Consider the following 107,443-nt stretch of genomic DNA (forward strand, 5'->3'; position numbering starts at 1 on the left):
ACAGCGCTGTGCCGTGGTGATGTTGACCTCTCCCAGGCTCTGCAGATACAGCCCCTTACCGCTGTGCAGGAGGGTTGTTTCCGGCGTGACTGCGGCAATCCCCTGCGGGGCCGACATCAGCAATGTCGGCTGTTTAAGATCGCTGGCGCCTGTGGTCAGTGCGCTTAATGGGCCGGTGTCTGGGATAACATTATGATGGGTTTGCGTAATGCTTCCCCATTCCGTGACCTGATTCACCGCACCTTTCAGCAAACTGACCGCCGGCTCCATCGCCAGCACCTGCCCCTGAGCCTGCACCTGTCCGTCCGCGCTGATAAATATCCCTTTCTGTGCCCGGATAGCTCCCCAGCTGTCGGTTCTCAGCTCAAAGCCTTCGCCGCGCGGCTGCCTGTCACTGTCCACCAGGTGCCCCAGGTTCAGCTGGCTTTTACCGCCGTACTCCGTGCTGACCTTGATATGTTCTTTCCCGCGCTCATCGTCGAGGCGGATTTTGTTGTTGGCCGGGGTGCGCAGGACGTTACGTTTGTCATTGCGGATGGTGACGTGGTCGCCGTGCGCCGAGTCGTGCAGCACGCCCGCGATATACGGCCGGTCAGGGTTACCATCCTCAAAGCCAATCGCCACCTCCGTCCCGGCCAGCAGCGGCAGGTGCAGGCCGTAGGTGTCTCCGGCATACGGCCGCGACTGACGGACCCACAGGCTCTCGAACCCGGTTTCCCAGCGCGCCCGATCAAACAACATATTCACCCGGTAGCGTCCGTGTTTGTCGATATGCCCGTAGGTGTCGTTTTCCCGGGTGCTGGTCACGCGGGCCGGCAGCGTCCCGGCCATCACCGGACGCGCGCCGGGCTCAGGCCGGTAGCCGACGTCCGGGCTGTCCGGTATGCCGGCAAACTCCACCGCAAAGTCGGCATCGCGCCGGGCGTGGCTGTGCATCGCCGTGATGAGCACGCCATCAGCAAACTCCCTGGCCACCTCCTCTCCGCCGGTGACCTTCAGCACCTGTCCCGGGCAGAGCGTCGGGCAGCTGGTGGTGGCCTGCATCCGGGTCTGGCCGTTCAGATAACGCTCATGACGAAGACGGGCGTAAAACGCCCCGGACTCCGGCGCCGGATGGCGGTCATGGACATTCCCGGCGGTCAGGTAGTTATCTCCCCAGTGGTAAGCCTCACCAAAGGTGGTGGTCTCCCCGCGGGTGACATCCACCTGCGCGTTCATGTCCGCCGTCGCCTCGCGGTAGTTGTAGTCGCGGGTACTGACCTGCTGCTCCACGACGCGGTGGCGGCATGCCATCTCCCACACCGCGTCCACCCCGGCCGACTGCTGCCCTGACGGCGGGACCGAAGGCAACGTCAGCCCCTTCTCATAGCCCTGCTGACTGTCGCAGAACTCAGCGACGTCGATGTGCAGCCGCGTGTCGGCGGTAAAGCGAAACCAGATCCCCACCTCTCCCAGCAGCCGGGTGATAAAGCGCAGGTCATCCTCGCCGTACTGCATCACCTGCTCGCGTCGCGGATACGTTTTTGTCAGCGAGAACAGAAAATCCTGACCGCGCAGGCCGTGGCGCTCGCGGAGGATTTTTTCCACAATCTGCGGAACGGACTGGTCCTGGTAAATGGCGTTCTGGTGCGAGCGGTTGAGCAGCGCCAGGCGCGGCTGAAGCGTCAGCGCGTAGTGCGTTTCATCCCTGGAGGTACCGAGCCTTTCAAACCCCGTCACCACGCCCTGGATCACCCGCACGGGTTGCTGAACATTGATGCCGAAGCCCTGAGCCACCGGCGCCTGCAGCGTCAGGGAGGCTGCCTTCATCAGCATCATCTCTTTGCTGATGGCATGGTCTGCGCTGGTGAATTCAATACGGTAGCGGAACGGCTGGCTCAGGGCTTCATCGCCCTCGAAGGCCAGCACATCAAGCCCGGCTTCACATCCCTGCACCGAAAGCAGGTGGTGGTTATGGCTGAACAACAACGATTTCACGCTACTCATCGGATATTGTCCCCTCGTCAAACGCCATCACGACGCCTTCCTCTTCGTGATACCCCAGCGTCACCTGGCGCGGTTTCTGCCCCGCCGCCATATGGCTCAATAGCTGCTGACTCAGCGCCGGCAGGATCTGCTGATTCAGCAGACTGTCGACGTTGCGGGCGCCGGTATCCGGCAGCAGGCAGGCCTCGGTTAGCGCGGCGAACAGGCTCTCGCTGAGGGTGGTGGTGATTCCGTAATGGCAAGCCAGACGCTGACTTACCTGCCCGAGCTTCATGCCGACAATGGCGCGCAGCGCTCCCGCCGGCAGCGGACGGTAAATCACCGTCTGGAAGCGGGCCAGCAGCGCCGGCTGGAAGTGGCCGCGCAGCACCGGGCGCAGCAGCTCGTGCAGGTCTGATTCGCTGGCCTGCGGCTGTTCATCCAGCAGCTGCATCAGGAGGTCGCTACCGAGGTTGGCGGTCATCAGGATCACGGTGTTGCGAAAGTCGATTTCACGCCCCTCGCCGTCGCGCATTACCCCCCGGTCGAAGACCTGGTAGAACAGGTTCATCACATCGCGATGGGCCTTTTCCACCTCATCGAGCAGCACCACGCTGTAGGGGCGTTTGCGCACCGCCTCGGTCAGGATCCCGCCCTGGCCGTAGCCGACGTAGCCCGGCGGAGAACCCTTCAGCTGGCTGACGGTGTGCGGCTCCTGGTACTCGGAGAGATTGATGGTGATCAGCGCTTTCTCGCCGCCGAACAGCGCATCGGCCAGGGCGAGCGCCGTTTCCGTTTTGCCGGTGCCGCTCGGCCCGACCAGCAGGAACACCCCTTGCGGACCGTTCTCCGGCGTCAGGCCGGTTTTCGCGGCGCGCAGGCGCCGGGCAATAGCGCTCAGGGCCGCCTCCTGGCCAACCACCCGTTTGCCGAGACTCTCTTCCAGACTCAGAAGCTCCGTCTGCTCATCTTTCATTAGCGAGGAGAGCGGCACGCCGGTCCAGTCGGCAATCACCGTCGCCACGGTGCGGACGTCGACGTCCAGCCCGAGCAGCGGATTGCCCTGCTGGACGGCGATAAGCGCGGTTTGTAGATCGCTAATTTCCGCCTGGCGGGAGATATCGCGGCGGCAGGCGAGCAGCGCTTCCGTCAGCTGCAGCTCCTGACCATACTGAGTTTCAAGGGTATCCAGCGCCAGAATAAGGCGGATCTCCTCCTGCTCAATGGCCGCCAGCCGATCGCCGCGGGCGCTGTTGCCCAGCGCAATATCTTCCAGCAGCGCCTGCTTCTCCATCGCCAGCGCGGTGAGCTGCGCCTTCATGCGGGTCAGCGGCTGAGGCACGGTATCCAAACTCATACGCAGGCGGGCGGAAGCGGTGTCGAGTAAATCCACTGCCTTGTCCGGCAGCTGGCGACCGGTGAGATAGCGTCGTGACAGCGTCACGGCGGCGCGCACCGCATCATCGGTGATATGCACGCCGTGGTGGTCGGCATAGCGGGACTTCAGGCCGCGCAGCATCAGGCAGGCGGTGTCGTCGTCCGGCTCATCCACCTTGACCATCTGAAAGCGGCGCTCCAGCGCGGCGTCGCGCTCGAAGTACTGCTTGTATTCACTCCAGGTGGTGGCGGCGATGGTCCGCAGTTCGCCCCGGGCCAGCGCCGGCTTCAGCAGGTTGGCGGCATCCGCGCCGCCCGCCTGATTACCCGCGCCGATGATCGTGTGCGCCTCGTCGATAAACAGCAGCACCGGCGAAGGCGACTGCTGTACCGCCTCAATGATATTTTTCAGCCGCTGCTCGAACTCGCCTTTGACCCCGGCGCCGGCCTGCAGCAGACCGAGGTCAAGGGTGCGCACCGACACTGGCTTCAGCGCGTCGGGGACGTTGCCTTCGGCAATGCGCAGCGCCAGGCCTTCCACCAGAGCGGTCTTGCCCACGCCCGGCTCACCGACGAGGATCGGGTTGTTTTTTCGCCGACGGGAGAGAATATCCACCATCTGGCGGATTTCCATGTCGCGTCCGAACACCGGGTCAATCTGGCCGTCTCTGGCTTTGGCGGTGACGTCGAGAGTGAATTTGTCCAGCGCGTTCTGCAGCGCCGGGTTGAGCCCATCCGCATTCAGTTCGCTGCCCGCAGGACGCCCCACAAATTCCACGTCCCCGCCATGGGGCTGCGCCAGCGCCGCTTCCTGCTGCGCTGGCGGACGTTCGTCGGACTGGGCATCCAGCAAGGAGCGCAGGCGTTCCAGCTGACGCTGGCCCAGCGTTAACAGCGGCCACAGGCCATCGCACTGGATCAGATTCTGTTTTTCAACCAGCGCCATCAGCAGGTGAACACTGCGGATCTGCGCTTCGCCGCTGAGAGAGGCAATCAGCCAGGCCTCCTGCATCAGCCTCAGGGTATGGTCAGAGAGCTGGGGACGATGACGTACCGAGCGCGGCTGTTTATCCAGCCAGCTCAGCAGATCCTGCCACAGCGCATCCATATCCCATTCATAGCGCCGCGCCAGCACCGTCAGATCGCCTTCCCCCTGTTCCAGCAGCTTGAGCAGCCAGTGCTCGGGCAGGATCTCGGCATGCGCCCGGGTCTGGCACAGGGAGGCCGCCCCCTCCATTGCGCGGGCACAGCAGGGATTAAGACGGCGTAACAGGCTGGCTGGATTTTCCATGAGATCCTCTCTTATTGTTTCCGGACACGCTACCGCCCGTCGCTGTTCCTGAACAGGAACCCCTAGCGCACAAGGTCAGGCAGACAGATTGTGTTTTTCTTTGCTGAGAACCCGTATCTCAGGCGCTCAGCAAAAAACGGCGGGCAGAGAAACGCTGCCCGCATCAGGCGATCGCCCGCAATAATCCCCGGCCGCAGAGATAACGATGCGGCCGGGATGAGCGAACGTCGCCTGCGCGCCAGCGGCGCGAAATATGACGGGCAATTACGCGGTGGCGCGTTCGTTCCAGCTATCGGAGTGAATGATGTTGCCGTCTTTATAGGTCCAGGTGATCTTCTCGTAGCGCAGCTCAATCTGTTCCAGATGGTTGTGCTTCTCGTAGGCGGGGTTTTTGATGTCGTGCATCAGGGGATTCACTTTCACCACCTTGACGTTCTCAAGTTTGGTATTGAAATACTCCACTTCCTGGCCGGCATCGTTGATTCGGTACCACTTGAACTCAGCGGATTTCAGGGTCTGGCCGGTGGTCACTGCCTTGTACAGGTAGGGGCTGGAGGAGTCGATCTCCTTGGTGAACAGGAACGGCGTATGAATACGCGTGCCGGTCAGTTTGCCGGTGTTGTTATCGGTCGGGATGTACAGGTTATGCTCCTGAGCCACCACTTCGATACTGCCTTCACGATCCTGAACGTCGACAGACCCTTTAATGTCCGCGCCGCCGTCGTCTTTCAGCCAAAGATAAACAGGAATTGCCATGGAATTACTCTCCATTGTGTAGTGAAGCGCCATCATCCTGGGATGACGCAGAGGGTTGGTCCGGTAACCGGCAGGCGTCTACCTGCGGCACCAGACTGATTTCGACACGACGGTTCAGCGCACGGCCTTCCGGCGTATCGTTTGTTGCAATTGGTCGGCTTTCGCCATAGCCCTGAACGGCAAAGCAGCTGTCCGGCACGTCGCCGGTATCGCGCATCCAGTCGCGGACCGATTCCGCACGTTTCAGCGACAATAGCTGGTTGGCTTTTTCCTCACCCACGCTGTCGGTGTGACCCGCCACCACGATCAGCCACCCGGGCCTGGCCTTAATGTCCATCAGCGAGCTGACCAGCCGCTTTGTCGAACCAGGCTTCAGTACCCATTTCCCGGTATCGAATAGCGACATGCTGTCAAGGCGGATGACATCCGGCGCGACGCGCTGCACCGGCCTGGGCGGAGGCGGAGGCGGCACGTAACCGCGAATCGCCTCCAGCAACGGCAGGCGAATCTGCTCCCCGTGATACAAGCCCAGACTCAGGCGCAGCGGGACGCCGTTACGCGCCCAGCTATCAAGCAGCGCGGCATCTTCACGCAGCACCCTGACAGCGCTGGCTTTTGGTCGATAATCATCCATCGCAATCCGCTCATAACGGGCAATATCGACGCTCACGCGCTGCAGCAGTTGTCGATTGTTCCAGCCACTGCTGAGCAGCGCGGCGACAGCCGCGAGGGTGAAAATCGCGAGCGCCGCTCGCCAGGCCCTGCCTCGTGGCGTGAGTCCCCGTCCCACCGGTAACTGCGGCAGGATTAATTCCGGCAAAGCTGAAGCGTCCCCGGTGTCGCTCTCATCTGGCTGCCAGCCAGCTACCCGCGACAGGCCGCTATGTCGGGATAACCACGTCGTCCAGGCCGACGATGCCAGCCTTCCAGGCAGCGAGGGCCCGAGGCCCCACAGCACGGCCGCAGGGGTCAGAGGTGGCAGGTCGGTATTCTCTTCCGTCAACACGGCATGGACGTGCTGTTCAAACCAGCCCATCAGGCTGTTCATCAGCACCTGCTGCTCCAGCGCGGCCGCCCCACCGGCGCTTACCCAGGCCGGTACGGAACAGGGGGCGCAGGAGGGCTGCCAGACTTTCACCGCTTCACCCGGTATCGCCGCCTGCCACAACAGGTCGCGACTCATCGCGCTGCCCACCTGCCCCTGCAGCACCAGCGGTACGGCATACCCCGTCTGCTGGCGCAGCTGGCTGAGTTGCCAGCGCAGGGCCAGCAGAGCGCTGGTCAGCGCATCGCTTTGCGCATGCCGCTGCGGGCAGACGCAGAGCAGCACCGACAGCTGAGGCCCCCATTCCGGCCGCTGGCTCAATACCTGGCGCGCGACCTGCTGCAGCTCCTCCGTCTTTTCCACGCGGATCCAGCAGCCCTGTTTGACCACTCGCACCGGTGACGCTTGCGGCCAGACACACGGCAGGTCGCCGCAAACGAGGACCACCGGTTGGCGATAAGCGCCCTCCGGGAGAGGGGCCAGGGTTGATGCGACGTTACGTCCGGTACGACGACTGGCGATGCGCCAGATCCCGATGATCAGGGCCAGCGTGACCAGCAGAATGAGCCACGCCCCCCAGCGGGGAACCGGCAAAAATAGCAGGCACACCAGCGCACTCAGCAGACTGGCCCACAGCGCCAGCCCACGCTGCTGCGGGGGGCTCATTTCACCTCCCCCGGTAACAAGGTCAGCAGCAGGTGATCGAGCCAGTGGTTGAGTCCCCACCACAGGGCGAGTACCACCACCACGCTCAGGCCAATACGTACCGGCCATGGGGCCAGCCAGCCGCTTATCCCCAGACCGGCGCGACTCTCTACCAGTACGGGAGCGGTAGCCGGGCACTGAAAAGGAGGAACACGCTCACCGAGCGCGTTGACCAGCTTCAGGCGCTCGGGGTCGTGGAGGGAGCGAAAGCTGCCAATAAAACCCAGCAGCATCACCCGCTGAAAACAGGTGACCACGGCCAGGTTGGGCGCCGGTTCACGCAACACATCACGCATCCGCTCGCACAGGGTGTCGCCGGCGTCCATGGTGCCGAGGAAGTGCCCCTGCAGCGGAATGTCATACCACTGCAGGCAGGCCTCATCCTCCACGCCGCGACCTTTCACTGCTTCATCGAGCAGCGCGCACTGGGCGGTGAGAATATGCTGACAGCTGACGTCATCAAGCCCGCTCGCCTTCAGCTCATGTTGCACGCGCTCGACATCAGCAATACAGCGCTGCCATAGCGTGTACCCTTCCTCATCGCGGAACTGCGGGCCGTGGCGCAGGCTGATAACCTGCAGCCAGGTGTTCTGCAGCAGCGCATCAATATCAATGGACGCGGCGTTGCCGCGTTTAGGCTCATTCACGTTCGTAGTACCGCAAAAAGTTCAAGTTCAGGCTCACCGAGCATCCCCGGGACGTAAAACATACAGGTGCCGCTCTGCAGCATTTCCGTTGCCAGAGGGTGGGACACATCGAGGCTGAAATACTGATTTTCCAGACGCAGCGGGATCGCCGCCGGCACATGACGCAATGGCGTGAGGGGCACCCCTGTCCGCGAGGAGTTGACGATGGCTTTGACATGATCCGGACTGCCCACTTTGCACTGGCGCGGAAACTGCTCCTGCAGTTGGGCGACCGGTACCGACGAACGAACCGACAGGTAGTAATCAGCCCCTTCCCGCAGCCGGGCATCGTGCAGACGCGCCTGCCAGAAGTGCAGCCGGACATCATGCTCCAGGGCAATCGCCACCACCCGCGATGGCAGGCTCGCCTCCAGCAGGTCGCTCAGTAAATCAAACAGCGGCGGAAAAACCGCGTTCAGCTGGTCATGCTGATAGATCGGGACGGCATTCGCCTGATGGGTGAGCGAAAAGGTCAGCAGGCTACCAGCCAGGCGCGCCAGCTCCGGGTAGAGGCGTTCCGGCGGGCTTTGCCGGTAACGCAGAAAGTACCCCAGCACCGGTTCGGCGCTGTTCAGCGCATTCAGCAACCAGAACAGAGAGACATCGGCTACGGCAAAATCAGCCATCCGTTCATTGCTTTCGCGACGCATGGCCATCAGGCGCGTCAGACGAGCCCGGAGCTGGACGAGCAGCTGTTCAAGCTGCGTCGCCAGCCAGCGGCTGCCCTGGATCTGCAGCAGCGGCGAGAGAAACGTCTCGTCGATAAGCCAGGCCCCCTGCGAGTCCCGCTGCAGGCGAACAAGCGGACAGGTCAGGTAATCGCTGTTGTCCTGGTGGGCGAAGCGGAGGGTCAGCTCCGGCTGTATGACGGCAATCTGCCGGGTATCATCCCCAAACTGGTTACGGACATCGCGCCAGCGCTGCCGGAAGCGCACCGGCCTTTCGGCAACCTCCTCCGGCTTCAGACAGTTGCCGCCATTCGCCTGCATCAGGGGCAGCGCCAGCACGATCACCGCCTCGCCGGGCGCGCCGTCCAGCGACAGCGCGGACGGCAGCGCATCGGCATTGTCCGTATCAATCATCGTGCCATCCTGGAACCGGACCTGCAGCCTGTGAGCCTGCAGGCGGCCCAGTTTGAGCATCTCTGGTTCGAAGGTCGCCTCAACCACTCCCCAGGGGTGGTTAAGACCCATCCGGGCAATCACTTCCGCAGTCCAGGCTGCATACGCAGCCTGCTGTTGAAAATGCTGAGGCGACACCATAATGCCCCGGCCCCACAACGGACGTTCCGTTTTCATCATCGTCCGAACCTACGCCTTCGCCTTTGGCATCTGGCTAACCAGCGACAGATTGACGTCCATCCCCTCGACCTGGAAGTGCGGCACCGCGTACAGCTTCACGCGGAAGAAGCCCGGGTTATCCTCGATATCTTCCACCACCACGCTGGCATCGCGCAGCGGATGGGAGGCCTGCAGCTCGTCGCCGGGGTCGGTCATTTCGGTCACCAGGCTCCGCACCCAGGTGTTCAGCTCCAGCTCCAGCAGACGCCGGTCCTTGGTGGTGCCGATATTTTCGCGCTGGATCATCTTCAGGTAGTGCGCGATGCGCGACAGCAGGAAGATGTAAGGCAGACGCGCGTTGATACGGCTGTTGGCGGTGGCGTCGGCGGTATCGTACAGCGCCGGTTTCTGCGCGGAGTTGGCCGAGAAGAAGCAGGCGTAATCGCGATTTTTGTAGTACGACAGCGGGATAAAGCCCAGGCTGGCGAACTCAAACTCCCGCGTTTCCGGGATCATCACCTCGGAAGGGATCTTCACCTGGTTGCCGGTGCCCAGATCGTACAGATGGATAGGCAAATCTTTCACCGCGCCGCCCGCCTGCGGACCGCGAATTTGCACGCACCAGCCGTTGTTAACAAAGCTCTTCACCATATTAGATGCGAAGGAGAACGCCGCGCTGGTCCAGAGATATTTTTCGTGATCCGGGCCCTTCACCTGCTCGACATAGTTGAAGCTGCGCACCGGCACGGTGTCCGGACCGTACGGCAGACGACCCAGCACGCGCGGCATCACCAGGCCGATGTAGCGGGCATCGTCAGTTTCGCGAAACGCCTTCCAGCGGATATATTCCGCACGATCGAAGTAGTTGCCGATATCCTTAATGGCAGCCACCTCTTCCATGGTCTCTTTCAGGAAGAAGGCCGGGCCGACGGCGCCGATAAACGGCATATGGGCGGCCGCAGAGACGCGGGAGATATTGCGCAGCAGCGCCACATCCTGCGGGCTGGCGTCGAACTCATAGGCCGAGATCACCGAGCCGATCGGCTCGCCGCCGGGAGTGTCATACTCCGCGGTATAGGTGTGCCAGTACATGCCGCTCTGGATAAGCTCCGGCGCGTCCTCAAAGTCCTGGCGCAGATCGTCTTTGGCGACGTCGAGGATCTCCGTTTTGACGTTCTGCCGATAGTCGGTGTTGTCCACCAGCTGTTTGAGGCCGCGCCACAGGGATTCGACCTGCTGAAACTCCTGATGGTGCATCACCGCGTCCAGCTGACGGCTTATCTGGAAATCCAGCTCGGCGATATGGTGATCGATCAGCGTTTTGTCGAGCTTTTCCACCCGCTGGCCGGACTGGCGGATGCGTTCCATAAACACCTGCATCGCCGCGGTGAGACGTTCCGCCGCCGGCGCCTCGGAGAGCGCGGCATCGTCCAGAAAGTCGTTGATATCCCCGAGGCGAGACGCCGGGGTGAGATTAATTTTTTCAAACAGCGAGGCGTAAACGCCCTCGCCCGCCCTGTTTTCCTGCAGCGTGGTTTGCCCCTGAACAGGGGCGTTTTCTGTGGTAACAGACATTAGCATTTTCCGGTGATGCTACCAACTTGCTGATTTAGTGTATAATGGTGTTTTTGAGGTGCTCCCGTGGCTTCAGTCTCCGTCTGCTGTCCCTCCTGTTCCGCTACTGAAGGCGTGATGCGTAATGGCAAAAGTACTGCCGGGCATCAACGTTATCTCTGCTCTCACTGCCGTAAAACATGGCAGCTCACCTTCACTTATGCCGCTTCTCAGCCCGGTACACACCAGAAAATCATTGATATGGCTATGAACGGCGTCGGTTGCCGTGCCACCGCACGACTAATGGGCGTGGGCCTCAACACCATTTTGCGCCATTTAAAAAACTCAGGCCGCAGTCAGTAACCTCCCGGATACAGCCGGGCAGTGATGTCATTGTCTGTGCGGAGATGGACGAGCAATGGGGCTACGTCGGTGCAAAATCACGTCAGCGCTGGCTGTTTTACGCGTATGACAGGATACGCAGGGCGGTGGTAGCCCACGTTTTCGGTGAACGCACTATGGCCACACTGGAGCGTCTTCTGAGCCTGCTGTCAGTTTTTGACGTGGTGGTATGGATGACGGACGGCTGGCCGATGTATGAGTCACGTCTGAAGGGAAAACTGCACGTCATCAGTAAGCGTTACACGCAGCGAATTGAGCGACACAACCTGAATCTGAGACAGCATCTGGCAAGGCTGGGCAGGAAGTCCCTGTCGTTCTCAAAATCGGTGGAGCTGCATGACAAAGTCATCGGGCACTATCTGAACATAAAACACTATCAGTAAATTGGAGTCATTACCGGCGGGCTAAAACATTAAGCGGATGAATAAAGGAAACCATAGAGACGACCGGGGCAATATAATTCGCTCATTATGCAAATTTAGCGTAACAACGCAATCAATTACTCAGAGGGAAAATATCTGGCTTCCATCCGATTGCCCCTTCGCGGCGGACGCTTAAGGAAGGTGCGAACAAGTTCCTGATATGAGATCATCATATTCATCCGGAGCGCATCCCAGAGGGACATCATGAGCCATCAACTCACCTTCGCCGATAGTGAATTCAGCACTAAGCGCCGTCAGACCCGAAAAGAGATTTTCCTCTCCCGCATGGAGCAGATTCTGCCATGGCAAAACATGGTGGAAGTCATCGAGCCGTTTTATCCCAAGGCGGGCAATGGCCGACGGCCCTATCCGCTGGAGACCATGCTGCGTATTCACTGCATGCAGCATTGGTACAACCTGAGCGACGGTGCCATGGAAGATGCCCTGTACGAAATCGCCTCCATGCGCCTGTTTGCCCGATTATCCCTGGATAGCGCCCTGCCGGATCGCACCACCATCATGAATTTCCGCCACCTGCTCGAGCAGCATCAACTGGCCCGTCAATTGTTCAAGACCATCAATCGCTGGCTGGCCGAAGCAGGCGTCATGATGACCCAAGGCACTTTGGTGGATGCCACCATCATTGAGGCACCCAGCTCTACCAAGAACAAAGAGCAGCAACGCGATCCGGAGATGCATCAGACCAAGAAAGGCAATCAGTGGCACTTTGGCATGAAGGCCCACATTGGTGTCGATGCCAAGAGTGGCCTGACCCACAGCCTGGTCACCACCGCGGCCAACGAGCATGACCTCAATCAGCTGGGTAATCTGCTTCATGGAGAGGAGCAATTTGTCTCAGCCGATGCCGGCTACCAAGGAGCGCCACAGCGCGAGGAGCTGGCCGAGGTGGATGTGGACTGGCTGATCGCCGAGCGTCCCGGCAAGGTAAAAACCTTGAAGCAGCATCCGCGCAAGAACAAAACGGCCATCAACATCGAATACATGAAAGCCAGCATCCGTGCCAGGGTGGAGCACCCGTTTCGCATCATCAAGCGGCAGTTCGGCTTCGTGAAAGCCAGATACAAAGGGCTGCTGAAAAACGATAACCAACTGGCGATGTTATTCACCCTGGCCAACCTGTTTCGGGTGGACCAAATGATACGTCAGTGGGAGAGATCTCAGTAAAAACCGGAAATAACGCCAGAAATGGTGGAAAAAATAGCCTAAATAGGCTGATTCGATGTGTTTGCGGGAAAAAAATCGGCCCAGATCCGCGAAATTTTAATCAGCGAGTCAGCTTGGGAAGAAATGACCTGCTTATTCGCACCTTCCTTAATAGTGCTGGCGCGAAATCTAAACGGTAACAATATTCTTCTGCTCCCCTTACTCCCCACAAACCGATTTTTTGCGGATAACGAGCCACAGCGCGATGTCGAACAAAGTTGTCGTTAGCAAAAAAACATGAGCCCGGTTACAAGACGCACACGACACCGTCGTCGGCATCCTGAACGGTTCGCATTCTGCAAGTCGCCAGGCTATATCTAAGACACCTTTCGCCCACAACGAGACACAAAGATGAGCAAGAAAATCCTAATGCTGGTCGGCGATTATGCCGAAGATTACTTGAACAAAATTATAACTAACTGATTTAAAATAAAATTAATTAATAATTACCTAAAATATGTACTTAATTATGTACTCACAAACCTAAACAATCCATTTGACTAGTAATCATCTCTCGCTGAATACTGTATATTCAACCAGCACAAAGGTGATTATCATGCGTGTAGAAATCAGCATTGCCAAAGAGAAAGCCGCGAAAATGCCAAAGGGGTCAATGGAGGCCTTGAAAGACGAAATGACCCGTCGAATCAGCAAGCAATATGACGACGTTGAAGTGATCGTGAAAACGGCCAGTAATGATGGACTGAGCGTTTTGTGGGCGACTGATAAAGAAATCGCCAAAGAATTTGTAGAGACCACTCTAAAAGACGCTTGGGAGACGGCTGACGACTGGTTTGTGCGTTGATCGGTCTATATAATCATTCGCGGTGATCTCCTGCCTGAGTCACTACCCCCACCAGGCAGCAGCATACATTAGCTGCCGGGTGGGCCTATGTGCAACACACTTTGAACTATTCACTAAATGAGCTGCCTGAATAATAACCACTATTAATAAGGCTCACTATGACTACTCTTCTGATCACCTCAAGCGTTGTATTTGTCATCCTCGCACTATTTACCATAAGCGTCATAAAACTATGGATTGGAGTCTCCAACAACCCTGACTAGCACCATCAGAGCCCCTCCCCATCCCTGCCATCATCCACAGCCTGTTTTCGCTATGGTCAGGCGTCTTATCGACGAAATACGTTTGTTCCCGCGCGATCCAGGAGTTCGCCTCCACCTCGGAGAAGTGGATGCCGCGCAGGCGCAGTGCGGTAACGAAGTCTCGGGTGTGAATGTACTGGAACCCCTTGGAACTGCGCAAAATGGACTCGCGGAAAGCCGCGGCGATGTCTGTCTGTCGAAGCATGATCTGCCCTCCAATTAATGCTGTATTTATATACAGTAGTTTTGTTGGTGGGCAAGGTCAATACAAGATGTGGCTATTGGTTACTGTGACAGCGACATAAGTCTTTAAGGGGCCTCGTTTTCGCTTTGGGACCAACTCAGCGTATAGCCAGTGCTTACTGATATAACGGCTTGCGCATCATCATTACCGTTTACCAGTAAACTGATGATGTCATCACGCTCAAACTGGTTCAGTTCATCCCAGATAAATACTTCATGTGAGAATTCTACTTTTGCCCCTGAAACAGTCTCAATCTTAACTGCGATTGTTGTCATACCGTCTCCCCTCTTCCGGTCATGATACTAGTTCCCAGGGCTATGGCATTTGTGATATCTCCTGCGGAGAACTCATTACCCCATGCACCAAAGAACCCAATGTCGCCTTTGAGCATCGAGGATCCTGCGGCACTTGCACCGAGCATGAGAGGACTGCCAGCAACGTTAGCCAGATAGCCCGTTGGGCTAGCAGCAATTGCGGTTCCATCAGACAAAGTTAATTTGTGATTGCGGTTAGGGGAAATGACACCACAGGCCACATACCATTTGTCAGCAACGATGGTTTGTCCGGTTGCGTAGTAAATACCCATTGAGCCATCAGGCCACGCAACACGCAGCTCCAGGCGCTGCCCGGTGGGGTTGTATGTGATGGCAAAGCCGTGACCGGAGCCGACGGTAAGATCTCGACAGTCCAGAACGTACTGGAATGTGTCGATGGCACTGAAACGGAAAGCCGTCAGGAAAGATAGTCCCGCAAGTCCAGCCTCCGTAAAGTCTGTTTGACTACCTGCAGTACCTTGAAACTGCAGTCCATATGGTTTCAGCTTCTGAACGCCCTGCTGCACGCTAAATCCGTGCCGCGAGTTATCGAGAGGCGTCAACAGGTCGTAAGCGACCTTCGGATTACTGATTGCCGATAGCGGAGAAGCTACAGGCTCAAAGTGCTGCTTGCTCCAGTCGGTGATGATACCGTCCGAGTTGAGCAGAATACGTGTTCCATTAGACATTTGTTACTCCTCAAATAAACGCATTTGCAGGGAGGTTAGGCGCTTTGGCGCTATCACCGATCATCTCATTTCCAGAACCGCGTAAGGTTCCAGTATAGGTTGCGCCGTTCGTCGGATTCAGCCACGAACAGCCAGTAACCAGTGTTTTATCTGCTGCAAAATAGACCACGCCTGACGCATCAGGTATCAGCTCAATATCAGCACCGGTGACCCGGCAGCGGTTGCCATTGCCGTTGGTGTAGACCCGCGCCAGCTTGCCGCCATGAATATCGACAACAGCTTTTGCGCCAGGAGTATGGATAATTGCCGGGATGCAATTATCCAGGGTAATCCGCGGTATCCAGCTGTAATCACTGTTCAGGTAATCAGCGGTCCAGTTTGCCGCGTCTCCCGGAATATCGACGGTCTGGGCTGCGGCCAGCTCGATGGACGGATTGTTGATAACGCTGTGCAGGTTGCGCAGTGTGATCCGGGCGTTCGTCCCGTCGCTGCCCTTTTTGTTACGTGAGCCCACAGTGTTCTGATACAGGTCGGCAGGCAATTTGATGCCGCACATGACAGCGTTCTGTGTTGGCTGGACGTTAATAGCCGTCATTCCATCAACGGTGATATTGTCGGGTAGCAGCGTTTTACGTCCGGTTACCGCGTAGTCGGTAAACTGAGAACGTAAGGCCGTAACAGCGCAGAACTCAAAATTGTCATTCGGTCTTCCGGTCTGGATGCCGGCGAGATCAAACACTATATTGCGGATGGTGATGGTAGGCGGTAGTTTGCTGTCGATGCCCTGATCAAGAGAGTTGGCCGTATCGATAATTCTGACAAGGTCAAATGACCGGGTCGTGTTGTACCATGCGGGTAGCCCTCTGTCCCACATCACCGTGACACCATCAATATTGAGAATGCCATCGCAGTCACTGGCATAGTCCTGCCTCATGCCGATGGCGTAGTTAAGGAAATACTCCACTGCATCGCCACTGGTGCGGGTGATATACAGACGAAGTTTCTCTATCGACCACTCATTACCTCCCTGCAGGTTAATTTGCCTGCCTTTCACAGTCAGATCTTTGAAGAAAACATCGTACCCGAAGCTGTGGAAATCAACGCGGTTAAACGTATTTCTGTTGCCGTATAAACCCTTTATTCCGTGATGCCCCTGAAATCCCCAGCCATGCAGTCCGTAATAGTTATCGATATGCACGTTGCAGGTATCTCGAATGCAGATGACATATGAGCCGTTCTCCGCCGGGTGACAGGTGGTTTCTCCGTATTCGCAAAAGACGTCAAAGACTTCGCGAGCAGAAATAACCACGCGGCTTTCGAGACTTGTTGAAGCTGTTTGCCACGACGTATGCACCAGATTTTTAATGCGCACCATCGGCCTGGAAACTTCGATATTCAGGAATCGACGACTGTCGCCCAGCTCAATAAAATGCGGGCATTCAAATTCCAGAAAATCATCTTCTTTCGGGATAATCGCAGCGTAACCAATTGAGCCGGTCGGAATATCTTTCACAATCCGTTCCGTCAGCGCGCCATTTCTACCAATACGGGAGAATTCGCGGTATAAAACCCGGTCACGAGGGTTATCCCTGTTTCCGTTTCGGTAAATCTCCACTTCATTAGAAAGCGCATAGAACATCCCGCCGTAATAAGGATACAGTTTCGGATACGGCAGATAGTTAGAGCCTTTTTTCAGGTACTGAGAGTAACTGGTGTTGAACGTAGCCAGCTCAGCAGGAGTGAGTTCAATACGTTCTTTCCCCTTGATATTGAACATACGTTTTGGCTCAGGCGCTGTAGGATCAAGCAGTCGCAGTGGCCCCCAGCGGATTTCGTTAACACCTGAGTCAGCGGAGGTAAAAATTATCGACCCTCCGAGTGACGTTTTTGTCCGAACCTCTGCTTCATGGTCAACTAATACCAGGAAGGCACCATCATTCTGACGAACCGGGATATTGAGCAGGTTCGCATAACGATGAGCATTCTGGATAGCGGCATCGGCAGCTTCAACACCAGACAGGTATGCTATCGCGGATGAACAGTTGCCCATCGCCAGGGCGACCTGCACAGCAAGGAGCGTAGCACCTGGAACACGGGGGGCCATAAACATGTCATAGCTGACAAATTCCGCCTGGCGATACCAGCGGCGTCCCAGCACATCGACCAGTATCCCGCCCGGTATTTCCCCGGAGGTCGTATCATCCGGATTGACCACGAACCTGCCGGCGATACGCTGGCCGACGACGTCGCGCACAGTTGCTGTGCCCGTGTAGTTGCGGATTGAGTCATAGTCCGCTGCCGTATCGCCCGGCTCAATCGAGCCGCCACCGCTGCCGCCCTCACCGAAACCGATCATCGTGCCGTCATTCCGTTGACCACACATCACCAGACCATTTCGATAGTAGATGACAAAACGCCATCCATCCGGCGGATTGTTATCAATGATGCTGCCGCCAAACTCTAACCCGGCATCTGAAGAATAGAGCTTCTGAAATTCATCAGCATACAGTCGCCCGTCTTTGTAGCCGAACGGTGAAAGACCATTTTTAAACACCACTGAAAATGGGTTTTCGCCCTGGCTGTCTATTAATCCCCTCACTGAATCTACAGCCTGACTGGACGGCATTTTTCGCCCGGTAGGCTGCAGCGTCCCGCCAACATTCATGACTTCGATCGCGAGCGCGCTGTCGTCCGGGCTGCGGTAATACGTGGTGCTACCCTCGGGGTTATTCGCAATATCCGCTTGTGCCGCCGCCAGCGTCATGTACTGCCGGCTGAGAGGGATCAGGTTCTGGCGGGCTTCCTCAACTACAGCATCCCTTTCTTTTTGTGAGGTTTCAAAGTCTTCTTGCTGCTGCGTTAGCTGGTTGTCCGCCTTAACATTAACGCCACGCAAAGTATCTAACTGTTCGCCTGTGCGTGTGGTAATGGTCTCTTCGCTGCTATTAACGAACTTGTCAATAGACTGCATATTATCCCATGCATCAGGCATGGATGCAGACGGCACAGGATTGCCGGTATCGTATTCACTCATGGTCGCCCCAATAAAAAAACCGGCATATGCCGGTTGATTGGTAATTTACATGCACTTAGATGATGTTATTTATTTTTGAGAACTCTTTGTCGTCATAGAATAAACCATCATCTTTGTTATAAAACATTCCTGGCTGGCAAAATATGTTTTCTTGATATTCCACAAGGTCTGCACCAGCGTACTCATAACCATTTTCTGCAATAATTATATTGATGACTATCCCGTTTTCAATGACCGCATAATTTCCTGCCATTATGCCAGCTCCTCAATGATAACGTAGCCATTAGCCCCTTTCCCTGACGCCCTGGCCACTGAATCATACGATGCACCAGCACCGCCGCCACCGGGAAAGAAACCATCATCTCCAGATGTACTGACGTGAGGAAGACCACCATAACTGCTGTGAGACGCTCCACCCACACCGCCCAAGGCGCCGACCGCCCCCTGGCCACCTTGCCCGACCACTGAAAAAATAGTCCCTACAGAGGGCGCGCCGGGAGTACCTCCAGCAGAATTACCCGTTGAATTGCCGCCCTTCCCACCGCCTGCAGAAATGCCAAGATCAACAATGGTAGTATCACCACCATCGCCACCGTTTCCGGAATTTCCTGCCACAACAGCAGCGCCACCAGCACCGATAACAATATTTGCTCCAGTGATGCTACTTACATCATACAAGCCCTCTACATAAGCCCCACCTGCGCCACTTGATGCCCCCGTCCCTGCTGTGTCCGTTCCCTTCCCACCCCCGCCTGCACCCCATGCCTTGATTCTGACTTTTTTAGTGCCAGCAGTTTTTACCCATGCTCCGCTAGCGGTAAAAACCTGAATGCGGAGCAGGCGTCCTTCTGCCTGATTATTAAGTGCGGACTTGAGAATATTTAGTAACGTGGCAATGTTTCCATTATCCAGGACATCGCTTCCTGTGCTATCCGCCATGAATTGCGCAAGGACGGCAGCAATTGTAGAGGATTGCCGTAGTGCTTTATTTACTTGTGCTGACGAGGCTTTGCCGGAAAGAAATCCTGATGCCAGTGCAGATAGCGCTTCATAATCAGCCTGTGATAATACGTTTGCCCCGCTACCAGTAGCGAAGGGTTTAAAATCGTTAGTCGCCATTAAAATCTCTCTCCCCATGACCCGCGGTCGAAACCAGCGATATAGTCATTTTCGATATCGAAGCCAAAAAACTGATAACCATCACTGACGGTCTCTATTTCACGGACACGAACTCCGGCGGCCTTAACCGTCATATAACCGTTTTGAATAGCCCACCATAGTTCGCTGTTAACCTGGTCAATTGGGTTAATGTCATAGCGCGATGGTACGTAACCTGCCGGTAATGCGATAAAGGGGCCTTTATTGACGGCGCTATCCAGAATTAACCGGTCTATTTCACTTAGGGCTACCGATGGGTCACCGAGTATCCAGATAGAAATCGACATATCCTGGTTGTCGACAATAGCCATTCGGATCCCGGACCCGGCAAGGGCGGTATCAAGAATTGGAGGAAGCGAGTCGTTCTGTCCATCCCAGTTGTTTATCGCCACTTTCACCTTCAGCATTAGCCGATATATTTCATCGCTTAGATCGATAAAACCGTCGTTTGGGTCATATGGGCCCTGCCAGACCCCCTGGTCCCAGCCAACCCGCTCGGTGTCCCACGAAAAATAAATCCCGGTTACCGGTGTGGCTACGCGCCGGGAGCGCCCAACCCATTCACCCACAACGTCGAGTTGCACGCCTACGGCGGTATCAATATCAAAATCGGGTATTAGCCGTGACATGGCATCGGAAACATCACTCAGTGGCCTGGTGGATAGGTCGACGTGGGCAAAGAACTTTGGTTTACCGGCGTGGTAGTTTGTTATGCGGTCAGTGTATCTGCTCATGAGACCACCAGATTAATATTGCTGACGGCGCAGGATGCTGACTGGTCAAAGGCAATATCCACGTTTGCCGCGGCTACGCCACCGGCAGACGTCCCGATCAGCAACTCGGTAATGTCGTAATACCTGGCATTACCACCACTGACAACACCAAGGTTAGCCGGTGAGTAAACGCGACTGAGAAGAACGCTGGCGCCGATTGCCAGTGAGTTAATGTAGGCAGATACAGCCGCCTTTATCTCTTCGCCAACCTGGGATGTGTAGCCCGTAAGAGGTTCGATAGTGATTTTGACGTAAATGGGTACATCGACCGGCCTTGAAAAACCTACCGAGTGAGGGTTTCCGTACTTATCAGGCACAACAATCACCGTACTACCGTAGGGTGTTACGCCCTGCCCTTTCACACCACGAATGCTGTTTGCAATGACCGTCGCATCACCACCTTCTACAATGGCGGCGATTGAGTGCGGAGGCAGGCCATTTGCATCAGTGGTATCTGTATCGTTCTCATACAGCTTGTGTCGCGTTACGCCGCTGATATTTGCTATCGCGCCATCTACCGCCTCAAACGGCGTCAGAGACGGTAAAGCAACGCTCTGTGATTGCCGGACACGCAATTCAGCATTTGTTTCGGCAGCAACGCCTACCGTAGCCGCTTGCGGGTTAGTTACTGATACCCAACCACGTGTCGGGGTGTTTATCTTATTGACTGACCCGGCAGGGGCGGCCACAGCACCAGCAACAGAACACGTCGCTGTAGCAATAACCGTCCCATCAATACCAATTGTCACCTGAGCAGGAAGATTCCAGATGATACCGTTGGCATCTTTCACAGACCCGTTTGTGATCAACGTTCCGGCCTCACCTTCGATCAGCTCATCTACCGTAGAGTTTGTCGCAGCACGGCGAGTGATGCCGTTAATTTTGACGTTACTGGTTAATGCATCGTCCAGCGCCGTCGACGGAGAAAATGACCGGTAAACGGAAATGGCCGTGTTGTTGGCATCGTGAATGGCCAGAGCCACCAGAGCGACCATCTGGCCGTCTTTGCTGTCCGGGTCAAGATAGGCATCACTGCCATAAATCTGCTGAAAATAACCAGTGATGGTGTCCAGAACGGTCTGGTAGTCGGGCGCACTTATCCCCTCAGCGGTTACCGTTGCCGATAAGCCGAGCGTGTCGAGGTCCAAAGACATTACGCCTCCGAAGTTACTGTGGTTGTCCCGTAGATGGTTTCCACCGTCGCAGTGAACGTTACACGGCGCGTGGTACCGTCAACAGTGGTATTAAATGCAGTGATTGAGCTAACCCCCTGCGTTTCGAGGATCCGCTTACGGATAGCGAGGTTGTAGGTATCCGGCTTTTGCTTACCCAGAACGGACTGAATCCATGGCGTACCTTCTGTGGTGTCCAGAAACCACTGTCCGTACCAAAGCAGAAAGCGAGTTTTTATGGCCTGCGCGACAGCCTCGGGGGAGTTAACCAGCCAGGTATCATCGCCCTGACCGAAGGTGTAATCCCCATCGTCATCTTCTCGACGGTATCGCATATCATCCTCCGAGTGGTGCTGTACTGCTGCCACCAGGTTCAACGCCACCATGCGTATGCTTATCAACGATTGAGCCATCCACCAGCTGCAGGCGGCCGTCCGAAAGAATTTTAAGCCCGTTCAGGTTAAAACCTCCCGGCGCCGTGCCGTTGATAGCTCCGCTGGCAGGATTAAGGCTCAACTTTGTTTCCCCGTCATCGCTGCGCAGCTCTACCGCACTGGTGCTGATACCGCCGATTTTTTTCGCCTGAGACTGAGGGCCGACAATGCAGAAGGCATCCGACAAATCATGCATGCGCTCGTCTACTGGCTCCTGAATACCTCCACTTTGCCACCAGAAATCGATACAGCGGTCTGCAAAGATAACAAGGCATTCATCACCAGGCTTAACAGGAAAAGTCAGCGTACAGCCTCCGCCACGAGGGAAAACGACAGGAACGTCCACCAGCAGTGGGAGGTTTACCGATACCTGGGCGCCGGATTCGTCCTTCTCTGCGCCTTTAATGGCTGGCTGAACAACAGCGGTGACAGCATCCGGATCAAACGACTGAATGATGCCAGGCATGGAGACGCGCATTGCAGACATGATCGCCTGCGCCAGTTGTGCGTCTGCCTGCTCTTTACTGCCGAGCTGGGAGTTTAGTGCTACGGGCATTTGGTTTACTCCGGCATTAAAAAACCCGCCGGAGCGGGCTTCTTAACTATAAGCTAATAAGAAGGGAGTCTTATCTTACTTTCTATGAACAAGGTTTTGAGAGTATCAGGAGTTATCTCTATAACATCACCGATGTTCAAAGCTTTATCTTTTGCATAATTTCCAACAGAATCAAGGAAGTCATGATGCATTCTGACTAACAATTTAACGTCGTTCACAATAGGATTAAATTCGTACTCCCAATCACCTTTACTCTCAAGGCAATTATAATAAAAGAAATATATCTCTTCGGCTTTCCAAAAATCAGAATACGCACCACCTGTGCGCCCCATCTCACGCCCTATTCTTTCATAGTCAAAATTATATCCATCATAACCATCAGCATATGCACCACAATAGAGCACCTTAACTCTGCCACGAGCGTAATCTCTGACATCACATATAGTCTCTAAATTTACTTTATAGGCGCATAACGCATAGCCATAATGACTATTTTCCGAGCTGGGAACTTTTAGTTCAATTTTTTTTGGATCCCATCCCAAGATGTAGGCTGCAAGCCAATGACCAGCCTCATGCCTTGCTATCCGGTAAACTGCTTTCTTGTAGTCGTAAGCGTTCATTTCCCCTCCTGTTTTTGAAACAGATTAGGGGATTAAATGAGCTTAATCACTACCGCTTGGTGTTTTAACGTTAAATGCATTGTCGGCGGGATTTTCTGGGGAAAATCTTTCTCCATTAACGGGGTAATTAATAAAAATATCCCCCGTTCTCTCCTGTTCACATTTCAGGTCTTCGCAAGGGATAGGCGGATGATCAATTTTTACACCGGTGAGAAAATTTGACATAACGCTTACCTACCCTGCCTTTAAGCACATAAAATAGCGAGCAACCAGATTACTTCACCTTCCGACAGTCGTACGTCCAGAACTCTCTGGGCTCGTCCATGTTCTTGCGGATCACTTCGACGTTGAGGATGGCCTTATTGTTGCGCTTAACGTAGTCGAGACCTAGCCAACGCCCTGTTTTGGCGTCTGGGAGCATCCATTGCATCATGACGTTATCGAAGTCGTCTTTTTGCTTGAGGAAGGTCATTTTCTGCGTTTCAGGGGCTTGTCCGTTGATATGCATCAACCCATCGCTTTCGCCCTTTAAGAAAAAAGGTCCGCATTGAGTGGCAGAAAAAGCTCCGCAGGAATAAAACACCCCAAAGACCAAAAATATTCCTAATTTTTTCATCAGCCAACCTTGTTTAAAGTGCTCAGGCTTTGCAGTTCTCTAGCCCCTTTCGCCAGACACAGCAGGTCCATATACCACGCCTGCCCGCGAGTATCGCCAGTATAGTCAATGCTGCCGACAATGTAATCACCGTCGGTATTGATTGCCGCCAGCTGCGACCCGGGAAGCCCATCGACATAGATGTTACCGTCTGTGGTACTTTCGCCTAATAGACCTGGTGACTGACCAACCTGATCATTACCGAGAGCCTGACGATATACAGAAGCCTGATCCAGCCTGATAAGCCCCCCAAGCTTAATATTCGGGTTTATCAGACAGCGCACATTTACCCCGGCGCCCATCGTCTGCTGAGGCATACCGATCAGGCCCGTATTGGCGTTCAGCACAATCGCTTCCTGTATGTACTTATCATCAGGAACGATATGCACCTGGTTGTTTTCGTACCACCAGTTAGCCTTGCACTGCCCTGCAAGGCTGTACATAAGGCGTCCAGTGTTCTGATAAATAGTGCGGCCGCGGGGGAATACAGTTGGACCAAAATCCGGCCTGCTTCCCTCTGTAATGCCATAAGGGCTAAGGGACTGCATACCCAAATCAAACAGGTCAGCATGCTTCCAGCCTGCCGACACTGTCGTTTTCACGCTGGCGTTGAGATGCCCCTCCCAGCCATCAATACACTGGATAAGCACCCAACTATCGGTGACGTTATCTTTGCCGGTGACGGTAAAGCGAATATCACCGTTAAAGATGATCCCCACATTTTTATCAGGATAGTTGCCGCTGCTATCTGCTGTGCCGTTATACCCGGCAATAGCCCTTACACGAGTAAACTCTTTACCCATGATCCGGTTTTGAGTCTCCGGCGACAGATTGTAGATTTTGAAGTTACCGACGAATCCGTTAAAGATAGTCGCGGGCATCTTCTGGATATTAAACGTCACCTTAAAATCCGACAGCGAAATCCCATCACCCTTATCATCAATAAGCTGCAGCTCAAAGTGCCGCATCCAGTTCTGAGACATAATCACTCCGTTACTGCGTAGAGATGGCTTTTAATGCCGAGGTCTGTTTGGGTTGGATTATCATTTGCCGGGTCGTCGCAATTGACATAGAGCGAAAAGCCAAGCCCGAGATAGCGATACTGCGCCAACAGGTTGGCGCCGGTGATAAGCGGGATCCCCTTTATCAGGTCGGCCCCGGTACTGTCCATGATATCCAGACACCAGAAAGCAGCACGCCAGGTGACAGCCATTTGCAGACTTTGACCTGCCACAGATATGGAGAATCGCTGGTTTTCTGGTGACAGAGGGATTTCTGAAACAGCCATTTAACCTCCCGAGATGAAGCCGACAAACCGGCTTAGTAGCGACTCATCTTTCGGAGTCGGCGTCTTTACTCCTGAATTTTGCACCGCTGACGTGTTTACCCCCTCTTTCATATTTTCCTTCGCTGCCACGCTGACTGTCTGCGTTTGGCTGGTGATTATTTCCCTCAGTGTAACTGTCGCCATCAGTACGTTTTCGCTGGTACGTTCGGTCGTCACATCCAGAGAGCGGATCACCATATTGGTATAAAGACGTTTCCCGGTGGTCACATCAAGCAATTGCCTTTCCTGCTGCATTTTGAGCAGCTCAGCATAGACTTCCTTAGGCCCCATGTTGTTAAGGGGCGTAGACAGCCCGATGCCTGCTGTATCATAAAAATCCAGCAAGGAACCACCACCAGCAAAGCCTATCTCCATAACGACTTCTGACGGGCGCCGATACGCATGGTCTGCAATGAACCCTGTGCCTGCGCTTGTAGGCCTTTCAACTGGATGCTCTGTCACCTCCAGAGCATCGCTATGACGCTCTGAAACCACCACATCGGGTATCATCAGACCAATACGGCGGCTCCGCTGCTGGAAAATGGTTGAAAGAATATCCATCAGCTCGGCCCCCGGGTTAGTTGCTGGGTAGCGCGTGCATTAACGTTGCCCTGGCTTTCAGAGACGATTTTCCCCGCCTCTCTCGGATCGCTGACACCAGAAATGTTGATAACGGTATTCTGGTTCAATGTCGCCCCAGCCCCCGGCATATTGCTCAACACTTTCGGGATATATTGCCTGGTTTCCTGCGGCATCAGCGCCATGCCGTACTTCTGCACATTACCGATGCCCCAGTTATAGGAGGCCAGAGTTTTATTCAGATCACCGCCGTTCTTCTGCAGGAGCATCGAAAGATATCGCGCCGCTGCTTCCGCTGACTTGATCGGGTCGAAGACATCATTCCCGCGTAGCCCCATATCCCGAGCGGTTCCAGGCATAAACTGGAACAATCCCTGTGCGCCAGCACCAGAAACAGCGAACTGGTTACCGCCAGACTCTGTAAGGGCTACGCTACGCAGCAGGCCCGCAGGGAGGTTGTACAGCGCTTCCAGCTTACCCATCATCGGAGCCATCCAGCCCAGCAACTGAGCGCCTGCTTTAGTGGCCTGAGGTCGTTTAACAGACTGCCCGTATTGAGTAGCGTCAGCGCCAAACCAGCCAGTAACGGCTTGACCAATACTGCGAGGGTCAAACCCGGTTTTATTCTGAATCCAGTCCGCAGCTCTATTGGCGCTGTCTGTCACCGCGTTTGATGGTGTCGGCTCGCCGCCCTGATTCAGCAGCTGTCTGGCGTAAGCTGCCGCGTCTGACCAGCGACCTTCATCAATCGCATTGAGAAGCTTGCCTATGGTATCCAGCATCTTGTTCAGCTCATTGAACTGCTTCTTCAGACTGTCGAATTCGAACTTAATCGACCATGTTTTAGGGTCGATACCGAAAAGCTTAATCAGCTCATCTTTAAGGCGCTTCACACCAGTCCATAGTTTTTCAATGGCGTTAAGCGCCAGAGTTATCGCCGGTTCCCACGACTTCCAGTCGATGAGGCTTTTACCGCCTTCCTTCCAGGTCTTGTAATCGTCGTACAGCACCAGGATGGCGCCTGCGAGCGCCAGCACCCAGGTAATCGGAGAGGCAAGCATTGCCGCATTCAGCAATCGCCAGGCTACAAGCAAGCCACCAAGCGTCTGAATAAGCTTTTGTGTGTCGCTATCCAGCCCGATCCACCAGGCCCGGATATCACTGGCGGCCTGAATAAGGCGGTAAATTACCCTGCCTACCATCTCACCAGCCCAGAGAATTCCTTTCACGGTACCGGTTATTGCGCCTTCAATTTTCGGGAAGTTTTCCAGAATTTGTCGACGCAGCCTGTCCAGAGAGCCAGCAAGGCCATCAGCGAGGCTGGAGCCTATTTTATCCCGCGCCATGCCTGCCATCAGCCCAAAGGAGCGCAGCGAGGTCATGAATTTATTAGAGCTGACGGCGGCCACATCGGCGTTATAGCCGATCGCCTTCGCCATCGCGGTGTATTCGCCACTAAACTGGCCGATACCGCGACGCATTGCCATCAGGGTGTTTTCATCCAGACCCAGCATTTGAGCGTACTGGTTCGCGCGGTAATACGGCATGCTGCTAAGACGCTGGCCGACGCCGGTAAAGATCGTCGCCATGTCCCGCATATTGCCGCTGGCATCACGCGTTTGAACCCCCAGCCGGTTCAGGAAACCTTCCGCGCCTGGGTTATTGCGGATAAACCGTGCCAGATTCTCAAGCGATCCACGCGCTGAGTCGGCGCTGCCGCCTACCTGGCTAACTGCATACCCGATTTGCTTGATGCCCTCTACCGTCGCTCCGGTGCGCTGAGAGGCCCAATAGAGGTTGTCGAGGCTGCTGGCTATTTTGGCGGTGAACGCGACAACAGAAAGCGCTGCCGCTTCGACCTTGACGCCTAGCTCAATCGCTTTCAGCGTCGTACCCGCCACTACAGCATCGAACTTTTTAGCACCGGCCTCATCAACGTTAAACCCAAGCGAGATCAGAAAGTCCTTGAGCGTTTCAGCGTTCATTGTCCTCTCTCCATTTCGCTATGCGGTATTCGTTATCGGCTTTTAGGTCCAGCCAGTCATTCATGCGGGCAACATCGGCCAGGTCGACCGAGCCGTCTTTAAGTGCGGTGTAAGTGATGTATCCGGCATCAACCGGGCGCATCAGGAAGCTTTCGCCTTCAGGAAGAGTTTCCAGCGTCAGGCCACTGGCGGGGTGGACGTCTCGCTGGCGGGGAGTTCTTTCAAAAAATTTCCCAGACTATCGGCGACCACCCGCGCCACCAGCTGCAGCATGGTAAACAGGTCCGTATCGTCGAACATCAGTACGCCCTGATCGAACACCTTCGTCCAGCCCTTTTCGTGCTGGCGGGAAACGACGCTCAGGCACGGATAAATCACCGCGTTAACGTCCTCATCCGGCAGCGCGGCCAGCGTATCGGCAATTTTCGGCAGTACGCTTTCCAGCACTGCACCAGAGTTACCCGCAGCGGCCTGCGCTTTCAGCGTGGAAAATTCACTAACGAGCCCGGCCAGCACCGGCAGCAGCTTACGGCTGACCTTCAGTTGCTGGAATACGTCAAGTTTGGCGGTTCGGTAATTAACCCCTTTGATTTCAAATTCCATCTGTTAAAACTCCCCCAGCAGTTGGTCAATCTTGCCGCAGTCAAAAACCCACGACACTGTGTTACCAACCTTTGCGTTGGCGTGATCCGGCTGTTTCTGGAAGGCGCAGGAACGCGCTGTCGAGATGTCGCCAGAGACTTTGTTTCGCACTACGATGACGTTGTTACCCCAGGTGGCTGAAGACTGGCTCTGTGCGTTGTACATCAGAGACAGTTTTTTGTTGACCGGGGAGGTCTTAAGCAGCGTTACCGTGATGGTGCCGCTCTTACCGGCGTGAAGGCTGTGCATCACTTCCCCGTCGGCGCCTACGGTCATGGTGTTTTTTGCCTCTGCCATGACTACGGTGATCCCCTCTTCGGAGTTCGCCGAGCCGTAACCCAGATCGATACTGCCGGTCGGGCCCGTCAGGGATGCAGAGACGTCAATAAAAGAGTAAGTAGACATTTAGTTCCCCTTAACGGACCACGTTGATCTGCACGTCGCCATAATGAATAGCGCCAGCCAGCTTGATCGCCGCCTGAATTACCGGCGACTTACGCGCTTCCCTGTCGGATTGAGCCTGGTTAGCTACCGCGTCGGCGTAGACGTAGTAACCCTTGGTCAGGGTATCCCCGGATTCAATCTGGCCAATCGGGCCACCGTTCCAGACACCCGGAGCAATGAGGCCGTTATTTACCGCCTGATCCAGTGAGGCTTCGACGTTGGTCATTAACCGGGTTACGCCTGCGTCGGTCTGCGGGATTTTGGTGGCCGAGGTGTAAAGCAGGTTATAGAGATTGGTCTGAACGTAGTTCTGCAGCCAGTCCAGGCCATGCCGCTCATCAAAGAAATCACCGTTCGCCATCACACCCTGCTGGATAATCGCTGTATCGTTGGCGTAGTAGACGTAGACGTTACCGTTAATAGCATCAATAGCGGACGCCTGTGCGGTCGTCAGCGTTTCGTGCGTCACGCCCGGCTCGGTTTTGAACTTCAGGGTGATCGTGGTGTTGTTGCCGGTGAAATTCACCGTAAACGCACGGCCAAATGCCGAGATAGCGGCGTATTTGCTGCTGGAGCTGTACTGCCAGAACGTACGGCTGTAGCCGGCGGCTTTCAGCTTATAGCCGATGTTGTCGGTATTCCCCGAGACCAGCACATTCACATCAGCAGTGGTAACGGCCAGAATGCGGCTTAAGCTGGATGCCTCAATAGCAGCAGCAACGGAAATCACGTCAGCCTCAACCAGATCGGCGCTGTCGGCAATTGCCAGCCCGTACCAGTTGGTATACTGAAGGCAGGCATTAACGGCCTGTAGCAAGGTTTCCACCGCCCCGGCCTCTCCTTCCGCCAGCGTCTTCGCCCAACGGCCGATATAGACCAGCGTGGGTTTTGGTGATTGTGAAAAGAAGATGGTCGCTGCTTCGTATTCCGGGGAGTCAGCGCCAAAATCATCGCCGATATCTTCAATGGCCGAATACTGGCGAATGCGCTCGGTAACCGGAATAACGGTAGAGGTTCCCAGAATGAGGAGCGCACCGAAGTTTCGCCCCGTTGCCGCTACCGGTGACATGATGACGTCAACGTTAACGACATTGGAAACAGGTAAGCCCTGTGCCATGTTTTAATCTCCAAAAAATTGCACTGGCGCGTCGACCAGCGATTGAATGCCGTACTGGCGGATGATTTTGCGGCGCAGGTCAACGCTGATATCGTACCGGCGCACCCACTGGTTATTGATGAGTTCGGGCAGATTGAGGATCCGCCCATGCTGCAGAAATGTCAGGCCAGAGCGGTTGAGCTCGTCATTGTTCTGCGAGACCAGCAGACCGTCACGAAAGCGCGTGGCCATTGCCAGCCCCTGCGGGCCATAGAAGCACAAGATCAGGCTCACGGTCTCATGCGACCACTGTTCGGTGTTCTCTTCGCCCTGCACGTACGCCGGGTTGAAGTCCTCCTGAATGCCGGTGATACCGAACGCGCACCAGGTGGTGCCGTTTTTGGGTATCTGCTTTTGCGGGTCAGTCCAGCGTGGGTAAACCAGCGTGGCAGCCAGCCCTGTCACACCCCGTATCCAGCGGCTGATTAGCCGTTCCAGATCCTCATCGTAGGGCGGTGAATCACCGACGGGGGTCAGATATCCCGCCGTTGTGCTGTCGTTACTCAATTGGCGTTCCCCCGTCGAATTCCAGAAGCTCGCAATGCGCCTGAACGAACCCGGCACCGTACGCCGTATACGGGTCGACAAACGTCACACGATAATCTCGCCCGCGGTAGGTTACGATATCGGCATCTAATCCGGGTTGCCCCTGAGTCAGCCTGAACTGCGTCACGATGAGAATGGCCCCGTTGATGTTCTGTCCGGCGGCCATACGCTTCGCTTCCAGTGAACGGTCGACGGTTACGACACCAGAGAACGGAATAGCCTGCACGGTATTGGTTGGAAAATTATCTTCGTCCACTGTCTGCACCTGTCGATAACACACCAGAGACAGGTCGACAAAGTCCGGATCAAGCAGAACATCCGTCACATCGAGAAACGGCATTATTCTTTCCTCACGACATACTGAATCGCTCTGAACAGGAATCCGCGGGCACGCAACGGCTTATCGCCTGGAATGGGAGGCTTCATTTCTCTGCGCTTCTTGATGGTTTTTTCAGATAGTGGGGTCAGACGATCGCCTGCCTCAATGACAGCCTTTGAGGCATCACGCGCAATCTGGCCTGCGGCTTCAAGATGCATCGACGCCACATCTGCCTTACCTTCAAGCGCAGACTGAGCGGCCAGCTTTAAACGCTCTGTCGTTTTATCCCGGGAATCCTCAATACCCATGTCCAGAAATGGCCTTGGCGGCAGAGTAACGGTCTCACCGTCTATCTCTACGGTTGCCCCGGTGGACTGGAGATACCCCAGCTCAGCGTTGCTCAGCGGCGCATCATCGCGCGGAGGACCTGCCGGGATACCAACCAGCACATCAGTGCCTGACAGCTGCTTCAGCGCATCCAGAACGCTGCTGTAATTGTCTTCCCGAATTGTGAGCCCGCTTTTCATTCCGGCGTCCCCAGTTGAACCGCACCGGCACCAAACATCATCAGGTATTCCCAGAACTCCGATCCGTAACGGGAGTTGTTCCAGAAACCGGCATTAGGGTCCAGGGTTGCGCTTGCGTCATAACTGGCTGAAACCTTATCCACTGATTTCGCGGTCTGTATGCCGCTATTTATGCCACCAGCAGTACCCACAGCTACACCACGCATATCGGCGGCGTAAAGGTACATGTAGTGCGCAACATACAGCCCGACGATGTAGGGAAAGATATCCACGCCAAAGCGCGACTCACTCAGCATGGCATCAGCAAGATTCAGTCGAGCCTGAATCATTGGCGTGGGGTACTTTGTATCGTCAGCGAACTGCGGAAAGGTTGCCCTGAACTGCTCAGGCGTCGGCAGACTTTGATTTCTTGCCATTATTGGTAGTCTCCGGCAATTGCGCTTCGAGTTCAGCAATACGCGCGTCTTTCTCGGCGATTTTTGCTTCCAGCTCAGCAATGCGCGGGTCTTCTGCGACCGCTGGCGCTTCGCCATCCGGAGAACAGTGCGCTTTTACGAACCAGTGATCAGCAACCGTGTCATCGACGTCGTGGAAGCCAACCGGGAAATGCTTTTGCTCTTTGCCGTCGTTGAAGTTAAACGGGGAGAGTACGTAAATCTTTTTCATTGCAAGTCCTCATGAGCGGCCCTTTCGGGCCGCCGCAGGTTAGATGCCGTCGACGTAGGCCAGAGTTTCCGGATAAACCGGCTCTACTGCACCCAGCTTGCCGTAATAGGTTACGAGCTGATACAGGCCGCGATACTGGATCGGCACGCTCATCAGCGGAACCATCGGGAAGCGAACGTATTTCTTGTCGTTGGTGTAGAACATCATGCGATCAGAGTTCGACACGCCACGACCTTTCGCCCATTTCACCGGACGGATGTTCAGAGGACGCCCGTTCTGGTGGTATGCGATGGTGTTGGTTTCCAGATAGGTCAGCAGGGACTGGTTACCAGCGCTGGATACGATGGTGCTTGCCAGCAGAGAGAACTGCTCCGGCGGGATCAGCATGTCCGTCGGTACCATGGAGTAAGCTGAGTTGGCCCACGCAGCACTCAACCCGGCATTAATGCTCGCCCGGATTTCGTCAGCGGTGGAGGTCGCCCAGGTCTTCGCGGCGTTGGTCGGCGTTACCTGCGTCAGGTTCAGCAGGCCTTTAACGTTCAGACCGGAATCGCCGATATAAACCTGCTCGTCCGTGTCCATGTTCCACTTCAGCTGCATGCCGTCGTACTTCTGCGTGTCGATCGGGCGACCAACCTGCGCAGCTGCCTGCAATTCAGGAACGGTCCAGCCAAGCTCCATACCCCACAGTGTGAGCGGGAAGCCAGTTTTTGCGATGTCGACGTTAAGTCCAGCCATCGCGGTCGCGGCTTTGCTAAGCCAGTTTTTACCGTTAGCATTCGGCGTACCGGCAGCAGCAAAAGTGGTGTTAGTGAACGAGCTGATCTCATCAGCAATAGACACGTCTTCACGCAACTGGATATCGCGCGACCAGGTGAAATTCACCAGCGGCAGATTCAGTGTCTGATCGAGACGCTCCAGCTCATGGACAAGAAAGGCACCAGTGCCGTCGACTGTCGCCTGGTCAAATGTCATTGGCATTTGCGATTTCCTTAAATATTGAAGGCCAGCTCAATGTTGCCGCTGGTGTCGCCAGGGCCATTGAAGTAAGCGTTAGTGATCTGGACGGTATTCGAGCCATCAGCGGCGGCAAGGAACGCGCCGAGAGGGCTTGAGGCGGATGGTGTGGCCACTCGCATGTAGACCGGGCCATGCAGAGCAACGCTGGATGCATCCGCGCCGATGTTTACCGTGACGTAACCACGTACCAGGCAATCGCCGGTGAAGTTTTTACCGCTGCCTACCTGCTGGACTTTATCCGGCTGGCTGGCGGTCGGATACGGACGAACATAAATGCCCACCAGCACCGACGCTGTATCGCTCGCAGCGATTGGCACAAATTTCCCGGAGGAAATCTTGCCGCCAAGGCCGTAAGCGGGGAAAAGGTTGGAGGAGTCCAGCAGTTGAGGTTCAACCGTCAGATCCTGCGGACGAGAAATTGCCCCGGCGATGCCCGCTGGCATCCGGTAAAGAAATGTATTACCCATTAGTTAGCCTCGTTTAGACCAGAATTCCTGCGCGGCCTGATTCATACCGGCAATGGTTTTAACAGTGGTGGCAGTCTGCGTTTGCAGGCTGTCGACGGTTTTGGTATTGCGGTTTTTCGCCAGCTCAGAAACAGCCGTGAAAGCCATATCTACCGTGGCTTTTTTCAGCTTGCTGATATCGGCATCACCGACAATAGAGCGAACCAGAGATTGATCGGCAGAGGCAAGCACCTGGCGCTTGAATGCTGTCGGCTTCGCCTTTTCTGGCAACTGGATGCCTGGCTGAATCAGATCGGCACGATAAGCGGCATCGCCGGTAACCTTACCCTCCTCTTCCTTTTTCTCCTCTTCATCCTCGGCATCGCCGGTACCAGGAGCAGCTGCCGCAGGCGTGAGTTTGGCCACCGCCTCAATCAGCGCCTTACCCCATGCAGGAATTTCTTCCTCACCATCGCCAGTACCAGGCAATGCCGGGCCGGGAAGCGGATTTTGCGGTGCAAGGTTGATGACCACTCCGCCGGGTGTCATAGAGGTCGATACATCGTTATCGCCCGTGACATCATCAGGCGGGTTATCAATGAGACTTGCCATTTCGGCAGCGTCCCCGGTTTTACGGGCCTTCAGGAGCCGGGTAAACCAGTTTTTAGTAGTGCTTGGCATAGAATCCCCTATTGCACAACGGAAACCGGCCCGCCCGTTAGGGACAAGGGCCAGATGGTTAGCGGTAATCGCAGATTGCTTTGCGAGACCAGGTGAAATCTGTTCGTAATCGGCGTCGTACCCGCAGCTGACCTCGTCATCACCATCATCAATGGCCTGCAGGGCTTCCGGGGTTTTGACGATGACATCAGCCAGCAGCAGATCGATTTTATCGTCCGTGCCACGTCGTACGTTCTGGATGTGCCCGTGAGCCAGCTGGCGCCAGTTATCAGGGGTAACAAAGATGATCTGCCCGTCAAAATCTCGCGGATGGCCGATAGTGACTGCCATTCCTTCGAATGACGCCATGGCTCGCTCGCTGAACACCTCTTCTGGCATCCGGCGTACGATGACCTTCCCTCTGTCGTTTGGGACAAGCTCAGGCCGCTCTGTGGCGTCGTACTCCTGCTCACCAGTCCTTGCGATCGGGACGTCCTTAAACAGGACAGACCCATCAGCAAGTTGAAAGCGGGTATTACCCAGGCGGGTTTTAAAGAAATATTTCATGGGTTACCTGCTGAATTGCGGGCATTGAAAAGGCCGCTCATTGGCGGCCTGTTATTTTACAGGGTCAGGTATTTGCACTTCCGACCAACACTTGCAGTTAGGCAGGCACCCGGCGTGTCCAGTCATGCCATCGAGCGTTGGCGGGCTATCCCAGCGCACAAACTTATCTTTCATTTTTCGGTGTGAGGGCCTGGTGCCTGCACCTTCAATGCGCCACCAGTATCCCTCTGATCCAACTGCCAGAGCCCGTGCCTGGGTCAGTGCGCCAGTTGCGCGCCCTATCTCTGTGCGGGCTATCATCCGCGCCCTGCTGGCCGCCACGTCACCGGATTGCATGATCATCTCGTAAAGCTGATCGGGGCGCTCACCATGGATGACAGCCTGTATCGCACGCTCCTGAATTTCCCTGACACGTCCGGCCGCCTCTAATGGCAGAGACTTCATGTAGCGAATCTGTCGGTAAACGATGTCTTGCGCCACCATGCCGACAGGAGTGTTACCAATCACGTCACGCAGACCAGCGGATATTTCTTCCGAAACAGAGCGCCACTGATTCCACTCTTCACGCTCCACCTGGGCAAACATCTTTCGACCGACCATTTCGGCCCAGTCGTCGATCACCCCGGAGTAGTCAACAAGCGATTTAGCAATGCTCTCAGCGCTTGCCTGTGAACCATCGTAGGAACCCGTGACGATTTGATTTATCTGGTCGACTATCGCCAGTAGGCTTTTCTGATACTGGACCTCCGATCGGCGGCGGAGGGCTGGTTTCAGATTCAGTCTCCTGCCACTGTTTCGCCGCATTCTGGATATCCTCATCGCTAATTGAAGCACCGATGCCGGTAACGTCAGACAGCTCGCGCAAATCAGTCAGAGCAGCAGCCGGCGACATGCCCAAATCACGCACCGCGGTTGCAAGAGCGGTAGTTGTGTTGGTTGCCACCGTGGAGCGATCGGTGTCGCTCATCTGCCACAGGGGGTTAAACTCAAAGGTGAAATCTTGCGGCAACGGCTCGCCAAACTCTGAGCGATGCAGTACATCGAATAACAGGCGGATGTGAGGCCGTAAATCTCGCTCCTGAAGCGCTCCCACGTCGTCGTAGTAGTTCGCGAGGTCAGCGTCACCGGTTGAAAAACCCTTCGGTGACTGGCGGAACAGACGGACAAGAGGAATGCCAACAGCACCCGCGATATCCTCTTTAAACTCGCTAAGCAGGTCAGACAGCCCTGCGAAAGAATAGGAATGTGTTTCAAATTCGTCCTCCGAATCAAACAGGGACATACCCTCGTTCGTCTGGTACTGGCGGACCATCTCCATATTCTTGATAAGCGCCTCAAACGCTTTACCGCCTGTGGCGATAATTTCACGCAGCTTTTTAATCTTTGCCGTTCGCAGATGTGCCTTGTAGGCAAGCTGGGCGGCGCCGACGCTGGTGCTATCGTAGGAAGTCAGGCGATCGAAGATGCGCTCGACAATGGACATCCCCCATTCGTTTTCGGTGATTTTCTGCTGATACGGCAGTTTCACACCATCCATGCGGATCAGGCGGCTGTGGTGAACAGTCCACGCAGGCAGCCCCTGCGCCGTTGTCACGATGTCATAGAATTCAGGCTTGCCGAGGTTAGGACCAAGTGCCTTAATGCGCCTGGTGAGCTGTGGGTTAATCATCCAGCGGTCAAGTACAGCCAGACCTTTAAAGCTGCCCTTGCCAACCTTATCCAGCACCAGCGGCGTCAGCGGTGCCTGACCTTCAATCAGAATCAGTGCCACCGCCCCGCCATACAGCCGGGACCATTTCAGCGTCTCGTTGATGCAATCCCAAAGCTGAAGCTCATCGAACCGTGATTCCAGAATGCCACGACGTTTCGGGTCAATCTCACTGGTGATCCGCACGCCCTTTTTGGTCATATCGTCCGCTTTCGAATCGACTGCGGCGCCAATAATCCAGGAGGAACGATAAGCCCACTCGATGAGCAGGCGGTTGCGGCTGGTATAGTTCGCCCTGTAGGTCGATGCGGCATGCTGATTAGGCTGCTGCATACCGACACGGGCAACAAAGTTATCGTACGAATCCGCCGTGGCGACTCGTCCTGTTTTCTTCGCCATGGTGACTATTCTCCGGCTTTTTTGGTACTCGTGGCGGATAGGATAATTTGTTAAAAAACGACCCGATTTAACATAATGACTGTTACCCGCACCAGCCGGATCCCTCCCATGATGAAATGTCCGCCAAAGGCTTATTTATCGGGGTTAAGTGGCTAAAAGCGCGTGAATAAAACATGCATAAACAGGGTCGAAAAATGAATAGCGTGAATTTTGCGTGAAACGGTTATTTCCAGGTATTTAGCTGTTTCCCAGCGCTTCCCAGATATCCATTGCCGTATCGGTTGGAGCAAACGCCATGATGAACGCGTCGGCCACGTTCGGCGATGGTACGTCACGCTTGGCGAGGTCTTTCTTGCTTTCCACCATCACGCGACCGTTTTTGTCAAAATCACGGTGCGGGGTGGTAAGTTCCAGCTTGAGCTTTTCCAGCAGCGGGCAGGATGAGTCAATGCTAATCAGCTCATCTACCGGGTACTGCTCGCCGTTCTTTACCGCGTTGAAGGTGTTACGGAAGCGATCCGCTACCAGCCACCAGGCTTGCGCTTTGAGGTTGGCGAAAAAATCCTTGTTCGGGATCCCACTATATTCGTAGTCCGGCTCATTCACACCAGCGCCTGCATTGAATCGCTGATAATTGATGCGGGATGCATTCATGTTTTCGCGCTTACGATCCTCATTAATTTCTGAGAATTTCGCGCCAGCAGATGCCCCAACGCCGATTGAGTCGTAGACGATATCAGCATCGCGCTCCAGTGCTGCCTGATACGTACGCTGGCAGCTCTTCAGCAATTCGTCTTCTTTCGCCTTCCACTCATCCGCCCAATACACGACGGAGCCGTGACGATAGACGTTAGCGCACTTATCGGCGCCGCTATCGGCGACGTCGAAGCCAATACGCTTACGCCCGCTTGGCTCGAAATTCAGGATTTTGTGGGCATCAACAGCCGCCTCAATCCATGACAGCTTGATAATGGCCGCATCATCATCCGACTCTGGCACGCCTTCGTAGACGTGCTTAAACCCATCCGGATCCCGGCGCTTAGCGGCTTCGATAACCTTCAGCATCGTGTCGGACAAAAAGGGGTTTTCATCGTAGTTGATTTTGCGTATCAGCGTATCTTCTGGCGGATCGACCACAAAGTTACGCCAAACGAAATCAGTCACCAGTCCGGGGTTAAAGATAAACCAGCACTCTGAGCCCTCTTTACGGATGGTAGGCTCCAGTATCTTCCACTGGTACTCCGTCAGCGCGTGGGCCTCTTCAAGCCACAGAACGCTGATACCTTCCAGAGACTTAATCTCTTCAATGTTGCGCCAGAGCCCATAAAACACGAATTCAGACCCGGTCACCCGGTTAATGATTTTGTTGTTCAGAATGCGGAAACGATGCCGCAGGCCAAAGCGGTCAATCTGAATTTTGAGCAGGGTATACACCGACTCTTCAATTTTGTTCTGGATCTGACGCGCACAACAAAAGCGCAGGCTGTATTTATTTGACAGGAATATGGCGATGCCAGCAGCATCCCATGACTTTGACGATGACCGGCCACCATAAAGCACTTTGTTACGCGCCTGCGTCGTCCAGAAGCTACGCAGGACCGGATTCAGCGTCGGTTTGGATGTCAGAGTAGAAGTCATTGAGGTCACGCTCTCCGTTGCCATCATCAATACCAGCATCACGGCGAAGACGATCGGCCTCCAGCGACACCTTATCAGTAGCAGCCTTGCGATAGTCTGTATCAGCAAATATTTTGCCTACCGTCGCAAGCGTGCCGACGATGGACTCAATACGAACGGTATTGCGCATCATCGCCTTCTCGGCGGCGCTGATATTTTCCATCAGCACCTTTCTTTCCTGGTCCCCTTCAGCATCATCCAGCTTGGTCAACCACCGGCCAATATTCTCTGCGGCGACAAGGTTGTTAGCCCGAAGGCGAAATAATTCGTCTTCGAGTGTCAACGCTTTCGCGTCTTCAATGACCTCATCTTTAAGCAGAAGACGGCGGGCATAACCACCGTGTTTTAACGCCTGCTGGTTGCCGGGTTGAAATGGGTTAGTCGGCGGATCGGTACGCACCCCGCGTATCGGTTTCGTATCTGGTGGAGGTTCGGCTTTTGGTTGCGTACGGCCAGAGCTGGCAGGCTTTTCGCTGGTACGCGCCTTACTCTTTTGCGTACCATTTTTGCGTACCTGCGTACTGGCCTTGCGTACCCAATCAAACTTTTTAGCCCTCTTCCTGATAGCCCCTTCAGTAACGCCGTATTTATCGCCTATATCACGGAGACTAAGGACTCCGGCCCGGTATGCCGATTCGATGGCCTCCCAGTCCGGTGTTGCCATAATTTTGTCCTCGCCTTGACATTATCGAGCCACCTCTGGAAGTGGCTCTGTAATGCCCATAAAAAAACCCGCCGCAGCGGGTTTGGGATAAAGAATACTCTCTAAACCAACTCACCAATGAATTTTGCACTTACCCTAAGCCGAGCTTGAGGAATTCCTTTAACGGCCCCTGATAAAAGGTAACCCCCCTGCACTTCTACAATGCTCATTTCCATCGTGTAGTCATTTACACCTTGAATGACATTCACCGCCTGAGGATTATGCTGAGAAACATGCAAATCTAATGTATCGCCCTGAATATGGCCTTGGTAAGTGAACCCGAAATCACCACCGTTGATGGCATTGTCTTTTACTACTACAGTGCCTTGTCCAACATCATGGTTATTGCTGCTGAAGGTTACGAAGTAAATACCGTTTTTCATGTCACACCTTATGTTGTAGCCAATCGGCAAAGGCATTATAGACACGCTACTTACGGGGAGAAAGATGGCATTTTAATAACTGCCGGATATGACTAATTTTTCCCTCTAAATATTTCAGACCGACGTATGTCGGCCTTATCCCGGTTGCACTGCCCCAGCGCTGATAGCAGACTGACGTTTAAATCAAGGCTCTGGCCCCACGTCATCTTGTCCGGTATATCAGGATAAGGCGTTTCAGCTGTCAGGCTGGAGGGTAGCGGCACTACCGGAACGGTGACGTAAACTGTCTTTGTATTGCTGCAACCGCTTAACTGCGCCAGCAGGAATACCAGCGGGAGCGCAATCATCATTCGCAACAGCCACTTTGATATCCGCCGCGGCTCCCGATGCGTCCAGTGCGATCTGCTCTTTGGCATTTTTGTTGGCCTCCGCGATGGAATTGAATATGGTCATGGTGGTAAGAACGTTGGCTGTGATGGCCTGAGTGCTGTTTACCTGCTGCTCGGCGCCATCGGCTCGGGTTTTCTGCTCAGCAGCAGCGTTGTGGTAATGCATTACCAGCCACCCAAGGCAAACCATCAGGCAGATCACAACAGCGCTGATAATGGCTGCTAATCGGCTCATTCATCTATCCCCCAACATGCCAGTGCGCTTTCCTGATCACGACGAGAGACCTGGCCGTAACAATTGTTCGAACGCACGCGGCAATCTTTTCCGCCATCAAAAATCCACCGGCGAATTTCAGCGCAGGCGCCTTTCCGGTCACCGGCATTCAGCTTGCGGTAGAAGGTGGAAGGAAAGCATTTACCGGGCCCGATGTTATAGGGGCAGAAACTGGCAATCCCGACCTTTTGAGGGGGTGTCAGAGGAACACGCACATTCTGATCTACCCATGCCAGCGCCTTATTGCGCTCGACGGCATTAACCTGATCGCATTTGGCCTGGGTTAACTTCATTCCCTGGGTTACAGGTCTTCCATCTACCTGGGTAACTCCACGACATATCGTCCATATGCCGGCGCCATCGCGGTATGACGTGAGGCTTTTGCCCTCTTTCTCATTCAGGAACTGGTCCATAAGAACGGGAGCTGAAGCGCCAGCAGCGATAAGCGCCAGCATGGCCGAACTGAGTTTCGTTTTCAGGTTAGCCATCGCTATTCATCCTGCGGTGGCGGGCCACCATAGCCACGATCGAGGGATTGCTGATACATCTTCGTCCAGCGGCGCTTAAAGTAGAGATTGGTCAGATAAGTCGCTACACCGATTATCACGCCACTGGCCAGGGCAATAAAATTCCAGTCAAGGCCATGAAACCAGTCATAGGTCCTTGCCAGCCCGGTGCATATCAGGCCGCCTGACGAGCAGTACGAGGCCGCCGAAAAGATTTTGTCAGGCATTTTCATAGTCTCCACCTCCGATAATGTTCGGGGTGCTATCTGTAGTCAGTAAAAGGTTCAGGGCCGTCGGGCTGGATTTAACAACGAAGCGTGTCGATGATGATTCCCGTGAGCCTGAAATGAAAAAGGCCACGCAAATGCGCAGCCTGTAATTGTCGCGGGTAAAATTTAATTGTCGCTCGTTGGACGCTAACCCGCTTTTGACAACGCGCCCATCCAGAGCGCGGCCTCAATGGAGGTCTTCCAGTCGGCCAACTTTTCAGTCGCCAGAAACAAAAAACCCCGCCGAAGCGAGGTTTCATGTTTTAATTTCGTACGGGCGTTATATCCCACGATTGAAAGCATACTAGACACTTTTATGCAAAGTCAATACTATCATGCAAAAAATAGCCGATATTTGTTCCGATCATATTAATAACTTGTCGCTTTCTCAAATTCTACTGCAGCCTGACGCTCCCCCTGACGCAGCATGTCCACCAGCCCCTCATAGAACGGTTTCCAGTTGCGTGACCACGAAGACTGATGGAGATCCGGGAGACGCTTCAGAATGGCGCGGTGAACCGTCGCTGAGGGTACAACAGAGAAGCCATTTCCAGAGCAGCGCTCACATGTTTTGAAAACCGGTGCGCCAAGTTCTTTGGTCGCTTTGCGATCTAACACCTCCCCTTTACCACCACACCTGCATCGCGCATGGATCACTTTCTTTCCTCCACACACTCCACAGACCCTTTTCACCAGTTCATTTCTAATCTTTGGGGCCTTCACCTCGACACCGTCTGCATCGAAAATACCAGGGTGCTTAATTACATCTTCATGGCTGGAAATAAAGCCGGTTCCGCTGCAGCTGTGACACGTTGCGCTGGTGGCCGCCGAACGTGAGTACTCCGCAAAAGCAAATTGTGCCAGCGTCAACATGCAGGTGCCGAGCTTGTCACCGGCGGCTTTGCGGACATTTTTAGGAGCGTTTTTGATGGCAAACTGCGCCAGCGCCTGAATTGCAAGCTGTTCATCCGTTTTGCTGATACCAGCCTTTCCGAAGAAAGCGGCCAGGCCGAAGCGTGCCCTGCTGCTGGTCACACCGATCCCGGTCATAATGTCTGTGCCATTCAGGCGATTCGGGGATGTGCTTTTCGCGTCGTCGGTGATATGCATGCCCTGAGGGCTAAAGTGTTTGAGGGAGGCTTCCAGTTTCATTCTTCGCACTCCCCGACCAGGTTCAAAATAATGCGATCAAACAGCGAATCCCGTTCCTCAAAATAGTCACATGCCAGTAACCACTTGCAGACTGTTAATGCTTCAGCCCGGGTAACTGGTTTCATGGCGCACAAAAGGTCAGTGAGCCACCCGCGCCGATCCCAGATAATCTGGACGTAGCCATCGCCATTTTGTGTTTTATACCTGTGACGAAGTACGGATTCCCAGTAATCCCATTCAATGGTTACATCGCTTAATGTCCAGGGAGAGAGGAGGATGTTTTTAAAACCTTTAATTTCTCTTACGCGAAGTTCTTCCGCCTCACGACTTAAGTTTTTTTCATCGGCCCAGTTTGCATAAATATGACTGAAGCGCTCCATAACAAGGCGCTCAGCATCAGTAATTTTCTCAGGCGAAAAGTCCTGTTCGATGGTGAAGAATTGGTTATGTTGCAGATTGTTATTGTTCATCATGCTGCCACCTTTTTATAGAAAACTTGTTCACGAACCTGATCGCCGTTCATAAGCATATCATTGAAATCTCCGTTATCCGGCCAGCGTATGCTGACTTTCACCAGGTCGTTTTTCGCCAGCAGGTTTGCGTGGGCGCACTCGAACGCCGCGGCATGTCCAGTTGCAGAGTGCTTGTCCATGTCGGCAAAAATAATCAGATGCTTCACACCTGCCGGGACCCGGAATTTCTTCATAAACCCGCTGTTGATTACCGCCCAGGTGTTGACGCCATAAACCTGATAACAGGAGAGTGCTGTTTCGATACCTTCGGCAATGCCGATCGTCGTTGATACCGGAAACATGCGAATGGCCACAGAGCGGGCGTGATCCAGATAGCTGTCCTCTTGAAGCGACTTAAGACGTTTGGCGCTATCAATATCTGCCTTCCTGTCGCCGTCCAGCAGCGTCTGGTGCAGGTAACAAAGCTCAGCTTTGTCATCGGTAGCCAGGGCATACAGAGCTTGATAAACGCGCCCCGCATGGCGTTGGCGGTCACAAAAACGGATGCCTTCTGCCGGCAGGCGACTTATCCCACGTTGAAGAAGGTAACCAGCCGCGCTAGTTCCCCGTAAATCGAGCAACTTGGAAAACTTACTGATGACTCGCTGGCGCTGCCGCGCCGCCGAACTGTTAGAAGGCACGTTGATGCGCTGATAGTTATTCCCGATGAGCTGGTCCACTTCTGCGCAGATGGCGGAAAAGCTTTTTGACTGGGTCAGGGTCAGCAGCTTCATCCCGTCACCGCTACCGCATACACAGATCCATGTACCCTGACCGTCACGGTCATCAACGCGATACTTCCCCCGCGCCTTACAGACCGGACATTCTCCCTTGTAATGGTTTTTCCCGGTGATAGGCGGCAGCCCGTAATATTCAAAAATTTCTGACCACCGGCCTTTTGCTGCTTCTGCTGTTTTCATATCACTGACTCGCACTATTTACGTTTTTCTGGAGTTTTCGTTTTGCTTCGATAATTAATTGCCCGTCGCTGCCCTCAGGAGGCTCATAGTTGATACTGGCGCTCGGAGGTGGAAATAGATCCTGGTCAGGTTTCTTCCCCATCTGCTGCAGGCGTTCGCGGCGTTTAGCAAATTTGATAAGTTTGTGTTTGATGTGATTGCTGACCTCCGGTGTGATCTCCATTGGAAAGTCGCTTAAGCCGTTGGGCCATTCGCCGAATTTCTCCTGAAAGGTATGAGCACACCAGCCATCGCTGACAGGTTTCCCCTGCGCCGCACGATGACGCTGGTAAAACTTGATCTGACTCCACCAGGACTGCTTGTCGCTTTTGGTATAAACCGTTTCGTGCTTGCTCATTTTTTTGATGTTGCGGGTGCCGTCAGTCTCGACGTCCTGACCAACGAGCGGTTTAAATCCGCACTTTGGGCAGACGTAAACGCCGGATGGCTTCATGAAATGACATTCGGGGCATTCTTTCGGAAGTTTTTCTTCGCGCTCCTTAGTTGCGCCGGCAGCGGCCGCTTTCATGCCGTCGTTTGTGGATGGCAGATCGTCGTATTCGATGGAGTCAGGGAAGCCGAGGCGATGCACAGTGCCACTGTGATCAAAAATCAGGCAGGCATCTTTCCCGGGTGCAGTTCGCAGTCCGCGGCCCAGCGCCTGCAGCCAGCGAATTTCACTTTTTGTCGGACGGGCGTAGATAATGCAGCGAACATCACTATCAAAACCGGCCACCAGCACACCCACACTGACGATTATTTTTGTGGCGCCAGTCTCGAAGCGGTGGATCATCGCCTGCCGTTCTTCGTGGGGTGTTTCTGCGACCATCACCTCAGCGTTAATGCCCGCCTTGTTAAACTGCATGGTTACAAAGTTTGCGTGGGCCTTGTTAACGCAGAACGCCACCGTAGGAAGGTCACGACCATGACGAAGCCAGTTATCGACGATATCGCCCACCAGGTCAGAACCGCACATGATTTCCGCCAGCTGGGACTCGTCGTAATCAGTACCGAACTCTATAGATGGCTTCGTTTCTACCCCGCTAAGATCCGGTTTTGTTGGGGCGAAAAATTCGTACTTACTGAGGTCACCACGCTGGATCAATTCGCCAATCGTCGTTGGCTTAATCAGGTGTTGATAGTAATGGCCCAGGAACGGCGCAAAAGGGGTACCAGATAAACCGATAACCTTCGCTTTTTTCTCCGCTGTGATCCGTTCGATTTCTTTCAGGATACGGCGTTTACGCAGGTGCGCCTCATCGACAATAAGCAGATCGATGTTTTTGGGAAATTCACGCCTAATGAGCGTGTCAGCGCTCGCAATCTGGATCAGCAGATTTGGGTCGTAGTTCGGGTGATCACGCCAGATAAAACTAATCTGGTCTTCCGGCAACCCGTATTCTGTAAAGCGCTGGGCGGTCTGGTTAATCAGGATCGTATACGGGGCGACAAACAGAACACGCATACCACGACTAACCAGGCCGGCGGCGATAAACGCAGCCAGGCCTGTTTTGCCGCTTCCGGTCGGTGCGTAGACCATGAAGGAATCGTGCGCCTTCCAGGTGCGCCGCAGCATGTTAAGCCCACGTTCCTGTGCAAAGTTCGGTGTGATGTTAAGCATTGTCAGCCCTTTTTGAGTTCTACTCTTCCAGGAAGAAACATTCCTGACCTCTTGCCGGGATACCGTGTACCAGTTTGCTAGTGCGCCGCTCTTTTATGGTTCTGCCTTCAAGATCGGTACCTACCTAACCCATGTACCTGTCTGTTGGAAAAGGACGCTATTCCTGCCCTAACTCCCAACTCCCCCCAACCCCCCTCTTCCCTCTTCCCCATCCCATGTACTCGCAAGCTGGTACAAAGAACAAAAAACAGTCAAGGATTGTTCCCTGCTATCACCCGGCACCTTTAAGCCCGGTGACCAACGGATCGTTACTGAGATCCGGCCAGGGGTGGCTGGGTCGTATACCCCTGCAGTGCGCGTCCGTGTGCATCCACGAATCTGCGAAGCCTCACATTGGCTTCATGCCTTGCCCGGTTCTCCTTGCGGTATGGAACGGGCTCGGCTTCGAACGATTCCTGATACACAGCTGCATAACGCTGAATGGCTTTTTGTCGTGCTGCTGGCGTCAGGCTCAGTAACTGCTGCTTGATCCATTCTTCATCTGCAGATGCGTACACAGATGGGAGCAAACCGTGGTCAGGCCTCATCCCGTGCAACATCATCTGAAAATACCTCGTCCAAACTTGTATTCAGGCCAAGCTGTTTAAACGCGCTGACGATCCGCTTTCCGACTGCAACATCAGGAATCCTTCTTCCTGTTTCGTAGTGGCTAACGGCCCCCTGGGAGCTATCAATCAGCGCGGCCAGCTCTCCCTGAGTTACCTTTGCTTTGCGTCTAAGGCTCTTGATTCCACTCATTCGATTAGTCTCGCATAAATAATACATAACGTACTATACACGGTCACAAGAATAATACAAAATGGAAGTTGCTCAGTAAATACGGAATGTAATAATCATGGCTATGAAACAGAGATGGCAGGACCTGGCCAAAACCAGGATGAAAGAAGTCGGCATGACTCAAGAACAGCTGGCAGAGGCGCTCGGCATAACGCAGGGCGGGCTGGGCCATTGGTTAAACGCCAGACGTGAACCGAACTTAGAGGTTATAGCTAAGATTTTTAACATATTGAAAATGCCCGGCTTCGTAGTAAATGCTGACGGCACTATCAGCGACTCAAGAGCCGATCACAATGTAAGTTTTAATAGCATTAACGAATCCAAGGGAAGCTACCCTGTTATAAGCTGGGTTAGCGCTGGAGATTGGATGGAAGCTGTAGAACCGTACCACCGTAGAGCGATAGATCGATGGTATGACACCACCGTTGAATGCTCTGAGGATTCGTTCTGGTTAGACGTCAGAGGCGATTCCATGACATCACCAGCAGGGCTGAGCATACCGGAAGGGATGGCGATACTTGTCGATCCCCAAGTGGAAGCAATCAACGGAAAATTGGTTGTAGCGAAACTTGACGGTGACAATGAAGCCACTTTCAAAAAGCTTGTTATCGATGCCGGTCAAAGATTTCTCAAACCCCTCAACCCCCAATACCCAATAATCCCTATCAATGGCAATTGCCGTATTATCGGGGTTGTAGTCGACGCAAAAATCACCAACCTCCCATAAATTGGCCGCGAAAGCGGCTTTTTTTTTGCCTCCAACACCCCACCAGAAACTAAAAAACCTTGAAAAACAAAATGATGTGAAATAACACACCAAAATACTCCATTTTGTATTGATCTTATTTAATACGTTATGTATTGTTTATGCATTAGCGGATTAATGGAGTGCAAAAGATGAGTACAGAGAAATTTTTTCAACTGGTAACTATACCTGATTACCGTTTCTCTTCCGATAAAGAGCAATGTCAAAACATTGATTTCGACAAAATTGCTACTGATTGCGATACAAAAACAATATCTATTTTGCAAGCCATCAATCATATAGGGGTTAGCATAATGAGTGAGGCAGAAGAAAAGAGATTAAATAAAGATAAAATAATGATGCTTTCTAGTGTGGTTGCAGACCTCGCTGAATTAGCAATAGCAACAAATAAAATAGCTAACTCAGCAACATATTCTTCCGGTTATAAGGATGCTAAAAATGTCTGATATCACTTTGCAAAAAGCAGCATCAAAGGCTTACCAGGCTGAGATTGTGGCGAGGATGCTTGAGAACTACCCTCATAAACTGACCGACTCAGACGTGGAATCTGTCGCCTCACTTTTGGCTGATCTGATTGGGCCAGTTGCAGCGTACCTTATTGAGGAAGAGTCTAAAAACCCGGCTTAAAAATTTAATTAGTAATTTTAATTACAGGAGTAATCCCGGGGATTTCTGCAATCAAATTAAGGGTAACCATGATTAATAAACAAGCATTTAAAACAGCTCAGTTATTTGTCTCTCTTGGTTATTGGTCTATAGCCATGCTTTATTTAAAAAAGGCTTACGGTAAATAAAAGTGAATAATTTAATTAGCACTTATAGACGCAGAATTTTAAAAGCGGCCTTGTTACGCCACCAGCGAAAGACTGGGAGTAGCTTACTTGTCATTAAGCTCAACAAGGGTGGGATTAGTACTATCGAATTAACTGAGATTCTTCTTGATGGATTGTTGCGGAAATTCGAGCGACTGGCGCTCGGTGAATACGGAAATGTGGAAGGTGTGAAAGCTCTTAAGGGAATTTACAGCAACTCTGTTGATGTTAATGGCAGCGGCGAATTCCTCACAGAAAGCGGGAAAGAGTTAATCGACGAGCTTATTTCTGAACTGGTTGAGTTCGTCAAAAAGCAGAAACCAGTTACTGCGGAGTCCGGCAATGAATAACCAGCAAACAATGCTCTATCAGGGTGTGCTGATCCCCCGCCCCGTGTTGAACGTGGATCTGCATGTCCTCCCTGATTTTACCGGGCGGGTAGTCTTGCACATCGAGAACGGGAGGGTGATATGCGACCGCCAGCTGTTCGACGACGAGCACATTTGCACACTGGCCACGTTTATCGAAATGGCCCGCGACGCGGGGTTGAGGATCGAGGAGGAAGCTGGTGGCACTGACAGCGATACGAATTCCTGAGAGGGTTCACCTGCAGGCGCTGCAGGTCCTGCTGCGGTATCGGCGCCGGCGGATATTCCCGCGGCGAATGCGCCGCACCGGCTACCTCAGCCTGAAGGTTAACCCACGCTGGCGCCTGTTATCGAAAGACGATGGCCGGAACTGGGAAGTTATGAGTCATGAAACCTATAACCGGGAGAAAGACAAATGATTGACAACAGAACTGTCAGCGCCATTGACCTGGCGTTGCAAAAGCACCCAACGCCAGTTGGTGATCTGTTCGCCGCGATCCGCCACGGACGCATGAAGCGGTGCTTCAGCCGGGATACCGCAATTCGTTACCTGGCGTTCTTCATGACCTCCCGAGCTTTTGGGCGTTCTGGTTTCAAGCAGCGTTATCCGGACGTGCAGGTAATTCATCCACTGAATCCAGAACTGAGTAGCTGGCAACGTGGCGCCGTGACCACTGAGTATTTTAACGCCCACCAGCGCACCGTTCGCCGGCTGCGTCGCATCCTCGCCCGCAAAAGAGAAATGCAAAAGTGGTGCAAAAAGTGGGATGCCATGCACGACCGCTACGTGAAAGAGCGCGAAGAACTACAGGCCTGTAAGCCTGGAGGGCTGAGTCGATGATTGCTTACTTACGCATTGTTCTATCGGTGGTGATTGTCGCCAGCGTTTATGGGCTGTTCGTTCCGATCCTCATTTCGATGAAGGACACGACAGCAGTTATATCCGGTTTTGCCCTGGCGATTCTGACCCCGCCGTGCATCTACGCCATTTGTAAGGGTCTTGTGCTTACCGTAACGAAGGAAAAGAAATGAAAAAAGCAATTATGGCTTCAATTATCGCACTCTCTGCCATCGGCCTTGTTGGTTGCGATCGAGTTGAGCCCGGCAACGTGGGTATCAAGGTGAATAAGTTGGGCGACGATAAAGGCGTTGGTGAAGTCGTCGGCGTCGGCCGCTACTGGACCGGCTGGAATACCGAGGTTTATATCTTTCCGACCTTCAAGCAGATGAAAACGTATGAAGACGCTTTCAACTTCCAGATGAGCGATGGAACCACCATCGGCTACCACATCGGGGTCGCGTACAAGGTTGATCCGACCAAAGTTACAACCGTTTTCCAGACCTACCGTAAAGGCGTGGACGACATCACCGACACCGACCTGCGGCAGAAAATTGCTGACGCCCTTAATCGTCTCGCAAGTCGGATGAGCACCGATAAATTCATTGACGGCGGGAAAGCTGAGCTGCTTGAAAACGCACTGAAAGAGATCCAGTCCGATATGGGGCCGGTTGGTATCCAGGTGATCAGCCTTTCTTACGTTGGCCGTCCGGAATACCCGCCGACAGTGATCGAAAGCATCAACGCCAAAGTTACGGCCAACCAGAAGACGCTGCAGCGCGAGCAGGAAGTTAAACAACGTGAAGCTGAAGCCAACATGTTACGAGCCGAAGCCGATGGCCAGGCGGATGCAAAGCTGAAATTGGCTGAAGCAGAAGCAAAGTCTATCCAGATCCGTGGGCAGGCCTTGCGTGAGAACCCTGAGGTACTGCAACTGGAGGCCATCAACAAATGGAATGGCACCCTGCCCCAGTACATGACCAGCGGAACAAACACCCCTTTTATCCAGGTTAAATGATCCACCAGCCCGGCGACAAGCCGGGCACATATGAGAGGTTCGCAATGCTTCAGAACATGCTTAACCCGGAACCAACCTCAACAGGGATCCGGTCTGGAAACCGGGTGATTGGCTACTCCGCTGCTATTCGCCTGCTGGATAACGGTCGCTATGACAAACACCTTGCCGATGGAATGGAAATTCTGGCCTGCATCATGGAAGCGGTAGAAAGCAACTGGATCACGCTCAATATCGAAAAAGAGTTGATCCTCTGGCGCTGGTTACTGGCTGCCGTGTTCATCACTGAGGAGCTGGAGAAAAACGGAACTGTCGACGTTCCGAATGATACTGGCGGTGTTGATACTGCTGTTATCTATTCCAGCAAGCATGGCGCCATTAGCGTCTATCCGGGACCTGAACGCTTTGCACTCGCCAACCATATTGAGCTGGGGGCAATCGAGAAATATGGGCCAGAGGTTGGCCAGCAGCTGGCGCTGCGGATGTATCAGGACATGGTTATTGCTGACGAAGAATTTGGGTTCAGGTTATCAGCACTTGGCCGGGAGGGGCTTAACCTCCTCCATGACAGCTTTATCGAACACATCCAGATCGAAGGTGTGCCCGAAGCACCGATTATGCATTGAGGGGAATGATGATGAATAACTTGATCACTAACAAACCATCCATGACCAGCCTTGAGATCGCCGAGCTGGTAGAAAAACGCCACGACAACGTGAAACGCACGATTGAGACCCTGATTATGCGTGGCGTTATTACTTCTCCTCAAATTGAGGAAAAGCCTACTGCCGGGCGCCCCACAACAATTTACGTTTTTGAAAGTGAAGAAGGGAAGCGTGACAGCATCATTGTGGTCGCGCAACTCAGCCCCGAGTTTACCGCCAGACTGGTAGATCGCTGGAAAGAGCTGGAAGAAGAACGCTCCCGGCCAAAATCGCAGGCAGAGCTGATCGCTGAAATGGCCCTGCTGAATGTTGAGCAGGAACGACGCCTCTACCAGGTTGAAGAACAGGTGGAAACCGTAGTCGAAGCTGTCGAAAACATTAAGCGTGGAAATATGCGGGCCGGGTATGTCGGTTATCGCCAGGTGGTCGCAAAAAGCGGCATGACCGATGCCAAGTGTCGAAACCTTGTTAACGCATACCGTATCCCAACCGATACACACGAATTCATGACGCCTGATGGTTTACTGTCTCGCCGGGCGATCGTGGAGTTTGAACCTTTTATGAAAGCATTCCGCCAAATGATGGCAGAAGCCGAACCACGTGGGACCCGTTGGTATCACCCGAAAATGGGACTCTTTCAGGCTATCGGATGGGAGGAAAAACATTGTGAAAATTGAGTTTAATGATCAAGGGTCGGTTTCAGTTATCACGGTCACCAGCACCGTGTTTGAGTTCCGCCGGCACAACCGGGCGATTGATGTCGCGTTGTTCCTCACGCCTGAAATTACCAGCCAGAGCAGCGGTTTTTTCATTATGAAAACGATCTTAAGCGGGAAGACACATCACGCGCTGCGGGCCTATAAACATCTGATCCGGGAGGCTAAGCAATGAGAAACGGCCAGCATTATGCATACCCAAATCCAAGCAACGCAACGCCTGGTGGTATGACTTATCGTCAGTATCTTATCGCAAAAATTGCACCAGTTATGATCACGAACTTCTTCAGCAACGATGCTTGGACGGATTACGACGACCTCGCCAGAACTCTGATGATGGCTGTGGATGCCATCATCGAAGCTGAACAGGAGACAGCTGAATGACAATCTGCGAAAAACGGCTTAAAAGAATCGCCGGCGGTGAACCTTTCTTCCCGGGCGAGGTGGTTGCGATGGCTCTTGAGCTTCTGGCGAATTCTAAAGAAACATTGCGGCCGGAATACCCTGAAACACTCCCCTGCCCGGTCATTCTTGAACCCGGCTTCCGGTTTGGCAAAGGCGTTGGCACTCACCTGGTTCTGCGAGCACTTAACAACAGGGCTAAACGTTACGCTGAATTGGATGCCATGGGTCCAGAGGCCCGCGCAGAGCATGATGCCGCTATCGTTGAACTTCGGGAAAAACTGGGTTTTGGTACCCAAGCAAAAACAGCTGTGCAGGTGAAGCTTCCGGGACTGCCGCAGCTCGGATCTAACGCCGAATGGTATCAGGGATTTGCTGCTGGTGCAGGAAGCATGCGCGAAGCATGTGCGGCCGCTCTGATTTCTGCGGGTATTGAAATTATTGGGGAGACAATGTAATGGACTGGCCAACAGCATTTTGCATCGTCGGTTGTGCGTTTGCCATAGCCTGGCTGTTTCGGAGTTAGTGTCATGAATAGAGAATTTGAGATATGGATCAGACTGCGCTACGGCGGCCGCTATGACCTAACGCGAGACGGTCACGGCTACTACAGCCGGGAAGTAGTTAAGCGGATGTATGAAGTGTGGTGCCACTGCCGTGGCCTGGAAGTGGTGTGAGGTGAGTAATATGGTAGACATTGAAATGATTGACGAGGAAGAGGCGATGCGGATGATCCGAGTATCTTCACGCGTGACCATCCGGAAATACACCGAGCGCTATAATTTCCCCAAGCCGGTCCGGACCTACCCTAAACAGTATCTGCGCTCTGCTATTGTGGAGTGGATCTTAAACGGGGGAGTCAACCAGAAATCTTCCTGATATGCCAGAATATCTTTTCAGCATACAGATCGTAGGCGTCTTTCTGTTCGGCAATCCAGTCATGCTTGTTATAGACAGAAAGCACGCCACCAAGCTCATGCCCCAGCATTTTTTCGATGACGTGCGGGGCAACCCCCTCTTCGGATAGCCGGGTTGCCAAGGTGCGCCGGAAATCATGTGAAGTAAACTCACCAAACCCCAACGAGTCTTTGATTCTTCTCAGAAATTTATTTGCACCAGAAATAGTTATAGGGCTTTTCAGGTCCTCGCCCGGGAAAAGTATATCCCCATACGTCATTTCAGCTTTTTTCAGCAAATCATCTGCCGCGGAGAAAATTGGGCGCCTGATAATTTTGTTGGTTTTGCTTTTCTCTGCCGGAACAACCCATAACCCCTCCTCTCGGTCAAATTCACCCCTTATAGCCAGCCGAAGTTCGCTATTCCTGGCGCCGTACAGCATTAGCAATTGATGAAGCAATCGGTTAGAAGTTGACCCTCGACTTCTTTCTATAGCCATCCAAATTTTGGCAAGCTGGTTATAGCTGAGTGTGGTCTCTCCAATCACAGGTTTAACACCGATGTCTTTCGGCTGCAAAAGCATGAGCTCGGTTGTGCTAACGAACTGTCGCCGCGTACACCAACCAATGGCGGACCTGAGCTGTATCAATAAATGCCGGGCTCGGCGAGGATTGATTTTCTCCTCTTCGGTAAACCTCTCAACCCACAAGCGGACTGGGATATCCTCAACCGGAATACCGGGAAAAGCGTCACGCATGTGCTTTATAACCGTTGACTTATAAAGCGCTATCGTCTTAGCCCTTAACGTTACGTCAACGTAATTTTCCTTCCAGTAATCCAGGCAATCCTTTACCGTTGGCTTACTCTTGGATTTGTTGCCACCAGCCAGCGTTCGGGGGTCAATGCCTTTGTCTGCCGACTCCCTCAGGTCTGCAACGATATTGCGGGCATCGCGCAGCGTCAGCGCTGGGTAGCGTCCAAGCCCCATTCGGTTCTGCTTTCCTTCCCATCGGAACCTAAACTGAAAGCTGATCACGCCTTTGGGGGTTATGCGAACTCCAAGCCCGTCAGAATCCGTAATTTCAGCAGGCCCAGAATATGGTTTACCATAGATAGAGCGAAGCTTTGTGTCACTGATTGCCATGTTAGTTTTCTGTACTCATCACTTTGGTATTTTATGTACTTATTCTGTACTCAATATCGCATGAACGAACATAAACAACAATATCAAATCATGTACAACCATGCGCAACAATTGGCAGCACAACTAAAATAATAATAAAAAATCATATACATAAACATCTAACCGTATTCATTCTTGTCTGAACAATCTCAACCATGTGCAAAGCCCACACCTTGCCGAAGATTACGAAACGATGGTTCCTTTTCAGGCACTGCAGATGATTGGACACCAGGTCGATGCCGTCTGCCCGGATAAAGCCGCTGGCGACTATGTCATGACCGCAATCCATGACTTTGACGGCGCCCAGACTTATAGCGAAAAGCCGGGCCATCGCTTCACGCTGAACGCTGACTTCGCCGCAGTAAAGGCCGAGAACTACGATGCGCTAGTGATCCCCGGCGGCCGGGCGCCGGAGTATCTGCGCCTGAACGAGGAGGTTATTAAACTGGTACAGGCCTTCGACGCCGCGCGTAAACCTATCGCCGCCGTCTGCCATGGCCCACAGCTGCTGGCCGCCGCCGGTATTCTGCAGGGACGGACCTGCAGCGCCTATCCCGCCTGCGCTCCGGAAGTGCGCCTGAGCGGTGGGCACTATGCGGATATAGGTATCGACCAGGCGCATGTGGACGGTAACCTGGTTACCGCCCCCGCCTGGCCGGCTCATCCACAGTGGCTGGCGAAATTCGCCGCCCTGCTGGCGGAATAACCATACTGAGCCGGCGTTTTTATTGAGCCACCCGCTCCCCTGCGGGAATCTATGCCTCAGCGCGGTGTTTAGTCTCGGGTAAACGCGCTGTTGTATGTTATGCCGATGGCGGGGATGCGCCACGATTTACCGCTTATCTTCAGGGGCCGGTTAAAAAACCAGCCCCTGATAGATTTATCGCTGCCCTGACGGGCATCATCAATTCAGCAACGCGATCTGCTTGACCACTATTTCATTGATTTTATAGATTATTTCAGGAGTTACGCGTTCTTTGATATCGCGGTCAACAAATACCCGAATGCAATATTTGATGATTTGATACTGATTTAACTTATCACCACATTCAATTAACGGTTTTATTTCGTAGCGGTTCTTAAGATCTTTCACCAAAAGCTTAACTTCGGTTTTATCCAAGTCTTTAAAGGCGCAGTCGGAGACAATATCAACGGCAAATTCATGTGGTTTGAAATGAGGCTGTAATACAGAAGTCAATAACCCGGTGAGTTGACTCTTCCACGCCTTATTTTCCTTGTCAGCGATGTTAGCTTTATACACAGAGTGTTTGGCCTCATAGACCTTCGACCATGGGTGTCGGTTAATAATGTCATCAAGTATTTTTTTATTAACCGCCTCGGTATCGCTGATATCTATCCATTCACCAACCTTGTCATTCAAAAAATAATCATCACTGCACGCCAGATAAAAATCCTTCAGCGCGTCGATGAAGCTTTCATCGCTATGGTCAACGATACGGTCGGTAACGTCAGCGATAATGACATTTTGTGGATCCTTGCTTTGCATAATCTCACATAATGTGCTCAACATCGTCGCAAAGGCGCGGTTTGTTTTATGGTAATATACCTGCGAAAAAAGGCTGGAGCGCGCCCCAATAAACTCAGCGATCGAATCAATCCCACTCTCTTTGTAAGCAAGGTACAATTTTCCCTGTTCCTCGACCGGGACAATTGACATAAACAAGCGATTGTAATCGTAGATGCCACACTTGACGCCGGAGAAATAGCCATCTCTGAGCAAGTAATCCATCCGGTCGGCATCGATCGGACAGGAAGAGATGATCGAGGTCATTAACGGCAGGATATCTGTTGCCTTTCCATTAATTTCCTCAATGATCTGTTGGTCACCGTATCTTTTTTCGATAATTTTTAACACATTTTCGATATTTATTTCGTCATCGACCTTACCTTGTTTTCTCAGATCATGATAAATCATCAGGCTGAACAACAGCGAAAGATGTTCATGTTCAACTTTCTGTTCTGGCTTGCTTAATACATCAATGATTGAATGGTAGGCCGTGGGGAGAACATCGGAGAATTCGTGCTTACAAGGCATAAAACTCTCAAACTGGTGGGATACCGGCCCGTGCCCGATGTCATGCATCAGGGCAGCGAGTCTCAACTCCTGAATGTTGTGTTTTGGTATCTGATCGATATGACCAAACACATGGCCATCATCATATTTCTTTTGATACCGTATCGCATTCAGGCGTAAATTATTGAGTATTTCACTTGATAAATGCAGCACCCCGAGAGAGTGTTCGAAGCGGCTGTGCACCGCAGAGGGAAACACCTTATATAAAAAAGAGTTCTGTTTAATGTTGCGTAAGCGCTGGAACAGGGGGTGATTGATAAAGGCAATCTCGAGTGTCGTCAAACGAATAGTGCCGTGAATGGGATCAAGGATCTTACTGGTCAATTCATTTTCAAAATCCATATCTTAAATCCTTTCATACGTGCATTAAATATATTTAGCATATTGACTGTTTATTCAACAATAATCTTGCGCATTCAGGCAATAAGGTCAATCACTAATATTTAACGAGCAACGCGGCAGATCATTATTTCCTTATCTCTCCACAGCGTTGCGCTATATCGGCATCCACTGACATATCGATTGACTACGGATGAAAACAGCCCCGGTTTTCTTCGCTCAGATGCGCATTCCCCCGGAAACCTCAATGCGCTGGGCATTCACCCAGCGATGATCATCGGATAACAGCGAGGCGATCATCGGCCCGATATCCTCTGGCAGGCCAGGTCGGCCCAGCGCCGTCATGTTCGCTACCGCCTGAGCGACCTGCGGGTTATCCCGCACCACCCCGCCGCTGAAATCGGTGGCGATGGCGCCGGGCGCCACGCAGTTCACCGTGATCCCGCGACTGCCCAGCTCAAACGCCATATAGCGAGTCAGGGTTTCCACCGCGGATTTCATGATCGCATAGGGCGCCCGGTTCGCCATCACGATGCGGGTGAGGCCGGACGAGACATTCACTATTCGCCCGCCATCGGCCAGCAGCGGCAATAGTTTTTGGCTGAGGAAGAAAACGCTCTTCACGTGGATGCAATACAGCGCATCGAATTCCGCTTCCGTGGCGTTAAGAAATCCCATGCCGCTGGCGTTGCCGGCATTATTGACCAGATAATCAAATTTATCGGCGCCCAGCTCCGTCAGCGCGCCCTGAAAAGCGCTAACAAATGCGTCAAAGGTGTCGATTTCGCCGGCGCTGAAAGGCAACGCGATCGCCCGGGCGCCCAGTGCTTCAACCCGTGTAACCACCTCGTTCGCCTCGGCAAGACGCGTTTTGTAGGTCAGTACTACATTTACGCCGCGCTGTGCCAGCGCTTCGACGGTCGCGCGTCCCAGGCCGCGGCTGCCACCTGTCACCAGGGCGATTTTTGCGCTATTGTTCATGTTTTCTCCTTTTCTCTCTGCTGAAAACATGAGCGATTATAAGCCCCTGAATGCCGACGATAAGACCGCGTTGGGCGACAGGATAGTTTTGCCAGCTGGAACAATGTCATGGATAAACTGGATACTCTGACCTTGTTTGTGCGCATCGTCGAACGGGGCTCATTCAGTGCCGCCGCCGCGGATCTGGGGGTTTCCCGGCCAGTAGCGACCGCGGCTATTAAAGCGTTGGAGGTCAGTCTCGGGGCGCGGCTGCTACATCGTACGACCCGGCACGTACGGCCGACGGCAGAAGGCTCGCTGTATTATCAGCGCTGCGTGTCCATTCTGGCGGCCCTTGAGGAGGCCAACCGCAGCGCCGGGGGGAGCATCTCCGGCACCATTCGGGTAGACGTGGCGGGCAACCTGGCGCGGACCCTGCTGCTGCCCGCGCTGCCACAGTTTCTCGCCCGCTACCCGGACATTACGCTGCAGATCGGCGAAAGCGAGCGTGACGTCGATCTGGTTCGCGAGGGAGTCGACTGCGTCATTCGCGGCGGCCATCTCCCCGACAGCGAGATGATCTGCCGGCCGCTCGCCGGGTTGCAGGAGATCACCTGCGCCAGTCCGGCCTACCTCGCCCGGTACGGCACCCCGCATACGATTGAAGGACTGACGGGCCACGTGATGATCGGGTTTGTTTCATCGCGCACGCAACGTACCTTGCCGCTGAGCTTTACCCAGGATGGCCGTCAGAGCGAGGTCAGTTTGCCCTGTCGGTTGCTGACTTCCGATGCCGACGTCGGCGCCGAAGCGGCAAGGCTTGGCTTTGGCCTGTATCAGGCGCCCTTGCCCCGCCTTGAGGCCGATCTGGCGTCGGGCGCGTTAACGGAAGTGCTGGCCGATTTTCGCCCTGCGCCGCTGCCGCTCTCCCTGCTCTATCCCAGTAATCGGCAGCTCTCTGCCCGGGTACAGGTATTTATCGACTGGGTGACGGCGCTGATGAAGCCTCACCTGGCGCAGCAGGCATCCGGAAGGCTAAAATAACGTTTGCTATTATTCACGGCACGTGCGTTAATCGTTGAGTCGATTTACCAGACAAAAAGTTATTATCTGAGTACTTGTTCTCATCTCCAGGCGTTATCCCTGATACCACCTTCCTTTGAGCAGTCCCGTTAGTAGTTTGCTTTTTCTGTAAACAGGCCCTGTCAGATCCTTGTCGGCTCCTTAAAATGTCCGCCATCTGACCCAAAACCCGGCTTACCACCAACTAAAATCAGCCGCGTTAATTTTCCTGAAACGACCATTGTCTTTTCAACAGAACATCACCCATACAAGGTTTACATTATGATCGAACATATCCATTTTAGATGCCCATGCTGCCATGGCTCCCAGTACAGAACGTCCCAGTTTGACGTCACTGAAAAAAACCCTTTTGGTGCGAAATGCATTTTCTGCAAATCAGCCATGATGACATTAGATACCATCCGTCCTCATCACCTGGGCGTGCACTCCGCTGCCCAGGCACAGCAATAAGATGATGAAGCCGGTGAACGCGGGTGGGGAAATTTCCCCGGTGATTCGCCCGGGGGCAACATCTGTTCCCTCACCCGCAGCGATCGTCGGTGGCATGGCTTAGGCGGGTATCAGGCAACGCTTCTATCAGGGTAGTCACGTTCTCCCCGGCGCCAGTTTCCACATTAAAATAGTCCACCGCACGCAGAATAAGCCGCAAGCCCCTGCCGCCTTCCGCTAACGGATCGACATCAAAGTGCTCATCGTTACGCGCCAGCGCCAGGCGTTCGGCAGGAAAGATCTCTCCCGCATCGATAAAGCGCAGCGTCACGCGGTCATTGGCAGCGAAAATTTCCCGGGAGACTGCCGCTTTAAAGGCCACTGCGACGGAAGCATCCAACCGACATGTCACCGGCCAGAGGATCAACTGTCACCAGTCAGCTGCCCGTGACGATCGACTACCGCATTGACAACCGTCGCGGCAAACACGTGGGTGCTAACCAGCATACCGAGCCCGTCGCCGCGGCGCAGGCGGGGAGATGAAGATGGAGCCAATCGGTGCCGCGGTCAGTCGTGGATTTTCACCCCCAGACATCCGCGAACGAACTCAGGGTTGAAGTGTTTTACCGCTTCGCCAACATAGCCTAAATCCAGGGCGCTGATTTGCGCCATTTCGTTATCTGTTAATACGAAATCCCAGATAGCAAAATTTTCTTCAATGCGCTCCTGGCGGGTGGATTTAGGGATCACCGTGACGCCACGCTGCACGTTCCAGCGCAGAACAACCTGCGCAATGGTTTTCTGGTGCGCATCGGCGATCCCCCGAAGCAATGCATCTTGATACGGATTATGTCTGCCACCGCCTAACGGCGCCCACGCTTCAGGCTGAACGTGATAATGCTTCATGGCTTCCAGCGCCGCGGGCTGCGCGAAATAAGGATGCAGTTCAACCTGGTTCACCATTGGTTTAATTCTGACAGTTTCGCAGAAGTTAGCTAACACATGGGGGTAAAAATTGGAGACGCCGATCGCTTTCAGGGTACCGGCCTCATAGGCCTCTTCCAGCGCACGCCAGGCGCTGAAATAATCGCCCATCGCCTGATGTAGCAAATAAAGATCAAAGTATTCCAGGCCCGATTTTTTTAATGACGCGGCAATCCCGGCTTTCGCCATCCCGGTGTTGGCCATGTCCTGGACCCACAGTTTGGAGGTAATAAACAGCGCCTCGCGGGTACACAAACCTTCGGCGATGGCTTCGCGCACGGCCTCACCCACCGCATCTTCATTATCGTAGACGGCAGCGGTATCGATGAGGCGATAACCGGTGCGAATGGCGTTCAACACCGCCTGCTTACACTCCGCTTTATCGGTCACCTTGAAAACGCCGAAACCCAGCATCGGCATTTTGCGAGCGTTACTTAATACTGAATATTCCACGGTGAAGCTCCCCTCTTGTTAAAACACCATGGTAAGACAGGAACGCGGTCACGATTAGCCTGTCATTCCTGATTTGACTTATGCATTCAATTCATTAATCGCAGTGCGCTGAGATGATCTGATTTTGACAGAGAGCAGAAAAGTCCCCCCTGCCGCGCCCAGCAGTAACAGACCGCTCAGTGCAAAAGTGCTGTGCCATCCCAGACTATCAAACACCAGGCCGCCTACCGTTGACCCGAGGGCTATCGATAGCTGGATCACGGCGACCATCAGCCCGCCGCCCGTCTCCGCATCCTCGGGCAGCGTCCGCGCAATCCATGTCCACCAGCCGGTGGGCGCCGCCGTCGCCAGCAGGCCCCACAGGCTTAACAGTACGGCGACCGATCCCGTGTGGTGTCCGGCCAGCAGAAGCGTTCCGGCAATTGCGGCCATTAACAACGGGATAGCCACCAGCGTCGGATAAAATCGGGCATTCAGAACGGTCGTAATAAGCAGCGTGCCGATAAAACCGGCGATACCCATTGTCAGCAATATCAGGGACAGACCAGAAGGACTGACCTGGGTCACCGTCTCCAGAAACGGTCGCACATAGGTAAATAAGGTAAACTGTCCCATAAAGAACAGTCCGCAGGCCAGCAATCCCAGGGATAGCGTAGAAAGACGGAACAGACGCAGCACCGATCCCTGCCGCTGTGGTGCGCGCGGACTTTTCATCGACGGCAGGCTAATGCATTGCCAGACGAAGGCCAGCACCGCCAGCGGGACAAGATATAAAAAGGCGCCGCGCCAGCCGACGGTGGCCCCCAGGTAGCTGCCCAGCGGCGCTGCCACAACGGTGGCCAGCGCGTTGCCGCCGTTAAAGATGGCCAGTGCGCGGGGGACCTGGCGTTGCGGCACCAGCCGAATGGCCGTTGCCGCCGACATCGACCAGAAGCCGCCGATGACGATCCCAATGAGCGCTCTGCCCAGCATATAAACCGGGAAACTGGACGCCAGGGCAATAATCACCCCAGAGGCTGCCATCAACGCCGTGAGCCCCAGCAGCAGCCATTTACGGTCCAGCGATCCGGTAAGACGGGATATCGTCAGGCTGGTCAGTACCGCCAGCGCGCCAGAAAGCGCAATGCCCTGACCGGCTAATCCCTCGGTAATGTGTAAATCACCCGCGATGGGTGTCAACAGACTGACCGGCATAAATTCTGAGGCAATGAGCACAAATACGCAGAGCGTCATCGCCAGGACGCCGCTCCAGTGTGCCCGGGTGTGACCTAATGCAGACATTATTTCTCTCCGACAAGACAAAGCCGCCCGCAGGCGCGTGGCGGCTTTGGGGATGTCTCCGGCACAGGAGATCTATTTCAGGTTGGTTTTAAAAAATTGCGCGAACGTCGCAAAGGGAATTTTGCCCGCGACGTTGTCATAGAGATCGACGTGGTTTGCGCCTGGGACAATCACCAGCGCTTTCTCTTTACTGCCGATGGCCTTAAAGGCATCTTCGGCAAAATAGCGTGAATGGGCTTTTTCGCCGGTCACGATAAGCGTCGGAATAGTCACTTCGCTGGCGTAACTCAGCAGCGGCATATTCATAAACGACAGCGGCATCGTCGCATTCCAGGCCCCGGTTGAATTAACCGAACGCGGATGGAAACCACGCGGCATACGGTAATAATCGAAGAACTCTTTCAGGACCGGGTTGGGGTTGGCGGGCAAGGTTTCCGGCAAAATACGATCGGCAGCGCTGACGTTGCCCTTATCATCAACATAAATGTCATGCCCACCGGGGACGAAGGTGCCGTTTGCCGCATCTTTCCAGCGCTGCACGTTCAGATAGCGCAGTACGGCGCGACGATCGGCAGTGGTATAGCGGTCTTTGCCATCACCCACTCCATGCCCCATCGCGCGGCTCATGTCATACATTACGCTGGTCGCCACCGCTTTGACGCGTGTATCCATCGCCGCGTCGTTCAGGGCCATACCGCCCCAGCCACAAATGCCGAGCAAACCGATACGGTTGCGATCCACCTCTTTTTGCAGGCCCAGAAAGTCCACCGCGGCACTAAAATCCTCGGTATTGATATCCGGTGAGGCCACGTTGCGTGGGTAGCCACCGCTTTCGCCCGTATAGGATGGGTCAAACGCCAGGGTGACAAACCCCTGTTCGGCCAGCGTCTGGGCATACAGGCCGCTGGACTGCTCTTTTACCGCGCCGAAGGGACCGCTCACGGCAATAGCTGCCAGTTTGCGTTCACCGCGATCCTTCGGCAGGTAGAGATCGCCAACTAAGGTTATCCCGTAGCGGTTCTGGAAGGTCACCTTACGGTGATCCACTTTCGAACTCTCAGCAAAAGTTTTGTCCCATTTTTCAATCAGTGAAACAGGCGCATTCGGGTTAGTTGTCTCAGCAGAGCTCATCGTTGTGACTCCAGTTAATGAGGCGCAAAGCAGCATGGCGGGTATCGCGGCTGTCAGTTTTTTGGTGAAAACCGTCATCAAAATTCCCCTAAATAAACGTGATCAATGCAAGTCTTCAGTAGACAACGCTGCTGTGCTTTGTTGTCGTGCGCTTAGTGTAGCCAGCAGTAATGGTTCTGATTAGAGGCTGAAAAATGCTAAAATTAATACCATATTGTTCTAAATGGCATCTGGGTGACGAGGCAGGATAATGGCGAAACGGGAAAACTATAATGACCTTTATCTGTTTATGCAGGTGGTGCGGGAAGGCAGTTTTACCGCCGCAGCGCAACGACTTGGCCTGGCGCAGTCCGGTGTAAGCCGTGCGGTTCGTGAACTTGAAGAGCGGCTGGGCGTTCAGCTTCTGGTGCGTACCACCCGCCGGTTGTCGCTCACTCAGGCGGGTGAGCAGCTCTATCACAATGTCGAATCCGGTTTCGACGCCTTAGATATGGGACTCGCCACGCTGGCCCACTATCGTCAAACGCCCTCCGGTACGGTACGCATCAATGCCAGCCAGCATGCCATTGATAAAGTCCTGCTGCCGAAGCTGGCAGTATTTAAACAACGCTATCCCGATATCAGACTGGAACTGATCAGCGAAAGCCGGTTTGTCGATATTATTGCGCAGCGATTTGATGCGGGCGTACGTCTGGGCCCGGAAGTCGGAAGCGGCATGATTGCGGTACGCATTTCGCCCGATATGGAGATGGCGGTGGTGGGTACACCGGAACATTTTCGCCGCTACGGCTTTCCACAAACGCCCGCCGATTTAGTCGCCCACCCCTGCATCGCTTATCAGTTCGGCGACGGCAGCCTTTACGCCTGGGAACTTAATGTGGATGGCAAAAAAATCACCCACCCACCTCAGGGACAGTGGGCTTTCGCCGATAGCTATATGGAGGCCAAAGCGGCGAGGCTCGGTCTGGGGCTGGCCTATGTCCCGGAAGAGCTGATTACCGACGATCTAGCCCAGGGCACACTTATCCGGGTGCTCCAGCGTTATAGCCAGCGTCTGGAAGGTTCATTTCTCTATTACCCGCACCGCAATGTGTCGCCCGCGCTGAGAGCGGTCATTGATACATTGCGAATGTAGCTGAGGTTGCCTGCAGGCAGCAGGCAACCGGTAGCGGCCGGTGACAGCTTCTGTACTCGGACCTGTCATTTAATTCCGATCGATGCAAACAGTAATGCCAGACGGAAATGAATTTATATAAATATTAATTTTGTGAGTTATGTACTTCATTATAAAGTTTAGAAGCAGCACCTCTGCGTAACAAGCTAAAAAAGCAAATAATCGTAAAGATGAAGGGGTAAATAGCCAAAACCCATGCCAGTTTTTGATTTTTAATAATATTATTTATAGTATCACTCAACGAACCACTTGAAAAGTTCTCACAAATCCTGTCAACCGAGCGCACACTTATCCCCGCTTTTTCTGAGAAAACCGTTTTATCGAAATCTTCACTTTCACACTGTTTTTTATCGAGCTTCCACTCAGTCCAGTTCAGGGGAAGGTAATTATTGGTCCAGATCGAACTCTCAGCAATATGATCATTAATCCAAACCCATGACTTGTCGTCGCCTAATCGTACTAGTGCGGATGGCTTCAATGCCAGCAACATAAAATTTGATAATAGCAGCATAGTTAACACACAAGAGACAAATACACCAACATTAGCGATAAATAATGGTTTTATTGCCTTAAGCGTTGATATTTCAAACCATCCTTTCGCGGCTGTGACATGACGAATATCTATATTTTTCTTTTTCGTCCAGTTAATCAGTGACTTGATCTCTTCTTTATTTCTTGCGCCGACATTAAATAAAACATTAAAACGTTCAACATCATTTCTCTCATTGAAATATGCATTTATTTTACCGTCGTGAAACGTTTTCCCTCCCAGGCAGAACTCCCATAGCCGGTTCAATAAAGAATATGCGGATCCTGCCCGTTTCCAGATAAACACTCCTAATAAACCAAAAGTAACAAAAATTAACGCGATATTTATCAGTCCATCAAAATTCCATATCGAAGAAATTAAACTTTCCATCTAGCCCCTCTTAATCATCCCGCTAATCGTATGCTCAGCAATCACACCACAGCATCATTACAAAATAAATATTTTTTAACTGCAACTTTTCTTATCCAGCGCACAAGGTCATTGCCGATATCTTCTTATACGCAGGCCACAACTATACGTCACGCTCTTCTGCTACTTGAGCCTTACATTCCACCTCAGTGCTGCTACGCTATCTCTGAGAAAATGGCGAAGGAGATATAATGAAAGTCCTTAATATCCTGATCCGTCGATGCGTGCTGATTGCCCGCTTTGAAGAAACCGTTTCGTTTTATGAACATCTCATTTCGCAAAAGGCAAGGTTACGTTTTGACTATCCCGAATACGATCTCAAACTGGCGCAGGTGGGTTCCGTGCTTTTAATTGGCGGAACCGAGCAAAGCCTGGCTCCGTTTCGCGCCACCGAGGCCACTTTCCTGGTAAACGACATTACCGCCTGGGAGAAACATCTGCCTTCCACCGGGGCAACGATTATCAACCCGGTGAAGGCCGTGCCCACCGGCTGGAACATGCTGGTTCGGCATCCGGATGGCATGATTGCCGAATACGTTGAGCATCATGATAAAAACCCGGCGGATGAGATCTTCTGATGCTTCGCGACCAGATGGTAGAACCTGGCATCATTTGGCCATACTGCCAGAAAAGTGAGACTTTCTACTGTGGCGCGAGAAGGAGAGCAGGAGAAACTGGCGCGGCAAGACGCGCCAGCTCTGGGTTTATACGTGGTTACCTTGCGTTATCAGGCAACCAGTACCGGTTAGTGCTTCACGATATACATGGTACGGCTGTAGGCCACATCTTCCGGGTTGGTGATCGGGTAGCCTTTCAGCCACGGCTTAATCAATCGGCCGTTAGTGTACTGGTAGATCGGCGCGATCGGCGCTTTGACCATAATGATCTTTTCCGCCGCGTTGTAATCGTCGTTACGCGCTTTGGCCGAATTCTCTACCGCCGCCTGGGCGAGGATTTTGTCGTACGCCGGATCGTTAAAGCGCGAAATATTTCCGCTGTGGGTGGAGGTCAGCAGCGACAGGAAGGTGGACGGCTCGTTGTAGTCCCCCACCCACGAAGCGCGGATCACGTCGAAATTGCCGGTGTTACGGCTGTCGATATAGGTTTTCCACTCCTGGTTCTGCAGCTTCACTTCCACGCCGAGGTTTTTCTTCCACATCGACGCCACCGCGATGGCAATCTTCTGGTGGTTCTCAGAGGTGTTATACAGCAGCGTCAGCTTCAGCGGACGATTCGGGCCATAGCCCGCGGCAGCCAGCAGGGCTTTCGCCTGGGCATTAAGCTCAGCCTGACTCATGCTCTCAAACTGTGACGGCTGGGGGGTGAAGCCCGCCGTCACGTCCGGCGTGAAGCGCCAGGCCGGTTTTTCCCCGGTCCCCAGTACTTTCTCCGCCATCACCCGGCGATCGATGGTCATGCTCAGCGCCAGGCGTACCCGCTCATCCGCCGTCGGCCCCTTTTGGGTATTGAAAGCGTAATAGTAGGTACCCAGCTGCGGCGGGGTATACACCTGCCCCGGAATATCCTTCAGCAGTTTCTGGTACATATTTTTCGGGAAAGACTCGGTGATATCGATATCCCCTGCAAGATAGCGCTTGGTGGCGGCGGACTCCTGGTTAATCGGCACAAAGGTGACCTGCTGGATCACCGTTTTGGCGTTATCCCAGTAGTGCGTGTTCGGCACCACCACCAGCTTCTCATTGACCACACGGTCTTTCAGAACATAGGCGCCGTTGCCCACCAGGCTGCCGGGCCGCGTCCAGTTCGCCCCGCTCTCGACATTCGCCTTTTGCACCGGATAGAAGGCAAAGCTGGCGGTCAGGTTGCTGAACCACGGCAGTGGTTTATCCAGCTGCACCCGCAGGGTGTGGGCGTCGACGGCGGTGACTCCCAGGGTCTCCGGCGCGGCTTTGCCGTCAATAATGTTCTGCGCGTTAGCGATCCCCGCCAGCGCCGCGAACCAGGCGAACGGCGAAGTGGTTTTCGGATCCACCAGACGCTGCCAGCTATAGACGAAATCTTCGGCAGTAACCGGCGTGCCGTCGGACCAGCGGGCATTATCACGCAGGGTAAAGGTCCAGACGCGGTTATCGTTGCTCTGCCAGCGGGTCGCTACGCCTGGAACCAGGTTGCCTTTCGCATCCTGATTGACTAAACCTTCAAACAGATCGCGGATCACCTGGATTTCCGGCAGGCCCACCGCTTTGGCGGGATCTAACGAGGCGGGTTCATCTTTGATATGGCGCACTAACAGCTGTTTTTCCGCCAGTACCGTGCCCGGCGGTACGTCAGCCGCCCAGGCCAGAGAAGATACGCTGGCTAACCACAGCGCGCCGCATGTCAAAGCGACAGGATACTTCATAAGATCCCCTTTAAAATGAAAAAAATACCGCCAACAGAGCGATAATTATTTGTTTCATCACCTGAAATTGCAAACGACATATGATAGAAAATTGATGTGCCGTCGGATTTCACGCCTCAGGGAATGGGTTTGATCCCGATACGCTTTTCGCCAACACTAAATAATAACGACACACAGGAAGCCCTATGTCTATTTCACGTCCTCGCCCGCAGCGCGGCGACTTTCCGCCGGGAACCCGGCAGTATGGCAGCTCGGAACTGGGCGCGCCGCTGCTGTGGTTTCCTGCGCCGCAGGCCGACAGCCGTAGCGGGCTGATTATTGCCGGTACCCACGGTGATGAGAATTCGTCGATTGTGACCCTCTCCTGCGCCCTGCGCACCCTGAAACCCGAGCTGCGCCGCCACCACGTGGTGCTGACGGTCAATCCTGACGGCTGTCAGCTCGGGCTGCGCGCCAATGCCCGCGGCGTTGACCTCAACCGTAACTTTCCGGCAGCCAACTGGAAGCAAGGGGAAACGGTTTACCGCTGGAATAGCGCGGCGGCGGAGCGCGACGTGGTGCTGTTGACCGGCGAGCAGCCGGGTTCGGAACGGGAGACCGAGGCCCTGTGTCAGTTGATCCATCAGATTCATCCGGCGTGGGTGGTCTCCTTTCACGATCCGCTGGCCTGCATCGAAGATCCGGGCCACAGCCCGCTGGGTCGCTGGCTGGCCGACGCCTTCTCCCTGCCGCTGGTGGGCAGCGTGGGCTACGACACGCCGGGCTCCTTTGGCAGCTGGTGCGCCGATATCGGACTCCCCTGCATCACCGCCGAGTTCCCGCCGGTCTCCGCCGACGAGGCAACGGAGCGTTACCTGCCGGCGATGACCGATCTGCTGCGCTGGCAGGCTTAAAGATGAAGCACGCCGGTGCTGAACCGCAGCGCCGGCTCAACGTCCACCGCCAGCCATGTCGGGCCGTCGAGGTCAGCGAAGCGCGCCAGCGGCGCCAGAGGGAGCGCGGCGGCGATCCCGCGCGAGGTGCAGAGCATACAGCCCAGCATCCGTTCAAATTCCTGCCGTTCCGCCTCCCCGGCCAGAGCCAGCGCTTCGGTCAGGCCGCCCGTTTTATCCAGTTTGATATTGATCATCTCATAGCGCCCGCGCAGCCGCGGCAGGCTCTCCCGGGTGTGGCAGCTCTCGTCGGCGCAAATCGGCAGCGGATGAACGAAGTTTTCCAGCGCCGAGTCGTCGTCGGCGGGGAGCGGCTGCTCAAGCATCGCCACACCGAGGTCCGCCAGCAGCTGACAGCGCGCCGCCAGCCCCTCGCTGTGCCAGGACTCATTGGCGTCAACAATCAGCGTAGCCTCCGGCGCCGCCTGGCGGATAGCGATTAGCCGCTCACTGATCAGTCGATCGTCGAGCTTCACCTTCAACAGCTGGGCCCCTGCCTGCCACAGCGCCGCGGCGCTGGCCGCCATCTGATCCGGCGTGCCAATGACCACCGTCTGGGCGGTAATCACCCGGTCAGGCAACGCCACGCCCAACAGCTGGGCCAAGGTTTTGCCTTCGCGCCGGGCCTGCAGATCCCATAGCGCGCAGTCAATGGCATTGCGGGCGGCGCCTGCCGGCAGCAGCCGCTGCAGCTGTTCGCGGGTAAGCCCCGCCTCCAGTTGCTCGCCGATCGCCATCACCTGGGCCATGACCGAGGCGATGCTCTCGCCATAGCGGGGATAGGGTGTGCATTCGCCTACCCCTTTCACGCCGTCCTCTTCCAGTTCCACTACCACCACTTTTGCCTCGCTGCGGCTACCGCGGGCGATCACAAAAGGGGTATGGAGCGGCCAGGCTTCCTCATACACTCGCACGTTACGCATTCCCTTGTCCTCTCTGGTAAATGTTAAATAGGGTTTGCCGTGTAGCTGGCGGATGTCATACACTACTCGCGACGTTAACTATATGTAAACAGGAAGATAACCATGTCACAAACCGTGCATTTCCAGGGCAACCCCGTTTCTGTTCAGGGCACCATTCCGCAGGCAGGCGCTAAAGCGCAGCCGTTTACGCTGGTCGCCAAAGATCTCTCTGACGTCGCGCTGAGCCAGTACGCCGGCAAACGTAAAGTACTGAATATTTTCCCGAGCATTGATACCGGCGTGTGTGCCGCATCAGTGCGTAAATTCAACCAGCTGGCCGCTGAACTGGACAACACCGTAGTGCTGTGCATTTCCGCTGACCTGCCGTTCGCCCAGTCCCGCTTCTGCGGCGCGGAAGGCCTGAGCAATGTGGTCACCCTGTCCACGCTGCGCGGCGCGTCCTTCCTCGCTGACTACGGCGTCGCCATCGCCACCGGTCCGCTGGCTGGCCTGGCTGCCCGTGCGGTGGTCGTTATCGATGAAAACGATCAGGTCGTCTACAGCCAGCTGGTGAACGAAATCACCGAAGAGCCGGACTACGACGCCGCGCTGGCCGCCCTGAAAGCCTGATAACAGATTGCCCGGGCGCATCGCGCTCGCGGACATTCGATCTGCCCAGCCCTCGCTCTGCGAGGGCTTTTTATTGCCGCGGCGCATAGCGGGAGATAGCCCGCGCCATCGCCGGGCCGGTCAGCAAAATGGTAAACAGCCGCAGCGTCTGTAGCGCCATAATAAACGACATGTCCGCCCGGGTGCCGGCGGCGATAATCGCCACCGTGTCCAGGCCGCCGGGGCTGGTGGCCAGATAGGCGGTCATAAAGTCCATCTGCAGAATGTGGGTCAGGGCAAGGGCCATCAGGGCGCACATCAGGATCAGTCCGATGATGGAGGCGATAATCTGCGGCAGCGTCTTGAGGGCCAGCAGAAAAATGGCTTTATTAAACTGGAGCCCCACCGTCCAGCCCAGCACCGCATAGGCCATCGCCAGCAGCCACTCCGGCAGCTCCAGCATCAGCCAGCCGCCGCCCTGGGCCAGGGCGCCAAGCAGCATCGGCAGCAGCATGGCCCCGGAGGGGATGCGCAGCCGCATGCCCAGCCAACAGGCCACCGCCGTCAGCAGCAGCGTGAAAGGGAAATTCAGGGTCAACGATGGAAACCAGACAATATCCTGAGTCATTTCCTGTGCTTCATTGCCCAGGGCATAGCGCACCACCAGCGCCGCCGCGCCGACGACAAACAGCACCCGCAGATACTGCATGAGCGCCACCAGCCGCACATCGGCCCCGTACTCCTGGGCCATCACCACCATTGCCGACGCGCCGCCGGGAGAGCTTCCCCAGGCGCCAGTGGCGCCCGGCAGCGCGCTGTAGCGGACCAGCAGCCAGCCGGTAAGGCCGCTTATCGCCAGGGTGGTCAACAGGATCGCCAGCACCAGCGCCCAGTTGTTGAACAGCACGCCAAAAACAGAGGGATTAATCGCCCGGGCGATCATGCAGCCGACAATGGCCTGCGCCACCAGATAACAGGGGCGAGGGATGCTCAGCTTCACCCCGCGCAGGCTCAAAATGAGACCGGCGATCAGCGGCCCCAGCAGCAGCGCTGCCGGCAGGTGTATTCGTAACAGCAGCGAGGAAAAGAGAACAGAGAGCAGCAGCAATATCAGCCAGTGCCCGATCGCGCGACGCGACGCCAAGATGCACCACCCCGGAAAAAGGATTAAAAAACCAGTATATACAGGTTTGGCCCGCTTTGCAGGCCGGGATGCCGGCGACGTGGGTCGCCGGCCTGGCGGGATTATTCGTCGCCCTTTTTCTGACTCAGACCATATTCACGCAGCTTATTGGCGATGGCGGTATGCGACACCCCCAGCCGCTTCGCCAGCTTACGGGTGCTGGGGTAGCTGCGATAGAGCTGGGTCAGCACCGAGCGCTCAAAGCGGCGGGTGATGTCGTCCAGCGACCCTTCCATGGCCTCCTCGCCCACCGGCAGCGAGGCGACGTCATGGTCCGGCAGCAGAATGTCCTGTGGACGCAGCTCAAATCCTTCCAGCTGGGTCAGTGCGCGATAGACGGCATTCTTCAGCTGGCGGACGTTGCCGGGCCAGCTGTAGCGGGTAAGCACCGTACTGAGATCGGCAGAGAGCTTCGGCCGCGGGATCCCCTGCTCGTCGGCAAAGCGGGCCACGAACAGCTCCGTCAGCGGCATGATGTCCTGCGGGCAATCGCGCAGCGGCGGCAGATACAGCGTCAGGACGTTGAGGCGATAGTAGAGATCTTCGCGGAAAAGCCCTTTCTGCACCAGCTCGATCAGGTTTTTCTGCGTCGCGCAGATCACCCGCACATCGACGTGCACTTCATGATCCTCGCCAACGCGGCGGAAGGTGCCGTCGTTGAGAAAGCGCAGCAGCTTGGTCTGCATGCGCGGCGACATCTCGCCAATTTCATCCAGCAGCACCGAGCCGCCGTTGGCTTGCTCGAAGAAGCCCTTCTTGCCCTGCAGCGCGTCGCCAAACAGCTCGCTCTCGACCGCGTCCTCGGGAATGGAGCCACAGTTGAGCGCCAGATAGGGTTTGCCCGCCCGCGGACTGGCCAGATGGCAGGCATGGGCCAGCAGATCTTTACCGGTGCCGGTGTCGCCGACAATCAGCAGCGGCGCGCTGAGCATCGCCAGCTTGCGCGCTTGCTCCACCACGTGGCGCATTTTCGGCCCCACCGCGAGGATCTGACTGAAAGCGCTGGTATCCTGGCTGGTCATGGTCTGCAGCTGGCGTCCCATGCGCACGGTTGAGCGCAACATCGCCACGGCGCCGGTCAGCACTCGCTCGTTATGCTCTCCTTCCAGATAGACCGGAGTCACTTCCAGCAGGTAGTTCTGCCCATTCACCACCACATGCTCCGCATGCGTCTCCTGCGGGCTGCTCTCCAGCCAGCGCTGAACGTTAAAATCGGCGATCAGCTGGGCCACCGGGTGGTTACGCAGCTTCGCCTGGCTTTGGCCAAACAGCAGGCAGCTGGCGGGGTTCGCCAGTTCCACCCGACCTTTGGTATCCAGCGACAGCACCGGCTCCGGCATCGCTACCAGCAGCGCGCTGAGCGCCAGGTGTTCACGTTCAGACGGCATCCAGGGCACGGTGCGCACGTCCGTCACGCCGGCGATACGGCGGATCTCAGCCATCAGGCTGCTGAACGTGGCGAATTCCAGTTCGGCGAAATTGAGGTAAATTCGGCCAATAGGGTCAATATCGATACCGCGCAGGTCAATACCACGCAGCACCAGCAAATCGAGCAATTCACGAGTCAGACCGAGACGGTCTTCACAAAAGACTTCAAGACGCATGGGAGTGTTCACCCTAAAAGTGCCAATGACGGGAGAATAATAGGCCAGGAATGGGTTTTCGGGAAGCTAACTGTCAACAATTATTGACAGTGTGGCGGAAAAATGGGCGCTGTGGCGTAAAGTCAGACGGTCAGTGGTTAAATCACCGGCCAGGCGGCCGGTGAGTCTTGGGTCAGGCGTGGAAAGCAGGCAGCCACTGACGGTTCTCAGCGATCACCTCATCCAACGCCAGTTCGAGCTTCTCGCCGCTGACGATCAGCGGATTCAGCATCAGAGCACGCCATGCGGTATGGCGGTTGCCGGTGAGCGCGGCCTCGATAGTCAGCCGTTCAAATGATTTCATCAGCTGCAGCAAACGCAGGGTATCTTCCGGGAACGGCGCCACATTGAGAGGTAGCGGACCAGAAGCGGTAATCAGCGAGCTGACCTCTACCGCGCAGTCATCCGGCAGGCCATTGATGGCGCCGTTATTACGCGTGTTGACGTGCATGATAATCCGCTTGTCGTTGTAGATGGCATTCATCAGCTCGCAGGCCGCCTCGGAATAGTACTGGCCGCCGCGCCCTTCCAGCGCCTTCGGTTTGACTGCCAGGTGCGGGTCGCGGTACTGGTCAAACAAGATTTTTTCCAGCTGCTTAACCACTTCCCCGCGGGTTCCTTCGCCGCCCGCCTCCGCCAGCTCCTGGCGCAGCAGATCGTCTTTCATGTAGTAATAACGCAGATAGGCGCAGGGGATCATGCCTAAGCCCTGCAGCAGATGCGACGGCCAACGGAACGGCGGAATGTTGCGCGGCACCAGCGGATCCCGACCGGCGTTGATCTCGGCTATCACCTCCGGCAGCCATTCTTTACCTTTGTGCAGGATCTGGCGCACGAAGATAAAGTGGTTCAGGCCGGCGACCTGCATCACCACCTCTTTTTCGTCAGCGCATTGCAGCAGAGTGGTTATCCCTTTTTGCATAATCACCGGCACGTTACACAGGCCGACGGCTTTGATGCGGCTGTGGCGCAGGATCGCTTCGGTCACCATCCCCGACGGGTTGGTAAAGTTCAGCAGCCAGGCGTCGGGACACAGTCGCTCCATATCGGCAGCGATCTCCAGGGCGATGGGAATGGTGCGACAGGCGTTGGCGAAGCCGCCGAGGCCATTGGTCTCCTGGCCGATCAAGCCATACTTGAGGGAGATACGTTCATCGCTGATCCGGGCGTCAAGGCAGCCGGCGCGAAACTGCGAGCAGACGAAATCGGCATCGCGCAGCGCGCTTTCCCGGTCAAGGGTGGCCACCACTTCAATAGTCAGCCCGGCTTTGGCGATCATTCGCCGCGCCAGTCCGGCGATAATCTCGACTTTCTCTTTGCCCTCTTCAATGTCCACCAGCCATAGCGAAGCGACTGGCATTTCATGATAGCGGTTGAGCAAACCTTCAATCAGTTCCGGGGTGTAGCTGGAGCCACCGCCAATCACCACAATTTTGAGTCCTGACATGGTATACCTCGGTTTAGTTACGATATAACTATTTAAAACCGGCAAAACTGGCCTAACAAACGAATTAAATCGGCCTATGCATGAACTCAATTAATGCATAAGGGAGACAATCTGCGCTTGAGCAACAAAGCATCCTTGCGCTGCTGCAGACCTTTGAGGTGACCGCCCGCCACCTGAGCTTTACCCTTGCCGCGCATGAAATGAACCTTACCCAGGGAGCGGTCAGCCATCGGATCCGCAGGCTGGAGATGCACATCGGGTTTCGCCTGTTTATCCGCATGACGCGTAAACTGGCGCTGACAGAGGAAGGTAAGCGGCTGCTGGCGACGTTAAGCCATTCGCTGCGGGCGATTAACGATGAAATTGAGGATATTCGCGATCAGGATCTGCGCGGCACGCTGCATATTGGTATTGCGCCGACGCTGGCCCATCTGTGGCTAATGCCGCGTCTGCCGCGCTTTCAGACGCAATGGCCGGGACTGAATCTGCAGTTTCGCGTGCGCGCCGGGGTGATGGATTTTAACGAGGAGCGGGTGGATCTGGCAATTTACTACGGCGCCACGCGCTATCCCGATCTTTATCAACAGCGGCTGATGGCGGAAAGTTTGCTCCCGGTCTGCTCCCCGCGTTATCGCCAGCAGTATCGTCCGCTGAGCGGCGGCGACCCGGCGGCGCTCGTCTGGATCCATGCGTGCGAATCCACCGACGTACAGGATCAATTTGCGGAATGGCGCCTGTGGTGCCAGCACAGCGGACAGGCGTTACCTTTTGACGGCCGGTATTACGCGGTGAATAACCACTCGCTGGCCATCGAGATGGCGCTCAATGGACTCGGCGTGGTGATGGGGCGTAAAACGCTGATCCAGCCGCTGCTCGACGCCGGCAGGCTGGTGGCCTTGTCTGAAAATGAAGCGCCCTCGCCCTTTGGCTATGACCTGATTTGTCCGCAGGAGAACCGTTCCCGCCCGCGCTTTCGCGCCTTCAGCGAGTGGCTGGCGGCGGAATGCGCCTAATCGAATATTGCCAGGGTGCACGTACCAGAGCTTGACGTCGAAGGCCGGGCAAGGCGAAGCCGCCGCCCGGCGATGTCTCTGAGCGGAGGTTACTTCTCCGGGTGGGTTTTGCTTTTCTGCAGGGTCTCTTTCAACTGCCCAATCAGCTCGCGACGAAAATCGCCGAGTCGCGGTTTATCATCGGCGATCCACGGCAGCGGGCGGCACAGCTCCATCGCCTTGATCCCGAGACGGGCGGTCAGCAGGCCGGCGCCAATGCCCTGCGCGGCGCGCGCCGACAGCCGGGCCGCCAGATCCTGCGACATCCAGTCCATGCCCACCTCGCGCACCAGTTCGCTGGCGCCAGCGAAAGCGATATTGAGCAACACCAGGCGAAACAGTCGCAGACGGCTGTAATACCCGAGCTCAATGCCGTACAACGTGGCAATTCGGTTGATCAGCCGCAGGTTCCGCCAGGCGATAAACGCCATATCCACCAGCGCCAGCGGGCTGACGGCAATCATCAGCGTCGACTCCGCCGCCGAACGGCTGATTTCCCGCCGCGCCTGGGCATCGAGCACCGGCTGCACCAGCTGCGCATAAAGGCTCACCACTTCACGGTCGCTTTGCGTTTCGTGGATCGCGGCATACCAGCGCTGCAGCGCCGGATGCGACTGATCCAGCCCGGCCTGCTGCGCCAGCTTCTCACAAAACGCTTTCGCTTTACCGACCGCGTGACTGTGCAGCATATCGCGCGCTTCATCGCGTTCGTGGGCGCGCTGGCGCAGTCGCCACAGACGGCGCCACTCGGTGGCCAGCGAACCGACGCCGGCTCCGACGATCAGCGCCCCGGCGACGCAGCCGCCCAGCGCAATCCAGTCCTGGGTCTGCCAGGCGTTAGCCGTCCACTGCACGCCTTGCGCCACGACGCTGACGCCGAAGATCGCCAGTCCGGCGCTGACCATCCGCCGCCACAGGCTGCGTTTGGGTCGCAGGACCGACTCCACCACCGCTTCCGCCGCCCCCTCTTCCTCTTCGCCGGTCACCAGCCGCGCTGGCGCGAAGTTGTCCGCCTCCAGGGTGTCGAAGGCGCGAGCGCCTTTCAGCGGCGGAATTTTCTCCGCTTGCAGCGGCCCATCAAAATCAATCCGCGGTTTTAACGGTTCGCTCATCGCAGTTTATCTCCAATCAAAAATTCCAGCGCCGCGTCGAGACGAATGTGCGGCAAAGGCCGATCGACATCCATGACCTGCGGACGAAAGTTTTCAAACTGAAATCCCTGCTGCTGCCAGAAGGCCTGGCCCGGCAGGCGCGCCGGCACCTCACCGGGATAGATGGTCAACGGCTGGCCGTCGCTCAGGCGATTGCCGCGCAGGGCGGGAATTTTCTCGCCATTCACCTCAATCAGCCCGCTCTGGGTCGCCTGAATGGACGCCAGCCCCAGGCAATCCATACTGATCCCTTCAAAGGCGGCGTTCTGCCACGCGTCCTGAATCAGTTGCTGCAGGAGCGACACCATATTGCTGTGCTGATCGATCGTGACGTGATCGGCTTTGGTAGCGGCAAACAGCAGCTTGTCGATAACCGGCGAAAACAACCGGCGGAACAAGGTGCGCTGCCCGTAATGGAAACTTTGCATCAGCTGGGTCAGCGCCAGGCGCATATCGTTAAACGCCTGCGGCCCGCTGTTGAGCGGCTGCAGACAGTCCACCAGCACAATCTGCCGGTCGAAGCGCAGGAAGTGCTCTTTGTAGAACCCCTTCACCACCCTTTCGCAATAGTATTTGTAGCGTTCGCGCAGCATGCCGGCGTTGCTGTGTTTATCGGCCTGCGCCAGCTTGGCTTCGCCGACGGCGTCGACGTCGGGCCACGGGAAAAACTGCAGCGCCGGCGCGCCCGCCATTTCTCCGGGCAGGACAAAGCGCCCGGGTTGGATAAAGTGCAGCCCTTCACGCTTACAGGCGTGGAGATAGTCCGTCCAGGCGGCAGCGATATCCGCCAGCCGAGCCTCGTCGGCAGGGGCTAGCGGATCCAGCCCGGCGCACAGCTGCCGCCAGCGGGCCGACCACTCCGCACGCTGTCCCTGCAGGAGCCCGGTCATCTGTCGTGACCAGCTCAGATAATCCTGCGCCAGCATCGGCAGGTCGAGCAGCCACTCCCCCGGATAGTCGACGATCTCCAGATACAGCGTGGAGGTATCTTTAAAATGGCGCAGCAGGGAGTCATTCGAACGGTAGCGCAGCGCGAGACGGATCTCGCTCACCCCGCGCGTCGGGGTTGGCCACATGGGGGGCTGGCCGTACAGCTGGGCCAGCCCTTCGTCGTAGGTGAATCGGGGAATGCCAAAGTCCCGCTGCGGCACGCGCTTGACGCCGAGCAGCCGCTCTTCGCGTGCGGCGCTCAGCAGCGGCAGGCGGGCGCCGGTGTGGATATTCAACAGCTGGTTGACCAGCGCGGTGATAAACGCCGTTTTACCGCTCCGGCTCAGGCCGGTCACCGCCAGACGTAAATGCCGGTCAACCCCGCGGTTGACCAGCGCATTCAATTCAGTTTTCAGTCGCTTCATCGCCAGTCCGTTATGCCCTGAAGGTATGTCTCGTCATCATAAGCTATCTGCCGGGGATAAGCAGGACAACGTTAATCCTTTTGCGCCTTCCCCACGGCGGCATTATTTCATCCCGCGCGTGACGCGGTTGGCCAGCCGGCTGAGCAGCGGCTCCAGCGCCACCGCCAGCAGCATTTTCAGCGGCCGACGCGCGACCGATTTAACCGCCCAGCCGGCAACGCCCGCCGGGCCATAACGCAGCGCGGTCAGCAGCGCCAGCTTACCGACGATTTTCAGACCGGGCTTCACCTGCTGCCCGGCGCGTTGCCATTTGCTATTCATGCGTTGCCTCATTCGTTAGAAACAGGGTTTACAGCTGGCGAAAGCGGCTGCGCAGCGTAAAGGTGTCGGAGGTCACATACCGCTCCATTTCACGCAGACGCTGTTCACCGGAGGCCAGTTCGGCATCCACGGCGGCCAGCAGATCGCCATTGCTCGGCGCTTTATGACCGTAAAGCTCGCTGTCCGGTATCGGATCCAGAGCAAAAGTCAAAATGATGTAGGCCACCAGGACAAAGAAAAAGAGGCCGAAAATCATCGCCAGCACGGTAATCAGGCGCACCAGCTTCACCGGGACATCAAGATGCTGAGCAATACCCGCGCAGACGCCCTTCACCATCCCGCGCTGCGGGATACGCCACAGTTTTTTATTCAGATCCAGTCCGGCCATTATTTGTCCCTCCAGTTCGGATGTTCGGCATCCAGGATCGCTTCCAGCGCCTGAATGCGTTCGCGCATCCGCTTCGCGTCATCGGTCAACTGCAGCAGCCGTTGCTGCTCATTTTGCGTCAGACTGCCGTTGGCGCCGCGATTGTTGTAGTGCAGCCACAGCCAGACCGGCAGAACAAACAGCACAAACAGCGTCAGCGGAATGGCGAGAAAAAGCATGCTCATGTGTACTCCTTACAGGGGGTGAGCCGCGGCGCAACGCCGCGCCGCGCAATCATACTTACTGGTTGGACTGATTCATTTTGGCTTTCAACGCCGCCAGCTGCTCGCTGATTTCATCGTCCGCTTTCAGTTCGGCAAACTGCTGATCCAGCGTCTGCTGCTTGCCAAAGCGGTGGCTCTCCGCTTCCGCTTCCATCTGATCGATGCGACGCTCAAAGGATTCAAAGCGCGCCATCGCCTCATCCAGTTTACCGCTGTCCAGCTGGCGACGCACATCGCGGGACGAACTCGCCGCCTGATGGCGCAGCGCCAGCGCCTGCTGACGGGCGCGGGTTTCGCTGAGTTTGTTCTCCAGCTCGCCAATCTCTTTTTTCATCCGCGCCAGGGTTTCATCCACCAGCTGCACTTCATGATCCAGCTGAGCGATAAGGTCGGTCAGCTTTTGTTTTTCGATCAGCGCCGCCCGGGCCAGATCTTCTTTCTCTTTGCGCAGGGCCAGCTCGGCTTTTTCCTGCCATTCCGCCTGCTGGGCGACCGCCTGCTCAATACGACGGGACAGCTGTTTCTTTTCCGCCAGCGCGCGGGCCGATGTCGAACGCACCTCAACCAGCGTGTCTTCCATCTCCTGGATCATCAGACGCACCAGCTTTTGCGGGTCCTCCGCTTTCTCCAGCAGGGAGTTGATGTTGGCGTTCACGATGTCGGCAAAACGAGAAAAAATACCCATAATTTCAATCCTCATAGTTCTGGTTTCAGGCATTCACCTGTGGCTTAGCTAATACAAATGGCGTGCCAACTTTTTATCTTATTGATTTTAAACAGGGTGGTTGCGAAACGTGCTGGGCATTGCTACAGTCACCTGGTTAATTACACTACTTAATGGCGAAATTCATCATGGCGCAGTACAAGGATAATCTGCTGGGCGAGGCCAACAGCTTTCTCGAGGTGCTGGAACAGGTTTCCCGGCTGGCCCCGCTGGATAAACCGGTGCTGGTCATCGGCGAGCGCGGCACCGGGAAAGAGCTTATCGCTAACCGTCTCCACTACCTCTCCAGCCGCTGGCAGGGGCCGTTTATCTCGTTGAACTGCGCGGCGCTGAACGATAATCTGCTCGACTCGGAGCTGTTCGGCCACGAAGCCGGGGCTTTCACCGGGGCCAGCAAGCGCCATCCCGGGCGCTTCGAGCGCGCCGACGGCGGGACGCTGTTTCTCGATGAGCTGGCGACAGCCCCAATGCTGGTGCAGGAGAAGCTGTTAAGAGTGATTGAATATGGCGAGCTGGAGCGCGTGGGCGGCAGCCAGCCGCTGCAGGTTAACGTCCGGCTGGTGTGCGCCACCAACGCTGACCTGCCGCAGATGGTCGAGGAAGGTCATTTTCGCGCCGACCTGCTCGACCGCCTGGCCTTCGACGTGGTACAGCTCCCCCCGCTGCGCGACCGGCAGAGCGACATCATGTTGCTCGCCAACCAGTTTGCCATCCAGATGTGCCGCGAACTCGGTCTGCCGCTGTTTCCCGGCTTTAGCGAACGAGCGACCGCGACGCTGCTCGGCTACCGCTGGCCGGGGAATATTCGCGAACTGAAGAACGTGGTTGAGCGCTCGGTGTATCGCCACGGCGACAGCGAACATGAGCTGGACGCGATTATTATTAATCCTTTTCGTCAGTCCCCCGGCTCTCCGCCGGAAGCCGCGCCCGGCGATGAGCTGCCCGCGCTACCGCTGGATCTGCGCGATTTCCAGCTCCAGCAGGAAAAACGCCTGCTGCAGCGGAGTCTGGAGCAGGCGAAGTATCATCAGAAGCAGGCGGCGGAGCTGCTGGGATTAACCTATCACCAGCTCCGCGCGCTGCTGAAAAAGCATCAGCTGTGAGAGGCGCGCGGCAGCAGCAGCGCGCTCACCGCCATCGCCCCCAGACATAAGACGGCGTTAAACCACAGGGCATACTGGGCGGCATGGGCCATGCCCAGCGGTAAAAACAGCGCGAAAAGTGACGCTGTCACGGCGATACCCATCGCCCCGCCCAGCGAGCTGCCCATCTTATAGATCCCCGAGGCGACGCCGATTTTGTTCTCCGGGGCATTGGCCACCGCGGTATCCGTCGATGGCGTGGCGTAGCAGCCCAGTCCGAGGCCAAACAGCACGTTGCTGGCGAACACCACCCCGATATACAGCGCCTTTTCGAGAAAGGTGCAGGATATCAGCGCGATGGCGATAGCGGTCAACACCGGACCGGCCATCATCGGCAGCCGGGCGCCATAGCGCTGCAGCAGCTTCTCGCCGACCCGGATCATCGCCAGGACGGTCACCAGATAGCCGAGGGTCATCATCCCGCTCTCCAGCGGCGTCAGGTGGTGCCCTTGCTGCAGCCAGATGCTGGCGATCATCATGGTGCCAATCGCCCCATTGAGCAGAAAGTTCGACAGCACTGCCGCACCGTAGGCCCGATTGCGGAACAGCGCAAAATCAATCAACGCCGCCTCGCCTTTGCGCATGCCGTTGCGGATAAATATCGTCCCCGCCGCCAGCGCCCCGGCCAGCATGGTCAACGACAGCGGGCTGCTCCAGCCCCAGCCGTGGCCCTTGCTGATAAACAGATTCACCAGCACCAGCGCAACAATCAGGCTCAGCAGACCGCCGACGTCCAGCTTATGCTGGCTGGCGCTGGCGCTGCGGCTCTCCGGCGTGCCGCGCAGCAAAAACAGCGCCAGCAGGGCAACGGCGATCGAGAAGACGAAGATCCAGCGCCAGCCCAGTCCGGTGGCGATAGCCCCGCCAACGAAGGAACAGAGACCGCTGCCGCCCCACGAGCCGATGACCCAGAAGCTGACCGCCCGCTGCCGCGCACGCCCCTCATACCAGGTCTTAATCAGCGCCAGCGTCGCCGGCATAATGCAGGCCGCTGACAGCCCCTGCAGCACCCGGCCGGCGAGGAACAGCCCCGGTCCCTGAGCGACCACCAGCATGGCGCTGCCGACGATACTCAGCCCCAGCCCAATGGTGGTCATCCGCATCCGGCCAAACTTGTCCGCCAGACCGCCGCTGGCGACCACGAAGCAGCCGCTGAACAGCGCGCTGAGACTGACGGCCAGGGTTAAGGTCTCAAGAGAGATATCAAGACTGCTTATCATCGCCGGCACCACGTTAATCACCGACTGGGCGAACAGCCAGAAGGTTAAAACGCTTAACACAATCCCCACCAGCAGGCGATCGTTGCCGACAAACGGGGTGTCGCTTATTGTGACAGTGCTCATCGCATGGCCCTCCCGTTTCTCGTGATTAGCGCAGATAGCGTTCCGTCAGGCCGCACCACAGCGCCGCGCCGGTCAGCAACAGCGCGTCGTTGAAGTCATACCCCGGGTTATGCACCATGCAGCGATCCGGCTCATCGCCAGCGCCGATGGTGAAATAGCTGCCATGCGGGTGCTGCTCCAGCATGAAGGCAAAATCTTCACTGCCCATAAACGGCTTCACCTCGCCCACCTGCTCTGCGCCAAACAGCGCTGTCGCCACCTCCCGCACCATGGCGTTCGTCGCCGGATCGTTACGCAACACCGGGCTGCCGTTGACGTGGGTCAGCGTGGCGGTGGCATTGAAGCTCTCCGCCTGGGCCACGGCGATATCATGGATCCGCTGCAGCACGGTCTCGCGCACCTGCTCATTGAGGGTGCGCACCGTGAGCTTCATCAGCACGTGATCGTTAATGATATTGGGCGCATGACCGGCCTGGATGCTGCCGACGGTCACCACCGCCGGTTCAAACGGGGTGATATTGCGCGAGACAATGGACTGTAGCGCGAGGGTAATATGGCAGGCCACCAGCGTGGCATCCACCGTATGCTCCGGCACCGCGCCGTGGCCGCCAACGCCCTTCACTTCAATATGCAGCGTATCGGAGGAGGCCATCATCGCCCCGTCGCGCAGGCCGATCTTGCCCAACGGCTGACCCGGCATATTGTGCAGGCCGAAGATGGCGTCGCAGGGGAACTGGTCAAACAGACCGTCCTCGACCATTACCCGCCCGCCGTACAGCAACTCTTCCGCGGGCTGGAAAATCAGCTGCAGCGTGCCGGTAAACTGCCGGGTGCGCGCCAGATATTCAGCTGCGTAGAGCAGCGTGGTGGTGTGCCCGTCATGGCCGCAGCCGTGAAAGCGCCCTTCAACCTGGCTTGCCCACGGCTTACCGCTCCGCTCCTGCATCGGCAGGGCATCCATATCCGCCCGCAGGCCAAGGCGTTTTTTCCCCTCGCCGACGCGCAGCGTGCCCACCACTCCGGTGCCCGCCAGGCCGCGGTGAACCTCGTATCCCCACTCGCCAAGCAGTCGGGCGACCTCGCTGCTGGTCTGGTGCTCTTCAAAGCCGATCTCCGGCTGCTGGTGGAACCGACGACGCAGAGCGATAAATTGCGCCTCGTTAACCTGCAATGCTTCTAGCAACGGATGTGTCATTTTTGTTATTCCTGTGTTGTGTTTGCACGACACTTTCGAGTTTATGCGGGTGGCTCAGCTTGCAGGCGCGCTTTTTTGTTTTATATTGACGAAAAATCAATGAGTGTTTTTCATACATATCGGTTATGACAAAAAACAACCGGTTGTTTTTTGTCTACAGAGGAGAGTCATGTGGAGCAGCATGCAGGCGACTTTAGCGTCACCGTACGCGATGTGCGTCAGCTGACCCAGCCGGAAAGCGATCTGCTGACGCTGCTGTGGGTGCTGGAGGGAAGCGTAAATCTGGCGGTGGCGGAAGGTGCGTCGCAACCGCTCGTCGCCGACGGGCTGGCGATCGTTAACCGCAACCGTCGCTGGAGCCTGCGCAGCGCCGGGGCCAACGCCGTGATGATCCTCACCCTCTCCGCCAGCTGGCTGGCCCGCCTCGATAATGCCTTTTTTGCCGTCGATTACCAGATAACGCCGCGCACCCGGGATGCCGATGACGGCCTGCGTCGCCTGATGCGCCAGCTGCTGGTGAGCGGCCTGGTCAATCATCCTGGCCATTACCGACTGGAGGCCAACCGCTGGCTGAGTGAGATAGCGCTGCTGCTGGCCACGCGCTTTAGCCAGCCCATCGCCTCCACGCCCCGGCGCGATACCGAAAAATGGAGCCGGAGAATAGCCAGCGTGGTAGCGCGGATCGACGCTAACTATCAGCGTCGCCTCTCGTTGCAGGAGGTGGCGGCCGCGGAATTTGTCTCCGAGGCCTGGCTGTCACGCTTATTTCGCAAAGAGGTCGGGGTAAGTTTTGTCCAGTACCTCACCGCGCTGCGCCTGCGCCACGCCGCCGACCAGCTATTAACCACCCGCAAAACCGTCCAGCAAATCGCCCGCGAACAGGGATTCGCCAGTACGCGAATGATGAGCGATTTGTTTAAGCGCCAGCACGGCGTGACGCCGCGCCAGTATCGTGAACAGCATCCTCTGGAGCTTGCCCGACCGCGCCCGCCGCAGGCCGATCGCTGGCAGCCGGTGGCGGCCGACCGGCTGTATGCGCGACTCAATGAGCCGGAACCACGCGACCGGGAAAGTCCCCCCCTGCCGATCAACCCACCGCAGACCCGGGAGATCAATCTGCGCGATCGTCCAGCGCGCCCCGCAGCGCTGCGCCATACCCGGATGGTGGTGACCGTGCGCGAACTGGACGATCTGCTGCGCGAAGATGTGCGCCGGGAACTCGAACAGCTGCACCACGCCCTACCGGTGTATGCCATCGATATCAACGATCCCTTTCTCAGCAGTCGGCTGTTCGGCACCGGCTGGGACGATCCGCAGATGGCCGGCTACGCCTGCTGGTACAACCTGCAGCAGATTTTTAGCTGGCTGGCGGCGATGGGCTGGCAGGTGATCCTGCACACCGGCGTCACCACCCGCAGCGACCTGCTGCAGCGCTTCCTGCAGCTCGCCGCCAACCATTTTCCGCCAGCCACGCTCAATAGCTGGCGCTTTGTCTGGCACTGGTCGCCGCAGGCCAGCGAAGCTGCGCGCCAGGCCGCCTGGCGGCAGCAGCGCGGGGTCCTTCATCGCCTGCTGCCGCAGCCGCAGCTGGGGATCTGGCACCGCTTTGCTCCCAGCGATCCCGGGAACGATCCGCTGTTCCACTCGCCGCTGCTGGCAGAGGCGGATTTTCTCGCCTGCCAGGCAGATGCCAACGAACAGCTGGATCTGGCCCAGGCAGACAGCAGCCGCCTGGCCTCCAGCGAACATTATCCGCTGCACAAGCTGCGGCAGATCCACAGCGCCCTGCGCCAGCGTCAGCTCAACCTGCCGCTGTGGCTGCTCTCCTGGAATACGCTGACCGGCGATACGCGGGATACCAACGGCCGCTTTTTTCGCGGCGCGCTGCTGATGGATAATCTGCTGGGGGTGGCGGACCAGGTCTGGCTGGCGGGCTTCTGGTTAAATTCAGGCCTCCAGGGCGAAGCTCGCGCCAACGGCAAGCTCGATACCTCCAGCCTGGCGCTGCACTATCTGCACGGCCTGCCGCGCCCGGTTTACTGGGTACTCTGGCTCTGGCGGCGGCTGCGCGGCGAGATCCTGGTTCACGATAAAAACCTGCTGCTGCTCCACCACCAGGGTCACTACCAGCTGCTGCTGCGCAATACGGTGGTCTACAATCCCTGGCTCTCCAGCGAAGCGGCCTTTATCCAGCGCTTCAGCCAGCCCTACAGCGTGCGGCTGCAGGGCCTGGATGGCAGCTGGCGCATCAAACAGCACCTGTTCGATCAGCACCACGGCGCGTTGTTCCCGCTGGTGGACGCCTTTCGCAGCCGCAGCGGCCCTGACGCCGAGGATTATCAGTGGCTGATGCATCAGGCCCGTCCGGCGCTCAGCGTGGATGAAGCCAGGCTCAATGGCTATTGGCTGCGGATCGACTCGCTGCAGAGCAACGCGCTGGCGCTGTACGAGTTTACCCCTCAGTCGCCCACAGCCCCCTGAAGTAAACCGTGAATTTTCCGCTGGCTTTCCGTCGTTGCCGGATTAAAGACCAGCAGGGAAAGATCGGGACGGCCCTCCACGGCAAAGGAGGTAAATTCCAGGTCGAGCTGACCCATCTGCGGGTGGTTAATGCGCTTATAGCCTTCTCCATGACCGGCGACGTCATGGCTTTGCCAAAAACGGGCGAACTCGACGCTCTGCTGGCTGAGCTCCGCGATCAACTGGTCAGTTTCTTTCGTGGCGCCCATCCGCGTGACGTCGGCGCGGAAGGCGTTGACGATAAGCTGCCCCACCCTCTGCCAGTCCTCCAGAGTGCAGCGGGCCTCCGGCCGGGTAAACAGGCGGCGCAGCACGTTGCGCTCCGCCAGCGGCAGTTGGCTGTAGTCGGTCAGCACCCTGGCCGCCGGCGCATTCCAGGCGATGACGTCCCAGCTGGCGGTGCGGATAATCGCCGGAATGGTGAAAGCGTCAAGCACCCGCTGCAGCCGCGGCGTCATATCATCCGTCACCGTCAGACGCGTCTGCGGCGGATGGCCAAAGGCGAGAATAAACAGATGTTCGCGCTCCGGGGTGGTCAGCCGCAGACCGCGGGCGATCCGCTCCAGCACCTCGCGGGAAGGCGCCCCGCCGCGCCCCTGTTCAAGCCAGGTATACCAGGTCGGGCTGATGCTGGCGAGCTGCGCGACCTCTTCGCGGCGCAGCCCCGGGGTGCGCCGGCGTCCCGCCGGGAAGCCAAACGTTGCCGGATCGAGACGCTGGCGGCGGGCGCGGAGAAAATCGCCTAAAGCATGGTTGTCAGAAGTGTTCATCATCTGCCTGTGGGTTCTGCCTGTTAGAATTTATACCCCGATAATGTCTCTACTTTTATAGTATGACATCGCAGGTAGGATACGCCTGAAACCCATTCAGGAGATCCATGATGCGTATATTTCTTACCGGCGCGAGCGGATTTATCGGCTCACGTATTCTTCCGGCGCTGCAGGCGTCGGGCCATAAGGTTATCGGCCTCGCGCGCAGCGAAAGCACCGCACAGGCCCTGAAGGCGGCCGGCGCCGAGGTGCATCGCGGCACGCTGGATGCCCCGGAGTCGCTGCTGGCTGGCGTCGGGAACGCCGACGCGGTGATCCATACCGCCTTCGACCACGACTTCAGCCGCTTTGCCGCTAACTGCGAGAAAGACCGCCAGGCGATCCTGGCCCTGGGCCAGGCGCTGCGAGGCAGCACGCGGCCGCTGGTGATCACCTCCGGCACGCTGATGGGCGACGACGGGAGCGGCGCCCCGGCCCGGGAGTCGTTCTTCAACTCAGCGCACCCCAGCCCGCGCACCGCCTCAGAGCTCGCCGGCCAGCAGTTGCTGGAGGCGGGAGTGGATGTCAAGGTGGTCCGCTTACCGCAGGTGCATGACACCGTGCGTCAGGGACTGCTGACCTGCTACATCGAACGCGCGGTCGCCAACGGGGCGGTAGCCCTGCGCGGCGAGGGAAGCAACCGCTGGTCAGCCGCCCATGTCGATGACGTCGCACGTCTGTATGTCAGCGCGCTGCTTCAGGGCGCGGCCGGCGAGCGCTATCATGCGGTGGCCGAAGAGGGGATCGCATTACGCGATATTGCCGCGGTAATTGCCCACGGATTAAACCTGCCGCTGACCCACCTGGATGAGTCGCAGGTCGACGCCTGGTTCGGCTGGTTTGCGCCGTTTACCGCCCTTGACCTGCGCGCCAGCTCGGCATGGACCCGCGAGCGCTTGCAGTGGCAGCCGGTTGGCCCCGGGCTGCTGGAGGACCTGCAGAATATGGACTATCATAAAGTGACACTGTCACAATAATCGAAACACGCTCCCCCTGTATCACACCCGACGGGTACGGCTAGTCGCCCGTCGGGTCATCGGCTTTCTCCCCGCTATACTGAATCTATTCTCTAGCGTCCGCACGTCGTCGCCGTTTGGTCAACCGCGGCCAAACAGAGCTGACTGGCGATATCGGCGATAAAAAGTTACCATGTTTCACTATACAGACTCGGTTCCGCGACTATTTTAATCAATTGACTGAATACTATACGCACCCGGTAACCGCATTATCCCTCAGGCTTGTTGAAGGCGGTGGTGAATGTCTATTAATCTTAATAAGATAGAGTTCAGCTCTATAATCAAACAGAAAATATGCGCCTGAAATTGTCATCTCTCCTGGCAGCCGTTTCCCTGCTGTGTGGGCCAGCTTTTGCCGCCCCTGCGCTCCCCGACCGCGCCGATATCCGCGATAGCGGTTTCGTCTATTGCGTCAGCGGCCAGGTTAATACCTTTAATCCGCAGAAAGTCAGCAGCGGCCTGATTGTCGATACGCTGGCCGCTCAGATCTACGATCGTCTGCTTGACGTCGATCCCTATACCTACCGGCTGGTCCCCGAGCTGGCGGAGAGCTGGGAAGTTCTCGATAACGGCGCCACCTACCGCTTTCACCTGCGCCGCCACGTCCCGTTTCAACGCACGGCGTGGTTTACCCCGACGCGGGACTTTAATGCCGATGACGTCATTTTTACCTTTGGCCGTATTTTTAACCGCGACCATCCGTGGCACAACGTCAACGGCAGCAGCTTCCCCTACTTCGACAGTCTGCAGTTTGCTGACAGCGTGGAGAGCGTCCGCAAGCTGGATAATCAGACCGTGGAGTTTCGCCTCAAGCGGCCGGACGCCTCGTTCCTCTGGCATCTGGCCACCCACTATGCGTCAATTACCTCTGCCGAATATGCCGCCCGCTTAACGCAGGACGACCGCCAGGAGCAACTGGATCGCCAGCCGGTTGGCACCGGCCCGTTCCAGCTATCCGATTACCGCTCCGGACAATATGTTCGCCTGCAGCGCCACCCCGGCTACTGGCGCGGCAAACCGTTGATGCCCCAGGTGGTGGTCGACCTTGGCTCCGGCGGCACCGGCCGCCTGTCGAAACTGCTAACCGGAGAATGCGACGTGCTGGCCTGGCCGGCCGCCAGCCAGTTGACGATCCTGCGTGACGACCCGCGCCTGCGCCTGACGCTGCGCCCGGGAATGAACATCGCCTGGCTGGCCTTCAACACCGCCAAGCCGCCGCTGGATAACCCTGAGGTGCGCCATGCGCTGGCGCTGGCGATTAACAACCAGCGCCTGATGCAGTCCATCTACTATGGCACCGCGGAGACGGCGGCGTCCATGCTGCCGCGGGCCTCGTGGGCCTACGATAATGACGCTAAAATTACCGAATATAATCCGCAGGAGGCCCGCGCCCGCCTGAAAGCCCTGGGGCTGGAAAACCTGACCCTCAAGCTGTGGGTGCCCACCAGCTCGCAGGCGTGGAATCCCAGCCCGCTGAAAACGGCGGAGCTTATCCAGGCGGATATGGCGCAGATTGGCGTTAAGGTGATTATTGTGCCGGTAGAGGGACGTTTCCAGGAGGCGCGCCTGATGGACATGAGCCACGACCTGACGCTCTCCGGCTGGGCGACGGACAGTAACGATCCGGACAGTTTCTTCCGACCGCTGCTAAGCTGCGCGGCCATCGCCTCGCAAACCAACTTTGCCCACTGGTGTAACCGGGAGTTTGACGACGTGCTGCAAAAAGCGCTGCTCTCGCAGCAGCTCTCCTCGCGGATGGACGCTTACAAAGAGGCGCAGCGCATCCTCGCCCGCGAACTGCCGGTCCTGCCGCTGGCCTCGTCGCTGCGGCTGCAGGCCTACCGCTATGATATGAAAGGCCTGGTGCTCAGCCCTTTCGGTAACGCTTCGTTCGCTGGCGTATCGCGGGAAAATACCGAAGAGGTGAAGAAGCCATGATTATTTTTACCCTGCGCCGTCTGCTGCTGCTGCTGATCACCCTCTTTTTTCTGACCTTTGTCGGTTTCAGCCTGAGCTATTTCACCCCTCATGCCCCACTGCAGGGCGCTTCCCTGTGGAATGCGTGGCTGTTCTGGTTTGAAGGGGTGCTGCACTGGGATTTCGGCGTCTCCAGCATTAACGGCCAGCTGATTTCTGAGCAGTTGCGCGAGGTGTTCCCAGCGACCATGGAGCTGTGCATCCTCGCCTTCGGCTTTGCCCTGCTGATAGGCATTCCGGTGGGGATGATCGCCGGCGTAATGCGCAATAAATGGCCCGATACCCTGATCAGCGCCGTTGCGCTGGTCGGTTTCTCGATCCCGGTCTTCTGGCTGGCGCTGCTCCTGACCCTCTTCTTTTCCCTGACCCTCGGCTGGCTTCCGGTCTCTGGTCGCTTCGATCTGCTGTATGAGGTGAAAAACGTCACCGGTTTCGCGCTGATCGACGCCTGGCTTTCGGACTCGCCGTGGCGCCATGAGATGATCGTCAGCGCCGCCCGGCATATGGTGCTGCCGGTATTGACCCTGGCGGTCGCCCCCACCACTGAAGTGATCCGCCTGATGCGCATTAGCACCAGCGAGGTGTATGACACTAACTATGTAAAAGCGGCCGCCACCCGCGGCGTGTCGCGACGCAAAATTCTACTGCGCCATGTCCTGCACAACGCCCTGCCGCCGGTGATCCCGCGTCTCGGCCTGCAGTTTTCCACCATGCTCACCCTGGCGATGATCACTGAGATGGTGTTCAGCTGGCCTGGACTAGGCCGCTGGCTGATCAACGCTATTCGCCAGCAGGACTACGCGGCGATCTCCGCCGGAGTGATGGTGATTGGCGCGCTGGTGATTATTGTCAACGTAATTTCCGATATTCTCGGTGCCATGGCTAACCCACTGAAACATAAGGAATGGTATGCCCTACGATAGCACCTACAAAATAATTATTTTTGTCAATTAAAAACAATGGGTTAAATTTTTAAATTGTGCATTTTTCCTGATTTTAATACACAATTTTGTACACAATGTTTTTGACGTCATCTCCGACAGTCATCAGTTAGATGGCTGTCGGACTTCCCTTCCTACGTTTCCCCCACACCTTCTATACTTTCAGTCTGAAGACTGGAGGTAACCATGTGCGGACGATTTGCCCAATCACAGACACGCGAAGAATACCTGGCTTATCTTGCAGAAGAAGCTGAGCGGGATATCGCCTATGATCCAGAACCAATCGGCCGGTACAACGTGGCGCCGGGGACTAAAGTTTTGCTTCTGAGCGAACGAGACGAACAGCTGCACCTCGATCCGGTTCACTGGGGTTACGCACCCGGCTGGTGGGATAAACCACCCTTGATTAATGCCAGGGTTGAGACCGCAGCCAACAGCAGAATGTTTAAACCCCTGTGGCAGCACGGTCGAGCGATCTGCTTTGCCGATGGATGGTTTGAGTGGAAGCGTGTAGGTGACAAGAAGCAGCCCTATTTCATCCATCGTAAGGATGGTCAGCCGATTTTTATGGCGGCTATCGGCAGCGTACCTTTCGAGCGTGGGGATGAAGCAGAGGGATTTTTGATTGTGACCGCTGCGGCTGATAAGGGTCTTGTTGATATTCACGACCGCCGGCCGCTGGTAATGACGCAGGAAGCAGCGCGCGAATGGATGCGCCAGGATATAGGCGGGAAGGAAGCTGAAAAGATAGCAGCCGACGGAGCTGTGTCCGCCGACAAGTTTATCTGGCACTGCGTGACGCGCGCCGTGGGTAACGCAAAGAATCAGGGTCCGGAGTTGATTGAGCCTCTAAATTAATAATCTTCCTATTATCTTGCCTTGACAGCCTACATAATACTCGGCAAGACTATGAAGTGTGCTAATTTATAATCATCTTTTTTTATAAATCACAACAACTTTGGAATTTAAAAAATGATTACTACAGAGCAGCATTTTAATGAAGCAAAAGACTTGCTAAATTTTTTATGTAGTTGGAATAATAACTTGAGCGGTTACGTTTTTAGAGGGCATTCAGATGAGAGCTTTCAATTATTACCATCAGTCTTGAGAGATAACTCAAGGTATTTAGCTGATAATCAATATCCAAGAACCAAAGTGCCTGGGCAGTTGCGAAATTCAGATCGTGAATGGCATCAAATTCAGCATGAGCGAATAATTCTGAGGGACTTTTACAAGTTAGCAGATAATCATGGCCTTAAAGTTCCTAACGTAGAAAAATTACGTAATTCTTTAATAGGAAGATATGACTATAATTTTACACAGCAAGGTAGAATCGAATGGCTTTCTCAAGATATATTAGAAGTCGCAGCATTAGCCCAGCACTATGGTATACCTACACGTTTATTGGATTGGTCATATGATCCTTTTGTTTCTTCCTACTTTGCAGCAAGTGGCGTCACTGATGATTCAGGTAATTTGGCAGTATGGTGCTTCAATGCTGAATATTTGTCCACGTGGTTAAATCTCAACTCGCGATTAAAATTAAAATTAATTATCCCTCCATACTCTGAAAACAGCAATTTATCTGCGCAACGAGGCTTATTTACACACATGCCTGTTGAATTCGATTTTTCAAATAATGATAATGCTTCAATCCCTGTTGACCGGACTCCTTTAGATATCAAACTTGATAATATACTTCCTCCAGAGCCATACACGCAAAATAGAGAAAAAATATTTTTAAAACTCACATTACCATGCTCCAAAGCAAAAGATCTTCTAAAATTCTTACTTCAACAAGGTTATGGGGAAGCCCGCATTTACCCTGGATATAAGGGAATAGCTAATCAAGTTATGAGAAAATACAAATAGCTAAAATAGCAGGTTGCAAAAAATGTTTTTTGCAACCTGTGAAATGTATTACTAATATCAATCGTTATTTTAATATCATCTTACTATTAATAAATCACAATATCTCGTTGTATAACGGGGTGATAGCATGTCACGCTTCATCTGCCAGGCTGTCTGGATCCCCTGCCCTGCAAAATACAGCGTACCCCTGCCATCCTTCGCATTGAGATGATCGAGTACTTCCATGAGCTTTTCACTGTTCTTCCGTGGCGCGTTATCGTCGAAGAGGTTGAGCTGCGCTACGCCCTGGCTGTAGAAATCCCCCAGCATTACTCCTGCTTTCTGGTAGCGATGCCCGTCTCGCCAGATTACATCGAGGCATTTCGTCGCCGCGGTGATGATGTCCCGACTGTCCTGGGTCGGGGTCAATAGTTTCACTGATGCACTATTGCCGTAGTACGGCTCATTCAGCGCAAAAGGGCTGGTTTTAACGAACGCAGAGATAAAGCGGCAGTACTGATGTTCACCACGGAGTTTCTCCGCGGCACGGGATGCGTATAAGCATATCGCCTGGCGTATCTCTTCGTAGGTGGAAATCCGCTGCCCGAAGCTGCGACTACAGACAATCTCCTGCTTTACCGGCGCGAACTCCTCCAGCCCGAGGCATGGTTCGCCACGCAGCTCCCGCACGGTTCGCTCCAGAACCAGATTAAAATGCTTCCGGATAAAACGGATATCGGTATCAGCCAGTTGAAGCACTGTTTTAATGCCCATTGCCTCCAGTTTTTTACTGATGCGGCGCCCGACTCCCCAGACCTCATCCACCGGAAGCAAAGCCATCAACTTCCTCTGTCTTTCCTGATTAGACAGATCCACCACTCCTCCGGTCTGCCGCTGCCACTGTTTCGCCGCGTGATTGGCCAGCTTTGCCAGGGTTTTAGTCTGGGCTATGCCGACGCCGACCGTGAGGTGCGTCCTGCGCAGAACCGTCTCGCGAATTTCCCTGCCAAAATCGGTAAGATCGCGACAGTTACGCACACCAGTAAGATCGCAAAATGCCTCATCAATACTGTAAATTTCACAGCGTGGAGAGAGTTCCTCCAGCGTTGTCATCACTCGGTTGGACATATCGGCATAAAGCTCATAGTTGCTGCTAAACGCGATAATACCGTGCCGGCGAAACATGTCCTTTTGCTTGAAATAAGGTTCACCCATTTTGACGAAGGGCTTCGCCTCTGGCGAGCGGGCGATCACACAGCCGTCGTTGTTTGACAGAACGACCACCGGACGCCCTTTCAGATCAGGACGAAATACGGTCTCGCACGATGCATAAAATGAATTCACATCACAAAGCGCAAACATCTTAGCCAGCTGATTTAATGATGTACGTAACCACCCCGAACACGTCGAGAGTGTCCTCACTACCGACGACTATTGGCGAATATGCAGGGTTCATTGGGTTAAGCTGAACCCGCGGATGCAGCTGCAGCTTCTTAACGGTAAATTCCCCATCCACAGCAGCAATAACGATATCGCCATGAACTGCTGTCCTTGAGCTATCCACAACCAGAAGATCCCCTTCCCCTATGCCGGCGTCTTTCATGCTGTCGCCGGCGGCTTTGACAAAATACGTCGCACTGGGGTGGTTAACGAGCAACTCGTTCAGATCGATACGTTGCTCAACATAATCCTGTGCAGGGCTTGGAAAACCACATTGCACAAGGTCACTGTACAACGGGATCAGCATGATCTCACGTAACTCAACGGGCGTGTAAAACTGCATAATTGACTCGCTCAGATTAATGTCGCGGTAGGGATACCCGTTACCGGATACCCCCCGCACAGATCCCGGCGTGCGCGATTTACGCACCGGGCTCCTGCCTCGGGTGTCTGGCGGTGAACCGCTCCACAGGCCATGGATGAAGAACCCGAACCCTTGGTAGCCATGCGGCTGCCAGTTTGTTTGCTTTCGTCCAGGTCGTATCATCCTTCTGGCTCCTGCGCCTGAGCGCCCGGCGCCAGAGGTTTGTTACGTGTGTCCTGAACTTCTGCATGGTGGGGAAGTTGCCCGGTACCGAGTGATAGTTCAGGTATCCCTGAACCACTCTCCTGAGCCATTTTCCCTGTTCGGGGATTGAGTAATGCCAGCGCCTTCGCAGACCGTCTTTGATGGCTTTCAGAGTTGCCGTCATCCGATCCCGGCGGGTCTTTCGTATCAGCATGAACCTGCCGTTGCGATCTTTCCCGCTGATGTGCGTGAACCCGAGGAAGTTGAACGTTTCTGGTTTGCCTTTTCCCCTGATGGCACGGTTTTCGGCAGCGAAGCGGCCGAACTCCATCAGACGGGTTTTCTCCGGGTGAACCGTGAGTCCGAACTCCCTCAGTCTGCGCTGCATGGCTATACGGAAGCGCCGGGCATCGTATCGTTTGTCGAACCCGATGACGATGTCATCGGCGTATCTGACCATTACCACATTGCCTGTGGCATAGCGACGTCGCCACTGATGCGCCCACAGATCGAAGACGTAGTGGAGGTATATGTTTGCCAGCAGCGGTGAGATGACCGCACCCTGTGGGGTGCCTTCCTCCGTTGCTCGCCATTGACCCTCCTCCGACGTCCCGGCTGTGAGCCACTTACGTATGAGCCTGATTACCCTCCGGTCGCCGATCCGATGCTCTGTGAACCTGATCAGCCATTCGTGGCTCACCCTGTCGAAGAACTGACTGATGTCGGCATCCAGTACCCAGTTTACGTTAGTGCGTACCAGCCCTGTGGCCAGTGCGTCCAGTGCATCGTGCTGGCTTCGCCCGGGTCTGAACCCGTATGAGAACCCCATAAAGTCGTTTTCATAGACTGCGTTCAGGATTTTCACCAGCGCATACTGGACGATCTTGTCCTCCAGCGAGGCGATGCCGAGCGGGCGTTGTTTTCCATCCGCTTTTGGGATGTAGTGACGCCTGCCGGGCTGCGCCCTGTAGCTGCCCTGATGTAGCCTCCGGTGCAGATCTGTTATGTTGTTCTTCATGTTTCCGGCGTAGTCCATCCACCTGATGCCATCCACTCCGGCGGCCGCTTTCCTGCTCAGGGAGAGGAATGCGGCTTCCAGTGCTTCGACTGTCAGCAGGTGGAACAATGCTGTAAACCGTTCTTTCTTCCGCTGCTTCGCAGCTTCCCGCACGCGTGACAGCCTCTGTGACATGCTTTCCCGGCTCTGTGTCCGGCGCATGTGTGGCTGTTCCGCGTTTCCCTTGGCCCCGCTCCTTCGCTCCACTGACTCCGCTCCTTTCGGGTTGTTCGCCTGCTTCGCCGCTACTATGAGCGAGTCCGACTTCTCCTCTCCGTACATCACCGGCTATGACTCCTCGTCTTCCCGGTGCGGGCCATCTCCGACACTGGCAGATGGTCAGAGGGGAGATCTCCCGGTTCCCGCGTAGAGATCGTATTGACATGCCAGGGTCTCAGACCCCGCCGGGTCCATGTGGCACTCGCAGTATCGCACCCTATGATGTTGCCTTCCGTTAACAGTACAACGTCGGCACCCGGTAATTTAATATACATTTCGTGGCTCAATGGCTGGCCTGTCAACACCCCTGTCAACGCTTCGCCCCATACCTCGCGGTATGCAACGCATGACTCGGGGACCTTGTGGATTGCTGGTCCTTCAATGGTCGGGGACTTTCACCCCTTGATCTCTAACCGGTCTCCCGGCGCACACTGAATATATATACAGTAGTTTTAACAGAGCGACAGATCAATATAGGTTCTGGCTATCAATTTATGTCATTGCCGTAACACATTGATGTAACGAGTAAGGTAAGTCTTAAAGTGTTTTTAGGCCTTAGCTGTTTGATGGTTTTGCGAACAATGCGAGGTTAAAATTTTTCAGCTATGGCAATGCCCTCATAGCGAATTGCTCACCTGCGATCTCTTGCATACGGTTCGCAGGTGAGCAAACTTAACCGGCTGGAAAATATTTATAAATCGTCTTCACTCCCACCCCTATCACATCGGCTACCAAACCAATGTTTTAACTGCTCAGACCAGAAATATCTGGAAGCTTTAGGCATCTTCTTGGAAGATAGACGAGCGCAAAGACGCACACAGCAATGATGTTATGTAGTATTTTCCCCTTGAGTGTGCCTGCTCAAGGGGATTTTTTATCGCCGTATTGTACTGGCAAATATTTGTAAATAGTCTTCACCCCCACGCCTGTCACATCGGCCACACGCGACTGGACAGGCGGTTAGTCCGGTATGTTTCTCGCGCTACTACTGCTTACGTTAACGTCTGGTAATGATCTAGCGGCGCGACGTAAAGCGGCGTTGAAAGCAATTATAGTGACCGGCCGGCGATGGTACTTCACACGGTTAGAATGACTCTGAAATAAATAAACATCTTCTGGATAGCGTTCTCTTCTACGAGCAATCATCGCCTCCACTGGAGGGGTTGATTTAACACGTAGCTCCTTCAGGTGACCCTGTTTTCGTATCAGTATCAAGTCACCATCAATATCATCATATCGAATACTCAGCAGCCTTCCAGCGCTTAAACCCGTGTGAAAAATTAACGCCCACAAGTCAGCCCATGTATCTGAGATGGAAACAAGACTGCTGTTAATAGTTAAAAATTGCTCAAAACTTATTGTTTTCTTACCGTTCACGAACAAACCAAACTGTTTTCAAAGCTGAATGAATTGATTAAGCCAAACGTAACATATCAGGAAAAGTAGTGAAATCTTTGTCTTCAAGTCGCCGGGAGGTACTTGTAGATTGTTTTCACGTCTACACCTATCACATCGGCTACCTGCTGCCGGGTAGCGCCGTTCTCCAGCATTCGGCGGCACCGCTCCACCACTTCTTCAGTCATTACCCGGCGGCGGCCGCCGACTCTCCCCTGCTCCCTAGCAGCGGCTAATCCGGCTCGGGTACGCTCCACTATTAACTCGCGCTCCATTTCCGCCAGGGCGCTCATGACGTGGAAGAAAAAGCGGCCTGCTGGGGTACTGGTATCAATGCTGTCGGTCAGGCTGCGAAAATTCACCCCGCGCGCCTGCAGCTCCGACACGAGCGTAATCAGATCGCGCACGCTGCGGCCCAGCCGGTCAAGTTTCCAGACCACCAGCACATCGCCCGGGCGGAGCCGCCGCAGCGCTCGCTTTAACCCTGGCCGCCGGGCATTCTTCCCGCTGGCCATATCCTCGAAAACCGGCACTGTTGCAAAGTTAGCGATGAGGCAGCCTTTTGTCTTATTCAAAGGCCTTACATTTCAAAAACTCTGCTTACCAGGCGCATTTCGCCCAGGGGATCACCATAATAAAATGCTGAGGCCTGGCCTTTGCGTAGTGCACGCATCACCTCAATACCTTTGATGGTGGCGTAAGCCGTCTTCATGGATTTAAATCCCAGCGTGGCGCCGATTATCCGTTTCAGTTTGCCATGATCGCATTCAATCACGTTGTTCCGGTACTTAATCTGTCGGTGTTCAACGTCAGACGGGCACCGGCCTTCGCGTTTGAGCAGAGCAAGCGCGCGACCATAGGCGGGCGCTTTATCCGTGTTGATGAATCGCGGGATCTGCCACTTCTTCACGTTGTTGAGGATTTTACCCAGAAACCGGTATGCAGCTTTGCTGTTACGACGGGAGGAGAGATAAAAATCGACAGTGCGGCCCCGGCTGTCGACGGCCCGGTACAGATACGCCCAGCGGCCATTGACCTTCACGTAGGTTTCATCCATGTGCCACGGGCAAAGATCGGAAGGGTTACGCCAGTACCAGCGCAGCCGTTTTTCCATTTCAGGCGCATAACGCTGAACCCAGCGGTAAATCGTGGAGTGATCGACATTCACTCCGCGTTCAGCCAGCATCTCCTGCAGCTCACGGTAACTGATGCCGTATTTGCAGTACCAGCGTACGGCCCACAGAATGATGTCACGCTGAAAATGCCGGCCTTTGAATGGGTTCATGTGCAGCTCCATCAGCAAAAGGGGATGATAAGTTTATCACCACCGACTATTTGCAACAGTGCCATGTTTCCGGTGCGGGGCTCAAGAAAAATCCCATCCCCGGATCGAGGATGAGCCGGTCGGCAGCGACCCCGCTCCGTCGCAAGGCGGAAACCCGCGCCTCGAAGAACCGCACAATCTCGTCGAGCGCGTCTTCGGGTCGAAGGTGACCGGTGCGGGTGGCGATGCCATCCCGCTGCGCTGAGTGCATAACCACCAGCCTGCAGTCCGCCTCAGCAATATCGGGATAGAGCGCAGGGTCAGGAAATCCTTGGATATCGTTCAGGTAGCCCACGCCGCGCTTGAGCGCATAGCGCTGGGTTTCCGGTTGGAAGCTGTCGATTGAAACACGGTGCATCTGATCGGACAGGGCGTCTAAGAGCGGCGCAATACGTCTGATCTCATCGGCCGGCGATACAGGCCTCGCGTCCGGATGGCTGGCGGCCGGTCCGACATCCACGACGTCTGATCCGACTCGCAGCATTTCGATCGCCGCGGTGACAGCGCCGGCGGGGTCTAGCCGCCGGCTCTCATCGAAGAAGGAGTCCTCGGTGAGATTCAGAATGCCGAACACCGTCACCATGGCGTCGGCCTCCGCAGCGACTTCCACGATGGGGATCGGGCGAGCAAAAAGGCAGCAATTATGAGCCCCATACCTACAAAGCCCCACGCATCAAGCTTTTGCCCATGAAGCAACCAGGCAATGGCTGTAATTATGACGACGCCGAGTCCCGACCAGACTGCATAAGCAACACCGACAGGGATGGATTTCAGAACCAGAGAAAGAAAATAAAATGCGATGCCATAACCGATTATGACAACGGCGGAAGGGGCAAGCTTAGTAAAGCCCTCGCTAGATTTTAATGCGGATGTTGCGATTACTTCGCCAACTATTGCGATAACAAGAAAAAGCCAGCCTTTCATGATATATCTCCCAATTTGTGTAGGGCTTATTATGCACGCTTAAAAATAATAAAAGCAGACTTGACCTGATAGTTTGGCTGTGAGCAATTATGTGCTTAGTGCATCTAACGCCGGAGTTAAGCCGCCGCGCGTAGCGCGGTCGGCTTGAACGAATTGTTAGACATCATTTACCAACTGACTTGATGATCTCGCCTTTCACAAAGCGAATAAATTCTTCCAAGTGATCTGCGCGTGAGGCCAAGTGATCTTCTTTTTGTCCCAGATAAGCTTGCTTAGCTTCAAGTAAGACGGGCTGATACTGGGCAGGTAGGCGTTTTATTGCCCAGTCGGCAGCGACATCCTTCGGCGCGATTTTGCCGGTTATTGCGCTGTACCAAATGCGGGACAACGTAAGCACTACATTTCGCTCATCGCCGGCCCAGTCGGGCTGCGAGTTCCATAGCTTCAAGGTTTCCCTCAGCGCCTCGAATAGATCCTGTTCAGGAACCGGGTCAAAGAATTCCTCCGCTGCCGGACCTACCAAGGCAACGCTATGTTCTCTTGCTTTTGTAAGCAGGATAGCTAGATCAATGTCGATCATGGCTGGCTCGAAGATACCCGCAAGAATGTCATTGCGCTGCCATTCTCCAAATTGCAGCTCGCGCTTAGCCGGATAACGCCACGGGATGATGTCGTCATGCACGACAAGGGTGACTTCTATAGCGCGGAGCGTCTCGCTCTCGCCAGGGAAAGCCGAAGCCTCCATAAGGTCATTGAGCAATGCTCGCCGCGTCGTTTCATCAAGCTTTACGGCCACAGTAACCAACAAATCAATATCGCTGTATGGCTTCAGGCCGCCATCCACTGCGGAGCCGTACAAATGCACGGCCAGCAACGTTGATTCCAGATGGCGCTCAATGACGCTTAGCACCTCTGATAGTTGGTTCGAAATTTCGATGGTCACCGCTACCCTCATGATGTCTAACTTTGTTTTAGGGCGACTGCCCTGCTGCGTAACATCGTTGCTGCTCCATAACATCAAACATCGACCCACGGCGTAACGCGCTTGCTGCTTGGATGCCCGAGGCATAGACTGTACAAAAAAACAGTCATAACAAGCCATGAAAACCGCCACTGCGCCGTTACCACCGCTGCGTTCGGTCAAGGTTCTGGACCAGTTGCGTGAGCGCATACGCTACTTGCATTACAGTTTACGAACCGAACAGGCTTATGTCCACTGGGTTCGTGCCTTCATCCGTTTCCACGGTGTGCGTCACCCGGCAACCTTGGGCAGCAGCGAAGTCGAGGCATTTCTGTCCTGGCTGGCGAACGAGCGCAAGGTTTCGGTCTCCACGCATCGTCAGGCATTGGCGGCCTTGCTGTTCTTCTACGGCAAGGTGCTGTGCACGGATCTGCCCTGGCTTCAGGAGATCGGAAGACCTCGGCCGTCGCGGCGCTTGCCGGTGGTGCTGACCCCGGATGAAGTGGTTCGCATCCTCGGTTTTCTGGAAGGCGAGCATCGTTTGTTCGCCCAGCTTCTGTATGGAACGGGCATGCGGATCAGTGAGGGTTTGCAACTGCGGGTCAAGGATCTGGATTTCGATCACGGCACGATCATCGTGCGGGAGGGCAAGGGCTCCAAGGATCGGGCCTTGATGTTACCCGAGAGCTTGGCACCCAGCCTGCGCGAGCAGCTGTCGCGTGCACGGGCATGGTGGCTGAAGGACCAGGCCGAGGGCCGCAGGGCACTGTTGCAAAGTTAGCGATGAGGCAGCCTTTTGTCTTATTCAAAGGCCTTACATTTCAAAAACTCTGCTTACCAGGCGCATTTCGCCCAGGGGATCACCATAATAAAATGCTGAGGCCTGGCCTTTGCGTAGTGCACGCATCACCTCAATACCTTTGATGGTGGCGTAAGCCGTCTTCATGGATTTAAATCCCAGCGTGGCGCCGATTATCCGTTTCAGTTTGCCATGATCGCATTCAATCACGTTGTTCCGGTACTTAATCTGTCGGTGTTCAACGTCAGACGGGCACCGGCCTTCGCGTTTGAGCAGAGCAAGCGCGCGACCATAGGCGGGCGCTTTATCCGTGTTGATGAATCGCGGGATCTGCCACTTCTTCACGTTGTTGAGGATTTTACCCAGAAACCGGTATGCAGCTTTGCTGTTACGACGGGAGGAGAGATAAAAATCGACAGTGCGGCCCCGGCTGTCGACGGCCCGGTACAGATACGCCCAGCGGCCATTGACCTTCACGTAGGTTTCATCCATGTGCCACGGGCAAAGATCGGAAGGGTTACGCCAGTACCAGCGCAGCCGTTTTTCCATTTCAGGCGCATAACGCTGAACCCAGCGGTAAATCGTGGAGTGATCGACATTCACTCCGCGTTCAGCCAGCATCTCCTGCAGCTCACGGTAACTGATGCCGTATTTGCAGTACCAGCGTACGGCCCACAGAATGATGTCACGCTGAAAATGCCGGCCTTTGAATGGGTTCATGTGCAGCTCCATCAGCAAAAGGGGATGATAAGTTTATCACCACCGACTATTTGCAACAGTGCCCGCAGGGCTAATCAACGCAACGATGTTTGGCGGCAGGATGTTTTTGATATCCGGCGGCAGCACCGCCCAGGCGTGCAGCGCAGCATCCGGGAACGACTGCGCCCATACACCAACCAGCGCGCCGATAGCTCCCAGCTTTACAGACCACGTTTTCAGCAGCAAGCTGGCATGCCCTACGAACTCCAGCCGGGTATATTTGCGCAGAAGTAACAGAACGAGCACAGCCACCAGCACAAGCAAAGCGAAAATGATCATCTTCACAGGACACGCTCCTTAACCCAGCCGTAGAGAAAATCCTCGTTGGCTTCGCGGCCCTCCGCCAGTTCGAGGTATCTGGCACCCTGGCTGCAGTTCAGCGCACGCACCAGAACCTGTTCACCCTCTTTCCCGCGGGCGGAAAGGTATCCCTTAAGCGCGGTGATGGTTCGGGGACCAATGGCGCCATCCGGAATCAGATCGGGATACAGCTTTCCGCGCATATTCATTGCGGTCAGCCAGCGCTGGAAAAACTTACTGGCTACAGATGGCCCCATGTTCACGCCAGTGTCGCAAAGCTCATCTGCCAGTAACGTAGATAGAGCTGCCACCTGGTCAAACCGGGGGCCGGTCCAGTAATCGCTCAGCAGGATTTGCTTTGCTGTTTCCCTGGGCAGGTTCCGCATATCACCGGTGTAGCCATGTGCACGGGCGGTGGTCTGCGTGATGCCCCAGCGGGTCGGCCCGCCTTTATCCGACGGATGATCGACATAACCATCCTCCTTGCCGAGGATCCCCTCGATAATCTGGTCTGCTGTCATTGTGCTTTCACTCCGGTGATTCGTTCCCAGAAATACGTGAGCGCTACGGAGCCCATCGCGCCGCTTATCCCCGCGGTTGCCAGAATCATGTAAATGCTCAGTCCGCTTTCAATGCTCACCAGGCCAGCAATAACGCCGGTAAACCCTGAAACCACCATTTGGGCAAGAGCATTGATCAAGCTCCATGTTGCCTTGCTCTGCTTCACATCTATCAGGTAGCGGACAAGTCCACCCCAGCAAGCAATGATCAGCAGAACCAGCCAGGACATCCCGGCAATGCTCTCTTTGTCTTGCATACGCTTAGCCATAGTTACCGCCTCCGATGAAAGATCGGGAAGCTGTGTGTGAGAAGGTCAGGCCCGTCAGGCTGGATTTAACAACGAAGCATGTCGGTGATGATTTCCGCGGGACCTGATAATAAAAAAGCCATGCAAATGCATGGCCTTGTGATTTGAATCCGTTATTTACAAAATGTATTCGAGACAGTATCTTTCGACTTCCGGACAAAAAACATATACCGGGACAAAATCTAAATGTAACTGCCTTGCCTGCATGAAACCATGCGGGCTTTTTTTTGCCCAAAGAAAAAGCCCACCGAAGTGGGCCTTACAGCTATCATCATTTTTTATTAGGTGTGGTGCCGGGTGCCTCCCGGTAAGTCGCCGCCAGTCCACAGACGACTCGCAATGCGCAAAAAAACATATCAGACTGGCAATGCCCCTCCGCATAGGGGGATTCACCACACCAAAAATTTAACATCTGATGAAACTCGTTTCAATGCTCTGTATGGGTCCACCACATATTGCAATTTTTACTCTCACGTAAAATATAGTCCACTGGCGTCATCAGTTCGAGTGATTTATGTGGCCTTTTGCTGTTATACAGCACCAGATATTCAGCCATTCTTTGATTAAACAAATTCAGGTCCTCAAAAAGCAACAATTCATTGAATTCAATAAATTGTTCTCTAAGTGTCCGGTTAAATCGCTCACAGGTCGCATTCATTTTCGGTGTGTACGGATAGGTCCAGATGTGTTTAATCGAGGCTTCCTGTAGCGTTTTATCAAAGTTACCGAGGAACTCCTTACCGTTGTCAGTGACAACTTGTCTGATAGCGACAGGAAAGAGCTTTGTGGCCTTGCTGAAGAAATGGCTGGTAATATCGCTGTTGAGTGAAGGGACCGCCAGGGCCAGCGCATAGTCGCTGTGCTCGTCGATCATGGTAATGATATAGCGGCGTAGGTCCCCCATCCTGAGTTCAATCGCGTCCATCCCTATGAGTTCGCCTGTTTTTACCGGGCGGTATTGTTTTGGTCTTCTGGGCTTCACTGAGCGTTTTTTTATCAACCGGGCTTTGCCCCTGGCGCTGAGGCGTACGGGGATCATCCGCATTTTATCGTGAGCACCAGCAATGATTCTTCCAATGGTTGACGTGCTGGGACAGGTAAAATGCCGCGCTTCACACCATGGTTTCAGCCTGACAAAAATCTGCTCTTTGCCGAGATTGGGTAACTCAGTTCTCAGACGCCTGATCTCCTTGAGTACATCAGGATGCCAGTGCCTTGAACGGCGAACCAGAGGGGCTTTGCTTCTTGGAATTAGTGCTTCTGGACCACCGGTGCGCAGTAACCGGCGCCACCAGTAGAGTGTTCGCGTTGATACGTCAAAAGCATCAGCTGCGGCACGGATCCCGTGCTTATCCCAGAAGTTCAGAGCCTTCATTCTTAACTTCGCAATCTCGGGCATAAGAGAGTGTTTCATCGCATAAGCAGTTGCTCGGTAATACCCAAAATAGCCGACACCGATATGCTGCATCAACATCTGGCAATCCCTCCTTTAGTGTTCTGAGGCAATTGCAATATCTGTGTGAACTTACACATGCTCTACGACGATGTGACAGGGGTACTGATGCAATGCATCTCGCGAATACCCCTGTCGTGTCGCCGGAAAGCAAAAAGCCCAAGGCGTTAACCTCGGGCTTGAATTCTTTGTGTCGACAATCGAAGCTATGGCGACGATATCAGATTTACATGAAATATATGCCTTTCAGTTCGGTTTTGCAAGACTTACATCTAAATTTGTCGCCTTTTGTTGTGAACGTGATCGCGTTACCGATATGAGAGCGTCGCTATCAAGCTTCACAAAACTGCTGCGCAGCGCCAGCCAATGAGGGAGGTAGGTTTCTGTCCATGTGGACTTTGCTACACCAACCAGCTCCGCCAGCGCCTGATATTCATACGCCTCCCGCCCTGCCAGCTCGGCTTTGACATCCTGCGCGGCCAGCCAGATAAGTTGGCGCAGGCGATCGACTGTTTTCTTTGCAATGCGCACGCCGGCCAGCTTTTCGTTGAATTGCCCCCATGCCCACCGGGTGATCGTCTCCTGGTGTTCCCAGCGGATATTATCGCTGTAGTTCCACAGCAGCCACGCTTTCTGGTGGTCTTCCAGCGACAGCAGAGCCCGTCGCCAACTTGCCGTCGAATATTCAACGGGCAGAACGAGAGCGATTGATGAACCCTTAGCGCGGGACTGGCTGCCGCTCATCGGCGGCCCATCCGGGTTAACCATTTTTTGCTTTACTTCGCTATAAACCTTCTTCCTTCCCCGGCTGCGCGCCGTAGCGGTGAATTGCGCGTTTTCTGCAAAGGCTACCAGTTGCCCTTTCGTCGCACCGCTCAGATCGGCGGTGGCCACTATCAGCTGCTGGCGAACATACTGGAGGTATTGGGTATTAATCATGCTGTCTCTCCCAGGGTCTGATAGATGCGGACAAAGTTTCTCAGTATGCGGTAGTCAACCAGTACGGTGCCGCGGTGCCGGCAGAGGCGAAGTTTTTGCCAGCGTTCGCGGATGCGTTCGATAACGTCACGGCTCATGCGGCCTCCTGATGGCGGGCGCGGCGCTTCTCCAGTGCGCGGGCTCTGCGGGTGAATATGGATTTGATACGCTGCAGGTATGGAATATCGAACCGGCGCAGCTCGTTATCAGCCTCAAGGCGCTCAACGCGATCCAGGCCAATGCGTTCAATCAGGTGAATGCGGTATTCAACGGCGTTGCCGCTCAACTGCCGATTGCAGCGGGTGCATGCGGAATGGACATTGAACACGTTGAATTTCAGGTGCGACGCCGCGCCACGGGAACGGTAATGACTGGCATCAATAGCGCTGCCGGTCAGGTAGTTGCTCTTGCCGATAAGCGGGTTTCCGCAGCTGACGCAGGGCTTACCTTCATCACGAATGCGAATGTACCGGTTAAAGGCTGACTGAGCCTCTTTATCCCATTGAGCCTTTGTCTTGAATGACTCACGCTTAGCTCGGCGACGTTGGCGCCCCTCCTTCTCGAATTCGCGCTGGCGCTTCACCGCTCTGGCCTTCGCTGCTTCCCGGGCTTTTGCTGTCTGTTTTTTGCCGATCTCGCTGGCGCATTCAAAACTGCATACCACCTGCCCTTCCCGGGCAGGATGGAACCATTCGCGGCAGTGGGCGCATTTACGACGTGCTGGTTTACGCATGATCACCACCCTGGATCTGCACCAAGGTCAGACGGCCGCAGAATACAGCCCCGGTATCGATATACATCTGATTGGCGTACTGGATTGGCTGATGTGCCGGGGTGTGCCCAAAAATAAACAGGTCGGCACCGGATATTTCATTCACTATCCCATCCTGAGCCGCGCTCACTCTCTCACGATTCCAGATCACCTGTTCTGCATCGACGGGCTTGTCATACGCATATTCGTTATGAGGGTAATCAGCATGGCAGACCACCACCCTCTTACCCTCGGTCATTACCTCGATGATGAGTGGCAAACCTGCAACTAAATGGGCCAACGCGATAGCCAGGCGTTCTTTGTCGTAGTCAAGGTTAAAGAACCATCCGCCACCGTTAGCGAGCCAGTGATACACGTTTCCGGAAGAGGATAGTCCGTCGAGCATCATCTGCTCATGGTTCCCTCTTACAGCCATAAACCAGGGCATTGCGATTAGCTCAAGGCATTCGACGTTTTCCGCACCGCGATCGATAAGGTCACCTACCGAGATCAGTAGGTCACACAATGGGTCAAAACTGACCCTTTCCAGCTCGTTCATCAGCAGCGTATGGCAACCATGCAGATCGCCAACAACCCAGATGTTGCGCCAGATAGCTCCATTAATGCTTCGGTAAAGGCTCATGCGATTTTCCTTCTGGCAGCGCGGCGCAACCAGCGGACATCTGCCAGGTGAGCCGTATAGTGAAAGGTGGGGATATCGGAAGGCTTTACTTCTACCTTGCGCTTGCGGCGCGCTGGCACGCGGAAAATACCGCGCTCCATGACCTTAGCGAGCAGACTGTGCATGCGAAGCCCTCCATTCCTGGGCCCACGCAATCCGACTGCTGGACTTCTCGCTAAACTTCACATTGTGCTCGGTGCCGAACCAGTAGATCGCCTCGATTACCTCGACCATGTAGCGCTTGCTGGATTGAGAGGTGCGAACGCCGAAGTAGACGAGGCCGCCGTTGATGCCAGGGGCGGATTTCTGCTTACGCTCCGGGTTTTGCATCTGGCTGACCAGTACGGTAATGAGGTCTTTCCACTCCGCTGGCTCCAGCTTTTCACCGTGCCAGATCACCTGATCGCTCAGGTCTTTCAAAAGTGGCCACATGAGACGATTCTGTTTGTCGGTGCGGCTTTCTTCGCGCGCCTCGATAATCAGCGGCGATCGGTGGTCTACAGGCAGAGACTGGATGAAGTTGACGACGTTACGCTTAACGTGGTCGTTGATAAGGCAGAATTGTTGCTTCACGCTTCACCTCCGCAGAGGTCAAACGCTGAATACAGAAAATCGCCGGTGGCTTTCGCCATCGGTGATAGGAATTGCTGTACGGTTTTGTGCGCCATGTGTCCCCACTTGGCGCCAGATAATCGTGTCAGTTGCTCAGGCTGACAAATTAATTATCGCCCTTCCCGGGGATAAAAGCAAAATGAGCATATACGAGAAAATCGCTATTTCTTGGCGTTCTGCTCTGCCATTTCCAGATAGCGCGGATCGGATGCGCGGGGTAACTTGATGCTCTTCTCCCGGTCGTTCCAGTGCATGTTTGGCGGTGGCAGTTGTTCCCTTTCTGACCATCGCCCTTTTACAGCAGGACGCCATTGCGATGACTTTATGCTGTAAAATCTGTGACACCCAGCCAAGGGCGGCACTTTCCATCATCCCTGTTTCTCCAGGCTCGTCCGAGCATTTTTTTGCTCGTTTGGACTATTCCTAACAACTACAGTTGGTTATTATTGGTTAACAACAATTACCAATCTGGTTACACATAATGAGCGAATCGTTGAAGGATGTTGTTTCATCAGTTAAAGATGCAATAATTACACCAGTCCAAGAGGCTTTTGTATATAGGGCAAAAAATCCATTTTTTGGAAGTTTGATTATATCCTGGGTTTACTGGAACTGGAATAAAATTGCTTACATGCTACTTTCGGATGATGATGTTTTAAAGAAAATAGAATTTATAAAAAAATCAATCCCTGACAATACCCTTATACCATTTACGTCTTTTAGCATACCCCACACACATAGCTTATGGTTTCCTTTATTTTTCTCAATATTTTTCACCCTTAGCTACCCTGTTTTCTCTTGGGTTCTTACACTAATTCATAAGGGTATTTCTTTCCGCATTGAGAAAGTAGATTCTGAAAAGGAGGTTAAGAGACTCCAGCTTCAGGGTGCTATAATTACAGAGTTTGAAAAAAATGAGGGGCTCAGAGCAGTTGAAAGATC

130 protein-coding genes and 4 pseudogenes (2 of these 134 only partly in view) are annotated in these 107,443 nt (G+C 55.0%); 39 read left to right on the forward strand and 95 right to left on the reverse strand.

What is annotated here, in order from left to right; all coding sequences use genetic code 11:
* From KB892_RS13665 to tssC, 7 genes are all read right to left on the reverse strand, one after another.
* A protein-coding gene (locus KB892_RS13665) for a type VI secretion system Vgr family protein (RefSeq protein WP_004228410.1) crosses the window boundary here: on the reverse strand, nt 1-1,977 show its 5' portion. The gene continues 393 nt to the left of window position 1, outside the view; 1,977 of the gene's 2,370 nt are visible here — the first part of the coding sequence; the start codon lies at nt 1,975-1,977; its stop codon lies beyond the left edge, outside the window.
* Nucleotide 1,978: 1 nt separating this feature from the next.
* Entirely contained in the window at nt 1,979-4,633 is a 2,655-nt protein-coding gene (gene tssH, locus KB892_RS13670) for a type VI secretion system ATPase TssH (protein ID WP_002902163.1), read from the reverse strand.
* 264 nt (nt 4,634-4,897) lie between these two features.
* On the reverse strand, nt 4,898-5,389 hold the full coding sequence (gene hcp / locus KB892_RS13675) for a type VI secretion system effector Hcp (RefSeq protein ID WP_002902160.1): 492 nt from the start codon (nt 5,387-5,389) through the stop codon (nt 4,898-4,900).
* Between the two features lie 4 nt (nt 5,390-5,393).
* On the reverse strand, nt 5,394-7,100 hold the full coding sequence (locus tag KB892_RS13680) for an OmpA family protein (protein WP_004151602.1): 1,707 nt from the start codon (nt 7,098-7,100) through the stop codon (nt 5,394-5,396).
* Nucleotides 7,097-7,786, reverse strand: coding sequence for a type VI secretion system protein TssL, short form (gene tssL / locus KB892_RS13685; protein WP_004151603.1), 690 nt, complete (start codon nt 7,784-7,786; stop codon nt 7,097-7,099). Before tssL ends, KB892_RS13680 begins: the two co-directional genes overlap by 4 nt.
* On the reverse strand, nt 7,783-9,126 hold the full coding sequence (gene tssK / locus KB892_RS13690; RefSeq protein ID WP_004218490.1) for a type VI secretion system baseplate subunit TssK: 1,344 nt from the start codon (nt 9,124-9,126) through the stop codon (nt 7,783-7,785). Before tssK ends, tssL begins: the two co-directional genes overlap by 4 nt.
* Nucleotides 9,127-9,135: 9 nt before the next feature.
* The gene (gene tssC / locus KB892_RS13695; protein WP_002902148.1) at nt 9,136-10,680 is read right to left on the reverse strand and encodes a type VI secretion system contractile sheath large subunit; all 1,545 of its coding nucleotides are present in this window, start codon (nt 10,678-10,680) and stop codon (nt 9,136-9,138) included.
* Between the two features lie 66 nt (nt 10,681-10,746).
* Here tssC and KB892_RS13700 point away from each other — a divergent pair.
* The 5 genes from KB892_RS13700 to KB892_RS31665 all read left to right on the forward strand — a co-directional run bounded on the left by KB892_RS13700 (nt 10,747) and on the right by KB892_RS31665 (nt 13,775).
* Nucleotides 10,747-11,444, forward strand: a protein-coding gene (locus tag KB892_RS13700) for an IS1 family transposase (RefSeq protein ID WP_223174630.1) whose coding sequence is annotated in 2 segments (ribosomal slippage) — nt 10,747-10,996 and nt 10,996-11,444 — 699 coding nt in all. Because the reading frame shifts where the segments join, the coding sequence is not laid out codon by codon here.
* Between the two features lie 243 nt (nt 11,445-11,687).
* The gene (locus tag KB892_RS13705) at nt 11,688-12,668 is read left to right on the forward strand and encodes an IS5-like element ISKpn26 family transposase (RefSeq protein WP_000019473.1); all 981 of its coding nucleotides are present in this window, start codon (nt 11,688-11,690) and stop codon (nt 12,666-12,668) included.
* The gene (locus KB892_RS31520; protein ID WP_306427412.1) at nt 12,650-12,847 is read left to right on the forward strand and encodes a hypothetical protein; all 198 of its coding nucleotides are present in this window, start codon (nt 12,650-12,652) and stop codon (nt 12,845-12,847) included. The genes KB892_RS13705 and KB892_RS31520 overlap by 19 nt, the downstream gene beginning before the upstream one ends.
* A gap of 416 nt (nt 12,848-13,263) precedes the next feature.
* A complete protein-coding gene (locus KB892_RS13710; protein ID WP_002902136.1) occupies nt 13,264-13,512 on the forward strand; it encodes a DinI-like family protein in 249 nt (82 codons plus the stop codon).
* Nucleotides 13,513-13,670: 158 nt separating this feature from the next.
* Nucleotides 13,671-13,775: a YnaM/YnfT family protein gene (locus KB892_RS31665; RefSeq protein ID WP_349815103.1), complete on the forward strand. Its 105-nt coding sequence runs from the start codon at nt 13,671-13,673 to the stop codon at nt 13,773-13,775.
* On the opposite strand, the gene KB892_RS13715 is transcribed toward KB892_RS31665, so the two are convergent.
* The 44 genes from KB892_RS13715 to KB892_RS13925 all read right to left on the reverse strand — a co-directional run bounded on the left by KB892_RS13715 (nt 13,735) and on the right by KB892_RS13925 (nt 45,697).
* Complete coding sequence (locus tag KB892_RS13715) at nt 13,735-14,019, reverse strand: hypothetical protein (protein WP_002902133.1); 285 nt, start codon at nt 14,017-14,019, stop codon at nt 13,735-13,737. The two genes, KB892_RS31665 and KB892_RS13715, sit on opposite strands and share 41 nt — an antisense overlap.
* A 104-nt stretch (nt 14,020-14,123) precedes the next feature.
* The gene (locus KB892_RS13720; protein ID WP_002902131.1) at nt 14,124-14,333 is read right to left on the reverse strand and encodes a hypothetical protein; all 210 of its coding nucleotides are present in this window, start codon (nt 14,331-14,333) and stop codon (nt 14,124-14,126) included.
* Nucleotides 14,330-15,061 carry a LamG-like jellyroll fold domain-containing protein gene (locus KB892_RS13725; RefSeq protein WP_002902128.1) on the reverse strand — a complete coding sequence of 244 codons (732 nt, stop codon included), beginning with the start codon at nt 15,059-15,061 and terminating at the stop codon, nt 14,330-14,332. Before KB892_RS13725 ends, KB892_RS13720 begins: the two co-directional genes overlap by 4 nt.
* Nucleotides 15,062-15,071: 10 nt before the next feature.
* Complete coding sequence (locus KB892_RS31140; RefSeq protein ID WP_014343022.1) at nt 15,072-18,095, reverse strand: hypothetical protein; 3,024 nt, start codon at nt 18,093-18,095, stop codon at nt 15,072-15,074.
* Between the two features lie 55 nt (nt 18,096-18,150).
* Nucleotides 18,151-18,348: a hypothetical protein gene (locus KB892_RS13740; RefSeq protein ID WP_004152577.1), complete on the reverse strand. Its 198-nt coding sequence runs from the start codon at nt 18,346-18,348 to the stop codon at nt 18,151-18,153.
* Nucleotides 18,348-19,214: a hypothetical protein gene (locus tag KB892_RS13745; RefSeq protein WP_004152576.1), complete on the reverse strand. Its 867-nt coding sequence runs from the start codon at nt 19,212-19,214 to the stop codon at nt 18,348-18,350. The genes KB892_RS13740 and KB892_RS13745 overlap by 1 nt, the downstream gene beginning before the upstream one ends.
* Nucleotides 19,214-19,987, reverse strand: coding sequence for a baseplate wedge 1 family protein (locus tag KB892_RS13750; RefSeq protein WP_004152575.1), 774 nt, complete (start codon nt 19,985-19,987; stop codon nt 19,214-19,216). The genes KB892_RS13745 and KB892_RS13750 overlap by 1 nt, the downstream gene beginning before the upstream one ends.
* Nucleotides 19,984-21,180, reverse strand: coding sequence for a baseplate J/gp47 family protein (locus tag KB892_RS13755; protein WP_004152574.1), 1,197 nt, complete (start codon nt 21,178-21,180; stop codon nt 19,984-19,986). Before KB892_RS13755 ends, KB892_RS13750 begins: the two co-directional genes overlap by 4 nt.
* Entirely contained in the window at nt 21,180-21,533 is a 354-nt protein-coding gene (locus tag KB892_RS13760) for a thioredoxin domain-containing protein (RefSeq protein WP_004152573.1), read from the reverse strand. Before KB892_RS13760 ends, KB892_RS13755 begins: the two co-directional genes overlap by 1 nt.
* 1 nt (nt 21,534) lies before the next feature.
* A complete protein-coding gene (locus KB892_RS13765) occupies nt 21,535-22,188 on the reverse strand; it encodes a Gp138 family membrane-puncturing spike protein (RefSeq protein ID WP_004152572.1) in 654 nt (217 codons plus the stop codon).
* A gap of 53 nt (nt 22,189-22,241) precedes the next feature.
* The gene (locus tag KB892_RS13770) at nt 22,242-22,808 is read right to left on the reverse strand and encodes a hypothetical protein (protein WP_004152571.1); all 567 of its coding nucleotides are present in this window, start codon (nt 22,806-22,808) and stop codon (nt 22,242-22,244) included.
* A gap of 42 nt (nt 22,809-22,850) precedes the next feature.
* Nucleotides 22,851-23,033 carry a hypothetical protein gene (locus KB892_RS13775; protein ID WP_004199301.1) on the reverse strand — a complete coding sequence of 61 codons (183 nt, stop codon included), beginning with the start codon at nt 23,031-23,033 and terminating at the stop codon, nt 22,851-22,853.
* A gap of 49 nt (nt 23,034-23,082) precedes the next feature.
* The gene (locus KB892_RS13780; RefSeq protein WP_004152570.1) at nt 23,083-23,424 is read right to left on the reverse strand and encodes a hypothetical protein; all 342 of its coding nucleotides are present in this window, start codon (nt 23,422-23,424) and stop codon (nt 23,083-23,085) included.
* Nucleotides 23,424-24,446, reverse strand: a complete 1,023-nt coding sequence (locus KB892_RS13785; protein ID WP_004152569.1) for a hypothetical protein — start codon at nt 24,444-24,446, stop codon at nt 23,424-23,426. Before KB892_RS13785 ends, KB892_RS13780 begins: the two co-directional genes overlap by 1 nt.
* A 2-nt stretch (nt 24,447-24,448) precedes the next feature.
* Nucleotides 24,449-24,751 carry a phage baseplate plug family protein gene (locus KB892_RS13790; RefSeq protein WP_004152568.1) on the reverse strand — a complete coding sequence of 101 codons (303 nt, stop codon included), beginning with the start codon at nt 24,749-24,751 and terminating at the stop codon, nt 24,449-24,451.
* A complete protein-coding gene (locus tag KB892_RS13795; RefSeq protein WP_004152567.1) occupies nt 24,752-25,351 on the reverse strand; it encodes a phage baseplate protein in 600 nt (199 codons plus the stop codon). It lies immediately after the preceding gene.
* A complete protein-coding gene (locus KB892_RS13800) occupies nt 25,351-27,354 on the reverse strand; it encodes a lytic transglycosylase domain-containing protein (RefSeq protein WP_004152566.1) in 2,004 nt (667 codons plus the stop codon). The genes KB892_RS13795 and KB892_RS13800 overlap by 1 nt, the downstream gene beginning before the upstream one ends.
* Nucleotides 27,344-27,496 carry a DUF6889 family protein gene (locus KB892_RS13805; RefSeq protein WP_004152565.1) on the reverse strand — a complete coding sequence of 51 codons (153 nt, stop codon included), beginning with the start codon at nt 27,494-27,496 and terminating at the stop codon, nt 27,344-27,346. The genes KB892_RS13800 and KB892_RS13805 overlap by 11 nt, the downstream gene beginning before the upstream one ends.
* A gap of 35 nt (nt 27,497-27,531) precedes the next feature.
* Nucleotides 27,532-27,957: a phage tail assembly chaperone gene (locus KB892_RS13810; protein ID WP_004152564.1), complete on the reverse strand. Its 426-nt coding sequence runs from the start codon at nt 27,955-27,957 to the stop codon at nt 27,532-27,534.
* A gap of 3 nt (nt 27,958-27,960) precedes the next feature.
* Entirely contained in the window at nt 27,961-28,401 is a 441-nt protein-coding gene (locus KB892_RS13815) for a DUF3277 family protein (protein ID WP_004199809.1), read from the reverse strand.
* 10 nt (nt 28,402-28,411) lie between these two features.
* Complete coding sequence (locus KB892_RS13820) at nt 28,412-29,557, reverse strand: DUF3383 family protein (protein ID WP_004152177.1); 1,146 nt, start codon at nt 29,555-29,557, stop codon at nt 28,412-28,414.
* Between the two features lie 3 nt (nt 29,558-29,560).
* Nucleotides 29,561-30,103 (reverse strand): phage neck terminator protein, encoded by a 543-nt coding sequence (locus KB892_RS13825; protein WP_000063948.1) that lies wholly within the window; start codon nt 30,101-30,103, stop codon nt 29,561-29,563.
* Nucleotides 30,096-30,482, reverse strand: coding sequence for a hypothetical protein (locus KB892_RS13830; protein WP_001116156.1), 387 nt, complete (start codon nt 30,480-30,482; stop codon nt 30,096-30,098). The genes KB892_RS13825 and KB892_RS13830 overlap by 8 nt, the downstream gene beginning before the upstream one ends.
* Nucleotides 30,482-30,988 (reverse strand): hypothetical protein, encoded by a 507-nt coding sequence (locus KB892_RS13835; protein WP_000834982.1) that lies wholly within the window; start codon nt 30,986-30,988, stop codon nt 30,482-30,484. The genes KB892_RS13830 and KB892_RS13835 overlap by 1 nt, the downstream gene beginning before the upstream one ends.
* Nucleotides 30,985-31,404: a DUF4054 domain-containing protein gene (locus tag KB892_RS13840; protein WP_000113538.1), complete on the reverse strand. Its 420-nt coding sequence runs from the start codon at nt 31,402-31,404 to the stop codon at nt 30,985-30,987. The genes KB892_RS13835 and KB892_RS13840 overlap by 4 nt, the downstream gene beginning before the upstream one ends.
* Nucleotides 31,373-31,654: an STY1053 family phage-associated protein gene (locus KB892_RS13845; protein WP_000725700.1), complete on the reverse strand. Its 282-nt coding sequence runs from the start codon at nt 31,652-31,654 to the stop codon at nt 31,373-31,375. Before KB892_RS13845 ends, KB892_RS13840 begins: the two co-directional genes overlap by 32 nt.
* Nucleotides 31,655-31,693: 39 nt before the next feature.
* Nucleotides 31,694-32,635, reverse strand: coding sequence for a DUF2184 domain-containing protein (locus KB892_RS13850; protein ID WP_001132269.1), 942 nt, complete (start codon nt 32,633-32,635; stop codon nt 31,694-31,696).
* Nucleotides 32,636-32,646: 11 nt separating this feature from the next.
* Entirely contained in the window at nt 32,647-33,141 is a 495-nt protein-coding gene (locus KB892_RS13855) for a structural cement protein Gp24 (protein WP_000528476.1), read from the reverse strand.
* 3 nt (nt 33,142-33,144) lie between these two features.
* Nucleotides 33,145-34,347, reverse strand: a complete 1,203-nt coding sequence (locus tag KB892_RS13860; protein WP_004199270.1) for a DUF2213 domain-containing protein — start codon at nt 34,345-34,347, stop codon at nt 33,145-33,147.
* A gap of 51 nt (nt 34,348-34,398) precedes the next feature.
* On the reverse strand, nt 34,399-34,947 hold the full coding sequence (locus tag KB892_RS13865) for a phage head morphogenesis protein (RefSeq protein WP_004152174.1): 549 nt from the start codon (nt 34,945-34,947) through the stop codon (nt 34,399-34,401).
* 55 nt (nt 34,948-35,002) lie between these two features.
* Entirely contained in the window at nt 35,003-36,454 is a 1,452-nt protein-coding gene (locus tag KB892_RS13870) for a DUF1073 domain-containing protein (protein ID WP_004152173.1), read from the reverse strand.
* A 237-nt stretch (nt 36,455-36,691) separates the two neighbouring features.
* The gene (locus KB892_RS13875; protein WP_004152172.1) at nt 36,692-38,092 is read right to left on the reverse strand and encodes a PBSX family phage terminase large subunit; all 1,401 of its coding nucleotides are present in this window, start codon (nt 38,090-38,092) and stop codon (nt 36,692-36,694) included.
* Nucleotides 38,043-38,531 carry a hypothetical protein gene (locus KB892_RS13880; RefSeq protein ID WP_004218030.1) on the reverse strand — a complete coding sequence of 163 codons (489 nt, stop codon included), beginning with the start codon at nt 38,529-38,531 and terminating at the stop codon, nt 38,043-38,045. Before KB892_RS13880 ends, KB892_RS13875 begins: the two co-directional genes overlap by 50 nt.
* A gap of 365 nt (nt 38,532-38,896) precedes the next feature.
* On the reverse strand, nt 38,897-39,217 hold the full coding sequence (locus KB892_RS13885; RefSeq protein WP_004152170.1) for a GrlR family regulatory protein: 321 nt from the start codon (nt 39,215-39,217) through the stop codon (nt 38,897-38,899).
* Nucleotides 39,218-39,309: 92 nt separating this feature from the next.
* Nucleotides 39,310-39,567: an Rz1-like lysis system protein LysC gene (locus KB892_RS31145; protein ID WP_064754420.1), complete on the reverse strand. Its 258-nt coding sequence runs from the start codon at nt 39,565-39,567 to the stop codon at nt 39,310-39,312.
* Entirely contained in the window at nt 39,452-39,841 is a 390-nt protein-coding gene (locus tag KB892_RS13890) for a lipase chaperone (RefSeq protein WP_004153952.1), read from the reverse strand. Before KB892_RS13890 ends, KB892_RS31145 begins: the two co-directional genes overlap by 116 nt.
* Complete coding sequence (locus KB892_RS13895; protein WP_004152169.1) at nt 39,838-40,368, reverse strand: lysozyme; 531 nt, start codon at nt 40,366-40,368, stop codon at nt 39,838-39,840. Before KB892_RS13895 ends, KB892_RS13890 begins: the two co-directional genes overlap by 4 nt.
* A 2-nt stretch (nt 40,369-40,370) precedes the next feature.
* Nucleotides 40,371-40,619 carry a phage holin gene (locus KB892_RS13900; RefSeq protein WP_004146526.1) on the reverse strand — a complete coding sequence of 83 codons (249 nt, stop codon included), beginning with the start codon at nt 40,617-40,619 and terminating at the stop codon, nt 40,371-40,373.
* 405 nt (nt 40,620-41,024) lie between these two features.
* Nucleotides 41,025-41,807 (reverse strand): antitermination protein, encoded by a 783-nt coding sequence (locus KB892_RS13905; RefSeq protein ID WP_004152167.1) that lies wholly within the window; start codon nt 41,805-41,807, stop codon nt 41,025-41,027.
* Nucleotides 41,804-42,280: a hypothetical protein gene (locus KB892_RS13910; protein ID WP_004198239.1), complete on the reverse strand. Its 477-nt coding sequence runs from the start codon at nt 42,278-42,280 to the stop codon at nt 41,804-41,806. The genes KB892_RS13905 and KB892_RS13910 overlap by 4 nt, the downstream gene beginning before the upstream one ends.
* A complete protein-coding gene (locus tag KB892_RS13915; RefSeq protein WP_004198233.1) occupies nt 42,277-43,239 on the reverse strand; it encodes a DUF7146 domain-containing protein in 963 nt (320 codons plus the stop codon). Before KB892_RS13915 ends, KB892_RS13910 begins: the two co-directional genes overlap by 4 nt.
* A 1-nt stretch (nt 43,240) precedes the next feature.
* On the reverse strand, nt 43,241-44,854 hold the full coding sequence (locus tag KB892_RS13920) for a DEAD/DEAH box helicase (protein ID WP_004152164.1): 1,614 nt from the start codon (nt 44,852-44,854) through the stop codon (nt 43,241-43,243).
* Nucleotides 44,855-45,207: 353 nt separating this feature from the next.
* Complete coding sequence (locus tag KB892_RS31150; RefSeq protein WP_004152163.1) at nt 45,208-45,501, reverse strand: hypothetical protein; 294 nt, start codon at nt 45,499-45,501, stop codon at nt 45,208-45,210.
* Entirely contained in the window at nt 45,476-45,697 is a 222-nt protein-coding gene (locus KB892_RS13925; RefSeq protein WP_004152162.1) for a helix-turn-helix transcriptional regulator, read from the reverse strand. The genes KB892_RS31150 and KB892_RS13925 overlap by 26 nt, the downstream gene beginning before the upstream one ends.
* Before the next feature lie 97 nt (nt 45,698-45,794).
* On the opposite strand from KB892_RS13925, the gene KB892_RS13930 reads away from it, so the two are divergent.
* The 16 genes from KB892_RS13930 to KB892_RS14005 all read left to right on the forward strand — a co-directional run bounded on the left by KB892_RS13930 (nt 45,795) and on the right by KB892_RS14005 (nt 52,197).
* Nucleotides 45,795-46,463: a LexA family protein gene (locus KB892_RS13930; protein WP_004152161.1), complete on the forward strand. Its 669-nt coding sequence runs from the start codon at nt 45,795-45,797 to the stop codon at nt 46,461-46,463.
* 170 nt (nt 46,464-46,633) lie between these two features.
* Nucleotides 46,634-46,948, forward strand: a complete 315-nt coding sequence (locus tag KB892_RS13935) for a hypothetical protein (RefSeq protein WP_004152160.1) — start codon at nt 46,634-46,636, stop codon at nt 46,946-46,948.
* The gene (locus KB892_RS13940; protein ID WP_004152159.1) at nt 46,941-47,129 is read left to right on the forward strand and encodes a hypothetical protein; all 189 of its coding nucleotides are present in this window, start codon (nt 46,941-46,943) and stop codon (nt 47,127-47,129) included. Before KB892_RS13935 ends, KB892_RS13940 begins: the two co-directional genes overlap by 8 nt.
* Nucleotides 47,130-47,298: 169 nt before the next feature.
* Nucleotides 47,299-47,664 carry a hypothetical protein gene (locus KB892_RS13945; RefSeq protein ID WP_004152158.1) on the forward strand — a complete coding sequence of 122 codons (366 nt, stop codon included), beginning with the start codon at nt 47,299-47,301 and terminating at the stop codon, nt 47,662-47,664.
* The gene (locus tag KB892_RS13950; RefSeq protein ID WP_004152157.1) at nt 47,657-47,911 is read left to right on the forward strand and encodes a hypothetical protein; all 255 of its coding nucleotides are present in this window, start codon (nt 47,657-47,659) and stop codon (nt 47,909-47,911) included. Before KB892_RS13945 ends, KB892_RS13950 begins: the two co-directional genes overlap by 8 nt.
* Nucleotides 47,883-48,101, forward strand: coding sequence for a ParE family toxin-like protein (locus KB892_RS13955; protein WP_004177208.1), 219 nt, complete (start codon nt 47,883-47,885; stop codon nt 48,099-48,101). Before KB892_RS13950 ends, KB892_RS13955 begins: the two co-directional genes overlap by 29 nt.
* Nucleotides 48,098-48,523: a hypothetical protein gene (locus KB892_RS13960; RefSeq protein WP_004152156.1), complete on the forward strand. Its 426-nt coding sequence runs from the start codon at nt 48,098-48,100 to the stop codon at nt 48,521-48,523. The genes KB892_RS13955 and KB892_RS13960 overlap by 4 nt, the downstream gene beginning before the upstream one ends.
* Nucleotides 48,520-48,714 (forward strand): hypothetical protein, encoded by a 195-nt coding sequence (locus KB892_RS13965; protein ID WP_004152155.1) that lies wholly within the window; start codon nt 48,520-48,522, stop codon nt 48,712-48,714. Before KB892_RS13960 ends, KB892_RS13965 begins: the two co-directional genes overlap by 4 nt.
* On the forward strand, nt 48,711-49,538 hold the full coding sequence (locus tag KB892_RS13970) for an SPFH domain-containing protein (protein WP_004152154.1): 828 nt from the start codon (nt 48,711-48,713) through the stop codon (nt 49,536-49,538). Before KB892_RS13965 ends, KB892_RS13970 begins: the two co-directional genes overlap by 4 nt.
* A 104-nt stretch (nt 49,539-49,642) precedes the next feature.
* Nucleotides 49,643-50,161 carry a hypothetical protein gene (locus KB892_RS13975; RefSeq protein WP_004152153.1) on the forward strand — a complete coding sequence of 173 codons (519 nt, stop codon included), beginning with the start codon at nt 49,643-49,645 and terminating at the stop codon, nt 50,159-50,161.
* Nucleotides 50,162-50,166: 5 nt separating this feature from the next.
* Nucleotides 50,167-50,877: a Rha family transcriptional regulator gene (locus tag KB892_RS13980; RefSeq protein WP_004154298.1), complete on the forward strand. Its 711-nt coding sequence runs from the start codon at nt 50,167-50,169 to the stop codon at nt 50,875-50,877.
* Nucleotides 50,867-51,091: a hypothetical protein gene (locus KB892_RS13985; protein WP_004152151.1), complete on the forward strand. Its 225-nt coding sequence runs from the start codon at nt 50,867-50,869 to the stop codon at nt 51,089-51,091. Before KB892_RS13980 ends, KB892_RS13985 begins: the two co-directional genes overlap by 11 nt.
* Nucleotides 51,088-51,300 (forward strand): hypothetical protein, encoded by a 213-nt coding sequence (locus KB892_RS13990; RefSeq protein ID WP_004152150.1) that lies wholly within the window; start codon nt 51,088-51,090, stop codon nt 51,298-51,300. Before KB892_RS13985 ends, KB892_RS13990 begins: the two co-directional genes overlap by 4 nt.
* A gap of 242 nt (nt 51,301-51,542) precedes the next feature.
* Complete coding sequence (locus tag KB892_RS13995) at nt 51,543-51,776, forward strand: hypothetical protein (protein WP_014343018.1); 234 nt, start codon at nt 51,543-51,545, stop codon at nt 51,774-51,776.
* Nucleotides 51,777-51,848: 72 nt separating this feature from the next.
* Complete coding sequence (locus KB892_RS14000) at nt 51,849-51,995, forward strand: hypothetical protein (RefSeq protein ID WP_004198245.1); 147 nt, start codon at nt 51,849-51,851, stop codon at nt 51,993-51,995.
* 10 nt (nt 51,996-52,005) lie between these two features.
* The gene (locus KB892_RS14005) at nt 52,006-52,197 is read left to right on the forward strand and encodes a hypothetical protein (RefSeq protein ID WP_004198241.1); all 192 of its coding nucleotides are present in this window, start codon (nt 52,006-52,008) and stop codon (nt 52,195-52,197) included.
* Here KB892_RS14005 and KB892_RS14010 read toward each other — a convergent pair.
* Entirely contained in the window at nt 52,178-53,359 is a 1,182-nt protein-coding gene (locus tag KB892_RS14010) for a tyrosine-type recombinase/integrase (protein ID WP_004152147.1), read from the reverse strand. The genes KB892_RS14005 and KB892_RS14010 overlap by 20 nt on opposite strands.
* 232 nt (nt 53,360-53,591) lie before the next feature.
* On the opposite strand from KB892_RS14010, the gene KB892_RS14015 reads away from it, so the two are divergent.
* Nucleotides 53,592-54,104 (forward strand): DJ-1/PfpI family protein, encoded by a 513-nt coding sequence (locus KB892_RS14015; RefSeq protein ID WP_004152146.1) that lies wholly within the window; start codon nt 53,592-53,594, stop codon nt 54,102-54,104.
* Between the two features lie 198 nt (nt 54,105-54,302).
* Here KB892_RS14015 and KB892_RS14020 read toward each other — a convergent pair whose 3' ends face one another.
* Both KB892_RS14020 and KB892_RS14025 read right to left on the reverse strand, forming a co-directional pair.
* Nucleotides 54,303-55,835 carry an HD domain-containing protein gene (locus KB892_RS14020; RefSeq protein ID WP_004152145.1) on the reverse strand — a complete coding sequence of 511 codons (1,533 nt, stop codon included), beginning with the start codon at nt 55,833-55,835 and terminating at the stop codon, nt 54,303-54,305.
* 216 nt (nt 55,836-56,051) lie between these two features.
* Complete coding sequence (locus KB892_RS14025) at nt 56,052-56,813, reverse strand: SDR family NAD(P)-dependent oxidoreductase (RefSeq protein ID WP_004152144.1); 762 nt, start codon at nt 56,811-56,813, stop codon at nt 56,052-56,054.
* Between the two features lie 108 nt (nt 56,814-56,921).
* Here KB892_RS14025 and KB892_RS14030 point away from each other — a divergent pair, with 108 nt between their 5' ends.
* Entirely contained in the window at nt 56,922-57,836 is a 915-nt protein-coding gene (locus tag KB892_RS14030) for a LysR family transcriptional regulator (RefSeq protein ID WP_004152143.1), read from the forward strand.
* A gap of 300 nt (nt 57,837-58,136) precedes the next feature.
* Nucleotides 58,137-58,325: a cold shock small protein YmcF gene (locus KB892_RS14035; protein WP_004176439.1), complete on the forward strand. Its 189-nt coding sequence runs from the start codon at nt 58,137-58,139 to the stop codon at nt 58,323-58,325.
* Between the two features lie 70 nt (nt 58,326-58,395).
* Here the strand turns inward: KB892_RS14035 and KB892_RS14040 are convergent.
* Nucleotides 58,396-58,659, reverse strand: a pseudogene (locus KB892_RS14040) (ATP-binding protein); the annotation flags it as partial.
* Between the two features lie 50 nt (nt 58,660-58,709).
* On the opposite strand from KB892_RS14040, the gene KB892_RS14045 reads away from it, so the two are divergent.
* A complete protein-coding gene (locus KB892_RS14045) occupies nt 58,710-58,847 on the forward strand; it encodes a glycosyl hydrolase family 2 (protein WP_004218009.1) in 138 nt (45 codons plus the stop codon).
* A 24-nt stretch (nt 58,848-58,871) separates the two neighbouring features.
* Here KB892_RS14045 and KB892_RS14050 read toward each other — a convergent pair whose 3' ends face one another.
* The 3 genes from KB892_RS14050 to KB892_RS14060 form a co-directional block, all read right to left on the reverse strand.
* The gene (locus KB892_RS14050; protein ID WP_004152141.1) at nt 58,872-59,741 is read right to left on the reverse strand and encodes an aldo/keto reductase; all 870 of its coding nucleotides are present in this window, start codon (nt 59,739-59,741) and stop codon (nt 58,872-58,874) included.
* A 78-nt stretch (nt 59,742-59,819) separates the two neighbouring features.
* Nucleotides 59,820-61,022: an MFS transporter gene (locus KB892_RS14055; RefSeq protein WP_004218007.1), complete on the reverse strand. Its 1,203-nt coding sequence runs from the start codon at nt 61,020-61,022 to the stop codon at nt 59,820-59,822.
* Between the two features lie 72 nt (nt 61,023-61,094).
* Nucleotides 61,095-62,231, reverse strand: a complete 1,137-nt coding sequence (locus tag KB892_RS14060) for an alpha/beta hydrolase (RefSeq protein WP_004152139.1) — start codon at nt 62,229-62,231, stop codon at nt 61,095-61,097.
* 172 nt (nt 62,232-62,403) lie between these two features.
* Here KB892_RS14060 and KB892_RS14065 point away from each other — a divergent pair, with 172 nt between their 5' ends.
* Nucleotides 62,404-63,288, forward strand: a complete 885-nt coding sequence (locus KB892_RS14065; RefSeq protein ID WP_004152138.1) for a LysR family transcriptional regulator — start codon at nt 62,404-62,406, stop codon at nt 63,286-63,288.
* Between the two features lie 124 nt (nt 63,289-63,412).
* Here the strand turns inward: KB892_RS14065 and KB892_RS14070 are convergent, their stop codons facing one another.
* The gene (locus KB892_RS14070; RefSeq protein WP_004152137.1) at nt 63,413-64,246 is read right to left on the reverse strand and encodes a DUF6216 family protein; all 834 of its coding nucleotides are present in this window, start codon (nt 64,244-64,246) and stop codon (nt 63,413-63,415) included.
* Nucleotides 64,247-64,476: 230 nt separating this feature from the next.
* Here KB892_RS14070 and KB892_RS14075 point away from each other — a divergent pair, with 230 nt between their 5' ends.
* A complete protein-coding gene (locus KB892_RS14075; protein ID WP_004152136.1) occupies nt 64,477-64,863 on the forward strand; it encodes a VOC family protein in 387 nt (128 codons plus the stop codon).
* A 167-nt stretch (nt 64,864-65,030) separates the two neighbouring features.
* On the opposite strand, the gene KB892_RS14080 is transcribed toward KB892_RS14075, so the two are convergent.
* Both KB892_RS14080 and KB892_RS14085 read right to left on the reverse strand, forming a co-directional pair.
* Nucleotides 65,031-66,647: a peptide ABC transporter substrate-binding protein gene (locus KB892_RS14080; RefSeq protein WP_004152135.1), complete on the reverse strand. Its 1,617-nt coding sequence runs from the start codon at nt 66,645-66,647 to the stop codon at nt 65,031-65,033.
* Nucleotides 66,644-66,760: a hypothetical protein gene (locus KB892_RS14085; protein ID WP_004148146.1), complete on the reverse strand. Its 117-nt coding sequence runs from the start codon at nt 66,758-66,760 to the stop codon at nt 66,644-66,646. The genes KB892_RS14080 and KB892_RS14085 overlap by 4 nt, the downstream gene beginning before the upstream one ends.
* 72 nt (nt 66,761-66,832) lie before the next feature.
* On the opposite strand from KB892_RS14085, the gene mpaA reads away from it, so the two are divergent.
* On the forward strand, nt 66,833-67,540 hold the full coding sequence (mpaA, locus tag KB892_RS14090; protein WP_004152134.1) for a murein tripeptide amidase MpaA: 708 nt from the start codon (nt 66,833-66,835) through the stop codon (nt 67,538-67,540).
* On the opposite strand, the gene ycjG is transcribed toward mpaA, so the two are convergent.
* Nucleotides 67,537-68,502 (reverse strand): L-Ala-D/L-Glu epimerase, encoded by a 966-nt coding sequence (gene ycjG / locus KB892_RS14095; protein ID WP_004152133.1) that lies wholly within the window; start codon nt 68,500-68,502, stop codon nt 67,537-67,539. The genes mpaA and ycjG overlap by 4 nt on opposite strands.
* 102 nt (nt 68,503-68,604) lie before the next feature.
* On the opposite strand from ycjG, the gene tpx reads away from it, so the two are divergent.
* On the forward strand, nt 68,605-69,111 hold the full coding sequence (tpx, locus tag KB892_RS14100) for a thiol peroxidase (protein ID WP_004152131.1): 507 nt from the start codon (nt 68,605-68,607) through the stop codon (nt 69,109-69,111).
* 70 nt (nt 69,112-69,181) lie between these two features.
* Here the strand turns inward: tpx and KB892_RS14105 are convergent, their stop codons facing one another.
* From KB892_RS14105 to KB892_RS14115, 3 genes are all read right to left on the reverse strand, one after another.
* Nucleotides 69,182-70,234 carry an AbrB family transcriptional regulator gene (locus tag KB892_RS14105; protein ID WP_004152128.1) on the reverse strand — a complete coding sequence of 351 codons (1,053 nt, stop codon included), beginning with the start codon at nt 70,232-70,234 and terminating at the stop codon, nt 69,182-69,184.
* A 101-nt stretch (nt 70,235-70,335) separates the two neighbouring features.
* A complete protein-coding gene (gene tyrR / locus KB892_RS14110) occupies nt 70,336-71,877 on the reverse strand; it encodes a transcriptional regulator TyrR (RefSeq protein WP_002901979.1) in 1,542 nt (513 codons plus the stop codon).
* 172 nt (nt 71,878-72,049) lie between these two features.
* The gene (locus KB892_RS14115) at nt 72,050-73,363 is read right to left on the reverse strand and encodes a 6-phospho-beta-glucosidase (protein ID WP_002901977.1); all 1,314 of its coding nucleotides are present in this window, start codon (nt 73,361-73,363) and stop codon (nt 72,050-72,052) included.
* Nucleotides 73,364-73,521: 158 nt separating this feature from the next.
* Between KB892_RS14115 and KB892_RS14120 the strand changes: the two genes are divergently transcribed.
* Entirely contained in the window at nt 73,522-74,376 is an 855-nt protein-coding gene (locus KB892_RS14120; protein WP_002901974.1) for a LysR substrate-binding domain-containing protein, read from the forward strand.
* Between the two features lie 89 nt (nt 74,377-74,465).
* Here KB892_RS14120 and KB892_RS14125 read toward each other — a convergent pair whose 3' ends face one another.
* From KB892_RS14125 to pspA, 6 genes are all read right to left on the reverse strand, one after another.
* Nucleotides 74,466-75,527, reverse strand: coding sequence for a TIGR01620 family protein (locus tag KB892_RS14125; protein WP_004152127.1), 1,062 nt, complete (start codon nt 75,525-75,527; stop codon nt 74,466-74,468).
* Nucleotides 75,524-76,921: a YcjX family GTP-binding protein gene (locus tag KB892_RS14130; RefSeq protein WP_002901917.1), complete on the reverse strand. Its 1,398-nt coding sequence runs from the start codon at nt 76,919-76,921 to the stop codon at nt 75,524-75,526. Before KB892_RS14130 ends, KB892_RS14125 begins: the two co-directional genes overlap by 4 nt.
* Before the next feature lie 102 nt (nt 76,922-77,023).
* Entirely contained in the window at nt 77,024-77,242 is a 219-nt protein-coding gene (pspD, locus tag KB892_RS14135) for a phage shock protein PspD (protein ID WP_002901915.1), read from the reverse strand.
* A 28-nt stretch (nt 77,243-77,270) separates the two neighbouring features.
* Nucleotides 77,271-77,630, reverse strand: a complete 360-nt coding sequence (pspC, locus tag KB892_RS14140) for an envelope stress response membrane protein PspC (protein ID WP_002901913.1) — start codon at nt 77,628-77,630, stop codon at nt 77,271-77,273.
* Entirely contained in the window at nt 77,630-77,854 is a 225-nt protein-coding gene (gene pspB, locus KB892_RS14145) for an envelope stress response membrane protein PspB (RefSeq protein WP_002901911.1), read from the reverse strand. Before pspB ends, pspC begins: the two co-directional genes overlap by 1 nt.
* Nucleotides 77,855-77,909: 55 nt before the next feature.
* A complete protein-coding gene (gene pspA / locus KB892_RS14150; protein ID WP_002901908.1) occupies nt 77,910-78,578 on the reverse strand; it encodes a phage shock protein PspA in 669 nt (222 codons plus the stop codon).
* A 152-nt stretch (nt 78,579-78,730) separates the two neighbouring features.
* Between pspA and pspF the strand changes: the two genes are divergently transcribed.
* Nucleotides 78,731-79,720, forward strand: coding sequence for a phage shock protein operon transcriptional activator (pspF, locus tag KB892_RS14155; RefSeq protein ID WP_004148137.1), 990 nt, complete (start codon nt 78,731-78,733; stop codon nt 79,718-79,720).
* On the opposite strand, the gene KB892_RS14160 is transcribed toward pspF, so the two are convergent.
* Complete coding sequence (locus tag KB892_RS14160) at nt 79,711-81,102, reverse strand: MFS transporter (RefSeq protein WP_002901901.1); 1,392 nt, start codon at nt 81,100-81,102, stop codon at nt 79,711-79,713. The two genes, pspF and KB892_RS14160, sit on opposite strands and share 10 nt — an antisense overlap.
* A gap of 25 nt (nt 81,103-81,127) precedes the next feature.
* Nucleotides 81,128-82,297, reverse strand: coding sequence for a M20 aminoacylase family protein (locus tag KB892_RS14165; RefSeq protein ID WP_002901900.1), 1,170 nt, complete (start codon nt 82,295-82,297; stop codon nt 81,128-81,130).
* Nucleotides 82,298-82,468: 171 nt separating this feature from the next.
* Between KB892_RS14165 and KB892_RS14170 the strand changes: the two genes are divergently transcribed.
* A complete protein-coding gene (locus KB892_RS14170; protein WP_004152126.1) occupies nt 82,469-84,778 on the forward strand; it encodes a helix-turn-helix domain-containing protein in 2,310 nt (769 codons plus the stop codon).
* Here KB892_RS14170 and KB892_RS14175 read toward each other — a convergent pair.
* Nucleotides 84,757-85,587, reverse strand: coding sequence for a helix-turn-helix transcriptional regulator (locus KB892_RS14175; RefSeq protein WP_004171423.1), 831 nt, complete (start codon nt 85,585-85,587; stop codon nt 84,757-84,759). The genes KB892_RS14170 and KB892_RS14175 overlap by 22 nt on opposite strands.
* Before the next feature lie 107 nt (nt 85,588-85,694).
* On the opposite strand from KB892_RS14175, the gene KB892_RS14180 reads away from it, so the two are divergent.
* The 5 genes from KB892_RS14180 (at nt 85,695) to KB892_RS14200 (ending at nt 91,432) form a co-directional block, all read left to right on the forward strand.
* On the forward strand, nt 85,695-86,603 hold the full coding sequence (locus tag KB892_RS14180; RefSeq protein WP_004231410.1) for an SDR family oxidoreductase: 909 nt from the start codon (nt 85,695-85,697) through the stop codon (nt 86,601-86,603).
* Between the two features lie 333 nt (nt 86,604-86,936).
* On the forward strand, nt 86,937-88,580 hold the full coding sequence (gene sapA, locus KB892_RS14185) for an ABC transporter substrate-binding protein SapA (protein ID WP_002901817.1): 1,644 nt from the start codon (nt 86,937-86,939) through the stop codon (nt 88,578-88,580).
* Complete coding sequence (sapB, locus tag KB892_RS14190) at nt 88,577-89,542, forward strand: putrescine export ABC transporter permease SapB (protein ID WP_002901816.1); 966 nt, start codon at nt 88,577-88,579, stop codon at nt 89,540-89,542. Before sapA ends, sapB begins: the two co-directional genes overlap by 4 nt.
* Before the next feature lie 204 nt (nt 89,543-89,746).
* Nucleotides 89,747-90,418: an SOS response-associated peptidase gene (locus tag KB892_RS14195; RefSeq protein ID WP_002901815.1), complete on the forward strand. Its 672-nt coding sequence runs from the start codon at nt 89,747-89,749 to the stop codon at nt 90,416-90,418.
* Nucleotides 90,419-90,532: 114 nt separating this feature from the next.
* Complete coding sequence (locus tag KB892_RS14200; RefSeq protein WP_022644628.1) at nt 90,533-91,432, forward strand: FRG domain-containing protein; 900 nt, start codon at nt 90,533-90,535, stop codon at nt 91,430-91,432.
* Between the two features lie 75 nt (nt 91,433-91,507).
* Here the strand turns inward: KB892_RS14200 and KB892_RS14205 are convergent, their stop codons facing one another.
* The 9 genes and pseudogenes from KB892_RS14205 to KB892_RS14240 all read right to left on the reverse strand — a co-directional run bounded on the left by KB892_RS14205 (nt 91,508) and on the right by KB892_RS14240 (nt 99,293).
* On the reverse strand, nt 91,508-92,773 hold the full coding sequence (locus KB892_RS14205; protein ID WP_002901813.1) for a Y-family DNA polymerase: 1,266 nt from the start codon (nt 92,771-92,773) through the stop codon (nt 91,508-91,510).
* A 1-nt stretch (nt 92,774) separates the two neighbouring features.
* Nucleotides 92,775-93,194, reverse strand: coding sequence for a translesion error-prone DNA polymerase V autoproteolytic subunit (locus KB892_RS14210; protein ID WP_002901812.1), 420 nt, complete (start codon nt 93,192-93,194; stop codon nt 92,775-92,777).
* A gap of 79 nt (nt 93,195-93,273) precedes the next feature.
* Complete coding sequence (ltrA, locus tag KB892_RS14215; RefSeq protein ID WP_004178082.1) at nt 93,274-94,761, reverse strand: group II intron reverse transcriptase/maturase; 1,488 nt, start codon at nt 94,759-94,761, stop codon at nt 93,274-93,276.
* Between the two features lie 894 nt (nt 94,762-95,655).
* Nucleotides 95,656-96,078, reverse strand: a complete 423-nt coding sequence (locus KB892_RS31155) for a site-specific integrase (protein WP_004152776.1) — start codon at nt 96,076-96,078, stop codon at nt 95,656-95,658.
* Nucleotides 96,079-96,155: 77 nt separating this feature from the next.
* Nucleotides 96,156-96,665: a recombinase family protein gene (locus KB892_RS14220; protein ID WP_004152779.1), complete on the reverse strand. Its 510-nt coding sequence runs from the start codon at nt 96,663-96,665 to the stop codon at nt 96,156-96,158.
* Nucleotides 96,666-96,670: 5 nt separating this feature from the next.
* Nucleotides 96,671-97,375, reverse strand: coding sequence for an IS6-like element IS26 family transposase (locus KB892_RS14225; protein WP_001067855.1), 705 nt, complete (start codon nt 97,373-97,375; stop codon nt 96,671-96,673).
* A 64-nt stretch (nt 97,376-97,439) separates the two neighbouring features.
* Nucleotides 97,440-97,997 (reverse strand): annotated as a pseudogene (gene folP, locus KB892_RS14230) (dihydropteroate synthase); the annotation flags it as partial.
* Nucleotides 97,991-98,338, reverse strand: coding sequence for a quaternary ammonium compound efflux SMR transporter QacE delta 1 (locus KB892_RS14235; protein WP_000679427.1), 348 nt, complete (start codon nt 98,336-98,338; stop codon nt 97,991-97,993). The pseudogene folP and the gene KB892_RS14235, both read right to left, overlap by 7 nt.
* A gap of 116 nt (nt 98,339-98,454) precedes the next feature.
* A pseudogene (locus tag KB892_RS14240) lies at nt 98,455-99,293 on the reverse strand (AadA family aminoglycoside 3''-O-nucleotidyltransferase).
* Nucleotides 99,294-99,438: 145 nt separating this feature from the next.
* Between KB892_RS14240 and intI1 the strand changes: the two are divergent.
* Nucleotides 99,439-100,059: pseudogene (gene intI1 / locus KB892_RS14245) on the forward strand (class 1 integron integrase IntI1); the annotation flags it as partial.
* Nucleotides 100,060-100,113: 54 nt separating this feature from the next.
* On the opposite strand, the gene KB892_RS14250 reads toward intI1, so the two are convergent.
* The 12 genes from KB892_RS14250 to KB892_RS31670 all read right to left on the reverse strand — a co-directional run bounded on the left by KB892_RS14250 (nt 100,114) and on the right by KB892_RS31670 (nt 106,873).
* Nucleotides 100,114-100,818, reverse strand: a complete 705-nt coding sequence (locus KB892_RS14250) for an IS6-like element IS26 family transposase (RefSeq protein WP_001067855.1) — start codon at nt 100,816-100,818, stop codon at nt 100,114-100,116.
* Between the two features lie 36 nt (nt 100,819-100,854).
* Nucleotides 100,855-101,142 (reverse strand): DUF7940 domain-containing protein, encoded by a 288-nt coding sequence (locus KB892_RS14255; protein ID WP_062955100.1) that lies wholly within the window; start codon nt 101,140-101,142, stop codon nt 100,855-100,857.
* Nucleotides 101,139-101,678, reverse strand: a complete 540-nt coding sequence (locus KB892_RS14260; RefSeq protein ID WP_004218565.1) for a glycoside hydrolase family 108 protein — start codon at nt 101,676-101,678, stop codon at nt 101,139-101,141. Before KB892_RS14260 ends, KB892_RS14255 begins: the two co-directional genes overlap by 4 nt.
* Nucleotides 101,675-101,974, reverse strand: coding sequence for a phage holin family protein (locus tag KB892_RS14265; protein ID WP_024940884.1), 300 nt, complete (start codon nt 101,972-101,974; stop codon nt 101,675-101,677). The genes KB892_RS14260 and KB892_RS14265 overlap by 4 nt, the downstream gene beginning before the upstream one ends.
* 478 nt (nt 101,975-102,452) lie before the next feature.
* Nucleotides 102,453-103,499, reverse strand: a complete 1,047-nt coding sequence (locus tag KB892_RS14270; RefSeq protein ID WP_022644626.1) for an IS481-like element ISKpn28 family transposase — start codon at nt 103,497-103,499, stop codon at nt 102,453-102,455.
* 225 nt (nt 103,500-103,724) lie between these two features.
* Complete coding sequence (locus tag KB892_RS14275) at nt 103,725-104,414, reverse strand: bacteriophage antitermination protein Q (protein WP_004232548.1); 690 nt, start codon at nt 104,412-104,414, stop codon at nt 103,725-103,727.
* Nucleotides 104,414-104,554: a YlcG family protein gene (locus tag KB892_RS14280; protein ID WP_004218534.1), complete on the reverse strand. Its 141-nt coding sequence runs from the start codon at nt 104,552-104,554 to the stop codon at nt 104,414-104,416. Before KB892_RS14280 ends, KB892_RS14275 begins: the two co-directional genes overlap by 1 nt.
* Nucleotides 104,551-105,189: a recombination protein NinG gene (locus KB892_RS14285; RefSeq protein WP_004218533.1), complete on the reverse strand. Its 639-nt coding sequence runs from the start codon at nt 105,187-105,189 to the stop codon at nt 104,551-104,553. The genes KB892_RS14280 and KB892_RS14285 overlap by 4 nt, the downstream gene beginning before the upstream one ends.
* Nucleotides 105,182-105,850: a metallophosphoesterase gene (locus tag KB892_RS14290; RefSeq protein ID WP_004218532.1), complete on the reverse strand. Its 669-nt coding sequence runs from the start codon at nt 105,848-105,850 to the stop codon at nt 105,182-105,184. The genes KB892_RS14285 and KB892_RS14290 overlap by 8 nt, the downstream gene beginning before the upstream one ends.
* Complete coding sequence (locus KB892_RS14295) at nt 105,847-106,014, reverse strand: NinE family protein (RefSeq protein ID WP_004243010.1); 168 nt, start codon at nt 106,012-106,014, stop codon at nt 105,847-105,849. The genes KB892_RS14290 and KB892_RS14295 overlap by 4 nt, the downstream gene beginning before the upstream one ends.
* On the reverse strand, nt 105,995-106,462 hold the full coding sequence (locus KB892_RS14300; RefSeq protein WP_004218531.1) for a recombination protein NinB: 468 nt from the start codon (nt 106,460-106,462) through the stop codon (nt 105,995-105,997). Before KB892_RS14300 ends, KB892_RS14295 begins: the two co-directional genes overlap by 20 nt.
* Nucleotides 106,463-106,594: 132 nt before the next feature.
* Nucleotides 106,595-106,873 (reverse strand): hypothetical protein, encoded by a 279-nt coding sequence (locus tag KB892_RS31670; RefSeq protein WP_004243011.1) that lies wholly within the window; start codon nt 106,871-106,873, stop codon nt 106,595-106,597.
* 109 nt (nt 106,874-106,982) lie between these two features.
* On the opposite strand from KB892_RS31670, the gene KB892_RS14310 reads away from it, so the two are divergent.
* Nucleotides 106,983-107,443, forward strand: the 5' portion of a protein-coding gene (locus KB892_RS14310; protein WP_004218530.1) for a hypothetical protein. It continues 568 nt past the right edge of the window; only the first 461 of its 1,029 coding nucleotides appear in the window; the start codon lies at nt 106,983-106,985; the stop codon falls past the right edge of the window.

Origin of the sequence: Klebsiella sp. P1927 (genome assembly GCF_018204675.1) — a bacterium.
Classification (GTDB): Bacteria; Pseudomonadota; Gammaproteobacteria; order Enterobacterales; family Enterobacteriaceae; genus Klebsiella; species Klebsiella pneumoniae.

What these genes read in the sequence shown, in the direction of transcription:
- KB892_RS13805 (WP_004152565.1), bottom strand. Translation starts at nt 27,496, where the DNA reads ATGCGCCCGGTTGATGCCGGATACATCACTTACACCGCACTTAAAGAC.
- KB892_RS14225 (WP_001067855.1), bottom strand. Translation starts at nt 97,375, where the DNA reads ATGAACCCATTCAAAGGCCGGCATTTTCAGCGTGACATCATTCTGTGG.
- pspF (WP_004148137.1), top strand. Translation starts at nt 78,731, where the DNA reads ATGGCGAAATTCATCATGGCGCAGTACAAGGATAATCTGCTGGGCGAG.
- KB892_RS13850 (WP_001132269.1), bottom strand. Translation starts at nt 32,635, where the DNA reads ATGCCAATGACATTTGACCAGGCGACAGTCGACGGCACTGGTGCCTTT.
- KB892_RS14015 (WP_004152146.1), top strand. Translation starts at nt 53,592, where the DNA reads ATGGTTCCTTTTCAGGCACTGCAGATGATTGGACACCAGGTCGATGCC.
- KB892_RS31145 (WP_064754420.1), bottom strand. Translation starts at nt 39,567, where the DNA reads ATGATGATTGCGCTCCCGCTGGTATTCCTGCTGGCGCAGTTAAGCGGT.
- KB892_RS14030 (WP_004152143.1), top strand. Translation starts at nt 56,922, where the DNA reads ATGGATAAACTGGATACTCTGACCTTGTTTGTGCGCATCGTCGAACGG.
- KB892_RS13795 (WP_004152567.1), bottom strand. Translation starts at nt 25,351, where the DNA reads ATGGATATTCTTTCAACCATTTTCCAGCAGCGGAGCCGCCGTATTGGT.
- pspA (WP_002901908.1), bottom strand. Translation starts at nt 78,578, where the DNA reads ATGGGTATTTTTTCTCGTTTTGCCGACATCGTGAACGCCAACATCAAC.
- sapB (WP_002901816.1), top strand. Translation starts at nt 88,577, where the DNA reads ATGATTATTTTTACCCTGCGCCGTCTGCTGCTGCTGCTGATCACCCTC.
- KB892_RS13940 (WP_004152159.1), top strand. Translation starts at nt 46,941, where the DNA reads ATGTCTGATATCACTTTGCAAAAAGCAGCATCAAAGGCTTACCAGGCT.
- KB892_RS14160 (WP_002901901.1), bottom strand. Translation starts at nt 81,102, where the DNA reads ATGAGCACTGTCACAATAAGCGACACCCCGTTTGTCGGCAACGATCGC.
- KB892_RS13980 (WP_004154298.1), top strand. Translation starts at nt 50,167, where the DNA reads ATGATGATGAATAACTTGATCACTAACAAACCATCCATGACCAGCCTT.
- KB892_RS13885 (WP_004152170.1), bottom strand. Translation starts at nt 39,217, where the DNA reads ATGAAAAACGGTATTTACTTCGTAACCTTCAGCAGCAATAACCATGAT.
- KB892_RS13810 (WP_004152564.1), bottom strand. Translation starts at nt 27,957, where the DNA reads ATGGAATTTGAAATCAAAGGGGTTAATTACCGAACCGCCAAACTTGAC.
- KB892_RS13745 (WP_004152576.1), bottom strand. Translation starts at nt 19,214, where the DNA reads ATGGCGACTAACGATTTTAAACCCTTCGCTACTGGTAGCGGGGCAAAC.
- KB892_RS14005 (WP_004198241.1), top strand. Translation starts at nt 52,006, where the DNA reads ATGGTAGACATTGAAATGATTGACGAGGAAGAGGCGATGCGGATGATC.
- mpaA (WP_004152134.1), top strand. Translation starts at nt 66,833, where the DNA reads ATGTCTATTTCACGTCCTCGCCCGCAGCGCGGCGACTTTCCGCCGGGA.
- KB892_RS31150 (WP_004152163.1), bottom strand. Translation starts at nt 45,501, where the DNA reads ATGATGTTGCACGGGATGAGGCCTGACCACGGTTTGCTCCCATCTGTG.
- KB892_RS13895 (WP_004152169.1), bottom strand. Translation starts at nt 40,368, where the DNA reads ATGGCTAACCTGAAAACGAAACTCAGTTCGGCCATGCTGGCGCTTATC.
- tssK (WP_004218490.1), bottom strand. Translation starts at nt 9,126, where the DNA reads ATGATGAAAACGGAACGTCCGTTGTGGGGCCGGGGCATTATGGTGTCG.
- KB892_RS13820 (WP_004152177.1), bottom strand. Translation starts at nt 29,557, where the DNA reads ATGGCACAGGGCTTACCTGTTTCCAATGTCGTTAACGTTGACGTCATC.
- sapA (WP_002901817.1), top strand. Translation starts at nt 86,937, where the DNA reads ATGCGCCTGAAATTGTCATCTCTCCTGGCAGCCGTTTCCCTGCTGTGT.
- KB892_RS13910 (WP_004198239.1), bottom strand. Translation starts at nt 42,280, where the DNA reads ATGATGAACAATAACAATCTGCAACATAACCAATTCTTCACCATCGAA.
- KB892_RS14020 (WP_004152145.1), bottom strand. Translation starts at nt 55,835, where the DNA reads ATGGATTTTGAAAATGAATTGACCAGTAAGATCCTTGATCCCATTCAC.
- KB892_RS14265 (WP_024940884.1), bottom strand. Translation starts at nt 101,974, where the DNA reads ATGCAAGACAAAGAGAGCATTGCCGGGATGTCCTGGCTGGTTCTGCTG.
- KB892_RS13950 (WP_004152157.1), top strand. Translation starts at nt 47,657, where the DNA reads ATGAATAACCAGCAAACAATGCTCTATCAGGGTGTGCTGATCCCCCGC.
- KB892_RS14035 (WP_004176439.1), top strand. Translation starts at nt 58,137, where the DNA reads ATGATCGAACATATCCATTTTAGATGCCCATGCTGCCATGGCTCCCAG.
- KB892_RS13775 (WP_004199301.1), bottom strand. Translation starts at nt 23,033, where the DNA reads ATGTCAAATTTTCTCACCGGTGTAAAAATTGATCATCCGCCTATCCCT.
- KB892_RS13840 (WP_000113538.1), bottom strand. Translation starts at nt 31,404, where the DNA reads ATGGCAAGAAATCAAAGTCTGCCGACGCCTGAGCAGTTCAGGGCAACC.
- KB892_RS13780 (WP_004152570.1), bottom strand. Translation starts at nt 23,424, where the DNA reads ATGAAAAAATTAGGAATATTTTTGGTCTTTGGGGTGTTTTATTCCTGC.
- tssC (WP_002902148.1), bottom strand. Translation starts at nt 10,680, where the DNA reads ATGTCTGTTACCACAGAAAACGCCCCTGTTCAGGGGCAAACCACGCTG.
- KB892_RS13765 (WP_004152572.1), bottom strand. Translation starts at nt 22,188, where the DNA reads ATGCCCGTAGCACTAAACTCCCAGCTCGGCAGTAAAGAGCAGGCAGAC.
- KB892_RS14250 (WP_001067855.1), bottom strand. Translation starts at nt 100,818, where the DNA reads ATGAACCCATTCAAAGGCCGGCATTTTCAGCGTGACATCATTCTGTGG.
- tpx (WP_004152131.1), top strand. Translation starts at nt 68,605, where the DNA reads ATGTCACAAACCGTGCATTTCCAGGGCAACCCCGTTTCTGTTCAGGGC.
- KB892_RS13860 (WP_004199270.1), bottom strand. Translation starts at nt 34,347, where the DNA reads ATGAAATATTTCTTTAAAACCCGCCTGGGTAATACCCGCTTTCAACTT.
- KB892_RS13960 (WP_004152156.1), top strand. Translation starts at nt 48,098, where the DNA reads ATGATTGACAACAGAACTGTCAGCGCCATTGACCTGGCGTTGCAAAAG.
- KB892_RS13760 (WP_004152573.1), bottom strand. Translation starts at nt 21,533, where the DNA reads ATGCGATACCGTCGAGAAGATGACGATGGGGATTACACCTTCGGTCAG.
- KB892_RS14070 (WP_004152137.1), bottom strand. Translation starts at nt 64,246, where the DNA reads ATGGAAAGTTTAATTTCTTCGATATGGAATTTTGATGGACTGATAAAT.
- KB892_RS13830 (WP_001116156.1), bottom strand. Translation starts at nt 30,482, where the DNA reads ATGCCGTTTCTCGATGTGACGGATGTTCTGCTTGATCCGGACTTTGTC.
- KB892_RS13790 (WP_004152568.1), bottom strand. Translation starts at nt 24,751, where the DNA reads ATGGCTGTTTCAGAAATCCCTCTGTCACCAGAAAACCAGCGATTCTCC.
- KB892_RS13705 (WP_000019473.1), top strand. Translation starts at nt 11,688, where the DNA reads ATGAGCCATCAACTCACCTTCGCCGATAGTGAATTCAGCACTAAGCGC.
- tyrR (WP_002901979.1), bottom strand. Translation starts at nt 71,877, where the DNA reads ATGCGTCTTGAAGTCTTTTGTGAAGACCGTCTCGGTCTGACTCGTGAA.
- pspD (WP_002901915.1), bottom strand. Translation starts at nt 77,242, where the DNA reads ATGAATAGCAAATGGCAACGCGCCGGGCAGCAGGTGAAGCCCGGTCTG.
- KB892_RS13925 (WP_004152162.1), bottom strand. Translation starts at nt 45,697, where the DNA reads ATGAGTGGAATCAAGAGCCTTAGACGCAAAGCAAAGGTAACTCAGGGA.
- KB892_RS14165 (WP_002901900.1), bottom strand. Translation starts at nt 82,297, where the DNA reads ATGACACATCCGTTGCTAGAAGCATTGCAGGTTAACGAGGCGCAATTT.
- ycjG (WP_004152133.1), bottom strand. Translation starts at nt 68,502, where the DNA reads ATGCGTAACGTGCGAGTGTATGAGGAAGCCTGGCCGCTCCATACCCCT.
- KB892_RS14075 (WP_004152136.1), top strand. Translation starts at nt 64,477, where the DNA reads ATGAAAGTCCTTAATATCCTGATCCGTCGATGCGTGCTGATTGCCCGC.
- KB892_RS13900 (WP_004146526.1), bottom strand. Translation starts at nt 40,619, where the DNA reads ATGAAAATGCCTGACAAAATCTTTTCGGCGGCCTCGTACTGCTCGTCA.
- KB892_RS14115 (WP_002901977.1), bottom strand. Translation starts at nt 73,363, where the DNA reads ATGTCAGGACTCAAAATTGTGGTGATTGGCGGTGGCTCCAGCTACACC.
- KB892_RS31140 (WP_014343022.1), bottom strand. Translation starts at nt 18,095, where the DNA reads ATGAGTGAATACGATACCGGCAATCCTGTGCCGTCTGCATCCATGCCT.
- hcp (WP_002902160.1), bottom strand. Translation starts at nt 5,389, where the DNA reads ATGGCAATTCCTGTTTATCTTTGGCTGAAAGACGACGGCGGCGCGGAC.
- KB892_RS14130 (WP_002901917.1), bottom strand. Translation starts at nt 76,921, where the DNA reads ATGAAGCGACTGAAAACTGAATTGAATGCGCTGGTCAACCGCGGGGTT.
- pspC (WP_002901913.1), bottom strand. Translation starts at nt 77,630, where the DNA reads ATGGCCGGACTGGATCTGAATAAAAAACTGTGGCGTATCCCGCAGCGC.
- KB892_RS13740 (WP_004152577.1), bottom strand. Translation starts at nt 18,348, where the DNA reads ATGGCAGGAAATTATGCGGTCATTGAAAACGGGATAGTCATCAATATA.
- KB892_RS13970 (WP_004152154.1), top strand. Translation starts at nt 48,711, where the DNA reads ATGAAAAAAGCAATTATGGCTTCAATTATCGCACTCTCTGCCATCGGC.
- KB892_RS31665 (WP_349815103.1), top strand. Translation starts at nt 13,671, where the DNA reads ATGACTACTCTTCTGATCACCTCAAGCGTTGTATTTGTCATCCTCGCA.
- KB892_RS13680 (WP_004151602.1), bottom strand. Translation starts at nt 7,100, where the DNA reads ATGAGCCCCCCGCAGCAGCGTGGGCTGGCGCTGTGGGCCAGTCTGCTG.
- KB892_RS13905 (WP_004152167.1), bottom strand. Translation starts at nt 41,807, where the DNA reads ATGAAACTGGAAGCCTCCCTCAAACACTTTAGCCCTCAGGGCATGCAT.
- KB892_RS14180 (WP_004231410.1), top strand. Translation starts at nt 85,695, where the DNA reads ATGATGCGTATATTTCTTACCGGCGCGAGCGGATTTATCGGCTCACGT.
- KB892_RS14025 (WP_004152144.1), bottom strand. Translation starts at nt 56,813, where the DNA reads ATGAACAATAGCGCAAAAATCGCCCTGGTGACAGGTGGCAGCCGCGGC.
- KB892_RS13915 (WP_004198233.1), bottom strand. Translation starts at nt 43,239, where the DNA reads ATGAAAACAGCAGAAGCAGCAAAAGGCCGGTGGTCAGAAATTTTTGAA.
- KB892_RS14285 (WP_004218533.1), bottom strand. Translation starts at nt 105,189, where the DNA reads ATGCGTAAACCAGCACGTCGTAAATGCGCCCACTGCCGCGAATGGTTC.
- KB892_RS14065 (WP_004152138.1), top strand. Translation starts at nt 62,404, where the DNA reads ATGGCGAAACGGGAAAACTATAATGACCTTTATCTGTTTATGCAGGTG.
- KB892_RS14055 (WP_004218007.1), bottom strand. Translation starts at nt 61,022, where the DNA reads ATGTCTGCATTAGGTCACACCCGGGCACACTGGAGCGGCGTCCTGGCG.
- KB892_RS14175 (WP_004171423.1), bottom strand. Translation starts at nt 85,587, where the DNA reads ATGAACACTTCTGACAACCATGCTTTAGGCGATTTTCTCCGCGCCCGC.
- KB892_RS14200 (WP_022644628.1), top strand. Translation starts at nt 90,533, where the DNA reads ATGATTACTACAGAGCAGCATTTTAATGAAGCAAAAGACTTGCTAAAT.
- KB892_RS13835 (WP_000834982.1), bottom strand. Translation starts at nt 30,988, where the DNA reads ATGAAAAGCGGGCTCACAATTCGGGAAGACAATTACAGCAGCGTTCTG.
- KB892_RS13770 (WP_004152571.1), bottom strand. Translation starts at nt 22,808, where the DNA reads ATGAACGCTTACGACTACAAGAAAGCAGTTTACCGGATAGCAAGGCAT.
- KB892_RS14235 (WP_000679427.1), bottom strand. Translation starts at nt 98,338, where the DNA reads ATGAAAGGCTGGCTTTTTCTTGTTATCGCAATAGTTGGCGAAGTAATC.
- KB892_RS14125 (WP_004152127.1), bottom strand. Translation starts at nt 75,527, where the DNA reads ATGAGCGAACCGTTAAAACCGCGGATTGATTTTGATGGGCCGCTGCAA.
- KB892_RS14260 (WP_004218565.1), bottom strand. Translation starts at nt 101,678, where the DNA reads ATGACAGCAGACCAGATTATCGAGGGGATCCTCGGCAAGGAGGATGGT.
- KB892_RS14290 (WP_004218532.1), bottom strand. Translation starts at nt 105,850, where the DNA reads ATGAGCCTTTACCGAAGCATTAATGGAGCTATCTGGCGCAACATCTGG.
- KB892_RS13990 (WP_004152150.1), top strand. Translation starts at nt 51,088, where the DNA reads ATGAGAAACGGCCAGCATTATGCATACCCAAATCCAAGCAACGCAACG.
- KB892_RS13855 (WP_000528476.1), bottom strand. Translation starts at nt 33,141, where the DNA reads ATGGGTAATACATTTCTTTACCGGATGCCAGCGGGCATCGCCGGGGCA.
- KB892_RS14270 (WP_022644626.1), bottom strand. Translation starts at nt 103,499, where the DNA reads ATGTTGATGCAGCATATCGGTGTCGGCTATTTTGGGTATTACCGAGCA.
- KB892_RS13865 (WP_004152174.1), bottom strand. Translation starts at nt 34,947, where the DNA reads ATGGTCGGTCGAAAGATGTTTGCCCAGGTGGAGCGTGAAGAGTGGAAT.
- KB892_RS13720 (WP_002902131.1), bottom strand. Translation starts at nt 14,333, where the DNA reads ATGACAACAATCGCAGTTAAGATTGAGACTGTTTCAGGGGCAAAAGTA.
- KB892_RS13725 (WP_002902128.1), bottom strand. Translation starts at nt 15,061, where the DNA reads ATGTCTAATGGAACACGTATTCTGCTCAACTCGGACGGTATCATCACC.
- KB892_RS13785 (WP_004152569.1), bottom strand. Translation starts at nt 24,446, where the DNA reads ATGTCTCAGAACTGGATGCGGCACTTTGAGCTGCAGCTTATTGATGAT.
- KB892_RS13920 (WP_004152164.1), bottom strand. Translation starts at nt 44,854, where the DNA reads ATGCTGCGGCGCACCTGGAAGGCGCACGATTCCTTCATGGTCTACGCA.
- KB892_RS14010 (WP_004152147.1), bottom strand. Translation starts at nt 53,359, where the DNA reads ATGGCAATCAGTGACACAAAGCTTCGCTCTATCTATGGTAAACCATAT.
- KB892_RS13710 (WP_002902136.1), top strand. Translation starts at nt 13,264, where the DNA reads ATGCGTGTAGAAATCAGCATTGCCAAAGAGAAAGCCGCGAAAATGCCA.
- KB892_RS14000 (WP_004198245.1), top strand. Translation starts at nt 51,849, where the DNA reads ATGAATAGAGAATTTGAGATATGGATCAGACTGCGCTACGGCGGCCGC.
- KB892_RS13870 (WP_004152173.1), bottom strand. Translation starts at nt 36,454, where the DNA reads ATGGCGAAGAAAACAGGACGAGTCGCCACGGCGGATTCGTACGATAAC.
- KB892_RS31670 (WP_004243011.1), bottom strand. Translation starts at nt 106,873, where the DNA reads ATGATGGAAAGTGCCGCCCTTGGCTGGGTGTCACAGATTTTACAGCAT.
- KB892_RS14195 (WP_002901815.1), top strand. Translation starts at nt 89,747, where the DNA reads ATGTGCGGACGATTTGCCCAATCACAGACACGCGAAGAATACCTGGCT.
- KB892_RS13845 (WP_000725700.1), bottom strand. Translation starts at nt 31,654, where the DNA reads ATGAAAAAGATTTACGTACTCTCCCCGTTTAACTTCAACGACGGCAAA.
- KB892_RS13930 (WP_004152161.1), top strand. Translation starts at nt 45,795, where the DNA reads ATGGCTATGAAACAGAGATGGCAGGACCTGGCCAAAACCAGGATGAAA.
- KB892_RS13965 (WP_004152155.1), top strand. Translation starts at nt 48,520, where the DNA reads ATGATTGCTTACTTACGCATTGTTCTATCGGTGGTGATTGTCGCCAGC.
- KB892_RS14210 (WP_002901812.1), bottom strand. Translation starts at nt 93,194, where the DNA reads ATGCAGTTTTACACGCCCGTTGAGTTACGTGAGATCATGCTGATCCCG.
- KB892_RS14080 (WP_004152135.1), bottom strand. Translation starts at nt 66,647, where the DNA reads ATGAAGTATCCTGTCGCTTTGACATGCGGCGCGCTGTGGTTAGCCAGC.
- KB892_RS13815 (WP_004199809.1), bottom strand. Translation starts at nt 28,401, where the DNA reads ATGTCTACTTACTCTTTTATTGACGTCTCTGCATCCCTGACGGGCCCG.
- tssH (WP_002902163.1), bottom strand. Translation starts at nt 4,633, where the DNA reads ATGGAAAATCCAGCCAGCCTGTTACGCCGTCTTAATCCCTGCTGTGCC.
- KB892_RS14060 (WP_004152139.1), bottom strand. Translation starts at nt 62,231, where the DNA reads ATGACGGTTTTCACCAAAAAACTGACAGCCGCGATACCCGCCATGCTG.
- pspB (WP_002901911.1), bottom strand. Translation starts at nt 77,854, where the DNA reads ATGAGCATGCTTTTTCTCGCCATTCCGCTGACGCTGTTTGTGCTGTTT.
- KB892_RS13800 (WP_004152566.1), bottom strand. Translation starts at nt 27,354, where the DNA reads ATGAACGCTGAAACGCTCAAGGACTTTCTGATCTCGCTTGGGTTTAAC.
- KB892_RS13750 (WP_004152575.1), bottom strand. Translation starts at nt 19,987, where the DNA reads ATGAGCAGATACACTGACCGCATAACAAACTACCACGCCGGTAAACCA.
- KB892_RS14045 (WP_004218009.1), top strand. Translation starts at nt 58,710, where the DNA reads ATGTCACCGGCCAGAGGATCAACTGTCACCAGTCAGCTGCCCGTGACG.
- KB892_RS13890 (WP_004153952.1), bottom strand. Translation starts at nt 39,841, where the DNA reads ATGAGCCGATTAGCAGCCATTATCAGCGCTGTTGTGATCTGCCTGATG.
- KB892_RS13935 (WP_004152160.1), top strand. Translation starts at nt 46,634, where the DNA reads ATGAGTACAGAGAAATTTTTTCAACTGGTAACTATACCTGATTACCGT.
- KB892_RS13875 (WP_004152172.1), bottom strand. Translation starts at nt 38,092, where the DNA reads ATGACTTCTACTCTGACATCCAAACCGACGCTGAATCCGGTCCTGCGT.
- KB892_RS13995 (WP_014343018.1), top strand. Translation starts at nt 51,543, where the DNA reads ATGGGTCCAGAGGCCCGCGCAGAGCATGATGCCGCTATCGTTGAACTT.
- KB892_RS14280 (WP_004218534.1), bottom strand. Translation starts at nt 104,554, where the DNA reads ATGAGCCGTGACGTTATCGAACGCATCCGCGAACGCTGGCAAAAACTT.
- KB892_RS14205 (WP_002901813.1), bottom strand. Translation starts at nt 92,773, where the DNA reads ATGTTTGCGCTTTGTGATGTGAATTCATTTTATGCATCGTGCGAGACC.
- KB892_RS13715 (WP_002902133.1), bottom strand. Translation starts at nt 14,019, where the DNA reads ATGCTTCGACAGACAGACATCGCCGCGGCTTTCCGCGAGTCCATTTTG.
- KB892_RS13755 (WP_004152574.1), bottom strand. Translation starts at nt 21,180, where the DNA reads ATGTCTTTGGACCTCGACACGCTCGGCTTATCGGCAACGGTAACCGCT.
- KB892_RS14295 (WP_004243010.1), bottom strand. Translation starts at nt 106,014, where the DNA reads ATGCACAGTCTGCTCGCTAAGGTCATGGAGCGCGGTATTTTCCGCGTG.